At 28.9% G+C, this 115,343-nt stretch carries 110 protein-coding genes (2 of these 110 cut by a window edge); 22 read left to right on the top strand and 88 right to left on the bottom strand.

The genetic code is table 11. The annotated features are described in order from the left end of the window. The 6 genes from IC758_RS04715 to IC758_RS04690 all read left to right on the top strand — a co-directional run. Nucleotides 1-463, top strand: the 3' portion of a protein-coding gene (locus tag IC758_RS04715) for an ABC transporter ATP-binding protein (RefSeq protein WP_227834715.1). The gene continues 293 nt to the left of window position 1, outside the view; 463 of the gene's 756 nt are visible here — the last part of the coding sequence; the start codon falls outside the window, past its left edge; the stop codon is at nt 461-463. A 153-nt stretch (nt 464-616) separates the two neighbouring features. Continuing rightward, the gene (locus IC758_RS04710) at nt 617-1,654 is read left to right on the top strand and encodes an ABC transporter substrate-binding protein (RefSeq protein WP_227824760.1); all 1,038 of its coding nucleotides are present in this window, start codon (nt 617-619) and stop codon (nt 1,652-1,654) included. Nucleotides 1,655-2,453: 799 nt separating this feature from the next. Continuing rightward, on the top strand, nt 2,454-3,356 hold the full coding sequence (locus tag IC758_RS04705) for an ABC transporter permease (protein WP_227482956.1): 903 nt from the start codon (nt 2,454-2,456) through the stop codon (nt 3,354-3,356). Continuing rightward, the gene (locus tag IC758_RS04700) at nt 3,343-4,098 is read left to right on the top strand and encodes an ABC transporter ATP-binding protein (RefSeq protein WP_227433316.1); all 756 of its coding nucleotides are present in this window, start codon (nt 3,343-3,345) and stop codon (nt 4,096-4,098) included. Before IC758_RS04705 ends, IC758_RS04700 begins: the two co-directional genes overlap by 14 nt. 153 nt (nt 4,099-4,251) lie before the next feature. Further along, nucleotides 4,252-5,274, top strand: coding sequence for a CD0873 family tyrosine ABC transporter substrate-binding lipoprotein (locus tag IC758_RS04695; protein WP_227860793.1), 1,023 nt, complete (start codon nt 4,252-4,254; stop codon nt 5,272-5,274). Between the two features lie 32 nt (nt 5,275-5,306). Further along, nucleotides 5,307-6,323, top strand: a complete 1,017-nt coding sequence (locus IC758_RS04690) for an ABC transporter substrate-binding protein (RefSeq protein WP_227433318.1) — start codon at nt 5,307-5,309, stop codon at nt 6,321-6,323. Nucleotides 6,324-6,536: 213 nt separating this feature from the next. On the opposite strand, the gene IC758_RS04685 is transcribed toward IC758_RS04690, so the two are convergent. The 4 genes from IC758_RS04685 to modA all read right to left on the bottom strand — a co-directional run bounded on the left by IC758_RS04685 (nt 6,537) and on the right by modA (nt 9,821). Then, on the bottom strand, nt 6,537-7,094 hold the full coding sequence (locus IC758_RS04685; RefSeq protein ID WP_227433319.1) for a sugar O-acetyltransferase: 558 nt from the start codon (nt 7,092-7,094) through the stop codon (nt 6,537-6,539). Between the two features lie 5 nt (nt 7,095-7,099). After that, nucleotides 7,100-8,176, bottom strand: coding sequence for a sulfate/molybdate ABC transporter ATP-binding protein (locus IC758_RS04680; protein WP_227433320.1), 1,077 nt, complete (start codon nt 8,174-8,176; stop codon nt 7,100-7,102). Continuing rightward, nucleotides 8,177-8,860 (bottom strand): molybdate ABC transporter permease subunit, encoded by a 684-nt coding sequence (modB, locus tag IC758_RS04675; protein ID WP_227433321.1) that lies wholly within the window; start codon nt 8,858-8,860, stop codon nt 8,177-8,179. It abuts the gene before it with no gap. A 148-nt stretch (nt 8,861-9,008) separates the two neighbouring features. Next, the gene (gene modA, locus IC758_RS04670) at nt 9,009-9,821 is read right to left on the bottom strand and encodes a molybdate ABC transporter substrate-binding protein (RefSeq protein WP_227433322.1); all 813 of its coding nucleotides are present in this window, start codon (nt 9,819-9,821) and stop codon (nt 9,009-9,011) included. 192 nt (nt 9,822-10,013) lie between these two features. Here modA and IC758_RS04665 point away from each other — a divergent pair, with 192 nt between their 5' ends. After that, a complete protein-coding gene (locus IC758_RS04665; RefSeq protein WP_227860792.1) occupies nt 10,014-10,943 on the top strand; it encodes a helix-turn-helix transcriptional regulator in 930 nt (309 codons plus the stop codon). Nucleotides 10,944-11,114: 171 nt separating this feature from the next. Here the strand turns inward: IC758_RS04665 and IC758_RS04660 are convergent, their stop codons facing one another. The 8 genes from IC758_RS04660 to IC758_RS04625 all read right to left on the bottom strand — a co-directional run bounded on the left by IC758_RS04660 (nt 11,115) and on the right by IC758_RS04625 (nt 19,709). Further along, nucleotides 11,115-11,564, bottom strand: coding sequence for a hypothetical protein (locus tag IC758_RS04660; RefSeq protein WP_227433324.1), 450 nt, complete (start codon nt 11,562-11,564; stop codon nt 11,115-11,117). Nucleotides 11,565-11,764: 200 nt separating this feature from the next. Beyond that, complete coding sequence (locus IC758_RS04655) at nt 11,765-12,736, bottom strand: alpha/beta hydrolase (protein ID WP_227433325.1); 972 nt, start codon at nt 12,734-12,736, stop codon at nt 11,765-11,767. 189 nt (nt 12,737-12,925) lie between these two features. After that, a complete protein-coding gene (locus tag IC758_RS04650; RefSeq protein ID WP_227433326.1) occupies nt 12,926-13,780 on the bottom strand; it encodes a protein-ADP-ribose hydrolase in 855 nt (284 codons plus the stop codon). Nucleotides 13,781-14,107: 327 nt separating this feature from the next. Next, on the bottom strand, nt 14,108-15,052 hold the full coding sequence (locus IC758_RS04645) for an ABC transporter ATP-binding protein (protein WP_227433327.1): 945 nt from the start codon (nt 15,050-15,052) through the stop codon (nt 14,108-14,110). Then, on the bottom strand, nt 15,045-16,070 hold the full coding sequence (locus IC758_RS04640; protein ID WP_227433328.1) for an ABC transporter ATP-binding protein: 1,026 nt from the start codon (nt 16,068-16,070) through the stop codon (nt 15,045-15,047). Before IC758_RS04640 ends, IC758_RS04645 begins: the two co-directional genes overlap by 8 nt. A 73-nt stretch (nt 16,071-16,143) precedes the next feature. Continuing rightward, the gene (locus IC758_RS04635) at nt 16,144-17,712 is read right to left on the bottom strand and encodes an ABC transporter substrate-binding protein (RefSeq protein WP_227856068.1); all 1,569 of its coding nucleotides are present in this window, start codon (nt 17,710-17,712) and stop codon (nt 16,144-16,146) included. Nucleotides 17,713-17,827: 115 nt separating this feature from the next. After that, nucleotides 17,828-18,739, bottom strand: coding sequence for an ABC transporter permease (locus IC758_RS04630; RefSeq protein WP_227433330.1), 912 nt, complete (start codon nt 18,737-18,739; stop codon nt 17,828-17,830). After that, the gene (locus tag IC758_RS04625; protein ID WP_227433331.1) at nt 18,723-19,709 is read right to left on the bottom strand and encodes an ABC transporter permease; all 987 of its coding nucleotides are present in this window, start codon (nt 19,707-19,709) and stop codon (nt 18,723-18,725) included. The genes IC758_RS04630 and IC758_RS04625 overlap by 17 nt, the downstream gene beginning before the upstream one ends. A 330-nt stretch (nt 19,710-20,039) precedes the next feature. Between IC758_RS04625 and IC758_RS04620 the strand changes: the two genes are divergently transcribed. Beyond that, the gene (locus IC758_RS04620) at nt 20,040-20,474 is read left to right on the top strand and encodes a MarR family winged helix-turn-helix transcriptional regulator (RefSeq protein WP_255605859.1); all 435 of its coding nucleotides are present in this window, start codon (nt 20,040-20,042) and stop codon (nt 20,472-20,474) included. A gap of 2 nt (nt 20,475-20,476) precedes the next feature. Beyond that, nucleotides 20,477-20,875: an HsmA family protein gene (locus IC758_RS04615; RefSeq protein WP_227433332.1), complete on the top strand. Its 399-nt coding sequence runs from the start codon at nt 20,477-20,479 to the stop codon at nt 20,873-20,875. A gap of 121 nt (nt 20,876-20,996) precedes the next feature. Here the strand turns inward: IC758_RS04615 and IC758_RS04610 are convergent, their stop codons facing one another. The 5 genes from IC758_RS04610 to IC758_RS04590 form a co-directional block, all read right to left on the bottom strand. Further along, a complete protein-coding gene (locus IC758_RS04610; protein WP_227433333.1) occupies nt 20,997-21,221 on the bottom strand; it encodes a NifU family protein in 225 nt (74 codons plus the stop codon). Nucleotides 21,222-21,256: 35 nt separating this feature from the next. Then, on the bottom strand, nt 21,257-22,624 hold the full coding sequence (locus IC758_RS04605) for a M20 family metallopeptidase (RefSeq protein ID WP_227433334.1): 1,368 nt from the start codon (nt 22,622-22,624) through the stop codon (nt 21,257-21,259). 82 nt (nt 22,625-22,706) lie between these two features. After that, the gene (locus IC758_RS04600) at nt 22,707-24,221 is read right to left on the bottom strand and encodes a DUF6179 domain-containing protein (RefSeq protein ID WP_227860791.1); all 1,515 of its coding nucleotides are present in this window, start codon (nt 24,219-24,221) and stop codon (nt 22,707-22,709) included. Between the two features lie 23 nt (nt 24,222-24,244). Beyond that, the gene (locus tag IC758_RS04595; RefSeq protein ID WP_227433336.1) at nt 24,245-24,679 is read right to left on the bottom strand and encodes a DUF6323 family protein; all 435 of its coding nucleotides are present in this window, start codon (nt 24,677-24,679) and stop codon (nt 24,245-24,247) included. A gap of 252 nt (nt 24,680-24,931) precedes the next feature. Then, nucleotides 24,932-25,843 (bottom strand): recombination protein NinG, encoded by a 912-nt coding sequence (locus IC758_RS04590; RefSeq protein ID WP_227856071.1) that lies wholly within the window; start codon nt 25,841-25,843, stop codon nt 24,932-24,934. A gap of 287 nt (nt 25,844-26,130) precedes the next feature. Here IC758_RS04590 and IC758_RS04585 point away from each other — a divergent pair, with 287 nt between their 5' ends. Further along, nucleotides 26,131-26,484 (top strand): GIY-YIG nuclease family protein, encoded by a 354-nt coding sequence (locus tag IC758_RS04585; protein ID WP_227433338.1) that lies wholly within the window; start codon nt 26,131-26,133, stop codon nt 26,482-26,484. A gap of 333 nt (nt 26,485-26,817) precedes the next feature. On the opposite strand, the gene IC758_RS04580 is transcribed toward IC758_RS04585, so the two are convergent. The 10 genes from IC758_RS04580 to treC form a co-directional block, all read right to left on the bottom strand. Beyond that, nucleotides 26,818-27,756, bottom strand: a complete 939-nt coding sequence (locus IC758_RS04580; protein ID WP_227433339.1) for a cell wall-binding repeat-containing protein — start codon at nt 27,754-27,756, stop codon at nt 26,818-26,820. 102 nt (nt 27,757-27,858) lie between these two features. Continuing rightward, nucleotides 27,859-29,094 (bottom strand): glycosyltransferase family 4 protein, encoded by a 1,236-nt coding sequence (locus IC758_RS04575; RefSeq protein WP_227855399.1) that lies wholly within the window; start codon nt 29,092-29,094, stop codon nt 27,859-27,861. Between the two features lie 44 nt (nt 29,095-29,138). Beyond that, complete coding sequence (locus tag IC758_RS04570) at nt 29,139-29,993, bottom strand: hypothetical protein (protein WP_227855400.1); 855 nt, start codon at nt 29,991-29,993, stop codon at nt 29,139-29,141. A 128-nt stretch (nt 29,994-30,121) separates the two neighbouring features. Beyond that, nucleotides 30,122-31,297 carry a phosphoribosylaminoimidazolecarboxamide formyltransferase gene (locus tag IC758_RS04565; protein ID WP_227855401.1) on the bottom strand — a complete coding sequence of 392 codons (1,176 nt, stop codon included), beginning with the start codon at nt 31,295-31,297 and terminating at the stop codon, nt 30,122-30,124. Between the two features lie 98 nt (nt 31,298-31,395). Next, the gene (locus IC758_RS04560; RefSeq protein ID WP_227433343.1) at nt 31,396-32,280 is read right to left on the bottom strand and encodes a fumarylacetoacetate hydrolase family protein; all 885 of its coding nucleotides are present in this window, start codon (nt 32,278-32,280) and stop codon (nt 31,396-31,398) included. 354 nt (nt 32,281-32,634) lie between these two features. Then, nucleotides 32,635-33,147: a PTS glucose transporter subunit IIA gene (locus tag IC758_RS04555; protein ID WP_227433344.1), complete on the bottom strand. Its 513-nt coding sequence runs from the start codon at nt 33,145-33,147 to the stop codon at nt 32,635-32,637. Between the two features lie 60 nt (nt 33,148-33,207). Continuing rightward, entirely contained in the window at nt 33,208-33,990 is a 783-nt protein-coding gene (locus IC758_RS04550) for a sulfite exporter TauE/SafE family protein (RefSeq protein WP_227824752.1), read from the bottom strand. A 92-nt stretch (nt 33,991-34,082) separates the two neighbouring features. Then, nucleotides 34,083-35,204: a radical SAM/SPASM domain-containing protein gene (locus IC758_RS04545; RefSeq protein ID WP_227855402.1), complete on the bottom strand. Its 1,122-nt coding sequence runs from the start codon at nt 35,202-35,204 to the stop codon at nt 34,083-34,085. 47 nt (nt 35,205-35,251) lie between these two features. Continuing rightward, nucleotides 35,252-36,616, bottom strand: coding sequence for a sulfatase (locus tag IC758_RS04540; RefSeq protein ID WP_227855403.1), 1,365 nt, complete (start codon nt 36,614-36,616; stop codon nt 35,252-35,254). An 18-nt stretch (nt 36,617-36,634) separates the two neighbouring features. After that, nucleotides 36,635-38,293, bottom strand: a complete 1,659-nt coding sequence (gene treC, locus IC758_RS04535) for an alpha,alpha-phosphotrehalase (protein ID WP_227855404.1) — start codon at nt 38,291-38,293, stop codon at nt 36,635-36,637. A gap of 281 nt (nt 38,294-38,574) precedes the next feature. Between treC and treB the strand changes: the two genes are divergently transcribed. Next, nucleotides 38,575-40,014 (top strand): PTS trehalose transporter subunit IIBC, encoded by a 1,440-nt coding sequence (gene treB / locus IC758_RS04530; RefSeq protein ID WP_227433349.1) that lies wholly within the window; start codon nt 38,575-38,577, stop codon nt 40,012-40,014. Nucleotides 40,015-40,126: 112 nt separating this feature from the next. On the opposite strand, the gene treR is transcribed toward treB, so the two are convergent. The 9 genes from treR to nifV form a co-directional block, all read right to left on the bottom strand. Next, nucleotides 40,127-40,849, bottom strand: a complete 723-nt coding sequence (gene treR / locus IC758_RS04525; protein WP_413927240.1) for a trehalose operon repressor — start codon at nt 40,847-40,849, stop codon at nt 40,127-40,129. Between the two features lie 314 nt (nt 40,850-41,163). Further along, nucleotides 41,164-41,859 carry a CPBP family intramembrane glutamic endopeptidase gene (locus tag IC758_RS04520; protein ID WP_227860988.1) on the bottom strand — a complete coding sequence of 232 codons (696 nt, stop codon included), beginning with the start codon at nt 41,857-41,859 and terminating at the stop codon, nt 41,164-41,166. A gap of 28 nt (nt 41,860-41,887) precedes the next feature. After that, nucleotides 41,888-42,199 (bottom strand): helix-turn-helix domain-containing protein, encoded by a 312-nt coding sequence (locus IC758_RS04515; RefSeq protein WP_227433351.1) that lies wholly within the window; start codon nt 42,197-42,199, stop codon nt 41,888-41,890. 189 nt (nt 42,200-42,388) lie between these two features. Continuing rightward, a complete protein-coding gene (locus tag IC758_RS04510; protein ID WP_227433352.1) occupies nt 42,389-42,910 on the bottom strand; it encodes a nitroreductase family protein in 522 nt (173 codons plus the stop codon). A 97-nt stretch (nt 42,911-43,007) separates the two neighbouring features. Next, nucleotides 43,008-43,502, bottom strand: a complete 495-nt coding sequence (locus IC758_RS04505; protein WP_227482970.1) for a GNAT family N-acetyltransferase — start codon at nt 43,500-43,502, stop codon at nt 43,008-43,010. 33 nt (nt 43,503-43,535) lie between these two features. After that, nucleotides 43,536-43,985, bottom strand: coding sequence for a MarR family winged helix-turn-helix transcriptional regulator (locus IC758_RS04500; RefSeq protein ID WP_227482971.1), 450 nt, complete (start codon nt 43,983-43,985; stop codon nt 43,536-43,538). A 242-nt stretch (nt 43,986-44,227) separates the two neighbouring features. After that, nucleotides 44,228-45,220, bottom strand: a complete 993-nt coding sequence (locus IC758_RS04495) for an isocitrate/isopropylmalate dehydrogenase family protein (RefSeq protein ID WP_227482972.1) — start codon at nt 45,218-45,220, stop codon at nt 44,228-44,230. Between the two features lie 20 nt (nt 45,221-45,240). Continuing rightward, entirely contained in the window at nt 45,241-47,166 is a 1,926-nt protein-coding gene (locus IC758_RS04490; protein ID WP_227855408.1) for an aconitate hydratase, read from the bottom strand. 24 nt (nt 47,167-47,190) lie between these two features. Then, a complete protein-coding gene (nifV, locus tag IC758_RS04485) occupies nt 47,191-48,384 on the bottom strand; it encodes a homocitrate synthase (RefSeq protein WP_227433357.1) in 1,194 nt (397 codons plus the stop codon). A 445-nt stretch (nt 48,385-48,829) separates the two neighbouring features. On the opposite strand from nifV, the gene IC758_RS04480 reads away from it, so the two are divergent. Beyond that, nucleotides 48,830-49,957 (top strand): DEAD/DEAH box helicase, encoded by a 1,128-nt coding sequence (locus IC758_RS04480; protein ID WP_227863168.1) that lies wholly within the window; start codon nt 48,830-48,832, stop codon nt 49,955-49,957. Between the two features lie 294 nt (nt 49,958-50,251). Here IC758_RS04480 and IC758_RS04475 read toward each other — a convergent pair whose 3' ends face one another. From IC758_RS04475 to IC758_RS04420, 13 genes are all read right to left on the bottom strand, one after another. Further along, the gene (locus IC758_RS04475) at nt 50,252-51,442 is read right to left on the bottom strand and encodes a hypothetical protein (RefSeq protein WP_227482974.1); all 1,191 of its coding nucleotides are present in this window, start codon (nt 51,440-51,442) and stop codon (nt 50,252-50,254) included. A gap of 646 nt (nt 51,443-52,088) precedes the next feature. Further along, complete coding sequence (locus IC758_RS04470) at nt 52,089-52,904, bottom strand: MBL fold metallo-hydrolase (protein ID WP_227824745.1); 816 nt, start codon at nt 52,902-52,904, stop codon at nt 52,089-52,091. 177 nt (nt 52,905-53,081) lie between these two features. Next, entirely contained in the window at nt 53,082-54,533 is a 1,452-nt protein-coding gene (locus IC758_RS04465; protein ID WP_227433361.1) for a glutamate synthase-related protein, read from the bottom strand. A 133-nt stretch (nt 54,534-54,666) separates the two neighbouring features. Beyond that, the gene (locus IC758_RS04460) at nt 54,667-55,053 is read right to left on the bottom strand and encodes a desulfoferrodoxin family protein (RefSeq protein ID WP_227433362.1); all 387 of its coding nucleotides are present in this window, start codon (nt 55,051-55,053) and stop codon (nt 54,667-54,669) included. Nucleotides 55,054-55,090: 37 nt separating this feature from the next. Continuing rightward, nucleotides 55,091-55,480 (bottom strand): Fur family transcriptional regulator, encoded by a 390-nt coding sequence (locus IC758_RS04455; protein WP_227433363.1) that lies wholly within the window; start codon nt 55,478-55,480, stop codon nt 55,091-55,093. 31 nt (nt 55,481-55,511) lie between these two features. Continuing rightward, nucleotides 55,512-56,048, bottom strand: coding sequence for a rubrerythrin (rbr, locus tag IC758_RS04450; protein ID WP_227433364.1), 537 nt, complete (start codon nt 56,046-56,048; stop codon nt 55,512-55,514). 106 nt (nt 56,049-56,154) lie between these two features. Next, complete coding sequence (locus IC758_RS21190; protein WP_413926630.1) at nt 56,155-56,295, bottom strand: [Fe-Fe] hydrogenase large subunit C-terminal domain-containing protein; 141 nt, start codon at nt 56,293-56,295, stop codon at nt 56,155-56,157. Further along, a complete protein-coding gene (locus tag IC758_RS04445; RefSeq protein WP_413926625.1) occupies nt 56,250-56,414 on the bottom strand; it encodes a [Fe-Fe] hydrogenase large subunit C-terminal domain-containing protein in 165 nt (54 codons plus the stop codon). The genes IC758_RS21190 and IC758_RS04445 overlap by 46 nt, the downstream gene beginning before the upstream one ends. 183 nt (nt 56,415-56,597) lie before the next feature. Beyond that, the gene (locus IC758_RS04440) at nt 56,598-56,900 is read right to left on the bottom strand and encodes a PTS sugar transporter subunit IIBC (RefSeq protein WP_227433365.1); all 303 of its coding nucleotides are present in this window, start codon (nt 56,898-56,900) and stop codon (nt 56,598-56,600) included. Nucleotides 56,901-56,921: 21 nt separating this feature from the next. Then, nucleotides 56,922-57,332: a universal stress protein gene (locus tag IC758_RS04435; RefSeq protein WP_227433366.1), complete on the bottom strand. Its 411-nt coding sequence runs from the start codon at nt 57,330-57,332 to the stop codon at nt 56,922-56,924. 205 nt (nt 57,333-57,537) lie between these two features. Further along, entirely contained in the window at nt 57,538-59,466 is a 1,929-nt protein-coding gene (locus tag IC758_RS04430; protein ID WP_227433367.1) for an EAL domain-containing protein, read from the bottom strand. A 189-nt stretch (nt 59,467-59,655) separates the two neighbouring features. Further along, on the bottom strand, nt 59,656-60,144 hold the full coding sequence (locus IC758_RS04425) for a flavodoxin family protein (RefSeq protein ID WP_227433368.1): 489 nt from the start codon (nt 60,142-60,144) through the stop codon (nt 59,656-59,658). A 114-nt stretch (nt 60,145-60,258) separates the two neighbouring features. Then, the gene (locus IC758_RS04420; RefSeq protein ID WP_227433369.1) at nt 60,259-61,269 is read right to left on the bottom strand and encodes a DUF4116 domain-containing protein; all 1,011 of its coding nucleotides are present in this window, start codon (nt 61,267-61,269) and stop codon (nt 60,259-60,261) included. Between the two features lie 512 nt (nt 61,270-61,781). On the opposite strand from IC758_RS04420, the gene IC758_RS04415 reads away from it, so the two are divergent. Further along, nucleotides 61,782-62,126, top strand: a complete 345-nt coding sequence (locus tag IC758_RS04415) for a hypothetical protein (protein ID WP_227433370.1) — start codon at nt 61,782-61,784, stop codon at nt 62,124-62,126. Nucleotides 62,127-62,288: 162 nt separating this feature from the next. On the opposite strand, the gene IC758_RS04410 is transcribed toward IC758_RS04415, so the two are convergent. The 10 genes from IC758_RS04410 to nadE form a co-directional block, all read right to left on the bottom strand. Next, the gene (locus IC758_RS04410) at nt 62,289-63,665 is read right to left on the bottom strand and encodes a sigma-54 interaction domain-containing protein (RefSeq protein WP_227433371.1); all 1,377 of its coding nucleotides are present in this window, start codon (nt 63,663-63,665) and stop codon (nt 62,289-62,291) included. 98 nt (nt 63,666-63,763) lie between these two features. Further along, nucleotides 63,764-64,783, bottom strand: coding sequence for an electron transfer flavoprotein subunit alpha/FixB family protein (locus tag IC758_RS04405; RefSeq protein ID WP_413927702.1), 1,020 nt, complete (start codon nt 64,781-64,783; stop codon nt 63,764-63,766). Nucleotides 64,784-64,796: 13 nt separating this feature from the next. After that, a complete protein-coding gene (locus IC758_RS04400) occupies nt 64,797-65,591 on the bottom strand; it encodes an electron transfer flavoprotein subunit beta/FixA family protein (protein WP_227433373.1) in 795 nt (264 codons plus the stop codon). Between the two features lie 10 nt (nt 65,592-65,601). Further along, on the bottom strand, nt 65,602-66,744 hold the full coding sequence (acrC, locus tag IC758_RS04395) for an acryloyl-CoA reductase (RefSeq protein ID WP_227433374.1): 1,143 nt from the start codon (nt 66,742-66,744) through the stop codon (nt 65,602-65,604). Between the two features lie 18 nt (nt 66,745-66,762). Continuing rightward, complete coding sequence (locus IC758_RS04390; protein WP_227433375.1) at nt 66,763-67,995, bottom strand: CaiB/BaiF CoA transferase family protein; 1,233 nt, start codon at nt 67,993-67,995, stop codon at nt 66,763-66,765. A gap of 137 nt (nt 67,996-68,132) precedes the next feature. Further along, the gene (locus IC758_RS04385) at nt 68,133-69,473 is read right to left on the bottom strand and encodes a GntP family permease (protein ID WP_227860789.1); all 1,341 of its coding nucleotides are present in this window, start codon (nt 69,471-69,473) and stop codon (nt 68,133-68,135) included. 100 nt (nt 69,474-69,573) lie between these two features. After that, nucleotides 69,574-70,368 carry an enoyl-CoA hydratase-related protein gene (locus IC758_RS04380; RefSeq protein ID WP_227482979.1) on the bottom strand — a complete coding sequence of 265 codons (795 nt, stop codon included), beginning with the start codon at nt 70,366-70,368 and terminating at the stop codon, nt 69,574-69,576. A 603-nt stretch (nt 70,369-70,971) separates the two neighbouring features. Continuing rightward, entirely contained in the window at nt 70,972-71,130 is a 159-nt protein-coding gene (locus IC758_RS04375) for a hypothetical protein (RefSeq protein ID WP_227433378.1), read from the bottom strand. A 156-nt stretch (nt 71,131-71,286) separates the two neighbouring features. Further along, entirely contained in the window at nt 71,287-72,009 is a 723-nt protein-coding gene (locus tag IC758_RS04370) for a YebC/PmpR family DNA-binding transcriptional regulator (protein WP_227433379.1), read from the bottom strand. An 82-nt stretch (nt 72,010-72,091) separates the two neighbouring features. Continuing rightward, nucleotides 72,092-72,847, bottom strand: coding sequence for an NAD(+) synthase (gene nadE / locus IC758_RS04365; RefSeq protein WP_227433380.1), 756 nt, complete (start codon nt 72,845-72,847; stop codon nt 72,092-72,094). A gap of 177 nt (nt 72,848-73,024) precedes the next feature. Here nadE and IC758_RS04360 point away from each other — a divergent pair, with 177 nt between their 5' ends. Both IC758_RS04360 and IC758_RS04355 read left to right on the top strand, forming a co-directional pair. Further along, nucleotides 73,025-73,411 (top strand): sulfite exporter TauE/SafE family protein, encoded by a 387-nt coding sequence (locus IC758_RS04360; RefSeq protein WP_227433381.1) that lies wholly within the window; start codon nt 73,025-73,027, stop codon nt 73,409-73,411. Beyond that, a complete protein-coding gene (locus tag IC758_RS04355) occupies nt 73,411-73,782 on the top strand; it encodes a sulfite exporter TauE/SafE family protein (RefSeq protein WP_227433382.1) in 372 nt (123 codons plus the stop codon). Before IC758_RS04360 ends, IC758_RS04355 begins: the two co-directional genes overlap by 1 nt. A gap of 118 nt (nt 73,783-73,900) precedes the next feature. Here the strand turns inward: IC758_RS04355 and IC758_RS04350 are convergent, their stop codons facing one another. From IC758_RS04350 to hflX, 4 genes are all read right to left on the bottom strand, one after another. Next, nucleotides 73,901-74,545: a YigZ family protein gene (locus IC758_RS04350; protein ID WP_227482980.1), complete on the bottom strand. Its 645-nt coding sequence runs from the start codon at nt 74,543-74,545 to the stop codon at nt 73,901-73,903. A gap of 289 nt (nt 74,546-74,834) precedes the next feature. Further along, entirely contained in the window at nt 74,835-75,278 is a 444-nt protein-coding gene (locus IC758_RS04345; protein WP_227433384.1) for an NUDIX domain-containing protein, read from the bottom strand. Nucleotides 75,279-75,363: 85 nt separating this feature from the next. Then, nucleotides 75,364-76,032: a HEAT repeat domain-containing protein gene (locus IC758_RS04340; protein ID WP_227845553.1), complete on the bottom strand. Its 669-nt coding sequence runs from the start codon at nt 76,030-76,032 to the stop codon at nt 75,364-75,366. Between the two features lie 7 nt (nt 76,033-76,039). After that, a complete protein-coding gene (hflX, locus tag IC758_RS04335; protein ID WP_227482981.1) occupies nt 76,040-77,323 on the bottom strand; it encodes a GTPase HflX in 1,284 nt (427 codons plus the stop codon). Between the two features lie 208 nt (nt 77,324-77,531). Here hflX and IC758_RS04330 point away from each other — a divergent pair, with 208 nt between their 5' ends. Next, nucleotides 77,532-77,792 carry a cysteine-rich small domain-containing protein gene (locus IC758_RS04330; protein ID WP_227433387.1) on the top strand — a complete coding sequence of 87 codons (261 nt, stop codon included), beginning with the start codon at nt 77,532-77,534 and terminating at the stop codon, nt 77,790-77,792. 107 nt (nt 77,793-77,899) lie between these two features. Here the strand turns inward: IC758_RS04330 and IC758_RS04325 are convergent, their stop codons facing one another. From IC758_RS04325 to IC758_RS04310, 4 genes are all read right to left on the bottom strand, one after another. Then, entirely contained in the window at nt 77,900-78,541 is a 642-nt protein-coding gene (locus IC758_RS04325) for a TIGR01906 family membrane protein (RefSeq protein WP_227433388.1), read from the bottom strand. Nucleotides 78,542-78,569: 28 nt separating this feature from the next. Then, nucleotides 78,570-80,120 carry an ABC-F family ATP-binding cassette domain-containing protein gene (locus IC758_RS04320; RefSeq protein WP_227433389.1) on the bottom strand — a complete coding sequence of 517 codons (1,551 nt, stop codon included), beginning with the start codon at nt 80,118-80,120 and terminating at the stop codon, nt 78,570-78,572. Nucleotides 80,121-80,589: 469 nt separating this feature from the next. After that, on the bottom strand, nt 80,590-80,766 hold the full coding sequence (locus tag IC758_RS04315) for a hypothetical protein (RefSeq protein ID WP_227433390.1): 177 nt from the start codon (nt 80,764-80,766) through the stop codon (nt 80,590-80,592). Nucleotides 80,767-81,108: 342 nt separating this feature from the next. After that, complete coding sequence (locus tag IC758_RS04310) at nt 81,109-81,960, bottom strand: N-acetylmuramoyl-L-alanine amidase family protein (protein WP_227860788.1); 852 nt, start codon at nt 81,958-81,960, stop codon at nt 81,109-81,111. Between the two features lie 227 nt (nt 81,961-82,187). On the opposite strand from IC758_RS04310, the gene IC758_RS04305 reads away from it, so the two are divergent. Then, nucleotides 82,188-83,195 carry a SpoIVB peptidase S55 domain-containing protein gene (locus IC758_RS04305; RefSeq protein WP_227433392.1) on the top strand — a complete coding sequence of 336 codons (1,008 nt, stop codon included), beginning with the start codon at nt 82,188-82,190 and terminating at the stop codon, nt 83,193-83,195. Between the two features lie 261 nt (nt 83,196-83,456). On the opposite strand, the gene yunB is transcribed toward IC758_RS04305, so the two are convergent. Beyond that, entirely contained in the window at nt 83,457-84,155 is a 699-nt protein-coding gene (yunB, locus tag IC758_RS04300) for a sporulation protein YunB (RefSeq protein WP_227433393.1), read from the bottom strand. Between the two features lie 214 nt (nt 84,156-84,369). On the opposite strand from yunB, the gene IC758_RS04295 reads away from it, so the two are divergent. Beyond that, the gene (locus tag IC758_RS04295) at nt 84,370-87,045 is read left to right on the top strand and encodes a transglycosylase domain-containing protein (RefSeq protein ID WP_227860787.1); all 2,676 of its coding nucleotides are present in this window, start codon (nt 84,370-84,372) and stop codon (nt 87,043-87,045) included. A gap of 184 nt (nt 87,046-87,229) precedes the next feature. On the opposite strand, the gene IC758_RS04290 is transcribed toward IC758_RS04295, so the two are convergent. From IC758_RS04290 to IC758_RS04275, 4 genes are read right to left on the bottom strand one after another with little or no spacing between them, the layout of a single operon-like run. Further along, on the bottom strand, nt 87,230-88,165 hold the full coding sequence (locus IC758_RS04290) for a DUF1177 domain-containing protein (protein ID WP_227433395.1): 936 nt from the start codon (nt 88,163-88,165) through the stop codon (nt 87,230-87,232). 39 nt (nt 88,166-88,204) lie between these two features. Beyond that, on the bottom strand, nt 88,205-89,350 hold the full coding sequence (locus tag IC758_RS04285) for a M20 family metallopeptidase (RefSeq protein ID WP_227860786.1): 1,146 nt from the start codon (nt 89,348-89,350) through the stop codon (nt 88,205-88,207). A 13-nt stretch (nt 89,351-89,363) separates the two neighbouring features. Continuing rightward, nucleotides 89,364-89,828 (bottom strand): hypothetical protein, encoded by a 465-nt coding sequence (locus IC758_RS04280; protein WP_227433397.1) that lies wholly within the window; start codon nt 89,826-89,828, stop codon nt 89,364-89,366. Between the two features lie 14 nt (nt 89,829-89,842). Next, complete coding sequence (locus IC758_RS04275; RefSeq protein WP_227433398.1) at nt 89,843-90,676, bottom strand: DUF3100 domain-containing protein; 834 nt, start codon at nt 90,674-90,676, stop codon at nt 89,843-89,845. Nucleotides 90,677-90,824: 148 nt separating this feature from the next. Here IC758_RS04275 and IC758_RS04270 point away from each other — a divergent pair, with 148 nt between their 5' ends. After that, on the top strand, nt 90,825-91,697 hold the full coding sequence (locus IC758_RS04270; RefSeq protein WP_227482986.1) for a LysR family transcriptional regulator: 873 nt from the start codon (nt 90,825-90,827) through the stop codon (nt 91,695-91,697). A 130-nt stretch (nt 91,698-91,827) separates the two neighbouring features. Here the strand turns inward: IC758_RS04270 and IC758_RS04265 are convergent, their stop codons facing one another. The 8 genes from IC758_RS04265 to IC758_RS04230 all read right to left on the bottom strand — a co-directional run bounded on the left by IC758_RS04265 (nt 91,828) and on the right by IC758_RS04230 (nt 98,991). Next, nucleotides 91,828-92,847: a LacI family DNA-binding transcriptional regulator gene (locus tag IC758_RS04265; RefSeq protein ID WP_227482987.1), complete on the bottom strand. Its 1,020-nt coding sequence runs from the start codon at nt 92,845-92,847 to the stop codon at nt 91,828-91,830. Nucleotides 92,848-93,016: 169 nt separating this feature from the next. After that, nucleotides 93,017-93,379: a stage V sporulation protein AE gene (spoVAE, locus tag IC758_RS04260; RefSeq protein WP_227433401.1), complete on the bottom strand. Its 363-nt coding sequence runs from the start codon at nt 93,377-93,379 to the stop codon at nt 93,017-93,019. A 12-nt stretch (nt 93,380-93,391) separates the two neighbouring features. Then, nucleotides 93,392-94,405: a stage V sporulation protein AD gene (spoVAD, locus tag IC758_RS04255; protein ID WP_227433402.1), complete on the bottom strand. Its 1,014-nt coding sequence runs from the start codon at nt 94,403-94,405 to the stop codon at nt 93,392-93,394. 168 nt (nt 94,406-94,573) lie between these two features. Next, entirely contained in the window at nt 94,574-95,011 is a 438-nt protein-coding gene (spoVAC, locus tag IC758_RS04250) for a stage V sporulation protein AC (protein WP_021425350.1), read from the bottom strand. A 238-nt stretch (nt 95,012-95,249) separates the two neighbouring features. Then, nucleotides 95,250-96,014 (bottom strand): RNA polymerase sporulation sigma factor SigF, encoded by a 765-nt coding sequence (gene sigF / locus IC758_RS04245; RefSeq protein WP_227433403.1) that lies wholly within the window; start codon nt 96,012-96,014, stop codon nt 95,250-95,252. Nucleotides 96,015-96,036: 22 nt separating this feature from the next. Next, nucleotides 96,037-96,465: an anti-sigma F factor gene (spoIIAB, locus tag IC758_RS04240; RefSeq protein ID WP_227433404.1), complete on the bottom strand. Its 429-nt coding sequence runs from the start codon at nt 96,463-96,465 to the stop codon at nt 96,037-96,039. A 13-nt stretch (nt 96,466-96,478) separates the two neighbouring features. Beyond that, nucleotides 96,479-96,814: an anti-sigma F factor antagonist gene (gene spoIIAA / locus IC758_RS04235; RefSeq protein WP_227433405.1), complete on the bottom strand. Its 336-nt coding sequence runs from the start codon at nt 96,812-96,814 to the stop codon at nt 96,479-96,481. 86 nt (nt 96,815-96,900) lie between these two features. Further along, nucleotides 96,901-98,991 carry a molybdopterin-dependent oxidoreductase gene (locus IC758_RS04230; RefSeq protein ID WP_227860785.1) on the bottom strand — a complete coding sequence of 697 codons (2,091 nt, stop codon included), beginning with the start codon at nt 98,989-98,991 and terminating at the stop codon, nt 96,901-96,903. Between the two features lie 178 nt (nt 98,992-99,169). Here IC758_RS04230 and IC758_RS04225 point away from each other — a divergent pair, with 178 nt between their 5' ends. Further along, complete coding sequence (locus tag IC758_RS04225) at nt 99,170-99,355, top strand: DUF6506 family protein (RefSeq protein ID WP_413927121.1); 186 nt, start codon at nt 99,170-99,172, stop codon at nt 99,353-99,355. 314 nt (nt 99,356-99,669) lie between these two features. Here the strand turns inward: IC758_RS04225 and IC758_RS04220 are convergent, their stop codons facing one another. Then, nucleotides 99,670-101,283, bottom strand: coding sequence for a DEAD/DEAH box helicase (locus tag IC758_RS04220; protein ID WP_227433407.1), 1,614 nt, complete (start codon nt 101,281-101,283; stop codon nt 99,670-99,672). A gap of 90 nt (nt 101,284-101,373) precedes the next feature. Beyond that, the gene (locus IC758_RS04215; protein WP_227834728.1) at nt 101,374-102,369 is read right to left on the bottom strand and encodes a calcium/sodium antiporter; all 996 of its coding nucleotides are present in this window, start codon (nt 102,367-102,369) and stop codon (nt 101,374-101,376) included. Nucleotides 102,370-102,729: 360 nt separating this feature from the next. Here IC758_RS04215 and pflB point away from each other — a divergent pair, with 360 nt between their 5' ends. Together pflB and pflA are read left to right on the top strand one after the other, a co-directional pair. Continuing rightward, nucleotides 102,730-104,961 carry a formate C-acetyltransferase gene (gene pflB / locus IC758_RS04210; RefSeq protein WP_227433409.1) on the top strand — a complete coding sequence of 744 codons (2,232 nt, stop codon included), beginning with the start codon at nt 102,730-102,732 and terminating at the stop codon, nt 104,959-104,961. A gap of 159 nt (nt 104,962-105,120) precedes the next feature. Beyond that, nucleotides 105,121-105,855 (top strand): pyruvate formate-lyase-activating protein, encoded by a 735-nt coding sequence (gene pflA / locus IC758_RS04205; RefSeq protein ID WP_227433410.1) that lies wholly within the window; start codon nt 105,121-105,123, stop codon nt 105,853-105,855. 102 nt (nt 105,856-105,957) lie between these two features. On the opposite strand, the gene IC758_RS04200 is transcribed toward pflA, so the two are convergent. From IC758_RS04200 to IC758_RS21125, 6 genes are all read right to left on the bottom strand, one after another. After that, entirely contained in the window at nt 105,958-107,628 is a 1,671-nt protein-coding gene (locus tag IC758_RS04200; RefSeq protein ID WP_227482990.1) for a GGDEF and EAL domain-containing protein, read from the bottom strand. A gap of 127 nt (nt 107,629-107,755) precedes the next feature. Further along, nucleotides 107,756-110,371 (bottom strand): cell wall-binding repeat-containing protein, encoded by a 2,616-nt coding sequence (locus IC758_RS04195; protein ID WP_227860784.1) that lies wholly within the window; start codon nt 110,369-110,371, stop codon nt 107,756-107,758. Between the two features lie 171 nt (nt 110,372-110,542). Then, nucleotides 110,543-112,246, bottom strand: coding sequence for a hypothetical protein (locus IC758_RS04190; protein ID WP_227860783.1), 1,704 nt, complete (start codon nt 112,244-112,246; stop codon nt 110,543-110,545). Between the two features lie 753 nt (nt 112,247-112,999). Next, nucleotides 113,000-113,671, bottom strand: coding sequence for a FlxA-like family protein (locus tag IC758_RS04185; protein WP_227860782.1), 672 nt, complete (start codon nt 113,669-113,671; stop codon nt 113,000-113,002). Nucleotides 113,672-113,695: 24 nt separating this feature from the next. Then, a complete protein-coding gene (locus tag IC758_RS04180) occupies nt 113,696-114,334 on the bottom strand; it encodes a nitroreductase (protein ID WP_227860781.1) in 639 nt (212 codons plus the stop codon). Nucleotides 114,335-114,590: 256 nt separating this feature from the next. After that, nucleotides 114,591-115,343, bottom strand: partial view of a prepilin-type N-terminal cleavage/methylation domain-containing protein gene (locus IC758_RS21125; RefSeq protein ID WP_285894571.1) — the 3' portion only. 57 nt of this gene lie beyond the right edge of the window; only the last 753 of its 810 coding nucleotides appear in the window; its start codon lies beyond the right edge, outside the window; the stop codon is at nt 114,591-114,593.

Raw genomic sequence — 115,343 nt, 5'->3', positions numbered from 1 at the left:
AGTTAGAGAAAACTTATCTTTGGCTCTTAATAAGGGAAAATTGCTAAATTTAAAAAGATGTCTCCGTCATAAAACAAATGACTTAGAGCACTTACTTGAAGGAATTTCTCTAGATTTAAAAAAATACTTAGATATCAAAGTACAATATCTTTCAGGAGGTCAAAGACAATCACTTTCACTAATTATGTCTAGTTTAGCAAGCCCTAAGGTTCTATTATTAGATGAGCATACAGCAGCACTTGACCCAAAGACATCAAATGAAGTAATTGAATTAACTGATAAAATTATAAGAGAAAAAAATATAACTACACTTATGGTAACTCATAACTTAAAGCATGCTCTTCAATATGGAGATAGATTAATTATGCTCCATAAAGGTGAAGTTGTCTTAGATGTAAAGGGAAAAGAAAAAGAAGAATTAACAGTTGAAGAAATCTTAGAAAAATTTGAATATGCAGTTTAAAAGTATATATTATGATAATTTAATTTTAGCTTAGTTACAAATTAGTTTATTTATAAAATAATTTTAAAGTCATAATATTTTTAGCAATATTACAACCATTCATATGAATATATGAACATATATAACAATAAAATTTTTGAGGGGGATATAAAAATGATTAATAAAAAAAGATTGGTAAGTTTAATTTTAGCTGGTACTCTTGGAATATCTATGCTCACTGGATGTTCTCAAAATGGAGGCTCAGATGCTTCAAAAGACAATGAAAAAACAGACAAGAAAGAAATAAAAAATATAGGAATCACTCAATTAGTAGAACATCCATCTTTAGATAAGGCAAAACAGGGATTCATAAAAGCACTAGAAGATAAAGGTTATAAGGATGGAGATAATATAAAAATAGACTTCCAAAATGCACAAAATGATATGCCTACTACACAAAGTATTGCAAGTAAATTCGTATCTGATAAAAAAGATTTGATATATGCTATATCTACACCTTCAGCTCAAGCAGCTTATAATGCTACTAAAGATATACCTATAATCATGACTGCTGTTACAGACCCTGTAGAGGCTGGCTTGGTTAAATCTCTTGAAAAACCAGGTGGAAACGTTTCAGGTACATCAGATTATCTTTCAATTGATAAAACACTTGAATTGGTTAAAACTTTAACTCCAAAAGCAAAGAAAATAGGCGTTATATACAATACTAGTGAAGTTAATTCAAAAATACAAGTTGATTCTCTACATGATTATGCTAAGAAAAATAATTATGAAGTTGTTGAAAAAGGAATCAGTTCTTCAAGTGAAGTTAACCAAGCTATTTCTAGTTTAGTTGGCAAAATAGATGTTTTATATGTTCCTACTGATAATTTAATAGTTTCTTCTATGCCTATAGTTTCTAAAGTAGCTAACGAAAACAAAATACCTATAATAGCTTCTGAAGAAGGCTCTGTATCATCTGGTGCTTTAGCTTGTTGTGGAATAGACTATGAAAAACTAGGTTACAAGGCTGGAGAACTTGCTATTGAAGTGTTAGAGGGTAAACCTGTTGGTGATATACCTGTTGCTATGTTAGATGAAACTGAAATAATAATCAATGAAGATACACTAAAAGCACTTGACATGCAAAAGCTATCAGCAGATAATATAAAGTATATAAAGTCAGATAAAAATGCAAAATCTGCAGAGTAAAATGTAGTAAATTCAAAAAAGTAGGTAATATGAAAACTTTATATAGTAAGTACTCTTATCCACCCTAACCCTTTGAAAATTGTACTTATTGTAGCAATTTATTGCATATAAAGTTATTCATTTTCCATAAAGTCGTCTATTTTGACGACAGATTATGAAAGTTATATAACTTTCTAATCATTATTTGAGCTGTCTAAATAGAAATTTAAATTTCTTAGACAGCTTTTTTTTATAAATTTTAATATCTACAGCTTTATCTTCATTCCACATTTTTCTTTAATTAAATATTTTTTCACAAAATTCCCATTCAATTTATAAGTTTAGGATAACGTTTTTTCCAATTGATACATTCTCTTTTAAAAATTCCAAGTATACACTATGTAGTATCTTAATTAAATTTAGCAGTTGACTTTTATTATTGTATAATTTATAATTTATAACAAGTCAAGAATACATATAATTTTCTGACTAATTAAAATATTAAAAGGGAGAGATAATTATGAATACTTTATTAAACAATAAAAAATATTATTATTACTATAGCCACTATTTCTAGGGTTTGTACCTACGTTTTAACATAGATACAGACCCCTTAAGACTAGCAAAACTTTGGGATTGTATCTATGTAGGCTATATTGTTTATAGAGTTTTCATTTAACTATATAAGAGCCACATAGATTATACTATGTGGCTTATTCGTGTTTTTACCACATAGTTGTGTATACTATGTGGTTTTTTTATATACAAAATTAACAAATAATTAAAATTATAAAAATATTTTTAAAGGAGTGTTTTATTTATGTCAGGTATTATATCTGTAATGACGCAAAGTTTAATTTTATCAATCATGGCACTGGGGGTTTATATAACTTACAAAATCTTAGATTTTCCCGATATGTCTGCTGATGGTAGCTACACAATGGGAGCTTCTATTGTAGCATTTTCTCTTACTAATGGGATTTCTCCTATAGTAGCAACTTTAATGGCTATTTTATGTGGTTGTATTGCTGGTCTTGTAACTGGTATACTTCACATTAAATTTAAAATATCTAACTTACTTTCTGGTATTTTAGTTATGGGAATGCTCTACTCTATCAACCTAAGAATAATGGGAAAATCAAATATCCCACTATTTAGTTTTAAGCATTTATTCAATGGAGAAATATCTCCTATAGTTTTAGCTCTAGCATTTGTACTTATCTGTAAAGTGCTTTTAGATTTATTCTTAAAGACAGGTCTTGGATACACTCTAAAAGGTGTTGGTGACAACTCTCAAATGATTAAATCTTTGGGTATAAACATTGGTTCTATAAAAATATTAGGGCTTATGATTTCAAATGGACTTATAGCTTTATCTGGTAGTTTGATGGCTCAATTCTTAGGATTCTCAGACGTAAATATGGGTATCGGAACTTTAGTACTTGGAATTGCTTCTATCATAATTGGTATTACATTATTTAAGAAATTCACTTTTATTAAAAATACTACTGCAATAATTGTTGGTTCTTTCATATACCAATTCACTATATACTTTGCAATGAGTTTAGGTATGTTATCAACTGATTTAAAACTGATAACTGCCATAGTTATAATAGCTTTCTTAGCTACTGGTAACTTAAATATCTCACTAAAAAAAAACAAGTGCAAGGCTAGTACCAAAAATAAATCTGAAAAAAGAGGTGTTATAGATGTTACAAATTAAAAATCTTTCAAAGAGTTTCCCCAATCCATACGGTCAACCTAATACTATATTTGAAAATTTATCAATTGACATAGAAGACGGTGAATTTGTAAGTATCATAGGTAGTAATGGAACTGGTAAATCCACTTTATTAAATATAATATCGGGTCTTATAAAAGAATCTTCTGGCCAAGTATTATTAAATAAACACAATTTATCTAATTTGGCTGAACATAGAAGAACTCAAATAGTAAGTAGAGTTTTTCAAGACCCAAGTTTAGGAACTTGTCCCTCTATGACAGTTAGAGAAAATTTATCTTTGGCTCTTAATAAAGGTAAGTTATTAAATCTAAAAAAATGTCTTCGTTATAAAAGAGATTTTCTAGAAAATTTATTAGAAGGAGTTTCTCTAGATTTAAAAAAATACCTAGACGTACAAGTACAATTTTTATCAGGAGGTCAAAGACAATCACTTTCACTAATTATGTCATGCTTAACAAGTCCTTCAGTTTTATTACTTGATGAGCATACAGCAGCTCTTGACCCAAAAACATCAAATGAGGTAATTGAATTAACCGATAAAATTGTAAGAGAAAAAAATATAACTACACTTATGGTAACTCACAACTTAAAGCATGCTCTTCAATATGGAGATAGATTAATTATGCTCCATAAAGGTGAAGTTGTCTTAGATGTAAAGGGAAAAGAAAAAGAAGAATTAACAGTTGAAGAAATCTTAGAAAAATTTGAATATGCTGTTTAAAAGTATATATTATGATAATTTAATTTTAGCTTAGTTACAAATTAGTTTATTTATAAAATAATTTTAAAGTCATAATATTTTTAGCAATACTACGACCATTTATATGAATATATGAACATATATAATAATAAAATTTTCGAGGGGGATATAAAAATGATTAATAAAAAAAGATTGGTAAGTTTAATTTTAGCTGGTGCTCTTGGAATATCTATGCTTACAGGATGTTCACAAGGTGGAGACTCTAGCAATTCTAAACAAGAAAATAACTCTAAAGACAAAGAAGTTAAAAAAATTGGTATAACTCAATTGGTTGAACATCCAGCATTAGATGCTACTAAAACAGGATTTGTAAAAGCCTTAGAAAAAAATGGATTTAAAGATGGAGAAAATATTGATATAGATTTCCAAAATGCTCAAAATGATATGCCTACTACACAAAGTATTGCAAGTAAATTTGCATCTGATAAAAAGGACTTAATATTTGCAATATCTACTCCATCTGCTCAAGCAGCTTATAATGCAACTAAGGATATACCTATACTTATAACTGCTGTCAGTGACCCTGTCGCTGCTGGCTTAGTTAAATCAATTGAAAAACCAGGTGGAAATGTATCTGGAACATCAGACTTTGTTTCTGTAGAAAAAGGATTAGAACTACTTAAAATATTTGCTCCTAAAGCAAAGACTATAGGAATTATGTACAATACTAGTGAAGTTAATTCAAAAGTTCAAGTTGATGCTTTAAAAGAATATGCTTCTAAAAATGGTTTTAAAGTTGTTGAAAAAGGAATAACTACTTCAAATGAAGTCAATCAGGGAATTTCTAGCTTAGTTGGTAAGATAGATGTTTTATATGTTCCTACTGACAACTTAGTAGCTTCTTCTATGCCAATAGTTTCTAAAATAGCTACTGAAAATAAGATTCCAGTTATAGCAGCTGAATCTGGTCCAGTTGAAAAAGGTGCTCTTGCTTGTCAAGGTATAAACTATGAAAAACTTGGTTACAAAACAGGTGAAATGGCTGTTAAAATTTTAAATGGTGAATCAGTTTCTGATATGCCTGTAGCTACATCAGATGATACAGATATCATTGTTAATGAAGATATACTAAAAGCTTTAGGTATGGAAAAACCTTCTAATGAAAATATTTCTTATGTAAAAACTAAACAAGAATAAATATAATAGATTTTTATGAGGGAGTGGTCAAAATGAAGTCCAGTAAGTTGATAAATTTAATTTTAATTGGTGTTCTTAGTGTATCTACCATTACAGGTTGTTCTAAAAATAATGAAGGTGAGTCAAATAAATCATCTGATAAAAATAATGAAATTAAAAAAATTGGTATTACTCAGTTAGTTGAGCATCAAGCTTTAGATGCATCCAGAGAAGGATTCATTAAAGCTCTAGAAGATAATGGATTTAAAGATGGTAAAAATATAGAAATAGATTATCAAAATGCTCAAAATGATATGCCTACTACACAAACTATAGCTAGTAAATTTGTTTCTGATAAAAAAGATTTGATATTTGCTATATCTACTCCATCTGCTCAGGCATCATACAATGCTACTAAAGATATACCTATACTTATAACTGCTGTAACTGACCCTGTTTCAGCTGGATTTGCAGATTCTTTAGATAAACCAGGTAAAAATGTTTCTGGAACTTCTAATTTTACACCTATTGATAAGAGTTTAAAGGCTCTTGATATACTAATCCCACAAGCAAAGACTATAGGTGTTATATATAATACTAGTGAGGTAAATTCTAAAGTTCAAGTTGATAACTTGAAGAAATATGCAAATGATAAAGGTCTTAAAGTTGTTGAAAAAGGAATTAGTTCTTCTAGTGAAATAAATCAAGCTGCTTCTAGTTTAATGGGTAGCGTAGATGTTATTTATGCTCCTACAGATAATTTACTTGCATCTTCTATGCCTATCGTTTCTCAACTTGCTACTAAAAATAAAATACCTATAATAGCTGCAGAGGAAGGTATGGTAAAAGGTGGAGCATTAGCTTGCCAAGGTATAGATTATGAAAAATTAGGTTATAAGACTGGTGAGATGGCTGTTAAAGTCCTAAAAGGAGAATCTAAAGTTTCAGATATGCCTATAACAAGTTTAGAAGAAACTAATTTAATTATTAATGAAGATACTCTAAAGGCACTTTCTCTAGATAAACCTTCTGACAAGAACATAGTTTATATTAAAACTGAAAATAAATAATTTGACCACTCTAATTAATATAAAATGTGAAAATAAAGTAAAATTTAATGATATTTTTATATACAATCAATATGCCTGTTTCTATGAATCTTTCCAAACATAAAAACAGGCATATATTTTTATTTTAATATATTGTCTATTCAATTTTACATTGATATATTTCTTATCCAAAGATAATATATTAATAATCTTAACTTATTTATATAAATAAAATTATTCTTCTATATGTTTTATTACTCTACATGGATTTCCAACGGCTACAGTATTTGATGGTATATCTTTTGTCACTACACTTCCTGCACCTATTACCACATTATCACCTATAGTAACTCCTGGAGTTATAATCACGCCTCCACCTATCCATGCATTATCTCCTATCTTTACAGGTGAACCATACTCTATTCCTGAAATTCTAAGCTGTGCCTCAATTGGATGATAAGCTGTATAAATTTGAACATTTGGAGCTAACATTACATTATCACCAATTTCAATTTTACATACATCTAAAAAAATACAGTCATAGTTTGCAAAGAAATTTTCACCTACATGTATATTATATCCATAGTCACACCTTATATTTTGTTCAACATTTATTTGATTCCCAACTGAACCAAATAGTTTTTTTAAAATATCCACTCTTTTTTCATATTCATCTTCCAAAGAGTTATTAAACAACCTAGTTAATTTTTTACAATACTCTCTTTCTTTTACTAGCAATTCATCATTTGCATAGTAACCTTTCCCTGACAACATTTTTTCTTTTTCAGTCATATAAATTACTCCTTTTCTTTGCAATTGTACTTAAAGCAAAATAAATATTCCTGTGGAAAATCTAAATAAATGCTGTCTCCCTTATCAAATTTCATTTTGTTTTTTTCTAATTCTATCTGAATAGGCATACTTTTGCTAGATAAATTATTGTTTATAGCATATATAGTGTATGTAAATGGATTTTCTATAATGTTAATTAGTCTAAAACATAACTTGCCATCTAAATTTTCACTAGAATCTAAAACCTTAATATGATGCTCTCTGATTCCCACATATTCTATATTATCACCTATGTTTCCAGTTAATGTCAACTTACATCCCCAATCTGTAGCATAAATAGTATTGTTATCTATTCTATTTAATCGAGATATATTTTTACATCCTGTTATTTTTGCTTCTATAAGATATTTTGGAGACTCAAATAGTTCTTTTTTAGGTCTTTTTGGAAGACCTTCTCCTTTATTATAAACCATAATATCATCACAAACTCGGTAAGCTTCTTCAATATCATGAGTAACAAACAATATATCTCCCTTATAATCTTTTAACATATTCATAAGTTCTTTTTCCATATTACTTCTCAAATGATGGTCTAATGCAGAAAAAGGTTCATCTAAAAGTAGTATATCTGGAGATGTAGCTAAGGCTCTAGCTAGTGCTACTCTTTGTTGCTGACCACCAGATAATTGCCAAGGGTATCGACCCTCAAATCCATTTAATTTAAGTATTTCTAAATATTTCATTATTATTTCCTTTTTTTCATCTTTACTTAACTTTGAAAGACCAAGTTCGATATTTTGGCTTACAGTCATGTGAGGAAATAATGCATAGTTTTGAAATAAAAAACCAATGTTTCTTTCTTGTGTTGATAAATTTATCTTTTTTTCAGAATCAAACAATACTCTTTCATTTAATATAATCTTACCTCTTGTAGGTTTTTCAAGTCCTGCTATACATTTTAATGTCATACTTTTTCCAGAACCAGATTCACCTAAAAATCCTAAAATTCCTTTTTCCTGTTCAATTTTTACTTTTAATTTAAAAGAGGATAAATCTTTTTCAATATCTACATATAAACTCAACTATCTGCACCTCTTTCCTATTATTTTCTGCTGGAATTCTGACCAATAATTTAATAATAAAATCATTGCTATAGATATCGCTACAATAATCATAACCCACATCATAGCTTTATTCATATCTCCACCTTCAACTGCAAAAAATATAGCGATTGGCATAGTTTGAGTTTTTCCAGGTATATTTCCAGCTATCATAAGTGTAGCACCAAATTCTCCAAGTGCTCTAGCAAACGACAACACAAGTCCACCTATTATCCCAGGCCAAGCTAATGGTACTGCAATCTTTAAAAAAACTTTCCATTCATTAAGACCCAAGGTTCTAGCAGCAGACAACATGTTGCTATCAATTTGTTCAAAAGCTGACCTTGAAGTTCTATACATCATAGGAAAAGATACTACTACTGCTGAGATTACAGTTGCTGTCCAGCTAAATATTAAGGTTTTATCAAAATTCAGTAAAAATTTACCTACAAAGCCATTTTTCCCACATAACAACAATAAAAAGAATCCAACAACTGTGGGTGGCAAAATTAATGGAAGTGTAAAGATACCATCTATAATACCTTTCCACTTACCTCTATAGTTAGCCATAATATATGACACAAATATTCCTATTATAAAAGTTATTATCGTTGACAAAAAAGCTGTCTTAAGTGATATCCATAAAGGTGACCAATCTGTCCCCATTTTTTCCCTCCTTAATTTAAATGGAAATAGTGAAATTAATAAATATATTAATTTCACTATTTCCATTTTATTATAATATACAATTATTTTCAATTTTCATTTATTTATATACAACTTCTTTTTAATTACATATAAATTATTTGTAAGCTTATTCTACTTTTTTATATCCAAATTCCTCAAAAATCTTTTGTCCTGCATCACTCAACAGGAATTCTTCAAATTTCTTAGCAGCATCTGCATTTTTACTAGCTTCAATTACTGCAACTGGATATGTAATAGGTGAATGAGTTTTTTCATCTGTTTTCTCAACTACTTTTATTTTATCATTATTCACAGTGTCACTAAAATAAACGAATCCAACATCTGCATTACCTGATTGCACCCATGCTAAAACCTCTTTTACATCTTTCGCAAACACCAATTTATCTTTTAATGTATCTTTTAAATTTAAATTAGTTAATACTTCATCTGCATATTTACCTGCTGGAACACTTTCAGCTTCTCCAACTGCAATTTTCTTTACTTTATCTGTAGTTAAGTCTTTCATACTAGATACATCACTATCAGCTGAAGAAATAAGAACTAAATCATTTTTAACTAAATCTTTCATAGTATCAGAAACTAATAACTTTTCTTCATCTAAAGCTTTCATTTGTTTCTGACCTGCTGAAATAAATAAATCACATGGTGCACCTTGTTCTATTTGCTGTTGAAGTGAACCTGATGCTCCATAGTTAACTGTAAGCTTTACATTGGAATCAACTTTTTTGTATTCTTCTTCAATTTTTGCCATTGCTTCTTTTAAACTTGCAGCAGCAGATATGTTTAGTTCTACTGTCTCACTGCTTTTATTTGTTTTTTCTTCTTTACTATCATCTTTTGGACTTTCTTTACTACTACATCCAACTGTCCCCAAAGTTAAACATGCAACTAATCCTAATATTCCCAATATTTTTTTCATAATACTCTCCCTTTTTGTAAATTTGATACATATTTTAATTCGTTTTATCATGTTTTATCACGTTTTGTTATGTATAACTTAATTATATATACCTGCTAATAAATTTTCAAGTAAATTATTTATATTACTTTTAAATATTTTTCTACATTTTTCTTTTTTTAATGTTAAAATAACCTTATATGGAGGTGGATTATGGACTCATTATCATCTTTGACACCTGTTGAAGTAGCTGAATTATTAAAGATAACAAAAAATACTGTATATGAATTAATCAAAAGAGGTGAACTTCCTTCTTACAAAGTAGGTAAAAAAATAAGAGTTGATATTAAAGATGTCGAAGAATATATCAACAATCAAAAAACTGGTAAAATTAAAGATACACATTTTAACAATAAAAATATAGATATTGATAATAATTGTAAAATTATTATTTCTGGTCAAGATGTAATATTAGACATTTTAGCTAGGTCTGTTGAAAAAAGATTAGATAGAGTAAATACATTTCGCTCTTATATAGGAAGTTATAATGCTTTATATGAATTATATAATGGCAGGGTTTCTATAGCATCATCCCATCTATGGGATTTTGAAACAGACGAATATAATAGTACTTTTGTTAAAAAACTATTGCCAGGAATCCCATGTGTACTTATAAATCTAGCATATAGAATGCAAGGTTTTTATGTTGCTAAAGGAAATCCTAAGGAAATAAAAGGTTGGAATGATTTAACCAGACCAAATATAACACTTGTAAATCGAGAAAAAGGGGCTGGAACTAGAGTTTTGCTTGATGGCAAACTTAGACTTTTAAATTTTAATGGCACTGATATAAATGGTTATTATAATGAAGAATTATCGCATTTAGGTGTAGCAAGCAAGGTTTCTCGTGGTATAGCTGATGTTGGATTAGGCAATGAAAAAGCTGCTCTACAAGTAAACAATATTGACTTTATTCCTCTTCACAAGGAACGTTATGATTTGGTTATTAAAAAAGAAGACTTGAAAAACCCTGTCTACCAAACTATAATTAGTATAATTAATTCATCTGAATTTAAGGCCGAACTTCAAGGTCTTGGTGGATATGATTTGATTGACACAGGCAAAATCATAGCAGAAGTTTAAAAATAAAAATCGCAATCTATTTTTACATGACTTATAAATTAATTGTAAAGTAAATTGCGATTTTTATGTATGCCAAAAACGTACATCAAAAAATTCAGTCTATCATAAAAACCTATATTGTTCATTTTGGTAGCCACATATAAAATTCAATATACTAAATAGTTAAATATATTAATATATATTTACATAATAGTAATTTTCCTTAATGTAGATTAACGTATTATGTGTTTTTGATATGAATAATTTTCCTATCTTGTATACATGCGGTAAAATAAATGAGTTTAATAGGTTATATACAAAGTTGCTTTCTTCTTGTATCTTCTCAACTAATAAATTATTAATAAAATTATCTTTTTCATTTTCAATAACTTCACTCCAATTTATTTTAACTTTTAATATGTATCTTCCAACTAAGTATACACATTCTGTAACAAATAACAATAATACTATATAATCAGCTCCTCCTGATTGATATAAACTTCCTGATACTAAGGGTTTAGCAAAAAAGTTATAAAAATTTAAAGTATCTCCTGTATAGTCAAAAAATATTAATAGTAATCCCAAAACTCTTAATACTCTCATATTCAACATGCCTTTTTCTTTATTATTTTTGTTTTTCATATATACTACCTCTCTTTTCGTTAGATTTTATTGTATATAATACTAACTCTTTTATTTGAGGTACAGGTGAATTTAATTGGTAGTTATTTTCATTTTCATAATCAATTAATTCATATTAAATATTTGTATTTAATATGAAAAATAGCTTATTTATTTTGTAATAAAATAAATAAGCTATTAAAATATACAACTAATTTCTATTAATTGATAATACTACTATCTATAAACCTAAAAATTCTATTGAAATATGCTCTACTATCAGAGTCATATCCAGCAACATGTTCAATACCTTCTATGAGCCATAGCTCTTTTTTATTATGCTTGACTAAGTCATACATGGTTTGGCTATTTTGATAATTACAAACAGTGTCTTTTGTTCCATGTATAAATAGTATAGGAACATTACTCTTTTCGATTGCCTTATATGGTTCTACATCACTATACCAAAATCCAGATTTAAATTTATTATACACATCCCCACATGCTACGACATAATTTACTAATACATTTGGTATATGTTTTTCTATTACTCCCATTCTAATGGCATCCTTCATTTCAGAATATGGAGAATCCAATATATAAAAATCGACCTCTTGACTTTCTGAGTTTATAGCTGTATGCATAGCAGCTGTTCCTGCACCCATAGAAAATCCATGGATTCCCAATTTACCATCTGGGAATTTATTTTTTACAAACTTAACTATACTATCTAAATCATATCTCTCATAAAGACCAAATGTATAATTGTCGCCTCCACTATTACCAGTATTTCTTTGATTGTAAATCAATACATTATAACCTTTATCTAAGTATTCATATGCTATTTTTAGCATTTCATAGTGATTACTTCCCATTCCATGAACAATTATAATAGTATTTTTTGTTTTTATATTTGAATTCATAAAAAGACTTTCAAGTTTGTAATTATTAGAGCTTTGTATCATCAGCTCATCTGTCTTGTAGTTTTTCAATTTATCTAAGGGCTTATCTTTCCTCTTAGAAAATACTTTTAATACATCTTCTTTTTTTATTAACTGTTCTGAGCCAACTGAACTATCGTACACCAATTTGCCAAATATATACGATATGATTAACGGTATTAACAGAAATACAACTGATACAATTATTACCTTATTTCTTAAACTAATATAATTCTTAAAACTATTTTTCATATTTATTTACCATTTAATTTTCCTATATTTTGTTTTTTAAAAGTAATACAATCGCTACTTATACTACTCTTATGATTTCTATTATACCTATTAATCTACTAAAATTACAAATTATATTTTATCAATCATTAATATTTATAAGCTATTGCCTTATCTAATAAATATTACTAGATACTTTATTGGCAAGTGCTATCTAAATATTCTTCTATATTTTTCTTCTTCCTCTTCTGTGAATACATTAAATACAACTTTTAAATTTTTCTCAGGATTTTCTTTTAGCCATAATCTCACTCTATTTACAGCAAGATTAGCTGCTTCTTTTTTTGGATATCCAAATACCCCTGTAGAAATACCACAAAAAACGATATTCTTTATTTCATCAATTTCTCTTATAGTATTTAGAGATGATTTGTAGCAATGTAGTAATTGTTTTTCCTGTTCTTTGCTTGGCTGACCACCAGATACAATAGGTCCAACAGTGTGTACTACAAATTTTGCAGGTAGACAATAACCTCTAGTTATTTTAGCATCTCCTGTATATTCTAAATGTCCTTGTTTTTTTATTATTTTATCACAATCTTCTCTAAGTCTAGGACCTGCGCATGAATGTATCTCATTATCTACACATAAATGTAATGGTTGTAAACATCCTAATAGCTTATTGTTTGCAGCATTTACTATTGCATCTGCTTTTAAATTAGTTATATTGCCTCTCCATATAGCAATGCCTTCCTCAACTTCTTCTATATCATTTACATCTACTAACTCTCTTTCTTCACATTCAATTAACAATAAGTTATGTAACATACTAAGTATCTCTGGAGCAATTTCTTTTGGTGGATATACATTAAGAAGTCCTCTAAGTATATCTCTAGGCTTGATTTCATCATTTGATAAATTGTATATTTTAGAAGGAACTTCTTTTGAAAAATATGCAATTAAAGTGTTTATATTTTTCTTTCTTTGTTCGTCAGTTAGAGGTTTGATACTTCTATCAAAATCCTCAAATAAGTTTACATCATCAGCATAATCTCTCCACTTCATAGCTATCTCTCCATTCTTTTATTTTAGAATTATAAAAAATAATTATGTATTATGTACATACTTATTTATTTCTATAAACACTTACATAAATCCTGTTAAAAGTGTAAATTTTTTAATATTAATATATTTAAAGACAAAATATAGAACAATTTTAAGTATTTTATATAAACCTTTATAAAATAATATGCTACTTGCTAACACTTTAATCATAAAATTTTTAAAGATAATAATTAAAGGGAACGTTCTAAAGCTTACACTTTTACACATAAATTTACATACATAAAAACCACTCTAAATAAGCAACTCTTACCTAGAATGGTTTTTACACTAAACAACTTTTAAATTTTGTTGGTATTTATTTATATCTGATTTAGAAGCATATACAAAATGACCATCTGAAACCTCAATCCAACTTGATAACTCATCACTTGAACAATTATACATACTATAATTATATTCCACTCTATTTCTTACCTTAGCATATCTTGGGTCAGGAATAGGAATTGCAGAAAGTAAAGACTTTGTATATGGATGTATAGGATTATTATACAACTCTTCTGAATTCGCTAATTCTACTAATTTTCCATTATGCATAACTCCTATACGGTCACTAATATGTCTCACCATAGATAAATCATGCGCTATAAACAAACAAGTTAAATTCTTTTCTTTCTGTAATTTTTTAAATAAATTTACTATTTGTGCTTGTATAGACACATCTAAAGAGGCTATCGGTTCATCAGCTATTATAAACTCTGGGTCTACTGAAAGAGCTCGAGCTATACCAATACGTTGTCTTTGCCCACCTGAAAAGTCAGAAGGATATTTATTTGCATAGCTTCTATCAAGTCCCACTAAATTTAACATCTCATAGACTTTATCCAGTCTTTCTGCTTTATTTTTACAGACACCCTGAATTTTAAGTGGCTCTGAAATTATATCTCCAATTGTCATACGAGGATTTAATGATGAAGTAGAATCTTGAAAAATAATCTGCATACTTTTATTTACATCTTTTTTTACAAATTTATATGATTTTTTATCTGAGATACAATTTCCCTTATAAATTACGTCTCCACCAGTAGGCTCATGTAACTTTATTATAGTTTTACCAGTTGTAGATTTTCCTGAACCAGATTCTCCTACTAAACCAAATATCTCTCCTTTATATATATCAAAACTTATATCATCAACTGCTTTTACAATAGTACTTTTATCCAAATGAAAATATTGTTTTAAATTTTTTATTTCTAGTATTTTTTCTTTATTCATTAGAAATCACCCTTCCACCATTTACCCTAACTGGTATATTTATTTTAGGTGCATCTGGATGCAATAACCAAGTTGCTGCACTGTGTGTATCATTAATTTTAAACATTGGTGGCTCCTTTTCATAATCTATCCTAAGAGCATTTTTATTTCTTACTGCAAATGCATCCCCCTTTGGAGGATTTAATAAATTTGGAGGCATTCCAGGTATATTATACAAATAATCTTCTTGTGAATCTAAAGTAGGTAATGAACCTAATAATCCCCAAGTATATGGATGTCTAGGGTCATAAAATATATCTTCTACTGTTCCTATTTCTACAATCTTACCTGCATACATAACTGCTATCCTATCAGCCATAGTTGCAACTACACCTAAATCATGAGTTATAAATATTATTGATAAGCCTATTTTATTTTGTAGTTCTTTTATTAAGTCAATTATTTGAGCTTGTATAGTCACATCCAAGGCTGTTGTAGGCTCATCAGCAATTAATACTTCTGGATTACAAGCTAGTGCTATAGCAATTACTATACGTTGCCTCATTCCTCCTGAAAAATGATGCGGAAATTGTTTAAATCTTTTTTCAGGATTATCTATCCCAACTAATTCAATAAGCTCTATAGCTCTTTTCTTAGCTTCACTTTTACTTATGCCTTGATGGATTACTATAGCTTCAGTTATTTGCTTTCCTATTGATATGGTTGGATTCAAAGATGTCATAGGGTCTTGAAATATCATTGATATATCTCTTCCTCTAATATCTTCCATTTCTTTCTCAGATTTTTTAACTAAGTCCTTTGATTTAAATAGAACCTCTCCACTTTTGATATATCCATTATATGGAAGTATCTTTATCAAACTTTTGCATAATACAGATTTTCCACAACCAGATTCTCCAACTATAGCTAGTGTTTCACCCCTTTTTAGGGTAAAGGACACATCTCTCACAGCCTGTACTTCGCCTTCTTCTATTTTAAAGCTTACAGATAGATTATTAACCTCCAATAAATGTTCCAAAAACCATCAACCCCTATGCTATTCAAACCTTAGGGATATATTTCATCCCTAAGGTTTCTAATTAATCTAACTATTATTCTATTGTCCAATCAGCTATGTTCCAGAATATCCCTACACCATGATGACCTAAAACTGTATCAGGTGTTAAACCTTTTATATTTGGTTTTCCAACATATATAGCATCTATATAAGCAATAAATGTATATGGCATATCTTTAGTCATCTCTACTTGGAATTGTTTATATAACTTTAATTTTTCATCTTTATTTTCTGTTTCTCTTGCTTGTTGAAGTATTTTGTCTATAGTAGGATTAGAATAAGCACTGTAGTTTGCACCTTTATCTGTTCCAAATACTTTATATGTATGGTCATCTGGGTCAAATGGACTTCCCCAACCGATTAAGTGCGCATCTTGATTAGCCCAATCTGTTTCAGTTACAACTACAGCTTTAGCATCAACACCTATTTCTTTTAGCTGTTGTGCACATATTTTAGCCATATCAACTCTAACTTGGTCACTTTCGCCAGCTGTTATTTCAAAAGCTAATTTAGTACCTTCTTTTTCATATATTCCATCAGAACCTAACTTCCAACCTAATTTTTCAATTTCTTGCTTAGCCTTTTCTGGATTATATTCAAATTTCTCTATATCAGGATTATTATATGGTCCCATTTGTAAAGGTGAATATGCGGCTACACCATGACCCAATAATACACTATCAACTATTGCTTTTCTATCTATTGCATAACTTAAAGCATTTGGTAATCCTTTAGTCTTTTCATCTTTAAAGAATTTAGAATTGAAGTTATATAGTATACCTCTATAATCTGCAGTTTTCATTATATTTACTTTAAAATTCTTTTCGTCTTTCTCAAAATTAGACATATCTTTAGGAGTTACTTGTGCTAAATCTAATTCACCTGATTTTAATTGCATTGCTTTAGCTTTGTCATCTGGTACAATCTTAAATACTACTTTATCCAGTCCTGGCTCTTTTACAAAATAATCACTATTTTTAACAAGTGTTATACTTTGCCCTTTATCCCATTTTTCAAGTTTGAATGGTCCAGTACCTATTGGTTTTTGATTAAATCCATCAGTAGCTATATCTTTACCTTCTAATGCATGTTTTGGTAATATTCCAACTGTTAAATAATCAAGCATTGCTGTATTTGGTGCTTTTAAAGCAATTTTTATAGTAGTATCATTAATTACATCAATTTTTGTTATATCTTCATAATTTGATGCTATTTCAGAAGCATTGTCTGGATTCATTATAGTTTCCATTGTGAATTTAACATCATTTGCTGTAAATTTCTCTCCATCATGCCACTTAACATCATCTCTTAAATTAAAAGTATATGTATTTGTTGCTTCATCAAATTTCCAATCTTTTGCTAGACAAGGAACTACTTTATTATTTTCATCATGAGCTGTTAATCCATTAAATATCAATGAATTTATTTCGCCATGTTCATATAGTGCTGGATTTATACTTGTATAGTCATTACTTCCATAAACAAGTACTTTACCATCTTTAGGTTTATCTGTTTTTTTGTCCCCATTTCCTGCACTCGAACAGCCTGCCATTAGACTAAGTATCATTACTAGACTTAAAACTTTTAATTTTTTTAATTTCATGATGCTCCCCCTTTTGCTTTTAATAATAAATATTTTTTAAAGCTTTGACCCCATTTATTTAAATAGATATTTCAAATACCTTAGTATTTGCTTATTTAACACTTAAAACGCTGATTTATAAATTACTTGATTTTTTATTATTGCTCTTTCTTATATAATTACCAATATTAGTTATACAGACCAATGTAGTAACTAAAAATATACCTGGAATTAGGATAATCCACCATCTATTTGAAAGAAGTGCTTCTTCTGATAAAGATAGCATACTTCCCCAAGAAACAATTTCTATTGGCAAACCAATTCCTAAAAAACTTAGTGTTGACTCAGTTCCAATAGCTGCACCTATATTTGTTACTACCATAAACATTATTGATGCGACAAAGTTTGGAAGTAAGTGCTGTTTTAATATATATAAAAATCCTCCACCCATACTTTTAGCTGCTAGTATGTACTCACTATTTCTTATTTGTCTAACTTCAGTCCTTACAATCTTAGATATATTCATCCAACTTGTTATCCCTATTACTATGGACATAGATATTGGATTTGAATTCCCAAGTATCGCTTGTACAAATATTATAATTAATATTGATGGTATACTAAGTATGATTTCTGTAAATCTCATCATTGCATCATCTACAAGCTCAGATGCTGAACCGCTTATGCTACCATAAACAATTCCTATAATAGTTGATATTATTGTCGAAAATATTCCTATAAATAAAGATATTTTTCCTCCATACCATATCATAGAATATATATCTCTTCCCATTGAATCTGTTCCAAAGAAAAAATCTTTACTTGGAGCTAAATTAGAACTTACTAAATCCATATATGTTGGCTCATGTGTCATTATCAAAGATGAAAATACACTTCCAATAACTATAATGGATAAAATTATGATTGATATATATGGTAACTGTTTAAATTTTTCAAACAGAGTTTTTTTTATTTCTATTTGTTCATCTTTTACTACTGAAATATAATTTTCTCCTACAATCTCAAAATCACTACATTGCGGCTTCATTGTTATCACCTCTATCGTACTTCATTCTAGGGTCTATTTTATTGTTTATAATTTGAGCTAGCATATTTCCAAATACCACTAAAGCTCCTGTTATTAGACATAAAACTAATAACATATTATAATCGTGATACTTTGCACTCTCAAAACAAAGAGTTCCTAACCCTGGATAAGAAAAAACCTTTTCAACTACATAAGTTCCTCCTAATATATGAGGTATTGAAATAGCCATGATACTTATATATGATGGCATTATATTTCTCAGGCAATGCTTAAAAACAATGGTTCTATTGTTTAAACCTTTTGCTTTACATAGCAATACATAATCTTCTCTTATTTCTTCTAGCAATTTATTTCTTATCATATATGTGTAATACCATAAATGGCTCAATATAAGTACTGTAAGAGGTAATATTAAATGAGATATCCTACTTGATATACTATATTCCTCTCCCATTGAATAAGCTCCACTACTTGGAAGTATACTTAGATTTATACTGAATATAAGTATAAGTACTAAAGCAACCCAGAATGATGGAATACAATTGGTTATCGTACCTAGTTTACATATAACCCTATCTATAAGCTTATCTTCATGCAATGTACAAAAAATTCCTAAAAGTAATGCTAGAACAAAGGTAAGTATGTATCCTGAACCACCTAATATGATAGTATTTATATAAACATCATTTATAACAGAAGTAACATTTTGCTTATATTTAAATGAAATCCCAAATTCTCCTTTTGATGCATCTGAAATCCATTTTATATATTGACTGTATATTGGTTCGTTTAGACCAAGTTTTTTCATAGCATTTTCTTTTTCTTGAGTACTCATTCTTTCTACACCATCTCCATAGTAAGAAATTAATGGGTCTCCTGGAGCAAGTCTTGCCATATAAAAAACCACAAAAGATAATAAAAACATTACTAAAATAAACTGCAACAACTTTTTAACTATATCCTTTAACAAACCCCTATTCCCCCTTTTGTTGCAATAAAAAAAACCACCAAAAGCAAGCGTCAATCGACGTTTAAACCTTCGTGGTTTTATTATCATTAAATAAAAGTTAAATTTTAAATATTTATCTATAAACCAATTTTAGCATCATTTATGTTGTGTGTAAACAAACTTTTGAAAAATTGTTAAAATTTCATCAAATTGTTTTATTTTTACCTAAAATTAAATTTTTATGATATTACTAATCTCTTATTTATTACATAATTATTAAATTTTATATTGACTATTTACTGAAACTATATTATATTAGTTTCTATGCAAACTATCTAAGAGGTGATTTTATTGAAAACTAATTATGATTGTTTTAGAATAGCTATGCTTCTAAAAGAACTCTATTCTAAAACAATGTACACAGTAGAGGAAAATTTTAAGGAAAATGGATTAACACATCAACAGATTATAGTTATAAAGCTAATAGCTCATAATCAAGAACTAACAATTTCACAACTATGCGATGAGATGTCTTTAGCTAAAGGAACGGTATCAGGTATAATCAGTAGATTAGAACAATTTGGATATGTAGAAAAGTTCAAAAAATATGATGATAAGAGAAATACATATGTTAAATTTACAGAGGATGGACTTGAATTCGCCACAAATTTTAAAAGTAAAATGCAAGAAAGCTTTGATGGTATTTTTAAAAATTGTGATGAAAAAGAATTAAATGAATTAGTAAAAAATCTTAGAAATATATTAGCAAAAATAAAGGAGAGATAATTATGAGTTCTAAATTAATACTTGCAATAGTGTTTATAACATCAGCTTTAATTTTTTACACTATAGGTGTATTTGGAGAAAGAAAAGCTAAAATTTTAAAAAAGAAACATGTAATTATATTTTGGCTTGGTTTAATATTTGATACTTTAGGAACATTTACAATGAGTAATATAGCTAATAGCCACGCTTTTGAAGTGAAGTCTGTATTGTCCCAAAATCTTCATAGTATAACTGGTCTCCTAGCAATTGTGCTTATGCTTTTTCATGCAGGCTGGGCTACTTTTGTTTTGTATAAGGACGATGAAGATAAGAAAAAATTCTTCCATAAGTTTAGTATAGTTGTATGGACTATCTGGTTAATTCCATACTTTATAGGTATGTTTATTGGTATGGCTGGATAATAAATAAAAAAAAGTGTGTAAGAAAATGAATATACACTTACACACTTTTTCATATATATCTATAATGTTTTACTTACTCTTTTACACAGCTTAATAAATCCTTATGTATAATTTAAATTTATTAAACACCTAACACTTGAGTTACTCCTGGAACTTCGCTTACCAAAACATTTTCAATAACAGCTTTTATTGTCATAGTTGCTCCTGGACATCCACTACAAGCACCTTGTAATCTAACTAAAACTACACCATTCTCATTTACATCTATAAGCTCTACATCTCCACCATCTCTTTGTAATACAGGTTTTATCTTTTGTTCAAGTACTTTTTCAACTTGTTCTCTCATAGTTATTCCCCCCAGAAATATTTTTATTACCAAGATTATACCAATGGTTTAAATTTTTGTCCATCTAATGATTTTTCAAACTCTATATTTGCCTCATCAATAATCTTAGTATTCATAAATACATCATAAGCACTACAAGCCAATACCTTAGCTGAATTTATCATAGCTGAAAATCCTATACTTGAACCAGCTGATGCACATGACTGCCATGTGTGGCTTGCCACACCAACAGGCCATGCTGCCATTGCAAATTGAGCTACTGGTATCACATAACTTACATCTCCAACATCAGTAGAACCAGCTAATCCCTTATCTTCTGCTCCATCAGCTATACCATGATGTATATAACTGTCCACAATAGATTTATCGTCTTGGAATGCTGTAGCTACACCTAGTCTCTCATCCTTAGTAAGAGTAGCACATAATTTTTTTGCAAATTCTTCTTCTTCAGGAGTAGTTTTAGGAGTTCCAACAAGAATCATATTATCGTATACTAAATCAGTTAAACACTGATTTGGTATATAATCATAAATCCCATCAGTAATTACATACTCCATTTCAGTCTCTGTCATCATAGCTGCTCCTTGTGCCACTTTTATTAGCCTATCAAGAACATTCTCTGCATCCTTTGCTTTTTTACCTCTTATAAAATACCAACTTTCTGCAAAACCAGGAACTACATTAGGTCTTCCTCCACCATTAGTTATAACATAATGCATTCTTATAGAGTCAATTACATGTTCTCTTAAATAATTTGCTCCTACATTCATAAGTTCAACAGCATCTAATGCGCTTCTACCATTATGAGGGGCTTGAGCTGCATGTGCTGTTATTCCCTTAAACTTAAATCTAGCAGATAAATTTGCCAGACTTCCACCTCTCCATGTGCCATTTATATCAAAAGGATGCCATGTAAATGCGCAATCTACATTATCAAAACATCCATTTACACACATTACAGTCTTTCCTCCACCTTCTTCTTCAGCAGGACAACCAAAATATTTTATTGTTCCATTAAATTTATTTTTTTCCATAAGTTCTTTGATAGAAACGACTGCTCCTACACCTGCTACACCCAATAAATTATGACCACATCCATGTCCAGATTCTCCCTCTACCAATGGATTTTTTTCTGTACTCACAGATTGTGATAGTTCTGGCAAAGCATCATATTCGCCAAGTATTCCAATTACGGGCTTACCTTCTCCAAAACTCGCTATAAATCCAGTGGGTAAATTGTCTACTTCTTCAATTTCAAATCCTTTTGACTTTAGATATTCCTTTTGAATACTGCTTGCATACTTTTCTTCAAAAGCTAATTCTGGATTTTCCCATATTTTTTTAGATAAATCAATTAATTCTTCTCTTATTTCCTCAATGTTATTTATAATATACTCTTTCATAGTCTCCTCCACAGATATGTATTTTTGATATGCTTTATAAATTATATTATATACTAACATTCTATTTATTCACAATTTTTTGTTAATTAATTTGATTTATATATTCTTCTATACAATGTATTTTTTCCTTATTTTTTTTCTTCATAAATTCAATGTACTCTCTTTTCCATAGTGTAGTTTCATTATTTTTGTTTAGTAATAGTTCTAATAAATTAATTTCTTCCATTCTCATATCTTCATAAAATACTACACTTCCTAGTATTTCCAATTCAAATTCACTTAATGAAGCAAATAGCATTAGATAATCATCCCCAAATAAGCACTCAGATTCAAGAATATCAATAAAGTCTTTTTTTGCATTGATATTTTCCTTTATTATTTTTATTTTTTCAATTATAGAAGTACTCTCTAGTACAGCATTGAATATCGCTCTAAATGACTCATCATCTAATTTATTTTCATCATCAACAATATACTTTTCTAAAGGTTCACTTTCATTCTTACTTACAGTTATCATACTTTTAAAAGTGCCACTTTTTATTGAACTTAGTACAGACTCAATAAATATCTTCTCATATGCTTTTATGTATTTTATCATGGCTTCATCTTCTATATTTAATCTTTCTATCAAAACATCAATTGCTTCTTCAAGCAATAAAACTATTTTTTCATTTATTATACTTTCTTTATTTAGCTCTTCAGAATTATTAAAATCAAAACTATTACTTTCTTCAATAAATTCAACTACATTATTTTCCTCATATTGCTTAATTTCATCTTCAAAAGTATGATTGTATATGTTTTTAAATTGTTTTTCTAAAAATTCATATTCATATTCTGAAATCTTCAAATTAGTTGATTCATTACCTAAAATTGTAGAGAAAATAGAGTTATTTATAATAAGTTCAAATAAATTTATAAGTATAACATCACAATCTATTTTATAAGTTATTCCATAATCATAAAACAATTTTTCTCTATCTTTCTTTCTAAATAAATTACAAAATCTATTTTCTATATCCATACTCTCAATATAATTTTTCACATAATAAATTCCTTGAATATCCATATCATCTAATGCCAATGGATAATCTATACTCACTGGAATATCATATGCTTCAAATTTTATACTATAGTTTTTAAAGAAACCAGACAGTTCCATTAAAGTATCATTATACGCCATTAAATTAGTGTCTAATTTTCTAATTTTCATTACTTCATAAAATTTTTCTAACTCAAGTAAATCATATTCAAGAATTTTAATGCCTTCTAAGTATACATACTTAATATTTTTAGACGTCAATTCTGCAACTCTTTTTTCTATATTTTCAAGTTTACTTACATATGCATCAATAGAATACCAAATTGAAAGCAATAATTTTTCAGCAACTTCAGTCTTTACTGATGTACTTTGACCATTTGTATATTTTTTAATTAAATCTATAAGAATTAAGGATATTTCCTGTTGTATGTTATATACTTCTCTCTCATTTATTACTTTACAATCCATACATTCTTTAAGTAGAGATATTGCATATTGATTTTTTATTAGATTATTTTCATTTATATTGATGTTGGTTAGATTATTATTTGACATAGTAAGTTTCCCCTCTCATTAGATTAAACTTCTCCAAATTTAAACTTTTTTGCAAATTCCTCTGCTTCTCCCCTTACATTATCCATATTCCCTGTAAATTTTTCATAAAGTTCATCAAGTATTTCTATAATTTCATCATCACAAATTTTATCATCTGTTTCATTTTTTAAGTAATAAAAGATTTCTTGCATATCATTAATAATTTCTAAATAATCATCCATATTCGTAAACTGTGATGTATATATGTTTTCTATTAATTGTTTTGTAACTTTTATATCTAATTCTATTCTTCCATATCCCTTTAAAGTATCATTTCTTGAAGTTATTATATCTTTTACATCCGCTTCGGAAAGTACTAGACCATAACACTTAGATTCTTTATTGGTTTCAAGCAATTCATTTCTTTCTATTTCCTTTAAATTTTGATGCATAGAACTCAAAATAATAGGTGATATCATTTTAAAATTCTCCTTTTTTATTTTTTCTATTGACTTTTAATTTATTTTATGTTATATTTAAATTAGTATATTTATTAACTTATAGAACTACTTATAATAATATTATTATAAGTAGTTTTTGTCAACTCAAAATTACTATTTTAATTAAATTTTTCAATAAAAAAAATATATCATTACTCAGATATATTTTTTATAACTATTCATCAATTTAATAGTTATTTATAATTAAAATCTAAAGAATGATATATTAATTTACTTATCTTTTTTAGCTCTACTTCTGCTTTTCTTTACATTTGAGCAATTTCTACAGGAAGGTGAACAGTATTGAGATTTAGAATTTGTAGGTATATAAATCTTTCCACAATACTTACATTTATTTAAAGATGCAGGTTCACTTGTAATTGCAAATGCATATATAGTTTCAATAGCTGTTTTTAAAGAATTAAATTCCCATGCAATTGTGGGTTTATCTAATTGACTTATAGAAAATCCAATCTTTTGAGGGTTAAACCCTCCAGACATAATAGTCACACTTTCAGTTAGTAGGTTAGACATGTTTTTATAGACACAAATTTGATTAAAATGTCTACACATATCCTTAGCAAAATTTACAATCCAATCCAATTGTTCTGTATAAAACCTTGAAAATACTAAATCTAAAATCAATGGTCTTTTTCCAAAAAACTTGGGTGATTCCTCTCGTTTTGATACATCTATACCTCGTTTATATTTTTTAAAGTATACATCTTCATCACTTGCAAATGGGATGAACATATTTACATACTCATCAGTATTCAATATATTCTCTTTTGTAATATAATTCTTTTCAATCATCAGTACTCTTTCTTCACCAACAATATCTCTATTATATACACTTGAATAAATTAATCCTAACAACCCATATTTCTTTACAAATTCAAGTACTTCTTTTTTTAATCTCATTTCTTTAGTTTCTTTTGATATCTCTTGTAATGCTTCTTGTCCTATGCGAATTATATCTACTATAATTTCAGCTGCAACATCAAATGGATTGTACATAGTAAATACAGCATCTTCTGTTGGTACTATATACAGTTCATCTTCTTCAGTAATTTTATATTCATAATCACTATAGCGAATCCAATCACTTGCAAAGTTTCCAATTAATTCTATATTTTTATTCATAATAACAGCCTCCTTTGAATGTAATAGTTAATATTTATTAACTATTACATTTTTAGTTTATTCTATAATTTTCATCATGTCAACTCTTCTTTTAATTTTATATAATATTAAGTCATATAATAACTCTAATTAGCCTAGATATTGATACTAAGTAATAGTAAACTTATAATTAATTTTATCAAAATCTATTTACATTTGAAATTAATCTCTTTATAATAATATGTAATATATAAATAATTTTACATATTACATATTACATATTAATTATAAAGAGAGGTACTAAGAAAATGGATAGAAAACGTGAATTAAAACAACTATATAAGGAAATGAAATTTGACATTGGTGTATTTATGATAAAAAATGATACTACTAAAAAGATTTACCTTGGAAAGAGCAATGACATAAAAAGCAAGTTTAACTCCCTCAAATTTCAACTTGGTGCTGGGTCATGTATGGTAAGAGATTTAAACAATGATTGGAAAAAATATGGAGAAAAAACATTTACATTTGAAATTTTAGAACTTATAAAACACGATGATAACAAAACTAAAAAAGACTACTTAGAAGAATTAGATATTTTAGAAATGGTTTGGTTAGAAAAGCTAAAAGAAGATAACTCTTATGAGATTTATTCTTTATAAAAAATAGGCATCATATCTTCTTTTTTGATGTAAACGTGATAGGATGGAATTGTCATACAGTTTTGTGTATGACTCCATTCACCTTTTCACTTATGAGGATAATTGATTCGTATATATGAATAGCTCACGTACTCTTTTTTAACATATACAATTCAATTTAGTATATAATTTTGATACATAATTTTAATAAAAAAACCTTCTAATTGATTTTTATCATAAAATCAACTAGAAGATTCATATAGTTTAACATTTATACATTATATATCACTAAAATATAAGCATTATACTGACTTTTACTATATATTATGTATTCATTTTACTAACAACATTTTATTATTTTGTAGCTTCTAAACATTGCTCTATAACCTTATTATCATTTATACCTATTGCAGTAACTTTATTAGCATTATTTAATATACTCTTATCGCTTTTGTCTGAAACTAAAACAACAGGAGCGTTTTTAGCCATTGGTGAAGCAACTAAAGCATAAACTAAATCATCTCCACTTGCTACATAAAACTCTTTTGTTTCATTATAAAACTTCTTAATTACATTCTTATTAGTTTCATATCTATCACTACCATCAATTCTAGTTGCTCTATATCTACTTACTATATAATCACTTAGTGTAGATTTTCCTCCAATAGCATATACTGGAACAGGTGAAACACCAAACCATGGGTCTAAATCTGTATCTTCTTCTGCTGAAGCTATATCCTTTGTCAATAAAATAGGAGCACCATCTCTGTATGCAACAGACGCAACACTTACTGCATCAGCCTCGTCTTTAAATCCATTTACTAAAAACGTCTTATCACTACTCTTTATCTTTTCTATTTCAGCTGCAATTTTATAACTTGTATCTACTCTATCTACTCCATCAATTCTTATAACCTGCATTCTTCTCATAAGTAGCATTTTTTCTACATCTTTACTTATAGTATTTTCGCCACCTATTATATATATCTTAGTAACTCTATTAAGCCTTTGTAAAGTGGCTTCTGGTATATCATTCTTATTAGTTAATAAAATTGCTGCATTATTTACCCCTGCAAGACCACTAGCAGAAATACCATCGACCATCGTAGAATCCGAGTTGATAAGTACAGCTGTTGTATAATCTTGCTTATCAGAAATAATACCAGCTGTTTCATATTTATCCGTTCCCTTGATATTTTCGATTTTATCTAGTGCATTTGCTGATGTTGGAAAACTAACACTTAATAATAATGCTGAAATACCTAATGCTAATATTCTTTTACTAAACTTCATAAATTACCTCCCTCAAAATAAATATATTTAGTATTAGTATAATATAAATTTGCTTAAAAGTAGTGTAGAAATAGTTACACTTTTTTTATAATTTAAATCACTCTAAATTACACACATCTCATCCATTAAAATAACTTCATTCATCCTATAAGCTAAAGCGTCCCATGTTTTTTTTGACATATCTGCAAATGACCTTTTCTCTAAATTGGATAATAGATACTGTATTTTAGAGTCCATTGCATTATATAAATTCTTCTCAAATATAGATAACTCTTCTTCATTTGGAATACCTTCTCCATGCATAGAAGGTAGAGTTACATATTCTATCTTGCCAGAATCATTAATTTGGCTACCAATCCACTCTCTAACACCAGGAATATCAGTGGTAATTACATCTAACCCACATGATAAAGCCTCTAAAACTACAACTGGTAACCCTTCATAAAACGATGGTAATACAAATATATGTGACTTATTAAATAACTCCGCTAAGTCACTTTGGTCTAATTTTCCTAGGAAATTCATTTTAAATGGAGATTGATTTGCAAGCTTAACAATCTCATTATAAGATTCAATATCACTTCCTGTCCCTGCAAAATTGACTTCTATTAAATCTTTACGATATATTAGTCCAGATATAGCTTTTATAAATGGAATCAACCCTTTTGACTTACATATCTTCCCTGCAAACACTATCCTTATCTTATCACCTTGCATTTTATAATTTTTATCATAAAATACACTATCATTGTATCCACTGCCAATCACAACTACTTTACTTTCACTTACTCCAAAAGTCTTTACAATATCATCTTTTTGCTTTTTATGAAGAGCAAATATTAAATCCAATTTTTTTATATTTGATATTATATATTCTTTTTCTAAATCTATAGTATTTAACTGTCTTAAACAAGTCCCATGACAAACAGACATAACTTTAATATCTTTCACAATCTCTCTGACAAATGCTGTTAAAAGATATAAATGATGACATATTATAATATCTGGCTTAAAATCTTCCATAGCTCTGTCTATATTTATTTTAAATTGATGTTTTAATCTATCTATCATTTCTACATTTAAATCTCTATATCTAGTACTTTCATATGGCATAGAATCACTCATTCCTACAACAGGAAAATTTAGTTCTCCACAATTATACTTTACTGGATAAAAACTTATATCACTTGAAAAACAGTTTACATTGTCATTAACATCTATACCTGCAATTACAGCTTGCTCATGACCTATTTTTTCAAACCCTTTTATCATACCGCACATGTATATTCCACTACCCGTACTATTTGGTTTTTGTGTTATTATATGAAGAATTTTCACTTTTTTACTTACCGCCCCTCTAAAATTAAACAATTTCATATAATCTAATCATTATATATATCTAGATACAAACAGGATGAATCATCTTTTACTTTAAATCTTGGAACCTTAATTGCTTTATAGTCGTTATCCTCAAAGTCTCTAACTTTATTATGTATATATCCTATACCAAATTTTTCTGCTATATGTATCAATTCTTCTTCTTTTATGAGGTTATACCTATCACATGCACTTGTAAAGCCATCACTTGTTAACATCAATTGAAAATCTTTTTTTATTTCTAAGTATCCATATATTGAATTTTCCACAGCATCCTCATCAAAATCCAATATCCAGTATCCATCTTTGGTATTCTTTTTCAATCTATTGCTTACTATTGTATCCATGACACTTGACTTTATCTCATCAAAAGTCATTTCTTTTAAATTAGAAAACTTACTCATTTCATCAAACACAGCATTATCAAATTTACAGATAGTTCTATCTTTTATGACTTTAGAATCTCCATTTTTAATAAACAAAGCACAATCTCCTAATAAAAAATACTCTACTTTATTTTCATGAAACTTAACAATGACTATAGAACTTGATGGCAAATCTAATTTTTCGACCTTTATTCCATTTAATTTCATCTCATACTCTTTTTTAACTTCTTTTATCCCACTACTTATAATACTCTTTAATGATTCTTCTCTATTCATATTTTTATATAAATACTTATTCCACCACTGAACATACCATCTTGCATCGCTTTCATTTGATACTAAGTTTTTTCCATTGAGCCCTGTCGCACCATCCAAAATCCACGCACCAAATGGGCTTATACCAACTACATCTTCATTAAATTTAGCTGTACCCTGACTACACAATAGGCTATAGTCTCTTATATTTAAAGCCATATCATCCTCCAAATTGAATATCTAAAAATAAAGTTCTATTTAAAATTATACAGCAAATAAAAAAATCTACAACAAAACTTGTTGTAGATTTTTAATTTAATCAGTATTTAATTTATATTCTTTACACTTTAGTGATGGAACAATCTATTTTTAGTAAATGCCATAACTATATTGTACTTATTGCAAGTTAATATAACATTATCATCACGAATAGAGCCACCTGGTTGTGCTATAAAACTTACTCCACTTCTTTTAGCACGTTCTATATTATCTCCAAATGGGAAAAATGCATCAGAACCAAGAGCTACTCCTGTTAGAGTTTTAAGCCATGCTCTTTTACCTTCTCCAGTAAGAGGCTCTGGTTTTTCTTCAAAGAAATTTTGCCATATACCATCAGCAAGTACATCCATATAATCATCAGAAAGATATACATCAATAGTATTGTCTCTATCTGGACGACCTATATCTTTTTTAAATTTTAAATTTAATACTTTAGGATGTTGGCGAAGATACCAAATATCAGCTTTATTACCTGCAAGTCTAGTACAGTGAATACGTGATTGTTGTCCTGCACCTACTCCTATTACTTGTCCATCTTTAACATAACAAACTGAGTTTGATTGTGTATATTTTAATGTGATAAGAGCTATAATTAAATCACGCTTTGCGTTATCTGTAAAGATTTTATTATCAGTTGGGATATCTTTTAACAGGTCTTCATTTATTAATATTTCATTTCTGCCTTGTTCAAAAGTAATTCCATAAACATCCTTTGTTTCAATAGGTTCAGGAGTATAATTTTCATCAATTTTTACAATACTGTAATTACCTTTACGCTTTCCTTTTAATATTTCAAGAGCCTCATCTGTATATCCTGGGGCTATTACACCATCAGAAACCTCTCTCGCTATAATAGTTGCAGTTTCTTTATCACACACATCTGAAAGTGCTATAAAATCTCCATAAGAAGACATTCTATCTGCCCCTCTTGCCATTGCATAAGCACAAGCTAATGGAGAAAGCTCTAAATCATCAACAAAGTATATTTGCTTTAAAGTATCTGATAAAGGTATACCTACTGCTGCACCTGCTGGACTTACATGTTTAAATGAAGTTGCTGCTGGAAGACCAGTAGCCTCTTTTAATTCTTTTACAAGTTGCCAACTATTAAATGCATCCAAAAAATTTATGTATCCAGGCTTTCCATTTAATACTTCTATAGGAAGTTCTCCATTTTTCATATAAATCTTTGATGGTTTTTGGTTTGGATTACAGCCATACTTTAGTTCTAGTTCTTTTGCCATATACTCATCCCTCTCTATAGTAAATTAATCTTAAATTTGACTAATCCCATATTAATTAAATTATTCGTACTAATAAAATTATATGGCATATTTATCCATTAATCAACTATATTTTTTAAAACTCCTATTCCTTCGACTTTACATTCAACCACATCACCATGTTTTAAATATACTTGAGGATTCATTCCCATAGCAACACCTGCTGGAGTTCCAGTTGAAATTATATCTCCTGGTTTTAGAGTCATTCCTCTTGATAAATCACTTATTACAGTAGGTATATCAAATATAAAATATTTTGTATTAGAATCTTGTCTTACTTCTCCATTTACCACACTACTTATATCCAGTTTTAAAGGATGCTCAAATTCTTCTTTATGTACTATGCAAGGCCCCATAGAGGTATGTGTATCTAAACTTTTTCCTCTATACCACTGCACATGTTTGTCTTGAAGTGCTCTTTCACTTATATCATTCATTATTGTATATCCAAATATATATTCATAGGCATCTTCTTTTGATATATTTATACCTTCTTTTCCTATAATTACTGCTAGCTCTGATTCATAATCCAGCTTTTCTACTAAATCTCCATGCAAACTTATCTTATCATCTACTCCAATTGCCTTATCTGCTCTTTTAGAGAAATAAATTGGATAGTCTGGCATAACTACATTTTTTATAACACCATCTGGAATTTCATTGACATGGTCTTTATAGTTTAGACCTAAACATATAATATCTTTTTTAGGTCTTACAATTGGGGAACATAATTTCACTTCTTCTAACTTATAACACTTTGCATTTTCAAATGAATTGTTTTTTATTTTTTCTAAATCACCTGTAGATACATTTTCAATAAAATCATTCATATCTGTATATAATTTACTTAATCCCAAACTATTAATTTCATATATACTATTTGCTTCTGAGTTAAATACACCTATATTTTCTTCATTGCCAGTACAGAAAGTTACAAATTTCATTTCTATTCCTCCATTCAATAATTTGATTAATAATATTTTATTTTTATTAGTTTATATCAATTGTAATAGATAATATATATATGTCAATATATATTTAAAAATAGAGTTCTAAAAAGTATAACAATTCATAAATATCAGAAATTATTATAAGTAATATAATTAGTAAAAGTAAAATAATTATAAGAATGGAGTTTTAAAAACTTTATTTATGCAGATAAATTTTCTATAAAACACAATAAAAAAAAGGTATCCTTAATAAAATAAGCATACCTACACTCTTTCAATATTATTATATACAGCCATTTTATAGTTATAATATTTTTTATTTAGACAAAACCTCTTGGTAAAACCTATTTACTTATAAACTTTCATTAAATCTTCTCCAATACATATATCTCCAGTTCTTAAAATTTCAACTCTATCTATGTCATAAGAATTGGTTATAACTATAGGAGTTATAACAGATTTAACGCTTTTTTTAATTTTTTCTAAATTAAATCTTATAAGTTTTTGCCCACAGTAAACTTTATCTCCTGCATTTACTAATACTTCAAATCCATCTCCATTCATCTTTACAGTATCTAATCCGATATGTATTAGTATCTCCAAACCATCTTCACTCTTTATGCATATAGCATGTTTAGATGGCAAAAACACTTGAATCACCTCACCATCAACAGGAGAAGATACGACTCCTTCTTGTGGCTCTATAGCAATCCCATCACCTAGCATTTTACTAGAAAAAGCATCATCAGGAACATCAGTTATACTTAATACTTTCCCTGTAAGTGGCGATTGTAATATTCCTTTTATATAATTACTTTTTACTTCTTCATTTTTATTTTTTGAGAATAACTTTTTGAACATATTAAATCTCCTCATTCCAATAATTTAAATTAACTTCTCGTATTATCTACATTATACACTTTAATTCATAAAATATATTACCTGAAATATACTATATATATTTATTCCAGTAATAATTATAGTCATATACGAGAACATATATTTAACTCTTTTGTCATCCATATTTTTACTAATAGAGGAACCTATAATTCCTCCCAACACTGCTCCTATTATCATAAAAGGTAATCCAGATAAATCATATATACCAAACCCTGTATTTATGAAAACTGTAACTAACTTTGAAATATTAGAAAATAAAATAGTTATAATGGAATTAAACGCAGCTTCTTTAGCTGATAATCCAAATAATATTGTAAACACGGCCACATTTATAGGACCTCCACCTATTCCTAAAAATGAAGATGTAACCCCTAAAAAAATGCCAACAATAAAATATGTAATGTTAGTATTAAACTTAACATTTAAACTTTTATCTCTATATAAATAAACCATTACTAACAAAATAATCATCATAATATTTTGAGTTATTTTTATTATAGAAGGATTATTTACATATGAAATAGATAAATCTAATAACCTTTGACCTATAGTACCTCCTAATACTGATGCTACACCAATTAAAATAAGTCTAAAGTTTATTTTAAAAAGTTTTGATTTAATTTGTTTATATACAGAAACAATTGCCATCGATAACACAGTAAAAGATGATAACACACTTATAGTTGAAACATCAAATATTCCAATCAAATCTAGTACTGGCTTTATTATTACACCTCCACCAATGCCTGTTATAGCTCCTATAGTTGTTGAAAGTACAGCTATTGCAAATAAAATTACATTCATTTAAAACCATCCTAACTAAATTTACTCTGCTCAAAACCCTTTAATTATACATAATTTTTAATCACTTTAACTTAGAATGCTAAATACTAAAATTATTTTGGTATTTGATTTTTATATACTAATACTGATATTTTTTCTAAATCACCAAAAGTAGACATTAAAAATTCTTTATATCCACAGTAATTATTACTAGAATCAATATACATAGAATTTTTCATTCTTTTGCATCCACCACCACATATTTTGTAAAAATTACACTTTAAACAAATACTTTCTTTGTTTATATCTTTATGCAAAAATTCTTGCATTTTAGATTTTCTTAAAATATCCAATAAAGTATTATCTTTTATATTACCTAAATTAAAGTTATCCAGTACATAAAAATCACATGGATATACACTTCCATCAGCCTCTATTACAAATTGTGGTTGGCATTTCCCAATTATCCCACAGGTACTAGGAATTCCTGTAATTAAAACGGATATAAGATTATCGAACAAATTAATACTTATATAATTTCCTTTATTAAACTCATTTTTCCAAAGCTTAAATATTATTTTATAAAAGTATGCAAAATATTTAGGTTCTAAAGAGTACTCTGACTTAGTTTTAAAGTCTAAATCATCTAAACAAGGGATAAACTGTATATACTTCACATTGTTTAATTTTATAAAATTAAAAACCTCTTTTGGATTAAGTGCAATCTGTTTTGTCAAAACACACAGTATGTTAAAGTTTATTTTGTGTGTTTCCATTAGTCCTTTTGTACTTATTACGTCTATATAACTTCCCTTATTATCTGAATATACACGATTTTTATCATGCAAGTCTTCTAATAAATCTAATGATAATCCTACTAAAAAATTATTTTTCTTTAAGAACTCACACCATTGATTATCAATAAGAGTTCCATTCGTTTGAATAGAGTAGTTTACTGTTATATTTTTTTTTATTTTACTAACATACTCAATAAAATATTGGAAAAATCTTAATCCAGCTAAAGTAGGCTCTCCACCTTGAAAAGCAAATGTAACTATATCTCCATTATCCAAAATTTCAAATGTATTATTTACTATGTTTTTTATAGTATCTTCCTGCATAATACCATAGGATTTTACTTCTCTTAAATCACTCACATTTCCATAAAAACAATATCTACATCTCAAATTACATAACGATGAAACAGGTTTAATTAAAACTGATATACTTTTCATTATAAAAGACCTTCTTTATTAAATATTTTTTACTTGTTTAATATTTTCTACTTATCAGATAATAGTCTATAATATTCGTCTCTTCCTGGATAAGCTCTACCCTCTTCTATTTCTGTTTTCCATCTACTTGAGCCTGTTCCTTTTACAGGTCCTTTTAAAAGTGGGTCATTCGTTTCTAACATCCAATTATCAACTTTCTTTCTCAATTCCTCTGCTATATCTTGATAATCTGAATCATTTATTAGATTATTTTCTTCTAGTGGGTCCTTTCTTAAATCATAAAGTTCTTCTTTATCATTAGGAACATAAAATTTATCTCTAACAGCTTTACCTGATAAACTCAAATGTGAATCAACTGTAATATATATTTTAGGCCCATCTTCAAAATTTTTAACATAGCTATATTCATTAGTCCTTATGCCTCTCATTGGTCTATATTGGTCATGCCATGTCATTTCTGTAAAGAATGAGTCTCTACCTATATCTTCATTAGTTTTTAATAAATTGGCAAAACTTTCTCCATCTATATTTTTAGGAATTTCAGCTTCAATTAAATCTAGTATCGTTGGCAATAAATCAACATTACATAATAATGCTTCTTTTTTTACATTTTTTTGAGAGGAATTAGGTAATAAAATTATAAGTGCTGTCTCTAATCCTGCTTCTTTTAACATTCCTTTAGCTCCTGGAAAAGCAACTCCATGGTCTGTTGTCAGTATAACAATTGTATTTTTATCTAATCCTGTTTCTTGTAATTTATTATATATTTTGCCTATTGCCTCATCCAATACTTTTGCTGAACCATTATATAAAGCTATATCTTTTCTTACATCTTCTGTATCGGGTAAAAACTTAAATACCTCTACTTCATCCAATTTATCTGCATAAGGTTTATATTCATCAAAATCTCTATGTGTTTCAAAAAATCCTATATTTAAATAAAATGGCTTTTCCTGATTTTCTTTATATTCCTCTAAAAATTTAACTGCCTCTTTAGCAACCTTAGGAGCTCTATCCCCTGGAACCGCTATAAAATTATCATATCCTAAGTCATAAGTTGAAGAAAATACTCTATCTTTTATTGGTGGTGCTTCATCTATTGTTTCATGGCTTAGTCCTATTAATGTTGTTTCATATCCGTTTTTTTGTAACTCCATAGGAAGTGTTGTATGTTTAGAATCTATACAAAATCCTAGATGTGCAAGTCCCATTAACCCATTATTGTGAGGGTATAATCCAGTTAGTATACTTCCTCTACTTGGACTGCATTGAGGTGCTGCACAAAAATAATTATCAAATTGAATTCCTTCTTGAGCTAATTTATTTATACATGGAGTTTCCACATTATATCCATAGTTACTGAATTTTCTACCACTGTCATGAGAAATCATAAGTAAAATATTTGGTTTCATTAATACTACCTCTTTCCATTATTTTTTTATATCCTTACTATAAAATGCTACTGTTTCATAAGGTCTTAACTCTAACTTAGGTTCTAAATCTCGCTTTTCATAGTTCCCTATCAAATATGTAAATGATTTTCCTAAAAATTCCTCACTAATCTCAACTTCAACTTCACAATCATAGAAGTTGTTAAATACTATTAATCTTTCATTTTCTAAGCCTCTAACATAAGCATAAACCTTATCATTATCTAGTAAAATTCCCTTATAGGAACCTTCAGATATAATATTTAATTGCTTTCTTAAAGATATTAACTTTTGATAGAAGTTAAAAATTGACCCTTCTTTAAGTTCCTTTTCAACATTTATCTCTTTATAATTTTCAGCTATTTTAATCCATGGCTTCCCATTTGTAAAACCTGCATTTAATTTATCTGACCACTGCATAGGTGTACGACTATTATCTCTGGATTTGGACTTTATAATATTCATTATTGTTTCTTTTTCAATTTTATTTTTTAAAAATTCACTATACGCATTATGAGTTTCAACATCTAAATAATCATCTATTCTTTCAAAATTTGGATTTGTCATACCTATTTCTTCACCTTGATATATATATGGTGTTCCTCTTAATAGATGTATTGTAGCAGCTAACATTTTTGATGCTTCAACTCTGTATTCTTCATTACAAAATCTACTAATAGCTCTTGGTTGGTCATGATTATTCCAAAATAGTGCATTCCAGCCACCGCCACTTTCAATCTTTTCTTGCCATTCATTTAAGAGTTTTTTCAACATCATAAAGTCAAAAGGCATATCGCTCCACTTTTCTCCATTTTCATAATCTACTTTTAGATGATAAAAATTAAATGTCATTGAAAGCTCTTTTTCTTTTGGAGAAGAATATAAGATACAATTTTCAATAGTTGTTGAAGACATTTCTCCAACAGTTGTTATGCCCTCAACTCTTCCAAAAGTTTCTTTATTCATTTCTTTAATAAATTCATGGACAATAGGTTTATCTGTATACATTTCTTTTCCTATATTATTTGTAGAGTCTTTCAATTCTTCATCTTTGCCAATTACATTTATTACATCAAACCTAAACCCCTTAACTCCTCTATCTATCCAAAAATTTACAACTTTATATAATTCTTCCCTAACCTCAGGATTACGCCAGTTGAGGTCGGCTTGTGTAACATCATATAAGTGTAAGTAGTACTTATCTGTATCCCCAAATTTTCCCCAAGCATCTCCACCAAATTTAGATTTCCAATTTGTTGGTAGTTGATTATTTTCTTTGCCATCTCTAATGAAGTAGAAATCTTGATACTTTTTATCTCCTGCCAAAGCTTTTTTAAACCATTTATGTTCTGTTGATGTGTGATTTAACACCATATCCAGCATCAACTCTATATTATATTTTTTACTTTCATCCACTAACTTTTCAAAATCCTCCATAGTTCCAAACATAGAATCTATTGATGTATAGTCAGCAATATCATATCCATTATCCCTTTGTGGAGAAACAAAAAATGGGTTAATCCAAATTATATCTACACCTAATTTATATAAATAAGGTAATTTCTCTATAATTCCTTTTAAATCTCCTATCCCATTATTATTAGAATCATTAAATGATTTTGGATATATTTGATAAATAACTTTCTTCTTGAAATCCATACGCAAATTTTTCCTTTCATTTTTGTCTAGACAATTTTTATATTTTTATAATAAACCTTTTTTTTGTTAAAATCAATATTTACTCTAAATAAAAAAATATATTCCCTATACTCCTTCCAAATTTTCTCTTACTTTTCTGATTTTCCAATAATATACAATTTATATTTTAGTAATTAAATTTCAGAAAAATTTAGGATAACGTTGACATAAAAATTTCTCTATGGTATATTATTTTCAAGATTTGTCTATACAACATCACATTCTAAGGGGGAGGTAATTTTATGAGTACATTAAAAGAAAATACATATCATAAAGAGCAGGTTGAACAAATCCTTGAAGCAATTGGGGGAGTAGAGAATATAATATCTGCAACACACTGTATTACTAGATTAAGATTTGCTCTAAATTCAGAAAGTAAAGTTAATGTAAAGCAATTAGAACAAATAGATATAGTGAAAGGAAGCTTTACCTCAAATGGTCAATTTCAAGTTATTATAGGTCCAGGTCTTGTGAATAAAGTTTATGCTACATTAATAGAAATTACGGGGCTTAAGGAAGCAACAAAATCTGAGGTTAAAGAGATTTCTAATAAAAAATTAAATCCACTTCAAAAAGCTATAAAGGTGTTGGCAGATATATTCATTCCTATATTACCTGCTATAGTTGCCTCTGGTTTATTGATGGGTATAAATAATCTACTTGCTAACCCAGGAATTTTCTATGAACAACCCTTTTTAGAAGTTCATAGCAATTGGGCTGGTATATCTAATATGATTAATCTTATAGCAAATACTTCTTTTTCATTTTTACCTGCACTAATAGGTTGGTCAGCTGTTAAAAAGTTTGGAGGAAATCCTGTACTTGGTATTGTATTAGGTCTTATTTTAATTAATCCAGATTTAATGCCTGGTGCACAATACTCTAAAACACCTGAAGCTGTTACTTACTGGAATATATTAGGTTTTAATATTGCTAAAATAGGCTATCAAGGACAAGTAATCCCTGTTTTATGTTCTTCTTATCTTCTAGCAACAATTGAAAAGTTCTTAACTAAAAAAATTCCTGAGATGGTTCAACTTATTTTTGTTGCTCCTCTTACATTATTAATAACTGGTTTCTTAACATTCTCTATCATAGGTCCTATAACAATGTCATTTGCAAACTTAATTACAAGTGGAATTCTTGGATTATTTGAAATTAATGCAGTCCTTGCAGGAGCACTTTTTGGATTCATATTATCTCCATTGGTTATAACAGGAATGCATCACTTATTCTTAGGTATAAATTTACAAATGATAGGTACTTTAGGATTTGCTACATTATGGCCAATACAAGTTATGGCTAGCCTTGGTCAAGGTGCAGCAGCTTTGACAATGTTCTTTATATTAAAAAATAAAAAAATCAAGGGTGTTGCATTAACAGCTTCAATTTCAGCTTGGTTAGGTATTACTGAACCTGCAATATTTGGTATAAACTTACGTTATCGTTTCCCATTCATAGCATCTATGATAGGTGCAGGTATAGCTGGAGGGGTTGTATCTTACTTTAATGTTAAAGCAAGTTCTATAGGTATATCAGGGTTACCAGCGTTTTTATCTATATTTACAGACCAATGGGGTGTTTACTTCTTGGCAATGGGACTTTCTATAGCCATTACTTGTATCCTTACATACATATTCTCAAAGAGCAAATACTTTAATAAAGAATTTATAGAAAATTAAATAATATATGGTCTAATAAAAAAAGAGTGTCTAAATATACTGAAACCCAATCATTAGAATTTTGATTTAACAATTGAGGGTACAGTACAAAAAAGACACTCTTTTTATATAATTAAAGATTTCTTCTTCTTGCAAAATCTACAAATCTAAATGTATCAACTCTATGTCTAGATTCATGATACTGAAATAATCTTGTATCTTCTAAATAAACTTCACTTCGTATCACTACAACATGTGTGTCTGTTCCAACATCTAGCAATATTTTATCTTCTTCTGTAACAGGAGCTACTGTTACTTCTTTATTTGCATAACCTATTTTTAGTTCTAAATTTTTCTCTATATAATTAAATATTGAACTTTGAACCGCTGTTAATGGTATTTCTGGTATTATTTCAGATATAAAGTAATCTTTATCTAAAATAACAGCTTCTCCATTAATTTTTCTAAGTCTTTCAACTGCTATAATCTTAGTTTTTGTATCTATATCTAGTTTTTTACAAATTTCTAAGGGCATAATCTCCTTTTTATTTTTTAGTACACTTATTTCTGTATCTAAATTTTTATTCTTTTGTAATTCATTGAAACTAATCAACCCTGACCCTTCTATTTCAAATTTATTTATATCTAAAACAATAGCCCCTTTACCTTGTTTTTTTTGTATAAACCCCTTCTCTAGTAAAAGCGACTGTGCTTTTCTAATAGTTTCTCTTGATACTCGATATTTTTGAGCAAGCTTTACTTCTGTTGGTAAAAGCTCTCCTACTTCATATACATTATTTCTTATATCTTTCTCTAAATCTAAATATATTTCATAAAATTTCTTCAAGTAAATCACTCTCATTCATAATTAGTTTTAGTTTGTACACTCATCTTATTTTATATAAATATCATATTATTGGCTAACCTGTCAAATAGTCTTCTTAATATTTAAAAAAATAAATTGTATAAGTAATACAATTTATTTCTTACTTGTGATAGAAAATATATTTACATTCAATTTGTATTGTAGCAATTTATCCAGTTCTTATATAAATTTATTAAAATAACTTCATACAAAAAAATAAACTCCAGATATTAGAGTTTATTTTATATATATAGCTATCATTTATTCTCTTCATACACTTATTACAATTATTTAAGTAGATATAATCATATTATCTGTCTAGTAAGTATAGTAAACAGACTTCTCAATATTATACAAAAGCTTACATCTTTAAATCTTGACTTAACAATACCAAGTATAATACCAAAAACAGTACCTATAATAATTTTTGAAATAACAACTTCAAATGTATAGTAAGAGTTATTATATAACATTATGTAATTGCGTATAACATCTATATATCCTATATTATAAATACCAGATAATATAGATGTTATACATACAACTTTACTCTTTGATTTTATAAAATTGTTTAAATAATTCCAGATGTACTCTCTAAAAAATAATTCTTCAAATACTGGAATTATTAATACAGATAAAGTCACCATAGTTACATTAAAAAACATATAGCTTCTATTATAATAAATTGAGATTACAACTAGAGATAAGACTACTATAAAAAGTATCAACTTACACCTTTTTATAAGTACACTATCTTTATTTTCCTTGAAAGCTTCTGTAATCTTTCTATTTCTCATTTTATTATACAAAGAACTATTTTTCAAAAATAAAATTAATGATAATCCAACTAGTGTAAAAGAAATTAAATTTACAATATTAAAATTTTCAAGAGTAAATTCAAATTGACTTAGAAGTATATAATTTAAAATCATTCTTACTATCTGAACTATGAACATCAATGAAATAGAATCTATTATACATTTTTTATAACTATACTTCATCCCCAATTTAAATCACCCCATGTGTATACTAATCGTAAAGTCCATTTAGTACTCTACTCACAGTTGCTTTACTCCAACTTGTTTCACTTGAAATTTCTTTATAGCTTAAACCATCTCTTCTCAAGTTTTTTATATTATTTATATCATCATCAGTAATTTGCTTTTCCTTTGGCTTAAGACTATTTTTATAACTTCTAAGTCTATCTAATTCTGATTTCAAACTATCTACTTCAAATTGTTTTTTTTGGAGCTTACTCTCATAAGAGTCTCTCATTTCATTAAATTCTTTGATGTAATTTACTTTCCAATCCTCATCAATTTTTGTTTTAAATATACCCATATTTGAACCTCCTTAAATTTTGTTACTATAGTTATGTATCGATTATAAACATTAATTTCTATACTTATCTTTAAAATCCTTGTACATAACCCTTATATAAGTTAGTAAAATTCAGATATATTTTTACAATTTTAAATATATATTAACAATATCAAAAAAACATACTGTCTTAATATAATATATTATACATTAAAATTTATTAAAATGGACTTTTTCATAATCCAAATCAGAGTCACAGTATGATTTTTTTTCTTCATCAGGGTAGCCTATAGAAATTATACATTCTACACTGTACTTATCAGGTATGTTCAGTTCATCTCTAATATATTTATCAGCATCTATACTATCATCATGCATCCTATTTCTTACCTGTATCCAACAAGAACCTAATCCAAGCTCATGAGATTGAAGCTGTATATATGAAGCAGCAATACTTGCATCTTCTATCCAAACATCATTTTTTTCTTTATCTCCAATAACTACAATAGCTAAAGGTGCATTTTTTAGGAAAAACCCACCACCTTTAGTCCTACACTGAGATAAATTAGTCAATGTTTCTTTATCGTCTACCACGATAAATTCCCATGTTCTAAGTCCCTTTGATGATGGTGCTAAAAGAGCCGCTTTTAATATCTTATCTAACTTCTCTTTTTCTACTTCAACATTTTTATACTTTCTAATACTTCTTCTTTTTTTTAGAAATTCAATCATCTAAATCAACCCTTTCATAATAGCATACATTTGGCTTACATTATTCCCCTACTAGTACTAAAAATGTATCCTTTAGCCTTTGTATGATAAATACTTTTTATAATATTTTATCATAACAATAGAAAGATTTCTCTTTTCCTAGGAAACTCATTTCACCAATTTTAATAAAGCCACATTTTATAAGCAATGAATTCATCTTTGAGTTTATTGAATATGTATCACTCTTTAAATATGATACATCGTTTTCTTTAGCTAATTCTTCAGCAAAATTAACTAGTCTAGATGCAATTCCCATCTTTCTAAAACTTGGATTTACTGCCATTCTATGTACTACCATAGCCTTATCATTAGATGACCAATTTAAATCTATATATTCTTTAGGTTCATCATAATTAATACATATAAATCCTGCTATTTTTCCATCTACTTCTTCTACATATAAATCTTGTTTCTCAATGTCAGAAATAAAGTCTTTATCTGATGGATAATTTTCATCCCACTGTGTATTATTATAGCCTTTCATTTCTTCAACTGTTGATTTTATAATTCCCATAATACTATCTAAGTCACTTATATTTGCTTTTCTAATCATAAAAATATCTCCTTATATTCATCCATTAATTTATTATCTTTTTACTCTAAACCATTCTTCTTCTATATTTTTTCTCATTTTCTCTAGTATATTATTTGCTGTTTGCTTCTCTTCATCTGTAAGATTATTAAAACATATTTCTATACTTCTATTTTCTTCTTCAATTATTAGCTCATATACTTCTAAAGATTTATTGGTAGGAGTTAAATTGTATCCTCTTTTGTCAAACTCATCTTGCTTTTTATCTACATATCCAGCTTTTATTAACTTCTGTATAGCTTTAGTTGTAGTGGCCTTATCTACTTTTAACACATTTGATAATTCTACAAGGTTTATTCCAGGATTTTCACAAATTCGTGTTAAAAAAGTAAATTGCCCTTTTTGTAACTTTAATTCTTTGTACTTCATATCATTTATTGAATTTACTGCTCTAGATAAAGTACCAACTTCTCTTAATATATTACTGTCTAAAGTTTTAATCAAATACACCTCCAATCAATATCTCTAAATTCAAAATATTTTTAGTTGAACTTTCAACTATATTTGTATATTACCATATATTGGTTGAATACTCAACTAAAAAAACAATCTTTTTACATTTATTTATGTTTTTGACTGGATGTTTACAAATATATCATTACAAAACTAAATTAAGAGCTGTTAATTGTCCCGTATACAATTAACAGCTCTTTTTAAAACTTACATCATATTATTATAAACAACAACTAAATATACTTACATACCTCATCTGCAAATTCGGTAGTTGAAGCTGAACCACCTAAATCTACAGTTAATTTGCTTCCATCAAGAAATACTTTTTCTAGAGCTGTTTCTATCTTTTGTGCATTTTCATATTCTCCTAAATATCTAAGCATCATTACTGATGATTGAATAAGCGCTGTTGGATTAGCCTTATTTTGCCCAGCTATTTGTGGAGCACTTCCATGAACAGCTTCAAATATAGCACAATCTTTACCAATGTTTGCACTTGGAATTATACCCAAGCCTCCAACAAGACCAGCTCCTAAATCAGATAGTATATCTCCATAAAGATTTGGCATTACCATTACATCATAATTTTCTGGATTTAAAACTAAGTTCATAGCTGCTGCATCTACAATTAAATCATCATACTCAACACCATGTTTTGATGCTACTTCTCTAAATACATCTAAAAACAAACCATCAGACATTTTCATTATATTCGCTTTATGTATAGCAGTGACTTTTTTTCTCTTGTTATCTTTAACATAGTTACATGCAAAGTCAACAATTCTCTCACTTGCTCCTCTTGTTATTATCTTTATACTTTCAGCTGCATAATCACCTATCTTATGCTCTATACCAGCATATAAGTCTTCTGTATTTTCCCTTACTACAACTAAATCAACATCTTCATATCTTGACTTTATACCTTTAAAACTCTTAATTGGTCTTAAATTAACATATAAATCTAATGCTTGTCTCAAAGTTACATTTACACTTCTAAACCCTTTCCCCACAGGAGTAGTGATTGGACCTTTTATAGCTATTTTGTTCTTTTTTATACTATCTATAATATATTGAGGAAGTGGAGTTCCATATTCCTCAATAACTGCTTCTCCTGCATTAACTTCTTCCCATTCTATCTCTACTCCAGTAGCTTCTACAACCTTTTTCATAGCTTTCGCAACTTCTGGACCTATTCCATCTCCTGGTATAAGTGTCACTTTATACATCAATATTCCCTCTTTTCATATTAATTAGCTTGATTCTTAGTGTAATTTAATTTTCCACCTGCTTTTAATACATCAACTTCTTTTGCTGATAATTCGACTTTAACTTTGAAAGAAGTTCCTTTACTTATATTCTTAACCTCTAAAACACCGCTATCTAAATTATCTAAAATATTTGGTATTTCCAGATTATCTAAAAGAGATAAATTTTCATAATCTTTTTCATCACAAAACTCCATTGGAATTATTCCACTGTTTATTAAATTGGCTTTGTGTATTCTTGCAAAACTTTTTACTATTACTCCTTTAACACCAAGATATAATGGTGCTAAAGCAGCGTGTTCTCTGCTTGAACCTTGTCCATAGTTGTCTCCACCAATTATAAATCCACCATTATTATCTTTTGCTCTTTGAGGAAACTCTGTATCCACAGTATTAAAACAATAGTTTGCAAGATATGGTATGTTACTTCTAAAAGGAAGTAACTTGGCATTTGATGGCATTATATGGTCAGTAGTTATATTATCTTCTGTCTTTAATATTACGTTTCCACTTATAGACTCACTTAGTTCTGTGTTAAGAGGGAAAGGTTTTATATTAGGACCTCTAACTACTTCTACATCACTTCCTACATCAGAAGGCTTTATTATCATACTATCATCTATTAAAAATTCACTTACATCTAAGTTTTCAAATTTAACATCAAATTCTCTTGGGTCTGTAAGTTCTCCTTTTATAGCACTTACTGCTGCTACTTCTGGGCTCACTAAATATACTTGTGCTGATAGAGTTCCACTTCTTCCATAGAAGTTTCTATTGAAAGTTCTTAAGGATACAGAATCAGTTCCTGGAGATTGCCCCATACCTATACATGGCCCACAAGAGTTTTCTAATATTCTAGCTCCAGCACTTATTATATCTCCTAAAGCTCCATTTCTAGCTATCATTTCCATAACCTGTCTTGAGCCTGGTGCTATTACCAAACTTACATTCTTATGAACTTTGTTTCCTTTTAAGATTTGAGCTACTTTCATTAAGTCTTCATAAGAAGAATTTGTACAGCTTCCTATCGCAACTTGGTCTATTTTTATCTTTCCTATATTTTCAACTTCATCTACATTATCTGGACTATGAGGCTTTGCAGCTAATGGTTTTAATTCATCTAAGTTTATAGTAATCTCTTCATCATAAACTGCATCTGAATCAGGTTTTAGTTCCATCCATGCATCTTCTCTTCCTTGACTCTTAAAAAACTCTAATGTTTTTTCATCACTTGGGAATATTGAAGTAGTTGCTCCAAGTTCAGCTCCCATGTTTGTTATTGTGGCTCTTTGTGGAACAGATAGATTTTTAACTCCTTCTCCTCCATATTCGTAGACTTTACCTACGCCACCTTTTACAGTTTGTTTTCTCAACACTTCTAATATTATATCTTTTGAAGATACCATATTATTTAATTTTCCAACTAAGTTTACCTTACAGACGATTGGTGCTTTTATATAGTATGCTCCTCCTGCCATAGCTAGAGCAACATCCAATCCCCCAGCACCAATAGCCATCATACCAACACCACCAGCAGTAGGCGTGTGACTATCAGAACCCAAAAGTGTATCTCCTGGTGTTGAAAATCTTTCTAAAAATACTTGATGGCAGATACCATTTCCTGGTTTAGAAAAATAAACACCGTATTTGTCAGCTACTGTTTGTATATATTTATGGTCATCTGCATTTTCAAATCCTTGTTGTAACATATTATGGTCTACAAATGCAACACTTCTTTTTGTTTTTACTTTATCTATGCCCATAGCTTCTAATTGAAGATATGTCATTGTTCCAGTGGAATCTTGTGTTAAGGTCTGGTCTATTTTTATCCCAATTGAATTGCCAGCAACAGCCTCTCCATCCACTATATGTTTTTTGATTATTTTATAAACTATATTATCTCCCATACTTTCCTCCTAAACAATTATATCTTAAATATATGAACCTCTAACTGCTTCTTCTTCTGTTGTACCTTTTTCATGTGCTAGTATATCACAATATAATTGAAGAATCTCTTTATCCATCAAACTTCTTTTCAATCTTATAGATGTAGCTCTTATTGCATTTAATAATTTGGTAGCGTTTTCTGGAGAAATATACATTTCATATTCACTCAATTTATTTATTACTGCTGCTCTTCCTGAATGCTTTCCTATTACTATTTTTCTTTCAAGATTTACTTCACTTGGGTCAAATGGTTCATAGTTATGTGGGTCTTTTAATGCTCCATCAGCATGTATACCAGATTCATGTATAAACATATTATCTCCAACTACTGGTTTCCATGTAGGAAGTATTCTTCCTGATGCTTGTGACACATATTCACATATTCCTCTAAATTTTCTAGTATCTACGTTATTTAAATCACATTTATAGATGCATTTAAGTGCCATTAAAACTTCTTCTAATGCTGCATTTCCAGCTCTTTCGCCTAAGCCATTAACTGTAACTCCAACATAATTTGCTCCTGCTGCTAATCCTGCAAGTGCATTTGCAGTTGCCATACCAAAATCATTATGTGTATGCATTTCTATGTCAAAATTAGTTCTTTCGTAAAGAGTTTCTATTGCATTTTTTATAGAAAAAGGATTCATAACTCCTACTGTATCACAATATCTAAATCTATCTGCTCCTGCTTGCTTTCCAACATTTATAAACTCAGTTAAGAAGTCGATATCCGCTCTTGAAGCATCTTCTCCATTTACTGAAACATATAATCCGTTTTTCTTTGCAAATTCAACTGTCTTAGCCATATTCTCTAAAACCCAACCTCTAGAAGTTCTAAGTTTATTTTCTATATGAATATCAGATACTGATATTGATATGGCTACTGCATCAACACCACAAGAAATAGATTCTTCAACATCTTTTATCACTGCTCTATTCCAAGCCATTATATCTGCTTTTAAATTTCTATTACATATGTGCTTTATTACATTTTTTTCGTCTCCACCCATAGTAGGTATACCAACTTCAATTTGGTCAACACCTAAATCACTTAACATTTCAGCAATCATTATTTTTTCTCTATTCGCAAATACAACCCCAGCTGTTTGTTCCCCATCTCTTAAAGTAGTATCTACTATTTTGATTTCCTTTGCTCTATCTTTTGATATAATGCACATATTAATGCCCCCCTTAGTATACATTTAGTTTTAATAATATTAGGTCTTATCTTTCAGTGATGTCTCTAACTTTTGATTATTTTTTTATTTTTTATTCATTTTAATTTCATTTGCAATTTATTTTTTTAGCTTTTCATATCTTGTAATCTATTATATTACTTTATATTAATTATTGCACTATATTTTTTCCTTTTTGTGAAAACTTCTTAAAAATGAAAGTTATTATGTTTTTCTTGCATTTTAATTTAATTTATAAATAGATTTATTTTCAAAAAACCTTTTAAAATAAACCTCTAAAATTCTAGCTAAAATCCAATTTAATCTACACTATATTTTAAGAGTTATACACTATATTTTTAAACTATATAAATAATAATCGAAAAAATTACTAAAAATACTTACAAATATGATATTATTAATTGATTAATAAAATAGAAAATTTTTCATGAAAGGTAAGATAATAATGGATTTTAAGAGCTTAGGAATTAGCGAAAATACTATAAATATTATAAAAACATCAGGAATAACAACACCTACACCTATACAAAAAGAAAGTATCCCCTTAATAAAATCAGGAAAAGATGTCATAGCCGAAGCGCAGACTGGGACAGGTAAAACACTGGCTTTCCTGCTTCCGATATTTGAGAATATATCATTAGATGTAGATGATATACAAGTACTTGTACTGTCTCCAACTAGAGAACTTGCTATTCAAATAACAGAAGAAGCTATAAAACTTAAAGAATCTAAGGATATAAATATTCTAGCAGCTTATGGTGGAAAAGACATTGGCTCTCAGATAAAAAAACTAAAAGGAAATATTCATATGATTATAGCTACACCAGGTAGACTTCTAGACCACTTAAATAGAAAAACAATTGACCTTAGCAAATTAAAAACTTTTGTTTTAGATGAAGCAGACCAAATGTTGCTTATGGGATTTAAAAATGAAGTTGAAGCTATTTTAAAAGAAACTTCAAATAAAAAACAGACATTATGCTTTTCTGCAACTATGGATTCTCAAGTTAAAAAATTAGCTTATAGATATACAAAAAATCCTGTTGTTGTTTCTATTGAAAAAGAAGAAATTACTCTTACTAATATAAAGCAGGAAGTAGTAGAAACTACAGATAGAAAGAAATTAGATGCTTTATGCAGTGTTTTAAATGAAGACAATCCTTTTATGGCTATAATATTCTGTAGAACTAAAAGAAGAGTTGACAACCTTGAAGAGGCTCTTGCTATACGAGGATATAATTGTCAAAAGTTGCATAGTGATATTGCACAATCAAAGCGAGAAAGAATAATGAAATCATTTAGAAATTTAGAAATACAATATTTAATAGCCACAGATGTAGCTTCTCGAGGTCTTGATATATCTGGAGTAAGTCACATATATAATTACGATTTACCAGAAACGCCTGAAGACTATATTCATCGTATTGGTAGAACTGGTAGAGCTGGAGAACAGGGTTATACTTGTGCTTTTATTGACCCTAAAAATGAGAGAATGTTAAGTGAAATTGAAACAGCTATAGAATCTAAAATTAATAGAAGAATTATAGAATTATAATATATAAGGCAACTATCAAATAATAAAACATATTTTCAATATTTATTGTATAAATAAAGACAGTATAAATAAAAATTGAATAAAGTCATAAATAAAAATGTATGCGTACTTATCCTATATAAATTCACATACATTTTTATATTTTACTTTATTTTCATATCATTTCATTTTAATAATATTGTTAACATCATTTTAAATTTTTTCTGCTATTAATATTATATTAATTTTTCACTTAAATCATCATTAATGAATCTTTTCTAGACCATCTTTTTATACTTAAACTACTAATTTATACTATAAATTCTCAACATTCTCATCTAAATCAGCTGGCCACTTAGCCTCTGGATGTTCTTTGGCAAATTTCTTATTCTTATAGTGACCTAATGTTAGAAAAGGTATAACTATAGTGAATAGACCAAGATAGCCACAATACCCATATCCATACTTAACTATGTTACTTAACCCTGTCAAAGATATAAGCATTGATACTACCATTATTGCACATGCTGTAAATACTCTTCTTTTCATTTTTGAAGAAAGGAAAGAAAGTGCTTTATGGTCTTCAAATCTATTTACAAGACCAAATATTGTAGTTACTCCTGTAGACATCAAACAAAGGAATAGTGCTACATTATAAATTATGTATATAGTGTTATTTCCAGATTGACCTGCAACATAAAGAGTAGGAAGAGTTGTTTGCCCAGCAGCAGTAAATTCTCTATACCATCCCATTAACATAGTTACAGCAAGCCCCAACGCAACTGCATTCATAACAAATGAAACTAGCATTGCTTTAGTAGCTTCTTTGGAATTTTTAAGAAGTGGTCTTGAACAGCTTGCAAGTGTAGGTATAACAACTGATTGGAATCCTGCATAAATAAGAGTATTAAGTATTGGCTTAAAGTATCCAGGTGTGAAGCTCGTTTTATTTGAAAATATTTCAGATATTTCTGGTACCTTAGCTTTTATACCCACTATGAAAATAGTAAGAGTACATACTAATATAGCTATTGTCATTGCTGTTGCTGCTTTAGATACAAGCATAGCTCCAAATATAGTAAAAACAAGAAGTACAATTCCGATAATAAAGACAGCTATAAAATAATTAATTCCTATACTTTGGAAAACTGCTGCTGCACCTGCTATAACAGCACTTACAGCTATTAAAACCATTAAATAATAATATATCTCCCATATTATTTCAAGCTTTGGATATGGATTCCAAAGTTCACAAAATAAGTCCTTATAATTCTTACAATTATTATTATTATACATTATAATAACTTCTCTCATAGTGGCAGTAAGTATAATCATTGCTAAAATTGCCATGAGTGGTGCAATCCATCCATATTGCACATAATACTGTGTTTCTTGATTACCTGTAGCAAACCCTCCACCTGCATGCGAACTAAAAAGAACACTTGCAACTCCAAATATAGCTAGAATAGAGCCTGTTGCTTTTGCTTTTTTTACATTTTTTTGCATAAAATCATCCCCTCTAGAAATAATAGTAAAAATTTATAATTTAACATACATTTGACAAAAGAATAACATTTTTGTCAAGTTAATTCAACCGTAATTTTTCTAAAAATTTACAATTTTAATTTTTTTATTTCTAATTAGGTAAATTTTATATATTTATTTTATTATTATGAATTAATAATATTTTTATATCCTGTTATTTTATATGAAATCGTTTTTACAGTGTTAAATTTTTTACAAATCAATTTCTATAATTAGAAAATACTTAACATACCTATAATGGTCATAATTATTTATTACTGTATTTGCGTTCTTATTGAAATCATTAAGATTTATATATAAAAATAAATTTATATTTAAAATAATATTGTATTTAGATAAACTAATTTAATTTATTTCTCTTATATCATTATTATTAATACATGATATAATTATCTACTAATGAAAATACTAAATAATTAAAAATAACTCTTCTTTCAACAAATTAATACTATACATTTCTATTTATCTTAAAATAAATACATAATATAAAAAAGATACTTTCTTTTAGAAAGTATCTTTTTGCTTTTAATTTATACACCTGTAGTTGTTGTTAATTCCCTTAATTTTTTTAAATAAAATTTATTTTTCCAAACTCATTATTAATATACTATATATTTATGGTTAATCCTACTCCAACTTCATTTACATTTAACATTTCATTCATCTTGGCTTTTACCTTAAAAGAAACACAGTGACAAGGATACAACATTTTTATTTCTTCTTTTTTTAAATATTGAATAGTACTATCTAGTCTATCATCCAATTCAAAAAGATGAAAACCACCCAAGATTCCAGCAATTCTATCATCACCACATAATTTTTTGGCATACTCCACTATATTACAAATTCCACTATGAGAACATCCTGTAACAATAAAAACACCTTTATCGGTCTTACATGCTATAGCTGAATCATCTAAAACATAATCATCCTCCCATAAATCTTCTGATTTATATTTTCCTATTTTAGCTCTTTTTTCAAAATTATTTACAGATGGAATCTCTCCTAAGAATATACAATTTTCACTTATCTTAAAAGGTTTGTTAGTTGGTTCATACATAAAAGTATTTCTAACTTTCTCAATAGAAAATGGTGCTCCTATATTATCCTCCCCACATTTTTTAGGTTCAAAACAATTAGGGTGTGCTATAAGTTTAACTTTAGATAAATCATATTTATTTTCTAAAAATTGAATACCCCTTGTATGGTCATTATGTCCATGAGAAAAAATAATATGAGTCAAGTCACCTAAATCTATATCCATTTTTTCAGCATTTGATATAAATATTTCTGAATATCCTGCATCAAATAAAATTCTATTTCCATCAATTTCAATATAGTAACTAACTGCTGGTTCTCCAACAAAGTATCTATCAATATATGTATTATTATCAACGAGAACTTGTATCTGCATTTTTTCCATACTAATCACTCCTTAAATTGTTGTTTAGTTTAATAGTACGATATTACAAGGTATTTTACAATTTAATCTCTCCAATTTTCACATTAAAAAAGAGAATTCTATAATATAAAATTCTCTTTTTATAAAATCTATTTTCTTTTATAAACTCATATTTTTAAATATTTTTCTTTATAAAATTTATACATGTTGTATATTCGTATAATTTGATATTTCAGAGTTAACTGTATATAAATCATCAACGCTCAAATCATGTATATCTTTATGACCAGAAATTCTAGCAAAAGTCTTAAGTTCTTCTAGACTAACATTTAAGAAATTTGCCACTCTATTTGCACTATTTTCTATATGTAATCTTTTTCTTAACTCCTCATCTTGAGTAGCTACTCCTACAGGACACTTACCAGAACCACATATACGATATTGTTGACACGCTGCTGCCATAAGTGCAGAACTAGCAATAGCAATTGCATCAGCTCCCATAGCTATAGCCTTAGCAAAGTCAGTAGATATACGAAGCCCACCTGTTATAACTAAATCTATATCTAATCCATGTGTATCTATGTATTTTCTAGCACGATAAAGAGCAAATATTGTTGGAACTGAAGTTGCATCCTTAAGTAACTTTGGACTTGCTCCAGTAGCTCCACCACGTCCATCAATAGTCATAAAATCAGGTTTAGCATAAGCTATAAATTCCATATCTCTCTCAATGTGCCCTGCTGAAATTTTAATACCAATTGGACGTCCTTCTGAAACTTCTCTAAGTTCATCTACAAGTTTCTTTAAGTCTTCTTTTGATTGTATTTCTTCAAAACAAGATGGACTTATAACATCTTGCCCCACAGGTTTATTTCTAACTTTTGCAATTTCTTCAGTTACTTTTTCACCAGGAAGATGACCTCCCATTCCAGGCTTTGTTCCCTGACCAATTTTTATCTCTATAGCATCAGAATTTTTAAGATTTTCTTCAGTTACACTATATTTATTTGGTACATATTCAAAAATATACTTATATGAAGCTTCCTTTTCTTCTGGTAATATACCACCTTCACCACTACACATAGCTGTTTTATTTTTAGCTGCACCTTTTGCTAAAGCTATTTTTAACTCTTTAGACAAAGCACCAAATGACATGTGAGAAATATAAACTGGATTTTCTATTACCATAGGCTTTTTTGCTTTTTTTCCTATTATCGTTGTTGTATTTACTTCATCATGTTCATTTAGCGGTAATGGATTTAATTGAGCTCCCATAATTAAAATATCATCCCAAGAAATTACTGGTAGTTTAGTTTTCATAGGCTCTATTATAGACTTTCCTGTAACAGCCATTTCATGAATTATATCCATATGTTGTTCAACTTCATCATCTCTTCTTAAATATGTATTTAAATAATTTAAATCGCCTGTTTTTTCACTACTCACATCAGATTTTTCTTGAACAGATGCTTCTATTTTATTTTCTTTCTTTTCTTCACCTTCAAAATACACTGTACTTATTTTTCCAAAATAACTACGACCCTTTGTACATACAGGACATGTCCAGTCTTCACTTAACTCATCCCATGTTTTATCATTTTTAGATTCATCATAAATATATCCACAAACACTACATTTATAAATTGACATATTATTTTCTCCTTATACGCTATTAATCTCAAAATAAATTAAGATTTGAGATTATATAAATTTATAGGAGGCTATTTTTATAGAAATAAATTTCTATTTTTTAGCCTCCTTTTTAATTCAGTTTATTTAAATATTACAATTCAGCTTTCCATAATCCATGTAAATTACAATAAGCATATGCAGATATTACTTTATCGTCATCATTCAAAGCAAATTTAACTACAGGTTCTCCATCTACTGCTAGACATTTACGTTGACCACCTTGTTCAGTCATAAGATACACCCATGCTATATGATGTTCTTTAGTCATTGGATGAGCAACACTACTCACTTTAACAGTAACATTATTTCCATCTACTTCAATCACAGGCACATGTTTTTCAACTGCTGCATCTGTTGTATTAGGAACAAGCTCTTTCATAGGCTTTCCACAACAGAAAACAGGAACACCTGCACTGTGTATCATCCCTATAAGATTACCACAAGTCTCACATATAAAAAATCTTTTTTCACTACACATAAACTCACCTCATTAATTATTTTTAGAATTTGAAAAGTTAACCTACTTGACTACACTTTCTACAATTATTACAAATCCCTTTAAAACTTATGTTATAAGATGTTATTTTTATGTCTGTTTCTTCTGATATTGATTCTTTTAAATTGCTAAGAATTTCAGATTCTAAATCGTACACCTCTCCACATACTTCACATATAATATGATAGTGATTTTCTATTCTACCATCAAATCTATCTGGATTTCCTGGAATACTAACTTTTTTTATAAAACCATGTTCTGTTAGCTGAGCTAAATTTCTATACACAGTCCCTAAGCTTAAACTCGGATTATCTTTTTTTAGACTTTCATACAAACAATCAGCAGTAGGATGAACTGGATTATTTAATATTTCATTTAAAATCAGTTCTCTTTGTTTAGAAAATTTCATAGTTAACATTCCTTTTTAATTATAATAATTTTTAATAGTTTTCAGCTTTTATATTGAAATAAGCTTTTGGATGGTCACATACAGGGCATTTTTCTGGTGCTTCAGTACCTACATACACATGACCACAGTTTTGACATTGCCAAACAACTTCTTCTTCTCTTTTAAATATTTTTCCTTCATTTAGGTTTTCTAAAAGTTTTAAGTATCTTTCTTCATGTTCTTTTTCTATTCTTCCAACAGCTTCAAATAAATAAGCTATTTTGTCAAATCCTTCTTCTCTAGCTTCTTTAGCAAATGTTGCATACATGTCAGTCCACTCATAATTTTCACCTGCTGCTGCATCTTTTAAATTTTCTTCTGTTGAAGGCATTCCATCATGTAAAAGTTTAAACCATAGTTTTGCATGTTCTTTTTCATTGTTAGCAGTTTCCTCAAATATAGCAGCTATTTGATTGTAACCTTCTTTTTTAGCTTTTGATGCATAGTATGTATATTTATTTCTTGCTTCTGATTCCCCTGCAAATCCTGCCATTAAATTCTTTTCTGTTTTAGTTCCTTTTAAGTTCATAATTAATTCCTCCCTTTTTAATAATAGTAATGATTACTATTTCTATATTTATATAGTATATTAATTTCCACATTTTGTCAACTATATATAATATTATTTTTTTTATTTAAATATTCTCATTTTCTAATATATTATTTAACATATAATTTTTAGAGTTATATTCTGTATATAAATTTGGTATCAGTTCTGGATAAAATGTTTCTACAAACTTAACCCAAACTGGACAGCAACTTGTAAATTTAGTGATTTATCATTCTTTGTTATAAGCTCTATTAATTCAGATGCTTCTTCCATAATGGTTAAATCAGCTGAAAATGTAGTATCAAATACATAATCTGCCCCTAATTTTCTTAAAGCAGAAACCATCTTTTCTTCAACATATATTCATCCCTAAGTATTGCAGGATTGTCCTTTTCAATAGGAATTCTAACTTCAGTAAATGAGTGTTTCATCTAAATATTGTCTAATAACAAATATAATTTAATCCTCAATATTAAAAAAGCTTCAAGTAAATACTATTTACTTGAAGCTTTTCCTATATTTTTAAGATTAATTTAAATCTATTAAAATTTCATTTACTATAGATTTTGCATCACTTATTATATATTTTGGTTCGACCTCATAAAACTCCCTATCTATAAATCTATCAATCTTTTCTATACCCTCTATAGAATCACTTGTAACAAATAACACTATAGATGCATCTTCTATATCATACATAGAAAGTTCATTTTTTATACTTCCATCGTTTTGAATTTCATAAACTAAGTCAAACCCTAAAATATTTGCAGCTTCTTTAAGAGAATTTGAACTTTTTTCACTTTCACAAACTGCTGCTATTTTTTTATTCATATTTCAGATACCTCACTAATTCTACTCCGGTACAATCATTACTATACACTTTGCTTGTTTAACTACACTTGCTGTTACTGAACCTATCATTCTTGTTAGACCTTTTTTAGTAGATTTTGTCATAACTATAATATCTACATTATCTTCTTTTGCTTTTCTAATTATTTCATCTCCTGGATAACCAAAAGTAAAATGAACTTTAACATCATACTCTCCCATTATCTCTGCTGCTCTGTCCAGGATTCGTCTTCCTAAGTTCTCAGAATTCTTTATCTCTTCAGCTAGGGATATGCCATCAATAAATACTAGTTCTTTTACATTCATTATTTCCACTTCGACTTCATCTTTTTTGAATATTCCTTGTATAAATTCCAAAGAATGCATACTTCTTTCTGTTCCATCAATTGGTACTAATATTTTCTTTTTATTCATGTCACATCTTCCTTTCTTACGTTAGAATAATTAAGTAAAATATATATTTTAAGCTATAAAAATATATAATAAATCTTTACTCTAGGAATTAATATTAAATATTAATAATATATATAATAATTTTAATATTTATTATTGTGTTAATTTTATAATATTTAGCTAATAGTGTCAATGAACAAAATTGTAATTAAAAAAATAAAGGGTATTAAACTGTAAAAGCATTTTCTCTCAACAAATCCCTTAAAATTTCCTCTGGAACAGGTTTAGAAAAATAATACCCTTGTAAATATTCACAATTCATAGACTTTAAATCTTTAGCGTATTCAATGGTTTCAACACCTTCTGCTACAGCTTTCATATTTAATTTATTTATAAGAGATATAATAGTTTCAACTGTGAGTTTATGCTTACTATCTTCATTCATAGACCAAATCAGACTCTTATCTAACTTAATTACTGAAAATGGTAAGGAAAGCATATTAGTAACTCCAGAATAACCTATCCCAAAATCGTCAAGTGCAAATTTAACCCCTAAAGTAATTAATTTTTCCATTGTCTCTCTAATTATATTAAATGAACCTGATGCCACAGTTTCTGTAATTTCAAGTTTAAATTTATTTGGTGACACTTTGTATTTTTTCATAATATCAAACAAATCATCAGCCAAATTCTTTTGCATGCATTGTACTACAGAAAGATTGACAGCTATGGTATCTAACTTTAAATCTTCAAAATCATCACTAGCTATAAATTTACATACCTTCTCAAAAACCACTAACCCAATTGAATTAATAAGACCTGTCTGCTCTGCAATTGGTATAAATTCATCTGGTGGTATAAACCCTAACTCTTTATGTTCTAGCCTAATCAAAGCCTCTGCTAAAGCAAATCTATCTTTACTAGTAGAAAATATAGGCTGATAATATACATCAAAGCCATCATTTTCTAGAGCTTCTTTCAAACAATTTTTTATTATATGTTTTTTCTTTATCTTTTCACTTATAGATGCATCTGCATAAATAACTTGTCTTGATTCAGAGCGTTTTGCTTCATGTATAGAGAAATCAATTGCAACTATAACATCTTCTGTCGTTTCAGCATTTTCTGGAAAAGAAACAACTGCAATACTAGTTGATAAGTTAAAACTTATCTCTTCTATTAGCCATGCTTTTTTAAATCTTTCTTCTATCTGTTTAGTAATTTTCTCTGGAGATATACCTAACTGGCTATTAACAACAATAGAAAATATATCTCCTCCTATTCTATACACATGATTTACATCATGAATATGAATCAAATATTTACCAACCTCTTTTAATGCAATATCTCCATTTTTAGTTCCAAAGGTTTCATTCATAAATTTGAAATCATCAAGAGCAATTGTAATGATAAATCCTGATTGTTCAGTATTTATATTTAAATCTAGTTCTTGAATAAAGGATTGTCTATTAAGTACACCAGTAAGGTCATCAATGATAAGACCTCTATTCTGCATGGAGAGATATGTCAAGAGCAAACTACATGCACATGCTGTTCCTGTAAGAAGATACTGTAAAAAAATTGCCTGCAAAATAATTGCTATAATTGAAACTATGAGAAAACCTCTAATAGCCCATATTTTAGATTCATGCATTGCTTTTTTGTATTTAAAAGATAAAAATGCCGAATATATTGCATAAAAGAAAAATGATAAAAAAGTTGCAGCATATCCATAACCACGTACATAACCTGTTTCTTTTGACAGTCCAAATAAAATGTGTGTAAAAGGATTAGTTATAGATAGAATCATACAAATTATAAGTGGTATAGATAAAAATAAAAGCTTTTTTTTCATATATCTAATATCTTGATAAATAATAGCCATGACATAAAATAATACAAGAGCCGCTGGTATTGGCAATAAAAATAAATATATTTGATTCAATGAAGCAGTTAAAAAAATTGGAAGTTTGTCTATATTATTTAGACAAAGTGAGCCTAAAACATTTGAAATTATGAATAAAAATGAACAAATTAAAAGTGCACAATATATTTTATTTTGTAAAGTAGGTATAAATTTACTTTTAAAAAAGTATACCATCAAAAAAATAACTATAATTGCAGAAAAAATTTCATATTCTATATGCCATACCATAAACTTACCTCACTATTATCGTTTAATTTTATCTATTTTATTTAATATAATATGTTTACAATCATATTATAATTCATATTGATAGCATATTGAGTAATTTTATGGAAAATTTTTATTTGTATACAATTTTTACCTTAAATCCCCATTAAAACATTAAACTTATTTCAAGCATTGTTATGTATATAGAAATTAAGCAAATAATTCTTTTGCTTTTGTAGCAATTCTTTCTCCAAATATTACAGCTTTTTCGTCTTGTATTTCTGGTCCTTCAATTGAATGTACATGTCCTAAATGTATAAATGGTTTTCCTAAAGAGCCACCTCCAGAGTACACAAGCATTCCCTTAACCATTAAATGCCCTACTATAGTAAGAATTGCTACATCAGGACCTCCACAGACATAGTCACATGTAGCAAAAACTGCTCCCAACTTGCCAGCTAGGTTTATCTTTTTTGAATCCTCATCAAACCATTTTTTTACTTCCCAAGTTGTATTAGCTAAATATGTTGGTGTTCCAAATATTACTGCTTTACTTTCATTTAAATACTCTGTATCAATACTATCTAATCTCATAAGTCTAACTTCTATTCCGTCTACCTTTTTAGCACCATCTTCTATTAACTTAGCTACCCTTTCTGTGTTTCCACTTCTTGTTTGATACAATATTGTAATTTTCAATTTCAATCCCTCCTTAATGTGTAATAAAAATAATTTATTATATGTCAAATTATAGCACTTATTTTACTATCCTACAAAGAACTATCCAATTATTATTTAATTAACTATTTTATATTAAAAAATCCCCAAACTCACCTTTAACTTATTTATTTCAATCTCAACTATATCTGATATATCTTCAAAAGACATGCCTCTATCATGAAGTTTTCCTGCAATTTTGATTTTTGCATTTTCTTCTCCTTTTTTAATCAAAGCTCTATTTTCTTTTTCTATTACATTTCTAACGTATCTTTTTGCAAATGGCTCATTGCCATCGCATAAAACTTTATATTTTTCTTTATCTCCTTTGACAAAACTAAGAGCTCTTTTATCTTGTTTAACAGCCTCTGTGCAAATTTCTTCTGTTTGTTCTTTCACAAATTTTAGAGCCATTCCATATTGTCTCACTGCTTTCAAGCATATTCCAACAGTCTGTTCCTTTACAAATTCTAAAGCCATACCGTTTTGTCTTACAGCTCTTAGACATATTGTTTCTGTCTGATTTTTTACAAACTTCAAATCAAGCCCATTTTGTCTTACTGCTTCCATACATATTTCTTCTGTCTGATTTTCCACCCATTTTAGGTTATAACTACATTGTTTAACTGCTTCCATACATATTTTATCTGTTTGATTTTTTACCCTTGCTAATCCAAATTCACTATTTCTAACTGCTTCTATACATATTTCTTCTGTTTGCTCTTTTACAAATGCTAAAGCTGTACCATTTTTTTCAACAGCTCTTAAACATAATTCTTCTGTCTGATTTTCTATATATTTTAATGCTGTTCCATCTTGACTAAGTGCTAACATACATATTTCTTCTGTTGGATCTTCAACAAATTCTAACATTCTCCAATCTTGCTTGACTGCTTCTATACATATTTTTTCTGTTTGATTATCAACACACTTTATTGCATTACAATTTTGTTTAACAGCCTCCAGACATATCTTTTCTGTTTGATTTTTTATGTATATTAAATTTAATCCATTTTGCTTTACTATTTCTAAATACTCATCTTCTGTTTTATTGTCAAAGTCATCATTATCTATTGATTCAAATATATCATTTTTATTCTCTTGCATATTTTAAGTTCACTCCTTATAAATTTTATAAAATTCAATAAATTTACTATCATTTTTATTTTATCAAATAATATAAGAATTTTTCAGTCTTGTTTTTTTTTATAAAATCATTTGTGTGTTAAAAAATAAATTATTTGCTTTAATTCCAGTATACAATACCCAAAATATGTGGTATATTTTAACTATAATATATTTTTATATATTACAGTTGAGATATTTAAAGTTAAATTTATATAAAACACCTTTATTTATATATCATCTTTATTTATATATCATTTAGATTAGATATATTTTTTATTTTCTTTTTTAGTTTTTCGGGTTAGTAAGGGGTTAGTAATTTAGATTTTCATAGGAAATTATTTTTAAAATTAGTTTTTATTTATAGCTAATTTATTTATGTTGTGATTAAATAAAACTAAATATAATTTAAATAATTCCTTGAGATAAATTTAATAAAACTTAGAGTCCTTATCTAAGCTTAAAATACTAAAATTATTAGGAGGATATAAATTATGGACCAAATTAAGCGCTTACACGAATTGCAACAAAAGTCATACTTAACTAAAGAAGAATTTGAGGAGTTAAAAAACAACACATATATTGAAAAATTTGAATTGAGAGATGAATGTGACAACTCTTATATTTATAATTTTTACACTAATGATAAATGTAATGATATAAAATTTATAAAATCACAATTTATTGTTACTCTTATAAAAAACGGTTTTTTATGTGATTGTGGTGGTGTATTTAGACAAAAGAAAATAGTTGATGAATATGATTACGGATATAATGCTATATATAAATGTGATTCTTGTGGAAAAGAACTTGATAAAGAAGTGGAAAATTATGATTAAATAATAAGATAAATATTTTAAAACATTTTTTATAAATATTAAATAAAGTAAAAATCACTCTAATTTTGAACTATACCCACTGTTTTATACAGTTAAAACAGTGGGTATAGTTCACTGTATAAGGGTGATTTTTTGTGTGCCTTAATCTTAATTCAAGTCATCTTAATTGTTTAATTCAATTTCATACTTTTTTATTTTCTTATACAAAAGACTTTTGTGTATTCCCATAACCTCTGCTGCCTTGGAACATTTCCAATTGTACTTCCTTAATACATCAATAATTAAACTCTTCTCATAATTTTCAACCATTTCATGAATTGAGCAATTACTATCCACATTACATTGAGCTACTCTGCTTATATTATCCATTTTAGATGGAAGGTCACACATCATAATGACCATATCATCACTTACAGCATAAGCACTTTTTATTACATTTTGCAGTTCTCTTATATTTCCTGGCCAAATATAGTTAATAAAACAATTTTTAACTTTATCACTTAAAACCTTCAATTCCTTATATTCAACATTTAATTTATTTAGTATATAATTTGCTAACAATAAAATATCATCTTGTCTGTCCTTTAATTCCATCATATGAATATTTATTACATTTAACCTATAGTATAAATCTTCTCTAAATAATCCCTCTTCAACCATTTTACTTAAATTCTTTCTTGTAGCAGAGATTACTCTTACATCTATTTTTATAGTTTTAAGACCTCCAACTGGTTCTATTTCACTTTCCTGAAGAACTCTTAAAAGTTTTGCTTGCATGGTCAAAGGCATGTCACCTATTTCATCTAAGAAGATTGTGCCATTATTTGCAACTAAAAACTTACCTTTTTTGCCTCCTTTTTTTGCTCCTGTAAAAGCTCCTTCGTCATACCCAAATAGCTCTGATTCTAATAGTTCTTCTGGTATTGCAGCACAGTTTATACTAACCATAGGCTTGTCTGCTCTACTGCTATTATTGTGAATTGCTCTAGCAAAGACTTCTTTACCTGTACCTGTTTCACCTGTTAAAAGCACTGAGAAGTTCGTTTTAGAAGCTTTCATACCTGTCTTCTTAAGTTCTATGAAATCTCTATTTTCACCTATGAGCTTGTCAAAACTACATTTATCCTTGAACTGTTCTTTATAATATTGGAGTTCCATATATTCTGACATTAACTTTTTAGCTACATCAAAGGATTGTAATCTAAATTTAACTTGAGCTACCCCTGCAACTACTTCTCCATTATCATTCTCCACATAAGACCTACTTACTATTACACTTTTTTCTTTTGTTTTTCCACCTGAGTAATGGTGTATAGCTCCTTCTTCACAATATTTATCTCTCATAATATCTAACATTTTTGTATTTGGTATAATACTTTGTATATTGTGTCCTATTATATCGTCTCTTTCTTTCCCTAAGAAGTCACAATATTTATCGTTAATATCTATGATTACTCCATCTTTATTTACAACAATAAAACCATCATCAGTCATGGATAATACTCTTGCAAATATATCCTTATACCAGTGCTCTTTCATTGTTTCATCCCTCCACTATAACCTTCAGCAAAAATAATAAGTCTTACAATACAATATTATAAGACTTACCATTCTATATATTCAATGTTTTCTAGAAGTTACCTATTTAATAATTCTATCATTTCAGGTAGAATTTCATATAAATCCCCTACAATTCCATAGTCACATATACTGAAAATAGGTGCCTTTGAATCTTTATTTATAGCAACTATATATTTAGAATCACTCATACCTGCTAAATGCTGTATTGCTCCAGATATCCCGCACGCAATGTATAACTCTGGTCTAACAGTAGTTCCTGTTTGTCCCACTTGATGAGAATGTTCTATCCACCCTGAATCTACTGCCGCTCTTGAAGCACCAATTTCTGCCCCCAATTTATCAGCTAATTCTTTTATTAGTTCAAATCCTTCTGCCCTCTTTAATCCTCTTCCTGCTGATACTATTATTCTAGCATCAGTTAGATTTATAGATTTCTTTTCTTTTGGAAGAATTTCTACTAATCTAGTTCTAATCATTTTTTCATTAAGTTCTGGAGTAACAACCTCTAAAACTCCAGTCTTTGATTCAGTTCTTACAGCTTTTGCCATAACACCTGGTCGAACTGTTGACATCTGTGGTCTATTTTTTGGACAAACAATAGTAGCCATTAAATTTCCACCAAAGGCTGGTCTTGTTTGTAATAACTTATTATCTGTTGAATCTATTTCAAGTTTTGTACAGTCAGCAGTTAGACCTGTTCCAACTTTACCTGCAATTCTAGGTGCGATATCTCTTCCTATAGAAGTAGCTCCAACTAGTACAACCTCTGGCTTTTTCTCTTCAATTAAACCTGCAATTGAAATTGCATATCCATCAGTTGTGAAATCTTTAAGAAGAGGGTCGTTGATATAATAAGCTTTATCAACACTATAGTGAAGTAACTCCTTTACTTCTTTCTCTACTTCATATCCAGCTATTACAACTGCAAGCTCTTTTCCTAATTGGTCAGCAAGCTTTCTTCCTTCACCAATAAGTTCTATAGTAACAGGATTTATTTTACCTTCCCTTTGCTCTCCTATTACCCAAACACCATTATAATCATTTAAATTTATACCTTGATTAACTTTTGCTCTCATCATCTTAACACTCCTATACTAGTTTCAAATCGAATAGTATTTCTATTAGTTTCTCAGCTTTTTCCTTTTTATTTATACCTTCGATTATTTCATTATGCTTGTCTTTAACTGGTACAAAAGACTTGTAAACATTTGTAGGCGAACCCTTTAATCCAATTTGAGTTGTATCAACAGCTAAGTCTTCAAGTGTTAACACAGTAATCTTTGCATCTCCATTATTGTAAGCTTCTAAGATTCCTTTGACACTTGGATATCTTGGATTATTTAACTCTTTTATAGCAGTTAATAAAACTGGCATCTTTGCTTCTATTAAATAATCTCCTGTCTCTGTATAACGAGTTACTAGTAATTTATCATCTTGAACCTTTACTTCTTTTGCATATGTAACCTGTGGGACACCTAAGAATTCTGCAACCTCTGGTCCAACCTGAGCTGTATCTCCATCTATAGCTTGTCTTCCACAGAATATTACATCATACTTTCCAACCTTCTCTATAGCAGCAGCAATAATTGTAGATGTAGCCCAAGTGTCTGAACCACCAAAAGCTCTATCTGAAATTAAATATGCTTCGTCAGCACCCATTGCCAAAGCTTCTTTTAAAGCACTTTTAGCTTGAGGGGGTCCCATGCTTACAACCTTAATCACTGCTCCTAGTTCATCTTTTATTTTTAAAGCTTCTTCTAAAGCATTTCTATCATCTGGATTGATTATACTTGGTACACCATCTCTTATTAGAGTACCTGTCTCTTTATTTATTTTAACTTCGTTAGTATCTGGAACTTGTTTTAAACAAACAACTATATTCATGCTCTTCCTCCTATCCTAGTACTGCTCTTGAAATAACAACCTTGTGTATTTCTGAAGTACCTTCGTAAATTTCTGTTATCTTGGCATCTCTGTACATTCTCTCTAATGGATAATCCTTCATATATCCATATCCTCCATGGATTTGAAGAGCTAGGTTTGTAACCTCTCTTGCAGTACGTGACGCATTGTATTTTGCCATAGCAGCTTCTTTAGTGTGTCTTTCCCCTCTAGCTTTCAGGTCTGCAGCATAATATACTAACAACTTTGCTGATTCCACCATAGTCGCCATATCTGCTATATACCATTGAATACCTTGCAAAGCTGAAATTGGCTTGCCAAACTGAACTCTTTCTTTAGAATATTTGATACTCTCTTCTAAAGCGCCTTCCGCAATTCCTACAGCTTGAGCTCCAACTCCAATTCTTGCTCCATCTAGACAAGTCATAGCTATGTTAAAGCCTTTCCCTTCTTTTCCTAATAAATTAGACTTTGGAACTCTACAATTATCAAATATTAACTCTGCAGTTTCTGAACCATGGATACCCATTTTTTCTTCAATTTTTCCTATTGAAAAACCTGGCGTACCTTTGTCAACGATGATAGCAGACATGCCCTTTATTCCCTTTGATGGCTCTGTCAATGCAAATATTATTAATGATTCTGCTTGACCTCCACCAGAAATAAAACACTTAGTCCCATTTAAGACGTATTCATCAGTTGCTTCATCAATAATTGCAGTTGTTGCAGCTCTTGCAGCATCTGAACCAGCATTAGGCTCAGTTAAAGCAAAGGCACCTACACACCCACCTTCAGCCATCATTGGAAGGTATTTTTTCTTTTGTTCCTCAGTACCAAATTTCAAAATAGCTTGAGCGTATATTGTGTGTATTGATAATATTGCTGCAGATGCTGCACATTTTTTGGCAACCTCAGTAACAACAATTACCTTTTCTATATCTGCTCCACCAGAACCGCCATACTCTACAGGTGTTCCAATACCATTAAATCCTATTTTAGCCATTTTGCTAAAAAGCTCTCTTGGAAAAATACCTGTTCTATCTGTTTCAGCAGCTATTGGTGCTATTTCATTCTCTGCAAATTCTTTTGCTACTCTTTGAAGCATTAGTTGTGCTTCTGTTAATCTAAAATCCATAAAATTTCCTCCTATTCATTAACGTACTTCACATGTTTCTTTATTCATTGCTACAATTCCAGACTCAATTAGAACTTCTATATCAGAATCACTGTATCCAAGCTCTCTCAATATCTCATCTGAATGTTCTCCTATAAGTGGAGCATCACAAGTCATGTTAACTTCAATATTCCCAAACTTAACTGGAGTGGATGCAAGCATTGTCTTATTTCCATTTTTACTTGTATGTTCATATATATAGTTATTAGCAATAGCTTGTTCATCAGTTACCACATCATTAACATGTTGAATTCTCTCATGGGCTATATCCGCAGTAGTAAGCTTTTCAACCATCTCATTTTGAGTAAATTTTGCAAATTCACCATCCAAAATATTAATAAGTTCTGTAGCATTTTTCTTACTTTCTACTGAAGATGCAAATTTCTCTTCTTTTATTAAATCTTCTCTTCCAAATAATCTGCAAAGTGCCTCAAAATATCTTTCATGCTCTAGAATGCTTAAGAATATCCACTTTCCATCCTTACAACGATAAGAGTTTATTACTGGAGAAATGGCATTTTTTCTAGTTTTTGGATACTCATCACTAAACTGTGTAGATGCTAATAAAGATGATGCATTCCATATTGCTTGTCCAAATAAAGATGCCATTACTTTTTGTCCTTTTCCAGTTTTAGATTGTTGGTATAAAGCTGCACATATACCTCCAGATAAACTGCAAGAAGTTGTGGCATCTCCAAAGGCTATAGGTGGGTTTATTGGACTTGTATCCTTCTCTGCAATATCAAGCATAGCTCCACTTCTTGCCCAAAAAGCAACTGTATCAAAACCTGCATTATCCTTAGCAGGTCCGAAATCACCAAACCCATTTATTTGTCCCCAGATAAGATGTGGATGCTTTTTACTTAATGATTCATAGTCAAGACCTAGTCTTTTTAGCGCTCCTGTTCTATAGCTTGAAACAAATACGTTTGCTTCACTTAAAAGCTTATCCATAATTTCAATTCCAGCCTCACTCTTAAGATTTATAGACAAGCCTCTTTTATTTGAATTATATGTGCTGTAAAAAGGATTATTATAATCATCTATTGGCATTGTCATTGTTGCCCCTGTCTTTCTTCCTGGGTCTCCAAAGCTTGGTTCTACCTTAATAACATCAGCACCCCAGTCAGCTAATATTTTAGAAGTACCTGGACCTGCTACAAAATATGTTAAGTCAATGACCTTAACTCCTTCTAATGGTTTATTTAACACTTTCAATTCCTCCTTATACTGTCAACTTGGTATTTTAAATATGGTATTTATGTTATTAAAACATAAAATTTATTATACATACTTTGAAAATTGATTCTACAATATCAAAATATAATTTATACTTTTTATCTTTTCTGTTATGGTAATCCTGGGAACATCGTAAACAGAAGAACTGCTACTACAGTTCCAATAATCGGGGTTAAAACAGTTACCCAGAATATTGGCATATAAGCATCCTTATGTGATTCATTACATAGACCATTTGTTACAGTAACGATATATCCATTGTGTGGAAGTGAATCTAATGCTGCTGACGAAATTGCCATAGTTCTAGTTAATGCAGCAGCAGAAACACCCTTAGCTAAAAATACTGGTCCAAGAAGTGGAGCCGCAATTCCAAGTCCACCTGAAGCTGACCCACAGATACCTGCAATAACTGTAGTCCCAACTGCAGCCCCTGCAATAGGAGGTCCAGGAATATTAGTCATAGCATTAACTATGAAGTCAAAACCAACTGCTGATTTTACAACTGAGCCAAATGCAACTACAGCACAAGTATTACATATTGCTACTACTGTAGTTTTACATGCATCACCAACATGTCCAACTATTTTGGTATTATCTTGATATTTATTTAACAATAAATACACTAATAAAGCTCCAATAAATACTCCTACCTCAATTGGTACTATTGCTTTTCCATTAATTTTCACATTGATTATTAAGATTGATACTATTAATGGAATTAATGCAATTAGACCATTAGGACCATTTTCTCTCTTGGAATTAGTTGCTGCTACTTCATCAAATGTATCTGATTCATGTGCTATAAAGTGCCCACCATTAGCCTTTTCTTTTGAAACCATTTTGTATAAAATAATGCTTCCAACTATAAACATTACTGCACATGATATAAATCCATTTACTGCTCCAGCCATAATATCTGTTCCTAATGTTGAAGCTGGGACAATATTATGAATCTGAGGTGCCCCTGGTGCAACCATAGCAAAAGTTGAACATCCAAAAGTCAAGGCTGCTGGTATAAATCGTCGTGGCAAATCAGCTTCTTTAAAAATTTCTAAAGCTATCGGAAACACAGCAAAACTTACAACAAAAACGCTTACTCCCCCATAGGCTAATATTCCACAAGCTATTGGAATAGAAAGTAATGCTTTATCCTTCCCAATCCATCTTACAATCATCTTAGCAATAGATTTTGCTCCTCCAGTAATCTCCATTATTTTTCCCATTAAGGTACCTGTTAGGAAAATAAAGAAATTTGCCTGAAGAAATCCAACAAATCCTGTCATATAATCCACCTTAAGTGCATCATACACATTTAAATTTCCTGTTATAGCAACTAATAATGAACATACAATTGCTATTATAAAAATATTTACGCCCTTCATAACCATTACAACTAGAAGGGATAGGGCTATGATAATCCCTACTAAACTTATAATTACTCCCGTATTCATAAATTAACTCCTTTTAAAATTAAACTATAAAACTATATGTATTTTTTCACGAAATTTAGATTTTAAATATGTTCTATATTTGTTTCAATAGTTATAATAGCTACTTATTTTCAAAAATCGGTTTTCTCTTTTCTATAAAGGCATTCATTCCTTCTTGCTTATCTCTTGTAGCAAAAGTTAAACCTGCAATATCTTTCTCTAATTCAAGAGCATTTTTTAAATCCATATCTATCCCCTTATTAATAACAACTTTTGCATATCTTATTGCTATTGGTGCTTTTTCAACTATTTGGTTCATCATATTCATCGACTCTTGTAAAAGCAAATCACTTGGAACCACTTTATTAATAAGACCAATAGATTTAGCTTCTTCTGCATCTACTTGCCTTCCTGTAAAAATTAATTCCTTGGCTATCCCAGTTCCAACAAGTCTTGATAATCTTTGAGTTCCACCAAAACATGGAATGACTCCTAAATTAACTTCAGGTTGCCCAAATATAGCCTTTTCTGATGCAATTCTAATGTCACAGCTCATAGCAAGTTCACATCCACCACCTAATGCATATCCATTAACTGCTGCTATTACTGTTTTCTCAAGAGCTTCAATTTTATCGAAAATCCCTTGGGCATAACCTGCATATTTTCTGCCTTCTTCACTTTTATAGTTTTGCATCTGACGTATGTCAGCTCCAGCTACAAAAACTTTGCCTTCTCCAGTAATAATAACTCCTAATATTTCATCCTTTTCTGATACTACATCAATAACTTGAGATAATTCTCTAAGAGTGTCATTGTTAAGAGCATTTAAAGCTTTAGGTCTATTTATAGTAATAACACAGACTTTATCCTTAACTTCCACCTTAAGATTTTTCAAATTGTCCATTACAAATCCCATCATATTCCCCCCATTATTCATTGTTATTTTTTCTACACTTTCTTGTTAATATATAGTAGCAAGTTCTACGCCAACTTATATTTAATTTCTCTATTTTTGTTAAAAAACTGTTTTTTTTGATAAAATAAACAAAATATACATAAATTTCACTGAATTTTTAATAATTTTTAACTTTAGAATTGATTAGATTGTAATTCACGAAAGAATTTTTATCCAACAAAACCCATAAAACAATATTTTTGTCTCATTTTCGAGAAAATACTTAAAAAACACAGTCTCATTTTTGAGAATGCGGTCTCACTTTTGATATTTTCACTAAAATAGTTTAGGTAATATATTCACAAGTTTATTTGAACTCTAATAAAGAAGCCTTTATTCAACATATAAATAGTTTATTCTCTATTAATTTGAGTAGTTAATATTTTAGCTTAATATATCTATGTATCTGTTCCAATATTATAAATTTTTTAACGAAAATAGGAAAATCCAAAAAGACTTAGTGTCTAAATAGATTTTCCTATCTTAAATGCTTCTGATAATTTTAGATTTGATTTACAATTTTTAGAAGATAATGAATATTATATTTATACTTTTCCTCTAAAATTAGATAACTCCATTTTCTTTTAAATCATTTATTTTACCACTATCAAAGCCAAGCCAACTTCTATAAATCTCCTCATTATTTTCTCCTAAAGATGGCGCTGGTACATTAATTTGAGCTTTTGTTGTCATCAACTTAACTGGATTTCCATTGACTCTCATATCTCCTATAATAGGATGTTTAATATCTACAATATTTTATAAGATATATTTTTATAGAACAATTTTTATAGACATAAAAACACCTCTGAACCATATTAACATATTATTATGCAAACATGGCTCAGAGGTGTATATATTTCTAAGATATTAGAATATTTATTCTTCCATTTCCCAGTTATGATATATATCTTGAACATCATCATCTTCTTCAAGCATATCAACTAATTTATTCATCATTTTTAAATGAGATTCTTCAGTTAGTACAGTTGTAGTTTGAGGTATCATCTTTACATCAGCAGATATAAATTCATACCCTTTTGCTTTTAATTCATCACGAACACTAGAAAAATCTTCTGGTGTAGTTATTATTTCATAACCATCTTCTTCTGTTATAAAATCTTCAGCACCTGCTTCTAATGCAACATCCATTAATTCTTCCTCTGAAACGCCATCTCCTGCACCAACTAATATTTGTCCTTTGTTATCAAACATAAAAGACACACATCCAGTAGTTCCTAGGTTTCCTCCGTTTTTATCAAAGTAATATCTTACATTACCAGCAGTTCTATTTTTATTGTCAGTTAAAGTCTCTACTATAACAGCAACCCCACCAGGTCCATATCCTTCATAAACTATAGTTTCATAGTCTTCTCCAGCACCTGCACCTGCACCTTTAGCAACAGCTCTATCTATATTATCATTTGGCATATTATCTGCCTTAGCTTTTTCTATAGCTGTTTTTAATGCTGCATTATATTCTGGGTCTGCTCCACCTTCTTTAGCTGCAACGGCTATTGCTCTAGCATGTTTAGTAAATATTTTTGCTCTTTGAGCATCTTGTTTACCTTTTCTATTAATTATATTTCCTATACGTCCCATATTTCCACTCCTTAATACGTACAATTAATTATTCTAATTTTTATCACTTGTAAATTTTATCACAAATCTTGAAAATAGTAAATTAGAACTTAGGAGGTTGTGCAGGCGTTTTTCTCTTGTGTTCACTTATTCTATGAAGTCTTTCTATTATCTCTTGGTCTCTTTGAGGAACTTCATCTAATCTACCTTCTAATACAGCATCTATCATATTGTAAGTAGTTCCCATTTCATTTTCATCTGTTTGTCCTTCCCAAAGACCTGCTGAAGGAGCTTTATTTATTAAATCTTCATGAACACCAAGTTCTTTTGCCCATTCGTATACTTCAGCTTTAGTTAAATTTGCAATTGGTAAAATGTCAACTCCACCATCACCAAACTTAGTAAAGTATCCAGTGTGTATTTCTGCAGCATTATCTGTACCAACAACTAAATATCCTAAGTTATTAGCAATTGTGTAAATAGTACTCATTCTTACTCTTGCTCTTAAATTTGCATCTGTCATTTTTAAATATTCTTCTCTATATAAATGTTTCTCTTTTAAATTTCCTACCACCATGTCTAATATAGCACTTTGTGGTTCTATAAGGTCTAAATCAAGATATTCTATATCACATCCTTCTATAACCTTAAGTGCATCTTCTCTATCTTGAGGATTACTTTTTATGCTCATTATAACTCCCATAGAGTTTTCTGGAAAAGCTTTTTTAATTAAATTGGCAACTACTGCTGAATCAATTCCTCCAGATACACCAACAATTAATCCTTTTGCATTTGCCTCATTAACCTTATTTTTAAGCCATTCTACAGTTTTGTCTATTTGTATTTTTATATTCGACATTGTTATCTCCTCTCAATTTACTACTTTGTTTTAATATATTATACCATATATTAATATGTTGTTTTAACATGTTTTTTTTTATTCAAATTTAAGCAAAAATGAAAGATTATATTTAATATTATTTTATATAAATATAATTTGCCTATTTTGGTAAAACTATTTTAGAAGGTGGTTTTTATGAAAAATACTAATAACTTAAGGAAAAAATATTTTGATTTCAATATAAAAAATACGATAATTGGAGTATTTACAGGATTTATAAACGGAGTATTTGGCTCTGGAGGTGGTACTCTTTTAGTCCCAATATTAAATGATATTGTGAAGGTAGAAGAACATAAATCTCATGCAACAGCTCTTTCTATAATCATTTTCTTGACAACAGCAAGTTCTGTTTTATATGTTTCTAAAGGAACTTACGACATTAACTTAACAATAAAAGTTGCGGCAGGAAGTATTGTTGGTGGTATTATAGGGGCTAAATTACTAAATAAAGTTACTGGAAAGTTTCTTAGGATTTCTTTTGGCTTGATTATGATAATTGCAGCATTAAGGATGGTGTTTTAATGTTATTTGCTTTAATTGGATTTTTTGCAGGAATTATTGGAGGAATGGGAATGGGCGGTGGAACTATTCTTATTCCTGCTCTCGTTTTACTTGCTGGTATAGATACTAAAATAGCACAGAGTGTAAACTTACTTTCCTCCATACCTATGACTTTGATAGCATTAGCTATACATATCAAAAATAAAAACGTAATTTTCAAATTAGTTATTCCAATAGCTGTATTTGGAGTGTTAGGAGCTATATTTGGCTCACTATTAGCTAATTATTTATCGTCTGATATATTGAAGAAAATATTTGGAGTGTTTTTACTTTTAGTTGGTTTATTTGAAGTTAAAAAAGGATTCTGTGCAAAGTCTGATAAAAGCCATTAAATTATTTTAATATAAATTAATGGCTTTTATTTTCTATATAACTATTCTATTTTTATGCTTTTATCTTCTATATTGCTACTCTACTTTTTTACTTTTAGCTTAAATTACAGTAAGATTTTTATAGTAAAATTTCTCCATCCTGTTCAGATAAATAAAATTCTTCTCCTAAAACTATCTTTCCTGTTCCACTTGTTATATCAATCATTTTCTCTGATAGTTTTTCCACATCTTCTAACTTTGAATATACTATTATCTCAACATTATCCTCATATATGGTATCTTTTATAAAGTACCCTAAATTCATCAGTTCATTTTGTACCTTTCCAAGTTGAGTATAATCTATCTTAACTTTAACTTCTTGGTACATTACCTTACTAATTATTTTTCCAGCTTCTAAGCCTAATTTAGCACCTTTTGTATAAGCTCTAACCAGACCACCTGCACCTAATTTTATACCACCAAAATATCTAGTGACTACTACTACTACATCTCTCAAGTCCTCTTTTTTTATGACTTCTAATGTTGGTATCCCTGCTGTTCCTTGTGGCTCTCCATCATCACTATACCTTTGTATATTCATATTTTGTCCAACTGTATAAGCCCACACATTATGATTTGCATCTTTGTGTTTTTTCTTTATTTCATTTATAAATTCTACTGCTTCTTCTTCACTTTGTATAGGCTTAGCATATCCAATAAAAACAGATTTTTCAATTGTTATTTCATCTGTTCCAAATTCGTGTAATGTCCTATAATTACTCATTATAACTCCTCCTATTTTTGTCATTTGCTAAAATATATCTTTATTTATAAAAATTACTCCAATTAAAATGTAAATAGAATTTTTAGTATTCATTTAGTTAGCATTATAAGATAATTATATAATAAAATCACAAGATTTTTAATTTTTATTTTTAATATAATTTATTGATACATAAATCAATATAATTTATTAAAATACAAATCAGATAAACTATAAAGTATACATTTCTAAAACTTGGAATTAAAAAAGGAAGGGTCTATCCCTTCCTCAAAACTCTATAAATTCACTACTAGTTTGCTGGAACATCGTCGCCCTCTGAAACTAATTTCTTTAATTCTTTAAACTTTTTATAAGATACTTCAACTAAAGCTTGCTCTTTATGATGTGACAACATTTCTAAAGCATCTTTTATCTTGTAAAATCCACCTTCTTGGAATTCAGGAGCAAGTACACATTCAGTATTACAAGCTTCCATAACATACCACATTATCGCATTGCAAACTTCTTGTTGTCTACTTCTTGAGAAAAATTCATACATAGTATCGCCAGCTACATCTATCATTTTAGCGTCTATGCCAGTTTCTACTTTAACTCTTTCAACAGCACTTTCATATGGAAGTCCTCCTCCAAGTATCTTTCCTTTTGGAAGTGTCCATTCACCTCTATCATTTTTTACAATAAGTACTTTATTAGCATAAAACACTACTCCACCTGCACAACGTCTTACTATCATTTGAAACCCCTCCCATTAATTTATTAATTACCTTGTTAAACTCCATAAATAAATCATTAAGTAAACAAATTGCTTTAATAAAAAATTACTTTTTCAAATTTGATAATGCTTCAATGGCTTCATCATAAGCTCTAAGCACGTACTCTTTTTCAAAATTCTTATTCTTATCTTTTAACTGCTGTAAAATCTTTAAACTGTTTTCATCTCCTAATTTTGAAAGAGCTTTTGCACAATATTGTCTAGTTTGTGCATTTTTATCGTAGAGACCTTTTTGTAAGACTTCTCTACTACTTGGTGACTCAATCTTTCTTATTGCTGAATAAGTTATTCTTCTAATATCTGAGTGTCTGTGGTTTGTGAGCTGATGGAGTAACTTCAAAAATCTATCATCTTTTAGCTCACCTGTTGCCCAAATTAAAACAATCAAATCTTCAGCATTTTTTTCTACAAGGATTCTTTTGAAAACCTTTCTCTTAAAGTATACCATTTTTTCGTCATCTAAGCTATCCATAAAATCAAGTCTCTTAATTTTATCTAATTCTAAAAATTTATCTAAAATGTCCTTAGATGCCTCAAAATCATCTTTTTGCATTTCTTTTATCTTCAACTTTGCTTGTATAAGTTGCTCACTTGCTTCAACATTTGAAATGTTTCTAATTTTACTAATTTGAGATACTGTTTTAGATTCTTTGTAAAGAAGATAGGTTATAAAATAATCTTCAAGATTATCTATATTTTCCCAATTTATATCCATATCAAACCTATTTTTCTAATATGTACTCTCTATAGATATTAAAATCTTCTTCATCTAAATTTACATCTAATGTTACACCATTTTCCCCATACTCAAAATTCTCCACATTGTATTTATCTTTTATTCTACTAAATATATCACCTCTTTCATAAGGTAACATCAAACTTACTGAATAAGTATTTTCCATTAAAGCAATTTCTATCATATTTAATAGTTTATCCATATTTATGCCTTGTTTTGCAGATATATACACAATATCTTCTTGACTCTTAGGATATATATCTAACTCTAGCTTATCTACTTTATTGTATACAAGTATATGTTTTTTATCATTTGCACCAAGTTCTTTTAATACACCTTCAGTTGTACTTTTTTGCAATTCATAACTAGTGTTCGTTGTGTCAATTACGTGTAAAATTAAATCTGCATATTGTACTTCTTCTAGTGTAGCCTTAAATGCCTCTACTAAATCATGGGGAAGTTTACTAACAAATCCAACAGTATCTACTACTAAAAATTCTTTCTTGTTTGGCAAAAGGGCTTTTCTTAAAGTTACATCTAAAGTTGCAAAAAGCATATCTTTTACAAAAACTTCTTTTTCTTGTTCATAATCCTTGTGTGTCTTTATTAATTCGTTTAGTAAGGTCGATTTTCCTGCATTTGTATATCCAACAAGTGCTACAATTGGTATATTTGATTTTAAACGCTTAACTCTTTGTGTCTCTCTATTCTTTTTTACCTCTTTAAGTTCACGTCTTATATCCGCTGCTTTATTAAGTATATGTCTTTTATCTACTTCTAACTTTTGTTCACCAGGTCCTCTCGTTCCAATTCCTGCACCAGTTCTACTCATTTCACCACCCATTCCATAAAGTCGTGGTAATCTGTATTTTAATTGTGCTAATTCGACCTGTAATTTACCTTCTTTACTAAGTGCTCTTTGAGCAAATATATCTAAAATTAAGGTAGTTCTATCTATTACTTTTTTTCCAACAACATTTTCAATATTCCTAATTTGAGCGCCAGATAATTCATCATTAAAAATTACTAAAGTAGCATCTAATGATTCACTATATGCTCTTATTTCCTCTACCTTACCTTTTCCTATATAATAAGCTGCATCAACAGCTTGCTTATTTTGAATTAAGCTACCTACAACCTCTGCTCCAGCAGCCTTCGCTAATTCTTTTAGTTCTTCCATGGATTCGTTAGTGTCTATATCATCACTTTTTTTAACTATTGTTGTCAAATTCAGACCTACAAGAAGTGCTCTTTCTTGAATTTCTTTCACTTAATCACCTCATTTTTTGTTATAAAACATAATCTAATTGTATTAAAAACACTTACATTATTTCTCTGTTGACTAATTATACCATTAATAATATGATTAAGAGTACTATATTATCAACTATTAATAAAAATATTGTATAATTATATTATCACCAAAATCTTATATAGTTATAAAAGATTTCATATTTTATTTAAATTAGGAGGAAAATATGGGCGAAAATTATAAATTTTTTAATCACAAAGATTGTGAGTTTTTCCCTTGTCATAAAACTGATAAACCAGAAGAATTTAACTGTTTATTTTGCTATTGTCCTTTATATGCTTTAGGAGAAAATTGTGGAGGAAACTTTAAGTACACAGAGAAAGGCATTAAAGATTGCAGTAGCTGTATACTACCTCATAAAAAAGATAATTATAATTATATTATGGGAAAATTTCAAGACTTAGTTAAAATTACTTGCAAAAAATAATTTTTTATTAAAAATAGCTATGCATAAATATTTTTTGACTCCTTTTCGTCTAAATAATATTACATAGCTATTTTTATTATATAAGTTTTAATTTATATCGCTCTACCTTATATCTTTCTACTTTTAAATAATTTACATAATTTATACATTGCAAAAATCAACATGCTTACTGCAAAAATCAATATTAAAATCATCATTCCAGCATGAAAGAAAAATTCTTCTGGAAGCATATTTATAACTGGGTCTAAATCAGGATTAAATATCCAATAATCATTTCTAAATAATAATTTATGAAAAATAATAAATGATTTTTCAAAATTCAACAAAATAGGAAGTGCCAACACTACTGGCATTATTATCAATGTCATTGATATAGTTTTTAGTAGTTTTATATTTTTATTTTTTATACTTAATATAATTCCCACCAAAGAAATTATCATTAATAACTTAGCTAATTTATTGATATTTTGAAATATATTTCTCACTTCTTCAAAATGTATTTTCCCTTCTGGAGAAGATTCTAATGTTGGTAACTTAAACTCAGATACATCCTTACTTAGGTTGTAATCTATTAAGTAATCATAATTTAATTTTATATCATCTTTAGATAAACCAGATAACTCTGATATGTTTAAATAATCAATATCAAAATAATAAAGTTGCTTAAATCCAACAGTAAAATTAATAGCACCTACTATTACAACCACACTTATACACACTGAAAAAATTATATTTAGAAACTTTTTCATGAAATCCCCCCAGTAACAAATTAATTACCTAAACGATTTTAGTCGTGAAATCTTCTATATTCCATACATCATCGACAATTTCTGAATAGAATTCTGGCTCATGGCATACTAAAAGAACTGTACCTTTAAATTCTTTTATAGCTTTCTTTAATTCGTCTTTTGCATCTACATCTAAGTGGTTTGTAGGCTCGTCTAGTACTAAAAAGTTTATATTTTTTAGCATAACTTTACAAAGTCTAACCTTGGCAGCTTCGCCTCCACTTAATACTCTCATTTGACTAGTTATATGCTCATTAGTAAGTCCGCATTTTGCAAGGACTTGTCTAACTTCAAAATTCGTAAGACCAGGGAATTCACTCCAAACTTCATCCATAGGTGTATTATTATTTTCTCTTGAACTCTCTTGCTCAAAATATCCAACTTCTAAATAGTCTCCCAATCTAACATTTCCACCAAATGGTTTTATTATTCCAAGTAATGTTTTTAATAATGTAGATTTACCAATACCATTCATCCCTTTTAAAGCAACCTTCTTTCCTCTTTCTAAATGGAAGTTAAGTGGTTTTGTTAACGCTTCATCATAACCTAAAACTAAGTCTTCTGTTTCAAAGATTATCTTGCTTGCTGCTCTGGCATCTTTAAAAGAAAAAGTAGGTTTTATCTTTTCCTTTGGTCTTTCTAGTATTTCCATCTTATCTAGTTGTTTTTGTCTACTATTAGCCATTCCTCTTGTTGCAACTCTAGCTTTATTTCTGGCTACAAAATCTTCTAACCTTTTTCTTTCTTCAACTTGTTTATCATAAGCTTGCTCTTCTTGACGTTTCTTTATATCATTCAGTCTTACAAATTCATCATAATTACCTTTATATCTATTTAACTCGCCATTTTCCATATGATATATTACATTACAAGTATTATTTATAAAGTCAATATCATGTGATACTAGAACAAAACTGTTTTCATATTCCTGAAGATATCTAGTAAGCCATGTTATATGTTCCTCATCTAAATAGTTTGTAGGCTCATCCAGTATAAGAATAGTTGGATTTTCAAGTAAAAGTTTAGTCAGAAGTACTTTTGTTCTTTGACCTCCACTTAAATCAGTTACATCCTTATCAAGACCAATCTCTCCAAGACCAAGACCATTTGCAACTTCTTGTATCTTTGCATCTATCATATAAAAACCACTATTTTCAAGTATAGTTTGTATTTCTGCTGTTTCTTCAAGAAGCTTACTCATCTCATCATCACTAGCTTCTCCCATCTTGTCATACATAGCAATCATTTCTTGCTCTAAATCAAACATATGCTTAAAAGCTTCTCTAAGCACTTCTCTTATACTTTTACCTTTACTTAATACTGTATGTTGGTCTAAGTAACCTACTGTAGCTCTTGAAGACCATTTTATATTTCCAGCATCAGGCATAAGCTTTTTCGTTATTATATTTAAAAAACTCGATTTTCCTTCTCCATTAGCGCCAACTAGTGCAATATGTTCACCTTTTCTAAGTCTAAAGGATACATTTTCTAATATTGTTCTTGCTCCAAATCCGTGGCTTACGTTTTCTACTACTAGCATTCTAACACCTCTCAAAAAAATTTTACACATTCTATACTATAATATATTCTTTTTAAACTTAAATCAAGTATTACCAATATTTTTAGTTATATTTACAATAATTTAACTGAGAATAAACTTTATAGCTGTATTATGTAAAATAAAAATAGATACTTTCATCAATGATAGAACTTCTTTATCGACTAAAAAATACATGCATGCTATAATTTCTTTGTAGCCTGTTTAATCTTGAAATTATAAAATGGTTTCTGATTGATTCTCAAATAAACAAAATTTCTTATGAGCATTAATATAAGTTTTTGACACAATGCAAATCATTTGATATTTACAGACACAATTATTAGAATAGAATAAAACCAATTTACGTTTGCTTGCCTTAGGCGATAAGTGGTGCTACAGGTTATTTATCTAAACGGAGGTGAAAAATAGTTATTAAACAGAAAAAATACTTCATTATTATTTATATTATTTATGCATTGCCAATTCCATTTTCTCTAATAACATGGATTGGAACTATCATTTCTGTTGCTGATTTAGGAATGGTAAACTGGAAGATTTTCAGTGAGATTATACAATCTGTGATTGCTTTAATTACTATGCTACTTGCTGGTTTATATCCTATCTCATATATTATTTCATTAATCAAAACTCGTGATAGTAAAAAGTTTTCTTTATTTAGTTTTATTCCTATAATACACATAATTCTTTTTGTTGTTTTCTTCTTTTTTTGGTCTTTTCTTAATAAAGTATATCAGCTTTAAATTCTTCCTAAATATTATCTAACTTTACAAAACTATATAGTTAGGGTTTATTATGAAAATATAGTCATATATGTAAATGTCTATTTTTCCATTTAATGTAGGTTTGTAGTCTCTTATACAAACAGGTATGTAGCCTTGTAATTTGCTTTTTCACTATTATTTGAATAAAAAATAGAGATAAAAATTAGGAAAATAGTACCATCCCAATTTTTTTCTCTATTTATGTTTTATTTAAAATATTCATCTAATCCATCCGCTACACATTGCATCATTTTTCTTTGATATTCTGGATTTGACATCATTTGGTCTTCATTATAGTTGCTCATAAATCCCATCTCTACTAATACAGCTGGCACTTTTGACCAGTTAAATCCAGTCAAATCTCCTCTTTGAACAATTCCATTTATCTGTATCCCAGCTTGTTCCATGTTTGTTTTGATGAATTCTGCACATCTATTACTATCTTCATATATAGGAGCTGTATATTTTCCATCCTTCTCAGGAACTAATATAGATGCACCAGTCTTTGAAGAATTATTTAAACTATCTGCATGTATTCTTACAACCATATCTGCTTTTTTCTCATTAGCAAGTATTGCTCTTTCTGAGTTACTTATATTTACATCATGTGTTTCTCTAGTCATTATTACATTGTAACCTTTAGACTCTAATATATTTTTTAAAACTACAGATGCTTCAAGATTTAAAACATACTCTGCTTTCTTTGTAGCTATACCTTCTGTTCCTGAAGATACTCTTGCTTTTTGAGATGAAGAACCTGGAGCTACTGGTTCTAAATTACTATCCCCTTTTCCTTGATGCCCTGGGTCTATACAAATTAAAAACTTTTTATTTTTTTGAGTTTCTGTTTTATTATCTGATTTATTATCCTCTGACTTATTATCATTTTTGCTTTTTGAATTTGATTTATTTTCATCTTTATCTGTTTTTTCATTTTTAGTAGTGCCTGAATTAATTAAATTTGTTGTCTTGTAAAAATTGGTAACTGGATTTGATGTACCTATAATTATAATTCCCATGGCAATTATACAAGTAACTAACAATCTATATTTTTTCATCTTTTGCTCCTTTCAATGATAGACAGCTATTATCTATTTTAAATTTATATGAATATGTATCTATTTTATCATATACCTTGTTTATTTTATTTATTTTTATGAAAACTAAGGAGTTATTGCGTCAGTTTTCCAAGCATCAAAAACTGATTCTTGAGCAACATAATATTGAAGCAGCAAGAAAATTTCAATTTTATTATTAAAATATTTTAATAAGAAAGAGGTGTTCTATGCAATTTAAAAATTTTTATTTTAAAGATAAATCTTTAAGTAAAAGAAACAACTTAGCTAAGTCCAAATTTACAATTGTTTTAACATTTTTATTTTTATTATATTTTTTCTCAAATAATTTAATTTATGCACAAAATTTACAAAAAAGTGAACCTCAATATTTAATACCTATAGGAAATGTTCTTCAAATTGATGCAGAACTAAAAAATATCATCGTTAGAAGTCCTGGTGAAGCATCTCCATTTAGATTAGGTGATGCTATAATCAAAGTAAATAATATAGAAGTTGATGGATATAGTGATTTTGCTAATACACTAAACGCTTTACCAGAAGAAAAACCAGTGTCTATTTTATTAAATAGAGGTGGTCAACTTTTAACAATGAAAACAACTAAACACATATTAGAAAAAATTAGTTTTAATAACTTACTTTCTGGATTTGCTACTTTGACTTATATCAATCCAGAAACCTCAGAATTTGGTGCCGTAGGTCACCCAATAAGTGTTGGTAATTCAAGAAAAATACCTATAAAATCAGGTTCAATTTCTACAACTAAGCACCTCGACATAGAAAAATCCTATCGAGGTAGTGTTGGATGTATAAATGCAAAAAGAGAAAATATTATTGGTAGTTTTACAGAAAACACTGATTTTGGAATAAGAGGTCAAATTAATAACTTTGATATTTCTAGCTTAAAAAAATATAAGGTAGCTTCACTAAATGAAGTTAAGCTGGGAAAAGCTCAAATAATTTTACAAAACAACTCTAATGAATGTAAAAAATATAATATTGAAATTATAGATATAGAAAACCAAAACCATCCTGAGAGTAAAAGTTTTAAAATTAAAATCACTGACAAAAACCTTTTAGCTCAAACTGGTGGTATTGTACAAGGTATGAGTGGTACTCCAATAGTACAAGATGATAAAATAATAGGAGCAGTTTCTCATGCCATTGAAAATGACCCAGCTGTAGGTTATGGTGTATTTATTAAATGGATGCTTTAGATAATAAATTATATAAGTAATTTGTAACTCTTAAATCATCATTAAATAAATGTTTATAATATATTTGGTCTGAAGACATAATTCTTCACTCTACAGACCAAATATATTAAATATTTTACATACTTTAAAACATAAATTTTTATTACAATTATATTAATTTTTATTACAACTATATTGATTCTTATTTATTACTTATTATTGACATAATTTTTATTTATAAACTATTATTTCAAATTTATTAAAAAATAAATATCATTAATATTATTTGTTAGCATTTTTTCCAGTGTTAGGTAAAACATTGCCAAGGTTCTTTTCAGGTATATTTACATAACTTTCTGGAACATCACCTACTATTATAGTCTCACAGATAGGTATCTGAGCTTTAATTTGTTTTGTTGAAGTTATAAGTGGGATTACTACTTTCACTTGAGTTTGAGCTTCTAAATATATCCTATGTCTTGTTTGATTTATGCCTGAAGACTCAAATTCCGTTTTAAAGTTTACTGATACTGTTCCTATAGGTTCAATAGATACTTCAAGTTTAGGGCCGTATTTAGCTAATATAGGACTTCCTAATGCTGTTCCTATAGGTATGTAAGAATCTGCTGTTTTACCTTTTTTTAATTCATCTTGTATTTCTAAAGCTATTGCAGATGCAATTTCATTCATCATAATAGTATTTGCTTGTATCATAGTTATTTTTCCGTTATTATCAAGCTGTATATCCATTAAATCTTCATAATTTATTTTCCCTTCTACCATTTCAGCAACAGCTTTATTTATAGACCTGTTTGCCAATTCAAGAGCTTTTGTTTCTGCTAAAACTGTAATTGTTGGTCTTAAACTTTTATCTATATATATGAAACTGCCTATAAATACAGACAAGAAAAGAATTAACAAGAAAATAGCTACAATTTTTCTAAATTCATTTTTCTTTTTTCTATCTACTATCCTATTCAAATTTATCCCCTCCTATTTATTTATATGTAACTTTGGCATAATTTTTATAATATTTGTCAAAAATAAATAAATAAAAATATAGACTTATTAATACATTTTGTTTATACATATCTACAATGTACAGAATATTATAGCAAATTCATTTTTTCTATTAATTACAAAATTACTCCTATTTGTGTTATAATATTGCATTAAGTAAGGAGGTTAAAATCTTATGAATAACGATAATGATAAAAATGGAAATAAAATAAGAAGAAAAAAGGTTAGTTCATCTAGTAGCTCAAATAAACCAGTTAATAGAAATTCAGCTAACAAAACTCATTCAACTAAAAGCAAGAAGAAATCTAAGAAAAGCGATAAATTTAAAAAACTAAGAGTATTTGGTATAGTATTTTTAGTTTTATTAGTTGTTGGTGCAGCAGGTACTGCTGGATTAGTATTTGCATCATTAAGAGATGTCTCTCCAGTTACAGAAGCTGTTTTAGACAAGCAAACAAACCAGACAACTACAATTAAATACGCTAATGGAAAAACATTATCTACTGCTCCAAGTGTAAATAAAAAGACACCCGTTCCATTAGATAAAATTTCAACTCATCTTCAACATGCAGTAATTGCAATAGAAGATGAACGTTTTTATGAACACAAGGGTGTTGACATTAAAGGTTTATTTAGATCAGTATTAAAAACTCTTACTGGTACTAAGCAAGGTGGTAGTACTATTCCTATGCAGGTATCTAAGATGTTATTGACTACTGAGCAACAAACTCTACCTCGTAAAATAAAAGATATTTATTATGCATATGAGATGAGTAAGACAGTAAGTAAAGACAAAATACTAGAAACTTATTTAAATAACTTCTTCGTTGGAAAGGGTCTTGCAGGAGCTGAGGCTGGTGCACGTGGTTATTTTGATAAGTCTGCATCTGACCTTACTATAGCTGAGTCAGCACTTCTTGCTGGTTCAACTAAAAATCCATCTAGGTTTTCAGCTTACAAAACTTCTAAATTAGATGGAAATGAAACTAAGAGTGACTTAGAGAATAAGTTGTTATTTTTTGTTAATACAACTGATGATGATTTAGATGACCCAACTCAAGTAGACTTTGATATGATTGAGAAATTAAAAACTTGGGAACTTATATCTAGTGATACTTATAGACAGCTAAAAGCAGGTACATTAGTTGTTAGAAAAGCTATAAACAACCCTGAGGCTAAGAAAAGACAAGAAGTTGTTCTAAAGAAAATGCTAGACCTAGGATATATAAAACAAAAAGAATATGATGAAGCAATTAATGCTAAGATAGAAATAAAATTACCTAAATCAGCAGATAAAGTTTCTTCATCTGTAGAAGACCTTATTGAAAGTGAAGTTATAAATGCCCTAATGGAACAAGGACATACAAATGATGAAGCTCAAAACTTATTCTACAATGGTGGTCTAATTGTAAATACAACTATAGACCCTAAAATGCAGGATGCTTTGGAAGAAGAATTTGATAAAAATAGCAATTTCCCAGGACATATGGTTGGACCTGATGGCGTTAGCCAGCCACAGTCTGCAATGGTAATTTTAGATTACAAAAATGGTGAAATAAGAGCACTAGCTGGAGGCCGAAACATAAGTGGCAGAAAAACTTTAAATCGTGCTACTAGCCCTCATCAGCCAGGTTCTTCTATAAAACCTCTAGCAATTTATACACCAGCTATTGATACTTTAAAGATTACACAATCAACTGCTCTAAATGATGTTAGAGGAGGATATAAATTTGAAGAAAACACTAAATGGAATCCAAGAACTACCACTAGTGGTCATGGCTCTATGAGTTTACGTAAAGCTCTTGCTAAATCTTCAAATACAATAGCAGTTAAAACTGCTGAGATGCTTGGAGATTCTTATGATGAATGTATAGATATAATGATGGACTACTTAAAGAACTTTGGTATAACAACTGTTAAAAATAGCCAAACAGGAGCAACTGATAGACAGTTCCCAGCATTAACACTTGGTGGTATGGCAAGTGGTATTACTCCACTTCAGATGGCTGCTGCTTATGGTACATTAGCAAATCAAGGAGTTTATGTAGAACCATCTATTTACACTACTATAACTACTTTTGATGGGCAATTATTAGTTAAAAACGCTCCTGAAGAGCATAAAGTTGTAGACCCAGAAGTAGCTTATGTTGTTACAGATATGTTAGAAAGTGTAATTACTGAAGGTACAGGTGGTATTGCATCACTTCCTAAAGGAATGCCTGTTGCAGGTAAAACAGGTACTACAAATAGCGCATATGATGCTTGGTTTGTTGGTTATACACCTTATTATGTAGGAGCAACATACATTGGAGATGATGCTGGTAGAAAAGATGATGCTGGTAACACTATAAAACGTAGAGATGTTCCACATGGAAGTACTAGTACAGCAAAACTTTGGCAAAAAATCATGGCAAAAATACATGCAAATTTAACAGTTACTGAATTTGAAGTTCCTAAAAATGTATATTTTACAAAAATTAATTTAGAAGATGGAGGAAAGCAATCTTCTGGCTCTAAAGCAGCATTTATTGAAGGTACTGCTCCTTCTAGAGTAAGTTCTCAGCCATCTCCTGAAGATACAAAGAAACCAGATAATAATCAACAAGAAGAAGAAAACAATAATAACAACAATAATTCAGGTAATAATGGTGGTGGCTCTACTCCTCCTGATAACGGTGGAAATAGTGGCGGTACTACTCCTCCTCCTGACAATGGTGGAAACAGTGGCGGTACTACTAACCCTCCTGACAATGGTGGAAACAGTGATGGTACTACTAACCCTCCTGACAATGGTGGAAACAGTGGTGGTACTGTCACCCCTCCTGATGGTGGTGGAAATACAACACCATAGTTTAATAAAAGATTACATTTAACTATTAATAAATAATTAAAATTCAAACAAAAATATAAGGAGTTGCCTCAAAGTGATTTTTAGAAATCCTCGATGAGACACTCCTTTTTTAGTAATTATAATTAATGTGGCGATTGTTATAATATTTATATATTACAAACTATATAAACTTTATATTTTTTGCTTATTGTATACCAAAAGTTTGGAATGCGTTTAATTTCCCATATCTTTTGATAAGTATATCCCATTCTTCCTTATCATAAAAATCACACTTATTTACACCAAATAATTTGCCAACTTCAATTGCAAATCTACCAGCTGACTCTAAATCACTAAAATGAGTTGCACCTGTAGCACATCCAGCAACAGGCATTTCTGTAGTAATTGCTACTCCAACTACTGGAGAATTTGTAGCAACTGCTGGCTGTAAAATACTATTCAAGTGATACAGGTCATTTCCATATGGTGTTATATCTTGAATAGATAAAGGAAATACAAATGGAGATTTTCCAGTTACAGTCTGTATAATATCTAAAAGATTATCACTAGTTTTCAATATGTACCCTTCTTTGACAGTTGGCGATATTGCAAATCCTCTAGTATTGATTATTCTATTACCTTTAGTAGTATCGATTGAAAGTATTGCATCACAACTACTGTCAACTTCATTTTCATTCATAGTTGTCATATCTATTGGTGAATCCATAAAAGGTGTAGGATAATGCTCTTTAGTTGGAGCATCTGGACAAATATGAGTAGAAATTATAATATCTCCTTCTAGCACATCTCCTTTTCGTTGCATATCTAAAAGTTTCGCTGCTACTGAAATTGCTACTAATGCTCCATCACCATCTGAAACAAAACCTATTACATCTGGTCTTGCTCCAATACCTCCAAGTCTGCCTAAAATACCTAGAGTAGGGGCATTTCCTCCGTTTAATTTACCATTCTTACCAGCAATTGTAAGCTTAACTAAGTCTGTAGAACCTTTACTTGATGATAGCTTTTTTACTATTATATTTTCTCCACCATAGCTTTGTAAGTATGTCTTCACTTCTTCTCCACTTGCAGTTGATTTGTCTAAAATGTCATAAACCTCTAATACTTGTTTTAATATCATATTTAGTCTCCTTTCTTCATGTATTTTTTTAGTAATACATTATTTACTGTACAAAACATCTACACCACACATTGCTAGTACTTTAATTGCTTTTATAAGTGCTATTTTTCCTTCTTCGCCACCAGCAGCTACAGCAAATTCTTCTGTATGAGTTGCAGTGTTTTCTTTTAATTTTATATATGCTTGTATTGCAGGTATTTCATGAGTTAAATTTCCAGTATCAGTTGAACCAATACCTTGAGTTAAATCTCTTTCAATATAATCTTCGCCCAATACTTCAAAATTTTCTCTAACTATATTTACCAATCTTGAATCATTTTTTATCTCTTTATATATCTCATCTAATTGAATTACTTCTACACTAGTTCCTGTAGAAATTGCAGTTCCCTTAGCACAATCTTTAAGCATATCACAAATTTCATTTAGGTATTCTATACTTAATGCTCTTACATTAAATATAGCTATAGATTTTTCAGGAATTATGTTGTGTATACTACCTCCATCAGTTATAATTCCATGTACTCTTGCATAATCTTTAAGATGTAATCTCATGCTATTTACACTATTGAATAATGCTATTACTCCACTTAATGCACTTCTTCCTTCCCAAGGATAAGCAGCAGCATGAGAAGCTTTTCCACTAAAATCAAATTTTAAGTTAACTTGAGCAAATGATATATCATCAGGTATTGAAGCATCACATGGATGTAAAATTAATGCAGCATCTACATCTTTAAATACCCCTTCTCTAATCATAGTTATTTTTCCACCTACTCTTTCTTCTGCAGGTGTTCCAAATACTTTTACAGTTCCTTCTATATCATATTTTTTTATAACTTCTTTTAAAATAATACCCGCTCCAACAGAACTTGTACCTATTATATTATGTCCACAAGCATGTCCCATACCTGGAAGTGCATCATATTCAGCTAGAAAAGCTACTGTCTTTCCACCAGTTCCATTTGAGTATACTGCCTCAAAAGATGTTTCTAATCCTCCTACACCCTTTGTCACATCAAATCCATTTTCTTCTAATAAATTACATAATGCTTTTTGTGATTTAAATTCTTCAAATGCTAATTCTGGATTTTCAAATAAAGATTTGGATACCTTTTCAAATGATGCTTTTTTCTCATCAGATAACAGCTTTATATCTTCTTTGATTTTTAATTTTAATTCTTTCATACTTACTACCTCCTTAAATCATTCCATTTATTTTTAGAACTGTTTGAGATATAAAAGCAGAACCAAAATAAGTAGATGTCATAACTATAAATGATATAACTACTAGCTTCCAACTCAAAGTCTTTAATATGTCTAATTGGTTACCTACAGAAATTCCTGCAAAAGCTAATAATGGTGTTACTGTAGACATAAAATTGATTTTTCCTATATTACTTGCTATAAAATCTCCAACTGGTGATATGGGAAGTGATAATACAAACGCAACTAAAGTCGCCCATGCAAAACCTGGTAAATTTGGTCTCTTAACAAAATTCTTTATTACAATAGCAATTATTACTAATATAAACCCAAATACACTTCCAATCAACAAATCTTTAGCCTGTGTTTTAAGTGCTATAGCCTGTCCAAAGCAAATAATAATATATATGAACATTACTATTTTTATCTGTTCCATAATAGTCTTCAAAGTCTTTTCCATCTATACATCCTCCATTATAAGACATCTCTTGTTTTTGTTTTTTTTCTACTTCTAAACTTCTCAATAATCGGAGCCACTTTACTATAATAATAATTAGCAACTGGTAATGATAAAAATAATTCTATGTATATTCCAGTAACAGCTGTAATCAATCCACTGGTAGCTGAATAAGCTAAAATCTGTTCAGACATATTTGGGACAGTATTCATCAATGATGCTGTTGCAGCCCCCATCATAGAACCACTTCCCATTCCTGATGCCATTGCTAAAGCATATGGATGAAAGCCTATAAGAACACCCAATGGTGCCAAAAATGAAAATAATAATGTTCCAAAGATACTACCACTTATATAAGTTCCCAATGTTCCTATACCTTCTGGTGAATTTAATCCATACTTATCCCCAATAATTCCTAGTGCTGTGTCACGACATAATGAAAAAGTCCCTCCTAATGCACTTCTTCCAAGACCTAGTGCTACTCCAACAGGTAATGCTATCAACATTGTACCCATATGACCAAACTCTTGTAATAAAAGTGCTGGTCCTGCTTGAAGTAATATACCAACTTTAGGACCTGCATTAATTCCAAACATTATTCCTAATGGATATAGAGTTAAAGATAAAAGATATGGAGATACATTTATTTCATTATCTCCTATAAACTTTTTTAAAGCTGGTATAACCCTTCCTAACAAATGAGGTGAAACAGCCATACCTATAAAGATAGCCCATAGTATACTAAGTAAAGTTATATTAATACCCATAACTTTAAATGAAATAGGCCCAATTAATTCAGCCAATACTGTAATTATACAGGCTGCTATCAGAGCATTTTTAATTCCTTTCATTTTTATACCTCCTTGCAATTTTTATAATTTTCTTACAATATAAGTATTAGTGATTTAATTATATATTCTCTCATAGACAATGTATAATATAAATTTTTCATTATTTTTATATGCTTTTAGTCATAAAGTAAAAGGAGGATTAAGCATCATGGATTTATTACAATTAAAATATTTTCAAGTTGTAGCTTGTACTGAAAATATGACTAATGCTGCTAAGCAATTACATGTAACACAGTCAGCACTTAGCAAAAGTATAGCTCTACTTGAAATGGATTTAGGTGTAAAATTATTTGACAGGAAAGGAAGGTCTATTAAATTAAACTATCGTGGAAATATTTTCCTTAAAAGAGTTGATTCTATACTTAATTTATTAGATACATCAACCAAAGAAATAAAAGATTTAGCTTGTAGTGAATTTGACCAAATCAAATTAATCGTACTTACTGCATCAGGGTTAATTTTAGATGTACTTAGTGAATTTAAAAAATTACATCCAAATATTTCATTCAAATTAATGCAACATATTCCAAAATCAACATTTGACTACGATTTTGATATATGTATTACTTCATATTGCTTTGAATTTAAGTCATCAAATTATGAAGTATTAACTAGTGAAGAAATATTTATAGGTGTACCTTACAGCAATCCACTATCAGAGCTTAATAGTGTGTATTTTAAAGATGTACAAGATGAGAATTTTATATGTTTAGATGAAGGTACAAATTTCAGAAAAATTACAGATAGATTTTGTAACTATGCTGACTTTGAACCTAATGTAGGTTTTGAATGTGATTCTCCTTCAACCGTTTATAATTTGATAAAAGAAGGTCATGGAGTTGGATTTATTCCTGAAAAATCATGGTGTATAGATTATGAATCTTCTATTAAACTATTACCTATTAATGATATAAGATGTGAGCAATTTATTGAGCTATATTGGACAGATAATAAATTTTTAAACAAGTCAACAAGAATGTTTATTGATTTTATAAAAAACTATCTTAATGAAACTACTTAAAAAATAATAAATCTCAATGTTGTACCGAGACTCAAAAGTTAGATTTTATACTGGAATGAACTTTCATTCCAGTATTTTTATTTATTCAAGTTTTTATTGATATTAAATTCTATAATCAACTGGATTACTTTTAGTCTTTTATTCTATTAACGCTGTTTCTTATAATTAGTCTTGGATAAAGTTTTCTTGGGATATGTTCTGTGCTCTTTTTATTTATTGTATTTACTAAACTATCTACTCCATTTTTTATAACTTGCTCTCTTGGGTCATCTATTGTCGATAAGTGTGACCTAAAGTAAGATATTAATTCAATATTATTATATCCTATTACAGATAAGTCTTCTGGTACATTTATACCATAAGTAGTTTTTAATTCTTGTATTATAGAAATAGCTGGTACATCTTGTTGCACAAATATAGCTGAAGCCTTTTTTATTTTATCAATATGATTTCTTAATAGTTCAACTTGAGATTCAAAATCCATTTTAGATTCAATTACATCTGTCTTTAAATTAGCTTCTTCCATAGCATTTAAATACCCTTTGGTTCTATCTTCATGCATTTTTGAACTCTTATCTTCTGAAGTTATTGTTATTATATTTTTATGACCATGGTCGATTAAATGTTTAGTAGCTATATAGCCTCCATATACGTTATCGTCCCAAAAGAAGTTATCTACCTCTCCTACAAAAGATGGCTTAAAATATATGAATACGTGTGGAAAATTATTGTCTTTTAAAAACTCATACTCTTCTTTTTTTATTGATTGAGACACTATTACTAATCCATCAACCATTTGTCCATTAACCATTTTATAGACATTACTATCACCACTAATGTTGTTATTGGGCTGTATTATAAAGTCGTACTTATTAGTCTCAATAGAATTTATAGAACTGTCCATTATATCACTAAAAAATTTTCTAGTGTCTTGATGATTAAAATTATTTGAAAAGATTACCCCTATTCTATTTGTTTCTTTTTTTGCTAGATTTCTCGCATTTACATTAAAATGAAACCCTAGCCTGTTAGCCTCTTCCACTACCTTCTTTTTTGTTTTTTCAGATACATTAGGATTATTGTTTAAGCACCTAGAAACAGTTGAATAGCTAATGCCTAGGTTCCTTGCAATATCTTTAATAGTTACCATCTTTATCCCCTACTTCACTTCATTTTATTTTTGCTAATATAATACTACACCATGTTGTAAATAATTGTCAACTTGATTATGTAAACGCTTGTAAGTATAAAAAAATAGGTAGAATCTAAAAAGATATCTACCTACTTTATACAAAAAATTATCATATATTTAAGTGGTTTTATGGTTTTGCTTTTGGTGTAAATACTACCGACATAATATATCCAAAAAATATAGCTGCGGCTATCCCACCAGCTGTAGCAGTTGTTCCACCTAGGAAAATACCTAAAAATCCATCACTTTGTATTGATTTTATTACTCCTTTGGCAAGTGAATATCCAAATCCTATTATAGGAACTGTTGCACCTGCTGCTGCAAACTTAACTAATGGTTCATAAAGTCCTAGAAAAGTTAAAACTACACCAGTTGTTACATATGTCACCATAACATATGGAGTTTGCATTTTAAAGTAGTCCATCATTACTTGAGCTATTAAACATATAATTCCACCTACAATAAATACTCTTACGTATTCCATTAACATATATATCACTTCCTACTCATTTACTATTACTACTGCATGTGCAACACAAGGTATTGTTTGCTTTTGTAGTGTACTTGTTGGTGATAATAGTGCTCCTGTTGATACAAGCATTACTTTGTTAAATTCTTTTTTTCTTAATTTTTCATATATATATCCTGCAAATACTGTAGCTGAACATCCACATCCACTCCCACCACAGTGAACATCTTGCTCTTTAAGGTTAAACATTTCTATACCACAATCAGTATAACACTTTGAAATATCTACACCCTTCTCTTTCAAAAAGTCTTCTGCTATTTGTTTGCCAAGTGTACCTAAATCGCCAGTAGCAATTATGTCAAAGCTATTTGGGTCATCATTAGTATCTTCAAAATAAGAATATATAGTATCTATTGCTGCTGGAGCCATGGCTGGTCCCATATTATTACCATCATCAATACCTTTATCTATTACTTTTCCAACTGTAACATATTTTACTTTAGGACCTTCTCCATTAGGAGCTAATAAAACACTTCCTGCTCCTGTAACTGTCCATTGAGCTGTCATTGGCTTTTGATTTCCTAATTCTAGTGGAAATCTAAATTGTCTTTCTGCTGTACAATAATGGCTTGATGTTCCTGATAGCACTAAATCTGCAAAACCACCATCTACAAGCATAGAACCTATGCAAAGTCCTTCTGCCATTGTAGAACAAGCGCCATATATACCCAAAAATGGAATTGCTAATTCTCTTGCAGCAAAAGATGCTGGTACTATTTGATTGATTAAATCCCCGCCTAGCATATAATTTACATCTGACAGTTTTTTTCCTGCCTTCTGTATGGCTTTCTGAGATGCAGTCTCTACCATTTTACTTTCAGCCAATTCCCAAGTTTTTTCACCATATAAATCATCAGTCATAATCATATCAAAATAATCTTTTAATGGTCCTTCACCTTCTTTAGAACCTACTATAGTACCAGCTGATATTATTGTTGGTTTATTCTCTAGCTTGACTGTTCTTTTTCCAATTCTTTTATTTTTCATATTTTCACACCTTTTTAATTTTGCATTTTAATATTTAATTTTTTAATATTAATTAAAAATATTAATTAAAATCTGCATGATTATTTCCTAACTAACTACTTCCATAACTATTTTTCAGATTTCATATCTTCTTCATAATTAATAAAATTTAAATTAAATAAAAATCCTCTAAAACATCTTAAAAATATAATAAATAATTCCACATAAAATAGAAGAACCTATACCATAAACTAAAACTGGCCCTGCAATTTTAAATAAGTTTGCACCTACACCTAATACATATCCTTCTCTTTTATACTCCATAGCAGGAGATACTATTGAGTTAGCAAAACCTGTTATTGGTATTATAGAACCAGCTCCTGCTCTTTTTCCGATTAGGTCATAAACTCCTAATCCAGTTAGAAATGCCCCTATAAATATCAGTGTTATTGATGTAGCGGAACTAGCACCTAATTTATCAAGACCTCCAACTTTCATGTATAAATCACTTATGGCTTGCCCTATCATACAAATAATTCCACCTACAATAAATGCAAGTGTATAGTTTTTTAAATATGTAGGTTTTGGGCTTATTTGGTCTACATATTTTTTATAATTTTTATCCATACTAAACACCTCTCTAAAGTATTATTTGTTAATTTTAAAAAAATAAACCTATTATTTATTTTAGACACTCAAAGTTTTGTCAAAAAATAAAAAAGATGCCTAATAAAGAAAATAATTTATTTTCTATCATAAAGACACCTTGTTTTTTAATATTTTTTATTTGAACTTATAATTTTTTAATAGTAACTTAAAAACTTAATATAAAAATTCTAAAAAGTTTAATATATCATAAGTATTATCATGATATATATTCTTTTAACTTAGATAATACTTTTTTCTCTATTCTTGATACTTGAACCTGTGATATATTGAGCATTTCTCCTATTTCACTTTGAGTCATATCTTCAAAATATCTGAGAACTATTATTTGACGTTCTCTCTTATCCAGTCTTCCAAGTATATCCTTTAATAATATATTATCTACAACTTTTTCTTCCTCACTTTCTCCTTTCATGCTTATCTTATCAATAAGGCATATTGGAGAACCTTCTTCTTCATGAATAACACCTTGCAAATACTCTACATTAAAATTAGCTTCCATAGCCATTACTAAATCTTCTTTTTCTACATCTAATGCTTGAGCTATTTCTTCTATACTTGGTTCTCTGCCTAGCTTTTTAGTTAAAGCTTCACTTTCCATCTTGGCCTTTACAGCTATTTGCTTCAATGACCTTGATACTTTTATCATACCATCATCTCTTAAGTATCTCTTTATTTCACCTAGAATCATTGGTACTGCATAAGTAGAGAATTTAACATTAAATTTAGGGTCAAATTTATATATTGATTTTATTAAACCTATAGAACCTAATTGAAATAAATCTTCTCTATCATACCCTATATTTAAAAATCTAGATACAACGCTCCTAACTAGACCTAAATTACTTGATATTAATATTTCTTTTGCCTCTTCATCTCCATTTTGAACTTTATCAATAAGTTCTAGAGTCTCTTCATGACTAAGAAGAGGTTTTTTTTCTTCTCTGGCAACAGTTACTTCCATAATAAAACCTCACTTTTGGACTTTATTTAGGCAAATTTATTTTTTTAGTCATTTCAATTCTAGTGCCATTATCTTTTCTAGAACTTACCTCTACATCGTCCATAAAGCTTTTCATAACTGTGAATCCCATTCCTGATCTATCAAGTTCTGGTTTTGATGTATAAAGTGGTTCCATTGCCTTCTCCACATTTTCTATTCCATACCCTTCATCTTCAACTACGATTTTTATAGTATTTCCCTCTATCTCACATTTCAAAAAAACAAACTTAGAACTGTCTTCTTCATATCCATGTATTATAGCATTTGTAACAGCCTCAGAGACAGCAGTCTTTATATCAACTAATTCATCTACTGTTGGGTCTAATTTTGCTGCAAATGATGCTACTATAACTCTTGCTAAACTTTCATTTTCTGATAGTGCCGAAAATTTAACTTCCATAATATTATTCATCACATACTCCTCCCTACAAAGAACTTAGAGCTTCTTCATACGTATCATAAATGCCAATAATTTTATTTAACCCAGATAAATCAAAAATTTTCTTAACTCGTGAACTTATATTAATTACTGAAACTCGTCCCCCTTCATTAGAAATTTTTTTATATCTACCTATGATGACACCTATACCTGAAGAATCCATAAAATTAATATTTCCAAAATCAAATACAACATTTTTTACTTGATTAACACTTAATAAGTTATCTATTTCTTCCCTTATTTCATTAGCTACATGGTGGTCTAGTTCTGAGCACATAAATTCTATGTATAGATTCTTATGTTCTAAGGAATATTTTACCATCAAAATCCCTCCTTCAATAGTTTTGTAAAAATAGTAACTTTTAATCAATTCTATAATCGCATTTCTATTCCTTCAATGAAATTTAACTAGTTTTGTCGTATTATTTCTACCATCGTTTCATTATATGTTACTTGACCACCAATATCAGATATACCAGTATCTGTTAAACTATTAGGATTGCCATGTTTCTTCCACCATCCAACATACATTTTTACTATATAATCACTTACTCCACTATCTATATTTATCTGTACATCTATTTTTGTTTTTTTTGACTTTAAAGTTACAATATCCTTATTGTTAACACCTATTTTTCTAGCCATAATTTGATTTATATACGCTTGAGCTATAGATGTCTTATCCATAAAGTGTTGACTAAACAAAGTATCTGCATGGTGATTAGTTAGCAGTCTAAAAATATTTTTCCTATTTTCATCTTCAAAGTTTCTAGTTTTATTACTTATATACACTGGAATTGGACTAATTCCTAAATCTCTTATCCTTTCTGAATAAAGTTCATATTTTCCAGATGGAGTTTCGAACTTCTTATCTTCCCAAGCAATAGGATTATGTATAGTAAAATAACTATTTTTAAGTTTCTCTATATCTAGACTTTTCTCAAAACGTTTAAGTGGCTCAATTACTTTTTCTAAGTATTCTTTTTTTGTTACAAAAGGATAACCTTCTAGTTTCATCTTTTTAGCTAACTCCATAAAAAAATAATACTCATCCATCAATTCATGCTTTGGTGTTACTGCTCTTTCATTGTATGTTATATATGGATTGGTCATTGAACTATAAATTATATCTTCACTTTCAAGCGTATTTGTACAAGGTATAAATAAGTCACATAAAGTAGCTGTGTCAGTCATAAACATATCAAAGCATACTTTAAATTCAATCTTTGAAAAAACTCTTTCTAACTCTACTAAATCTGGCAATTGATTTAACATATTACTTTTAGTTATTACTGCCATCTTTATAGGAATATTTCCTTTTAGTGATTTACTTGACATCTTATCAAACTTGTTCAATGTATTATTTGGTTTCTCTAATGTATTATTAACTTCATCTGATATATTGTCTTTTAAGGACTCTTCTATAAACTTGCTAATATTACTTACATAAAACTCCCTATCTTCGCCATATGATTGGCTATTATAAGGGTCAGCATCTATCACATTTGGATAAACCTTATTAGCATAATTCACTCCACCACCACTAAATCCTATTTGACCTGTTATAGCTCCTAATGCATCTATCGCTCTTATTGTATTTCCTCCATTTTTATACTTTTGAAGACCATAACCTACATTTATACTTGAATATTTATTAGCATATAAATCAACTAATGCTCTTATATCCTTTTCTTTAACACCACATTCATCACATAAAAAGTTTAAATCTAGTGAATCCAAATATTTTTTATATTCCTCAAAACCAACAACATACGAATTTATATATTCTTCGTCCTGCAGGTTATCTTCTATTATAATTTTTGCCATAGCCATAGCTAATGCTCCATCTGTTCCAGGGTTCACTTGTATGTACTTATCTGCCATTTGAGCAGTCTTTGTATATATAGGGTCAATGACTACTATTTTTATCCCTTTTTCTTTGGCTTTTTTAATTATTTGCATAGTATGAATGGTAGTATATGCTGGATTTTTTCCCCATATAAATATACTCTTGCTGTTTAGCATATCTTCTATAGCATGTCCCTTAGCTACTCCAAAGTCATACTTTTGGGCATGCATTCCTGCACTCCAACATGGCCCACCCTTATGCCTACTAACTCCTCCATAAAAATTAAAAAATACATCTCCTATATATTTTAATATAGACCCACTTCCATATTGGTCATAGTGCATAATAGACTTTGATGTATAATGTTCTTTATAAAATAGGAGTTTATCTGCCATTATCTCTAATGCTTCATCAAAAGAAATCTTTTTCCATAGACCATCTACCTTTAACATTGGAGTCTCTATCCTATCTTTATGATTTAATCTATCTAAATGAGCAAACCCCTTTTTACATATAAATCCTTTTGTATAAGGATGATTTCTATCTCCTTCAATTTTTATCACATTATTTCCTTTAGTATAAACATTAAATTTACAACAATCATGGCAATCTAGTGTACATCCATGACTTAATTTCTTTATTGTATCCATAAAATATCTTTATCTCCTTATAAAAGTTACATATTCACTATATTTTCATTAAATTTCATATACTTAAAATACTCTGTTTAAGACATAAGTATATTTTATCAAAATAAATTTAAAAATACCTTATAAATATGATATTCATATAAAATTACTTTTAAGCAAATTAAATTGAGAAAGTACTATGCTATCATTAGAATCACAAGAAAATGAGGAAAAAGGATATACAGCTATTGAGCTATGTGCTGGTTTCGGCAATGAGGGTATTTATAGAATTAAAAAGGCTGTTGGACCTAAGGTTGCTGTGGGTGCAGTTAAATTTGATTTTCATCCAGCCTTTGGCTTTAAGAGTGGCGATGAAATATTCTAGTAAGTGGTGTTTTTCTCTATACATGTGCCTATCATAAAGTGATAAATCAATCTCTTACTTCCATTATCAAATGAAAATCATATATTAATTTTTATTTGATTATTTATTTTCTAATATATTTTTTATACTTATGTAAATAAAGCACAAACAAAATTTAAAATGTCTTTAATAATACTATTATATAAAACAATAAAAGCCTTATGTTGTTGACTCTTACAGATTATTTATCATCTGTTTTGAAAACACATTAGGCTTTTTAAATATTCAATATACTATTTTATATATCTTTCGATTATATTTTTATATACTATATATTATTTTTTCTTTTTATTGGCTTTTTCTATATTAATTTTGTTACCTTTTATCTTAATATCTTTCATTTTTTCAATTACTGTTTTTGCATCTTTTTTAGGTATTTCAACAAAAGTATACTTATCATATATATCTATAGTTCCTACCATTTTACCTGGTATTCCAACTTCTCCAGCTATAGCACCAACGATATCTTTAGCTTGTATTCTTTGATTTCTACCAATATTGATAAACAATCTAATCATACCATCTTTAGCTCCAGTAGCACCTTTTCTATCTCCACGTTCTCTTCTAGGTTTTTCTTCTATTATTTCTTCTTTCATTTCTTCCCCTAGAGATAACTTAACAAGTGCAGCAGCAATATCAACCATTGCATAATCTTCATCATTACAGAAACTTTCTAACCATTGTAATTGTTTAGTTAAATGACCTTCTTCTATAGTTTGTTTAACTTGTGCAAAGAAAGAGCCTACTTTTTTCTCTTCAACATCAGTTATTGTTGGTATATTATGCTTGATTAATTTAGATTTAGTATATCTTTCTATATCTTTCATCTTTCTCATTTCTTTTCCAAATACAAAAGTAAATGACATACCTTCTCTACCAGCACGACCAGTTCTACCAATTCTATGAACATAGTACTCTTCATCTTGTGGTAAATCATAGTTAAATACACATTCAACATCATCAACATCTATACCTCTAGCCGCAACATCAGTAGCAACAAGTATATCTATTGTACCATTTCTAAACTTATCCATTACTATATCTCTTTGTGTTTGTTTTAAGTCACCATGTAATGCATCTGCAAAATATCCTCTTGCTTGTAAATCTCCTACTAACTCATCTGCTTTTCTTTTAGTATTACAGAAAACAACAGATAATTTAGGGTCATACACATCAACTAATCTACATAATACTTCCAATTTATTTGATGATCTAGTTTCTATATAATATTGTTTTGTATTTGAGACTGTAAGTTCTTTTCTAACAACTTTTATATGTTCTGGGTCTTTTTGATATCTCTTAGTTAAATCTAAAATTCCTCTTGGCATAGTTGCTGAAAAGAAAGTTGTTTGTCTTTCTTCAGGAATCTTACTTAAAATCATTTCTATGTCTTCTCTAAATCCCATATCTAGCATTTCATCTGCTTCATCTAGTATAATCATTTTTACATTATCCATCTTTAATGTTTTACGATTAATATGGTCTATTGTACGTCCAGGTGTACCTATTACAACTTGCACACCACTCTTTAGAGATTTTATTTGTCTATCTATTGGTTGACCACCATATATAGGTAATGTCTTTATTCCGTGCGAGTATTTAGCTAGTTTTCTTATTTCTGTAGATACTTGTATTGCAAGCTCTCTTGTTGGGCAAAGTACTACAGCTTGTAAACTTCTATTATTTGGGTCTATTGTTTCTAGTATAGGTATACTAAAAGCTGCTGTTTTCCCCGTACCAGTTTGTGCTTGTCCTATAACGTCTTTACCTGACAAAATTGCAGGTATAGACTGTGCTTGTATAGGAGATGGCTCTTCAAACCCCATTTCAGCTATAGCTTTTTTTATTCCCTCACTTATTGGTAAATCTTCAAACTTTGTTATATTCATATATTATTCCTCTCCGTTATCAATTAATCTTAACCTATCCATTATATACTTTTTTAGGATATTCTGCAATTAATATTTTTAACAGTATGATTAAATAATATACATAAAATACAAAATTGATATATATATAAAATATGTAAATAACATTAATACACCTTGTAGTCTACTAAGTCTATTTGATTTAAGAGTTGGTACTATTACTAATAACAATAATAATATCATGAATGGTATATCAAGTTTTCTATTTTGAGATAATATTGGTATGTTATTTGGTATTGCTGATACAGCTATTACTGATACTATATTCAATATATTTGCACCTAGAATATTTCCTACAGATATTTCATGATGATTTTTTCTTATGGCAGTAATTGAAGACACTATCTCTGGTAAAGAAGTTCCAAGTGCTATTATAGTCAAACTCACTATACCTTGAGGTATATTAAGAAAACTAGCTATTCTTACACCACTCTCTATAAGAATTTGAGAACCTATTATCATCATTATTAAGCCTGTAGCAAAAAGTATTAGTATTTTTATAATTTCTGCTATAGAAAAACCTCTGTACTGTTTACTCTTCTTTATAGGTATTTCTTTAATAGTATCTTTTTGAATACCTCTATTTTTAGTATTCGATTTTCCTACAACACTCTTATAGTTATTAACCATATAAAAAATCAATATTATTATAAGTAATAATGAATCTCCTCTTGTTATAACTCCATCTAACCCCAATAAAATTAAAACTATAACAGATACTATTAGTAGTAAAGACTTAGAAAAAAACATTTTTTTATCTACATTAAATGGACTTAGAAAAACAACTAAACCTAATGCTAACCCTGTATTACATATTATAGAACCAATTGCATTTCCTAAACTCATTGTAGTGTGACCATCAATAGAAGCAAGTAATGACACTGTAAATTCAGGCAATGTTGTTGCAAAACTAACAATAGTTGCTCCAAGTATAATTTCTGAAATATTCGTTTTTCTACCTATCTCTACAGTACAATTTATAAAGATATCTGCGCCTTTAGTAATTAATAGGAAACCTACTAAAAATAATATCACTGTGATAAACAATATATCACCTCCCCCTATTAAATAAATATTCAAGTTATCAAGATGTATGCTTTTTCTTTTTTGTACTGAGATTTATTTATTTCTAATTTATAATTTTTTCAAATATTACCTTATTATTTTAGATATTTATTTGTTTCATTTTATTAATATATGGGTATAATTTCATCACATTACTAACATATAATTTGTTTTATACTTTAAAACGACATTTTTTTATTTTTCTTGTATACAGAATACTCATAATATGTTATTATTATATTAGAAAATATATTTTTAAAAAAATATATAAAACAAATTAAGTATATAAAAATTAATTTTAACAACATTATTTATCATTTAAATCTAAGGAGGAAATACTTAATGAATGCATGGCAAGGATTTAAAACAGGAAGATGGACTAAAGAAGTAAATGTCAGAGAGTTTATACAATTAAACTATTCTCCATATGAAGGAAATGACTCTTTCTTAGCTGGTGCTACTGAAAACACTAAAAAACTATGGGACAAAGCAATGGTCTTATTTAAAAAAGAAAGAGAAAATGGTGGTACTTTAGATGTAGATACAAAAACTATTTCTGGAATAGCTGCATATGCTCCAGGATATTTAGATAAAGTATTAGAAACAATAGTTGGATTACAAACGGATGCCCCTTTAAAAAGAGCGGTTATGCCATATGGTGGTATAAAAATGGTTGAAAATTCATGTGATGCTTTTGGATATGAATTAGACCCTGAAATAAAAGAAATATTTACTAAATATAGAAAAACACATAACCAAGGAGTCTTTGATGCATATACTCCAGAAATGAGAGCTGCTAGAAAATCTGGTATAATAACAGGTCTTCCAGATGCTTATGGTAGAGGTAGAATAATAGGTGACTATAGAAGAGTTGCTTTATATGGTGTTGATGCCTTAATAGAAGATAAAATTGAACAAAAGAAATCGTTAGAAGTTTCTTGCATGGATGAAGAAGTTATAAGACTAAGAGAAGAAATAACTGAACAAATATCAGCTTTAAATGAACTTAAAAAGATGGCTGAATCTTATGGCTTTGATATATCAAAACCAGCAACTAACTCAAAAGAAGCTGTACAATGGTTATACTTTGGTTATTTAGCTGCTGTTAAAGACCAAAATGGTGCTGCAATGTCTTTAGGTAGAACATCTACTTTCCTAGATATATACTTTGAAAGAGATTTAAAAGCTGGAACAGTGACAGAAGAAGAATTACAAGAATATATGGACCATTTTGTTATGAAATTAAGAATGGTTAAATTCTTAAGAACTCCTGATTACAACAATTTATTCTCTGGAGACCCAACTTGGGTAACTGAGTGTATAGGAGGTATGGGAGTAGATGGTAGAACATTAGTTACTAAAAACTCATTTAGAATGTTAAATACTCTATATACATTAGGACCATCACCAGAACCAAACTTAACAGTTTTATGGTCAACTAGATTACCTCAAGGATTCAAAGATTTCTGTTCTAAGGTATCTATAGATACAAGTTCAGTTCAATATGAAAATGATGATTTAATGAGACCATACTGGGGAGACGATTACGGTATAGCTTGTTGTGTATCTGCAATGAAAATAGGTAAACAAATGCAGTTCTTCGGAGCTAGAGTTAACTTAGCAAAAACTTTATTATATGCTATAAATGGTGGTATTGATGAAAAATCTGGTGCTCAAGTTGGACCAAGATTTGAGCCTATAACTTCTGAGTATTTAGACTTTGATGAAGTTATGAGTAAATTTGAACCATTTACTGATTGGTTAGCAAACTTATATGTAAATACTTTAAATGTAATACATTATATGCATGATAAATACTCTTATGAAGCATTAGAGATGGCATTACATGATAGAGATATATTTAGAACTATGGCTTGTGGTATGGCTGGATTATCAGTTTGTGCGGATTCATTATCTGCTATAAAACATGCTAAAGTTAAGACTATCAGAAATGAACAAGGAATAGCTGTTGATTTCGAAATAGAAGGAGATTATCCAAAATACGGAAACAACGATGATAGAGTTGATAGTATAGCTGTAGAGCTAGTTGAAAGCTTCATGAATAAGATAAGAAAAAATAAAACTTATAGAAATTCTTATCCTACTCAATCTATACTTACAATAACTTCAAATGTTGTTTATGGTAAGAAAACTGGTAATACACCAGATGGTAGAAGAGCTGGTGCTCCATTTGCTCCTGGTGCAAACCCAATGCATGGTAGAGATACTAATGGTGCTTTAGCTTCATTATCTTCAGTTGCTAAATTACCATATGAGCATGCTCAAGATGGTATATCTAATACTTTCTCTATAGTACCTGGTGCTTTAGGAAAAGATATGGATGAAAGAATAAATAATCTTTCTGCAATGATGGATGGTTACTTCGCTCAAAATGCTCATCACTTAAATGTTAATGTATTTGATAGAGCTACTTTAGAAGATGCTATGGAACATCCAGAAGAATATCCACAATTAACTATAAGAGTTTCTGGATATGCAGTTAACTTCATAAAATTAACTAAAGAACAACAATTAGATGTTATAAACAGAACATTCCACGGTAAAATGGCTTAGTCTTTAAATTTTTATACTTTAGCTAAGATTACTACTGTGTAGAAAATAAAAATAAATGGCTATCTTATACTTGAATTATTTCTGGTATAAGATGGCCTTTTTTAGAGAAATATTATAACTATTAATAAAGTTATCAAAATATATTGTGAGGTGAACTCTATGATTAAGGGAAAAGTACACTCTATAGAAACATTTGGTACTGTAGATGGTCCAGGAATAAGATACATACTATTCTTTCAAGGATGTCCTCTTAGATGCAAATACTGTCATAATAGAGATACATGGGATACCAAATCTGGAAAAGAATATACAGTTGATGAAATAATAACTGATGCTCTTAAGTATACTTCTTTTATGAAGTTTTCTGGTGGAGGTATTACTGCTTCTGGTGGCGAGTCTACTCTTCAACCAGAGTTTTTAAGTGAGCTATTTAAAAAAGCTAAAGAAAATAACATACACACTTGTCTAGATACATCTGGATTTGTAGATATAGAAACTATAGACTCAGTTTTAGATAATACTGACTTAGTTTTGCTTGATTTAAAACATATGGTTGAAGAAAAATCTATTGATTTGACTGGTGTGGGTATGGATAAAGCTTTAAAACTTGCTAAACACTTAGAATCAAGAAATATTCCAGTATGGATAAGACATGTTTTAGTTCCTGGAATTACTGATGATATAGACAACTTAGAAAAATTAGGTAAATTCGTTGCTACATTAAAAAATGTAGAGAGATTCGAATTACTGCCATATCATTCTATGGGAATACACAAATGGGAAAATCTAGGTATTGATTATGAATTAAAAGATGTTCCTGATGCTACCAAAGAAGATATTAAAAAAGCTAGTGAAATAATCTCTAAGTTTGGAGCAAAAGTGTATAATAGCTAATACTACTTGAGATTAATAGTTATCACAATAAAATAAGGTAAAATATAAGATTTAAAAAACCTTATATTTTACCTTATTTTTAGTATACTTTATCTACACTCATCAATTTGATAATTGAAGTCTATAAAACTCAGATGCACTTACAGGTCTACCAAATAAAAAACCTTGAATAATATCTACACCTAAACTCTTCACTATATTGTATTCTTCATAGGACTCAATACCTTCAACACAAACTTTTAAGTTGATAATATGAGCTAATTTAATAATATATTCTAGGAAGGTATGTTCATAACTATTATATGTAATATTCTTAACAAAACTTCTTTCAATCTTTATTATATTAACAGATAACTCTTTAAGATAATTTAAAGATGAATATCCAGTACCAAAATCATCAATTGCAATATGTACTCCAATACTTTTTAAACTAATAAACTTATCATTCAATAAATTTATATCTGGTACCCAACAATTCTCTGTTAATTCTAAAATTAAAAATTCAGGTTTTAATTGATATTCTATCAAACATTCTATTATAAAATCTCTAAAAAAATCTTCCTTTAGTTGAATATATGATACATTTACAGATATCTTGAAATCTTGATTTACTTTATGCCATTCTTTACACTGTTTTACAGCCTTTTTTATAATCCACTTTCCTACTGGTATAATTAGATTACTTTGTTCTAGTATTGGTATAAATTCAACAGGAGATACTTCTCCATAAGTATTTGAATGCCATCTCAAAAGTGCCTCTGCTCCTATGACATTTTTGTTAAATGCATCTACCTGTGGCTGGAAAAATAATTCAAGGTCATTAAAATCATTTTCAACACACTCTCTCAACTTCTGTTGCATTGAAATTACTTTTAACTTATTTTCATAGAGTTCTTTTGAAAAAAACTTCATTCTATTTTTACCACCAATTTTTGCGATATCTAACGCAATATCAGCATGTTTAAATAAGTCCAAATAATTATCTCCATCTTCTGGATACATAGCAACCCCCGCAGTTATTGTACAATAATATTTATTTGATTCGATTTCATGCTGAGTATTTGTATACAATTGTATTTTTTCATATAAATTTTCTATAGCTTCTTTATTGCACATAGGGTAAAAAAATGCAAATTCGTCTCCATCTAATCTGTACAATCTAACATCCTTAGGTAAATATTCTAAAACTTCTGTAGCAATTGCACGCAAAACCTTGTCACCATAAGAGTGTCCATATTTCTCATTTATATTTTTAAAATTATCAATATCCATGATAAACATAGCTCCACTTGTATAGATTTTCTCTTTTGTAATACAATTCATTCTGTATTCAAATTGTTCTCTATTCCATGTCCCTGTGATAGAATCAAATTTATTCTTTTCGCCTATATTCTTTATCCTACCAACCATAATTATAGTTTTTTTATCATCTGATACATAAGCTTTACCTCTACAAGAAACCCATACTATCTCTTCATGCTTGTTTATTAATCTATACTCTAAATTGTGTTCATCCTTTTCTCCATTTAGCAAGACTTGTATATCGTCTTTCCACACTTGAACATCATCTGGATAAATAATTTTGCTCCAACAATTGACTAAATCATATTCTATATCTTTACTTAGATTAAATTCATCAAAAACAGTTGAGGATATTTTAAAATTATTCTTATTTATATCCCAAAAAAAAATATAATCTTCTGTATTTTGAGATAAAAGTTCAAAGAAAATTTCTACCTGATTTAAATCTAAAGAGTTTAGTTCTTCTCTCATCTTTTCCCCCTACAATATAAGTAATATAGTAAGATTATAACCCTACTTATAATAAAAATAAAAGCAGGGTTATAATTTATTACTATTAGTGTAGTTTAATCAACAAAATATTCTTATTTAGATTATACTATTTTACTAATTTTTTTATTTCATTAAATGCATCCTCATTTCCATTTCCTCCTACCTTAGTTATCTTGTCAAATTTCTTACTTTTAACTAAAGTTTTTTGAGACTCATCAAGTGATTTTTCTACAATCATTACTGGCGATTTATTTTTACCTGCTAAAACACCTACTGTTAAAGCATCTATTAAATCATTTTCTCTTAGCGTCCCATTTTTTGTTACATAAAGATTTCTTAATTCTTTATCCTTATAAAACTCTTCTATTACTTTTGAATTTGTTTTATTTCTATCTTCTCCACCTATTCTCTTTGGATTTGGAAATTGTTTTTCTATAGATTTTGGCAAAGAAGTTTCTCCTCCTATAATATAAGATTTTGATATTTCTTCTTCATCTATAAATTTTTTAATAGATATCATCTCATTTTTTATATTTGTAAGAATTATTGGAGTTTTATTTTGTGCTGAAATACCACCAACACTTATTGCATCTGCTAATCCATCGTGTCCATTGACTACAGATACTTTTTCTACATCTACTATTTTATCTATTTCTTTAGCAAGTTTTAGAGAAGTTGAATATCTATCCACTCCACCTATTCTTACAATAGTAAACCCTTTTAATTTTAATTCTTTTTCTAAATCGGAACTTAATGTATTTTCTCCACCTATTATATAAATATTTTTTGCTTTTAATCTTTTTATCTCTGCTTCTGTATTTGTATTTAATTTATTTTTTTCAGTTAATAAAATAGGTGCATTTTTAGTAGATGAAAATGGAGTTGCTGATAGGGCATCTGGTATTGATGTACTATTTACTAGTATCACATTTTCAGCTGATTCAAAACCTCTTTTACTTATTTTTATAGCAGTTTCATATCTATCATCACCTGTCAAATTTTCTTCTGATGGGCTAGTTGTATTAGTAGATGAGCCTCCACTACTTCCACCACTACTTCCTCCACTATTTCCACCTGAATTATCATCTCCACCTGAATTATCAGATATCTTTTCCCATTGAGCATAAAGTGTTATATTATCATCAACATTAATTATCTCACTTCCATCACCTTTATATGGAGTTCCACTACCATCTGGTTTTGTATTCCATCCAATAAATTTGTATCCTTCTTTTGTAAGATTTCCTGTATTCGCTTTTACACTTGTATTTGCATTTCCATCATGCAGTTCATCTTCAGGTACATCTCCTTGTCCACCATTATTTTCATATTTAACTCTGTATTTATCTGTCCAAAATGCATAAAGGGTTGTATTTATATCCTTTATGTTAAACTTTTCTCCTGATTTATATCTACTGCCTGTATCATCTGCTTTTGTACTCCAATAAAAATTTCCTCCTCTACCAGAGGGTGCTACTAAACCATTATCACCAAGTACAGTAACTTCATCTCCTTTTCCATATACATTATTATCTATTGGAGCTGTACCTGTACTTCCATTTTTATCATATGTTATTCTACATTCCTCTTTCCATTGTGCAAATAAAGTTGTATTTTTCGTAAGGTTAAATTTATCACCATCTCTGTATGAAGTCCCTTCACCATTATTTTTTGTATTCCATCCCATAAATATTGATCCAACTTTAGATGGTATCTGGCTTGTAACAGTTACTTCAGCGCCTTTTTTATGTTTTTCTTCTGATATACTTCCTGCTCCTCCATTTAAGTTATAATCTAATTTATATCCCCATTGTGCATATATTGTATCTCCTGAGATATTTGGCGGAATAGGGTCTCCTTCTTTAAAAGATGTACCACTTCCATCTTCTTCTGTATTCCACCCTATGAATTCTTCATCACCATTGATAAGTCCACCTGACCCTGGGAATTTGTCAGCCTCTCCTGGTTTTGGCAAATCTGGAAGTGTACCTGTTCCTCCATTACCATCCAGTTGCAAATCATATTCCCATTGTGCATAAAGGTCTATGTTAAAATTGTCATAATTTTTTAATAATACCTCAAAACTTGAGCCTAAATTATAAGATTTTCCTGTGCCATCAGCTTTTGTATTCCACTTTGTAAGTTTATAATTTGTTTTTTTAAGGTTACCTTCATTTTCTTTAATTTGCAAATTATCATTCTGATGATACTTATTTGAATCTGATGGAACATTACCTGAAGTATTTCCATTTCCGTTATATCTTACTTGTAAAAAGTCTGGAATCCAAATGGCGTAAAGTGTTATATCTCTGTCTATACCTACTGCTACTATATTTTCTCCACCTGCATATGGTTGAGTACCACTTGCCAAATGGTCCCTTGAGACACTCCAAGCATCAGTATGATAGTTTCCTCTTGTAAGGTTACTACTTAGTGCTAAATAAGAATCAAAATCATCAAGGTCATATACTTTTGGACCTGTTATTACTGGTCCAGGAATAAACGCTCCTCCACTAAGTATAGCTTCATTTATCGTTCCTCCAGTAGCCCCATTACCATCATAAGTTATTGTAATATTATTAACTCTCCTTAAGTTTTTATCTTGAATCTGCTTATTAAATATCTTATTTAAATCATACTCAGCAAAAACATTTGAATAATTTAAAGGAATTATAGCAAATGTAAGTATACATATAGTTAATTTTTTTAACTTTTGATTCATCAAAACCCTCCTTATTTGTTTAAAAAATAATTTTATTTTTTCATTTTGTAAAATAAAGAAATACTGATAAAATCTATATCAGAATTTCTTATAACTATTAGAATCTTATTCTTATATAAATATTAAAGAAGATTCTAACTTATAAATTACAATAATAAACAACTTATATTATTAATTTTTTTGCCACACTGCATATAATATGATATTTCTTTCTCCCATAGTGATTGTTCCTGATAATATTGTTGATGGGTCATTTCTAACTGTACTCCAACCTACAAATGTATAAGTATCGGCATCAAGCCCATTAGTATTTCCTAAAACAGTCACAGTATCTCCTTTTTTATATTCTGTTGTATCACTTGGTACTGAACCAGAAACAGCTACTCCTGAAGGGAAGTTTGATACATAAGCTACCCTATAAGTTTTTTCGGCTACAGTAAAATAAATTGTATTTGGATTAATTCCAGAAGAATTAAGTGTAACTGTCTGAGACTGACTTGCTGGGTCTAATTTATATCCAGCAGGAACCTTTGTAGAATCTGGAGTTATTGTATGGTTTCCAAGTACAGCATTAACAACCTCTGTGTATGTATCTCCAACTATATTACCATATTTATCTTTAAAACCAATTGTTAAAGTACGTTCTGCTTCTGAAGGCATCTTACTTACTGTAAAGTAAACTCTATCTGGTACAAGACCACTGGTACTAAGATTTACCATTTCAAATTGATTATCTGGATTAAGTACATATCCATTTGGTACCTTTGTAGAATCAGATTCCACTCTATGATTTCCATATTCAGCTGGTAGTGTAACTGTATATGGGTCTCCAATTATTGCTCCACTATCTTTATCTTTAAAGTTAACTGTAACTATACGATTTACAAGTGGAATATCAGGACTTACTGTAAAGTAAACAATACTCTTGTCAAGACCTGTTGGTTGTAAATTAACAGTCTGAGTTTGATTAGAAGGATCAAGCTTATAACCATTAGGAACTTTTGATGTGTTTGGTGTTACATCATGTGAGCCTAGTATATCTGGAATTTCTTCTATATAAGTACTTCCAACATTATTTCCATCTTTATCTTTAAATCCAACTATAAGAACACGATCTTCTTCTGGAACTCCTGCATTATCAGGAATAACTGTAAAATCAACTACATTTGGATTAACTCCATTTTGAACAAGATTTACTACTTTAGATTGACTTGCCGGATCTAATTTATATCCAGCAGGAATTTGTGTAGTGTCAGGTGTAACAGTGCTATTTCCATACTTAGCTGGAACTTGAGTTGTATATGACCCAACTATAGCTCCTGTTTCTTTATTTTTATAATTAACCTTAATAGAAAGTTTTGCATTTGAAATCTCAGTAGATGCATATGATGTTCTTGTAGCGTTTCCATTCCCTGTATTAGGTGATGTATAGCTCCAATTTACTCCAGACATGTCTCGATTTGTAACAAAAGAATAAATTCCTGTCATTTGACTTCCTGTTATCCCTGCAGATGGTATGCCATTAGGAAATCCATAACTTGTTCCATAAATAGTTGAAACTTTTTCCCCATTAACTTGTAATACCCATCCTTCTTGAGAACCTCCTTTTGGGTCAGTTCCCCATACATACCTTACGTTTACTGAATTTCCACCACATGGAACAAATAACGAGAAAAATGTTACATATCCATTTCCCATATTTGCACGAAAATCTACTTGATATCTTCCATTAATATCATATCTTCGCTCTGTATTTTGTAGTACTTCATTATTAACTTTATCTGGTAAAGTTTGTCCATATGATGGTACTCCTACGCCAACAACTAAAGCTAAGGTTGCCAAAAAAGATGTTAGTTTACTCAATCTGTGTTTCATTAAAAATCCCCCTCCAATATTTTTTATTTCAAACAGATTTTTCATACTTTATTTTGCATAGTCTTTATCAAAACTATTTATTTAAAGTCTAATTAATCTATTATGAAGTCTATCTTAAAAGTGAAGTTTTTATAGTTTATTTAATTTTCACTTGAAATCCTTTTTATTAAATAAAAAATATATTTAATTTTTACACAAAGATATTAATACTCTATAGACTCGATATTTTAATTTTATTTTTGTAGCATTAAACAACCTAAAAAACAATAAAGTAAGATATTTTATATATTTATATTGCTTAAAGTAATTAACTTTAATTGTTTTCAATTTCATAAAAATTAGTTGTGATATAAATATGATATGTATTTAGAGTATCAATAATTTTTTAATTAAAATAATTATTTCAATTAAAATAATTATTTTAATTATGGTTATTATAGTTTCCGTTTGTTATAAAAGGGTTTTTTTTATGTAAAAAAAACTATAAGAATATTATAAAAAATGTTTATCAAAGCCCTTCAAAATTTTTTCCCACTTTTAATAATTGATTATCAGTAAAAGTATAGAACGTTTGTTAGTAAGCTAAAGAAATAATTATAATTTTAATAGTATATATATATAATTTTTTAAAAAAAATGTATATAAATGTAAAAAAAACTATTAATCATATAAATAGTGACTTTTTTATAACTAAGGGTCACTTTTTCCTTTATTTTACATTTATTGTATCATGATTTTTTATTTATTTCAATCTTATACAACTTTTTCCCAAAATATTATTATTATTTTTTTATCTTTTTCGACTTTATATTCTTTATACATAATACTTAAATTAATTAAACTCATTTTATTATTATCTTTAATTTTATCTGTACTAGCATATAGTTTTTCTCCAAAAGACATATTAATCTTGCTTAAACCGCTACTTAATTTACCACTCTCAAATAAATCGAATTTGGTAGGTGAATGACGAGTTTGACTACTCATTTCCATATTCTTAGTACGAATATCATCAGATAAACTAATTCTCATACTATTAGTTTTAGAAATATTTTTTATATCACAATCAGATGACACTAAAGTCTTTGTGGTATAGTAAGTTAATCCTTTTACATAATCGTATTTATCTTGAGAATTTTCTTGATTAATATCAGATTGTTTAGATTCTTTTTTAAGTGTACCCTCTTTGATTAATTGACTTGAATATTCCTGTTTTTGATTTTTCAAATCATTAATTTGTTGTTGTAATGCTTCAATTTTCATATTTTTTATCTTAGAATCCATATTTTTATCAGTTTTCAAATCTGTGATAAAACTTTCTAGCTTCTGTATTTGCTCATCAAACTTTTCTAACTTGTCATTACTTTTATTGCTATAATTACTCTGATTTACATGTGTACTTCTTGTATTAACAGATATAGACATTATAACTACTCCTACTCAAATATTCTAAACTCTAGAGACTTTATAAACTACATTTCTAGCTTGTGGTAAATTCCCTTCTGGGACACCAACAGCAATACCAAATGGTACAGAATATCCTTCTGGTATATCTAGTAATTCTCTATATTTTTTATTTGTATCAAACTTCATCTTTATTGAATCTGATTCTTTTACATCATTGTCATCCAACACACTAACAAGACCTACAATATCCCCTTGCTCAACAGGTGTAAATAGACCCCTAACCATTCCTATTATGCAACTCCCAAGCCCTAAAGCTTGTGCAGCTGTTGTTATGTTTCCTGTAAGTATTCCCACATCATATGGAGCCCATGAACTCTCTTCATCATAAGAAATAAATAAAACAGTTGGTGCACCATAAAATAATTTAAAATTTTTATTTATTTCAACGTTACTAACTTCATGAACTCTAGAAAGAGTATCATCACTAATCTCTTTTAAAAATTTCTGGTCTTGTACAACAGTTATGTGCCATGGCTGTTTATTACACCCTGAAGGTGCTGCAAATGCACAATGTAATAATGTATCTAATTGTTCATCTGTAATTTGCTCTGTTGTAAATTTTCGTATACTTCTACGTTCTTTTATCAAGTTTATTGTTTGATTATCTTGTAAATTATTCATTATATCGATTCCCCTTTTTATGTATTTGTTAGTTTAAATACAAAATCTTTAGAAAATTAATTTTTATAATTAAACTTCTTTATATTCTTAATTATAATTATTTTTAGTTTATATGTGAAGCTTTTATAACATCAAAACATCAATATATCTACCCCACAAATAAACTTAAATACAAAACTGGTATTAATCGTTCTATAGAAAATATCATTTTTCTATAGAACGATTAATACCAGTAAAGTTGATAAAGTTTGCTATATTAATTTAAAGGACCCCAACCAGCTTTTGTATGAATCTCTGTTTTTACAGATTTAGTCTTACCATCAGCTGAATCAACATTCCATGACCTACCTGCAACAGAAATACCATTGTTACCTTTATACCATCTACCTTCATCATAATCATAAACTAAAGATGTGTACCAATTACCTCCAGTCTTATCATTTGCAAATACAACTACAGTAGCATCAGATTCAGTAGGGTTATATGCATATGGTTGTATATATAATGTTGCCTTACTTAAATTATATTTCTTTTTAAATTCATCTGGAATTGTAGGCCACCCATTTTTATATTTATTATTTAGTAAATAATTTCTAAAAGCATCATTCCCTTTTGAAGGCCCTGGTATTACAGAAGGGTCTACTGCAAATGATGCAATCAAGTCCATCATACTTTGGTGTACATCTCTAGCCATCTCAACACCATCTGGATGTTCTGTACAAGTAACATAAACTCTTGCAATACTTTCTTCTCCAGTTATTCCATCATAACCATCATCAAACTCTGCTGAATATGTTCCACCTGACTTACACTTTGGCTCTGTTTCAAAATACTTACCATCCGTATTTTTTAATACATCTTTTATAACTTCTTTTTTATCTTTGCTAGGTTCCTCAGCCACAGCAATAACAATTTGAGTCTTTATATTTTCTCTATTGGAAAGACATGTTACTGCTTTACTTTTCTCTATATTTTTAAAAAGTGCTGGTAACGCAACTATAACCAAAAT

It is taken from the genome of Clostridioides sp. ES-W-0016-02 (assembly GCF_020641035.1).
Taxonomy (GTDB): domain Bacteria; phylum Bacillota; class Clostridia; order Peptostreptococcales; family Peptostreptococcaceae; genus Clostridioides.
This window is presented reverse-complemented; position numbering and strand designations above follow the sequence as displayed.

Excerpts from the sequence above, each read along its gene's own strand:
- nadE (WP_227433380.1), bottom strand. The coding sequence starts at position 72,847 with ATGTCGAATATAAAAATACAAATAGACAAAACTGTAGAATGGCTTAAA.
- IC758_RS04495 (WP_227482972.1), bottom strand. The coding sequence starts at position 45,220 with ATGTATAAAGTGACACTTATACCAGGAGATGGAATAGGTCCAGAAGTT.
- treC (WP_227855404.1), bottom strand. The coding sequence starts at position 38,293 with ATGGATTTCAAGAAGAAAGTTATTTATCAAATATATCCAAAATCATTT.
- rbr (WP_227433364.1), bottom strand. The coding sequence starts at position 56,048 with ATGAACTTAAAAGGAACTAAAACAGAAAAGAATTTAATGGCAGGATTT.
- IC758_RS04580 (WP_227433339.1), bottom strand. The coding sequence starts at position 27,756 with ATGAAGTTTAGTAAAAGAATATTAGCATTAGGTATTTCAGCATTATTA.
- spoVAE (WP_227433401.1), bottom strand. The coding sequence starts at position 93,379 with ATGTTAATGGAATACGTAAGAGTATTTATTGTAGGTGGAATTATATGT.
- IC758_RS04290 (WP_227433395.1), bottom strand. The coding sequence starts at position 88,165 with ATGATATTAAAACAAGTATTAGAGGTTTATGACATTTTAGACAAATCA.
- IC758_RS04415 (WP_227433370.1), top strand. The coding sequence starts at position 61,782 with ATGGACCAAATTAAGCGCTTACACGAATTGCAACAAAAGTCATACTTA.
- IC758_RS04630 (WP_227433330.1), bottom strand. The coding sequence starts at position 18,739 with ATGAAGCCGCAATGTAGTGATTTTGAGATTGTAGGAGAAAATTATATT.
- IC758_RS04605 (WP_227433334.1), bottom strand. The coding sequence starts at position 22,624 with ATGAAAGAGTATATTATAAATAACATTGAGGAAATAAGAGAAGAATTA.
- IC758_RS04200 (WP_227482990.1), bottom strand. The coding sequence starts at position 107,628 with ATGAGAGAAGAACTAAACTCTTTAGATTTAAATCAGGTAGAAATTTTC.
- IC758_RS04455 (WP_227433363.1), bottom strand. The coding sequence starts at position 55,480 with ATGAAATTTTCTAAACAAAGAGAACTGATTTTAAATGAAATATTAAAT.
- IC758_RS04695 (WP_227860793.1), top strand. The coding sequence starts at position 4,252 with ATGATTAATAAAAAAAGATTGGTAAGTTTAATTTTAGCTGGTGCTCTT.
- IC758_RS04480 (WP_227863168.1), top strand. The coding sequence starts at position 48,830 with ATGAAAGGTAAGATAATAATGGATTTTAAGAGCTTAGGAATTAGCGAA.
- IC758_RS04710 (WP_227824760.1), top strand. The coding sequence starts at position 617 with ATGATTAATAAAAAAAGATTGGTAAGTTTAATTTTAGCTGGTACTCTT.
- IC758_RS04595 (WP_227433336.1), bottom strand. The coding sequence starts at position 24,679 with ATGATATCACCTATTATTTTGAGTTCTATGCATCAAAATTTAAAGGAA.
- modB (WP_227433321.1), bottom strand. The coding sequence starts at position 8,860 with ATGGGGACAGATTGGTCACCTTTATGGATATCACTTAAGACAGCTTTT.
- IC758_RS04345 (WP_227433384.1), bottom strand. The coding sequence starts at position 75,278 with ATGATAGTAAGACGTTGTGCAGGTGGAGTAGTGTTTTATGCTAATAAA.
- IC758_RS04570 (WP_227855400.1), bottom strand. The coding sequence starts at position 29,993 with ATGGCTTTAAATATAAGAGACTATAGCCTATTGTGTAGTCAGGGTACA.
- IC758_RS04440 (WP_227433365.1), bottom strand. The coding sequence starts at position 56,900 with ATGAATAAAAAAATAGCAGCAGTTTGTGAAAGTGAAAAAAGTTCAAAT.
- IC758_RS04665 (WP_227860792.1), top strand. The coding sequence starts at position 10,014 with ATGGACTCATTATCATCTTTGACACCTGTTGAAGTAGCTGAATTATTA.
- IC758_RS04305 (WP_227433392.1), top strand. The coding sequence starts at position 82,188 with ATGCAATTTAAAAATTTTTATTTTAAAGATAAATCTTTAAGTAAAAGA.
- IC758_RS04410 (WP_227433371.1), bottom strand. The coding sequence starts at position 63,665 with ATGAAAGAGCACTGGTATAAGGATATATTTGCAAGAGTATTATCCATG.
- IC758_RS04615 (WP_227433332.1), top strand. The coding sequence starts at position 20,477 with ATGAGTTCTAAATTAATACTTGCAATAGTGTTTATAACATCAGCTTTA.
- IC758_RS04685 (WP_227433319.1), bottom strand. The coding sequence starts at position 7,094 with ATGACTGAAAAAGAAAAAATGTTGTCAGGGAAAGGTTACTATGCAAAT.
- IC758_RS04650 (WP_227433326.1), bottom strand. The coding sequence starts at position 13,780 with ATGAAGTGGAGAGATTATGCTGATGATGTAAACTTATTTGAGGATTTT.
- IC758_RS04700 (WP_227433316.1), top strand. The coding sequence starts at position 3,343 with ATGTTACAAATTAAAAATCTTTCAAAGAGTTTCCCCAATCCATACGGT.
- IC758_RS04435 (WP_227433366.1), bottom strand. The coding sequence starts at position 57,332 with ATGAATAAAAAGAAAATATTAGTACCAATTGATGGAACAGAAAGAAGT.
- IC758_RS04190 (WP_227860783.1), bottom strand. The coding sequence starts at position 112,246 with ATGAAACACAGATTGAGTAAACTAACATCTTTTTTGGCAACCTTAGCT.
- IC758_RS04515 (WP_227433351.1), bottom strand. The coding sequence starts at position 42,199 with ATGGGTATATTTAAAACAAAAATTGATGAGGATTGGAAAGTAAATTAC.
- IC758_RS04195 (WP_227860784.1), bottom strand. The coding sequence starts at position 110,371 with ATGAATCAAAAGTTAAAAAAATTAACTATATGTATACTTACATTTGCT.
- IC758_RS04310 (WP_227860788.1), bottom strand. The coding sequence starts at position 81,960 with ATGAAAAAATATAGATTGTTAGTTACTTGTATAATTGCCATGGGAATT.
- IC758_RS04705 (WP_227482956.1), top strand. The coding sequence starts at position 2,454 with ATGTCAGGTATTATATCTGTAATGACGCAAAGTTTAATTTTATCAATC.
- IC758_RS04220 (WP_227433407.1), bottom strand. The coding sequence starts at position 101,283 with ATGAATATAACAAAGTTTGAAGATTTACCAATAAGTGAGGGAATAAAA.
- IC758_RS04690 (WP_227433318.1), top strand. The coding sequence starts at position 5,307 with ATGAAGTCCAGTAAGTTGATAAATTTAATTTTAATTGGTGTTCTTAGT.
- IC758_RS04510 (WP_227433352.1), bottom strand. The coding sequence starts at position 42,910 with ATGATTGAATTTCTAAAAAAAAGAAGAAGTATTAGAAAGTATAAAAAT.
- IC758_RS04610 (WP_227433333.1), bottom strand. The coding sequence starts at position 21,221 with ATGAGAGAACAAGTTGAAAAAGTACTTGAACAAAAGATAAAACCTGTA.
- IC758_RS04445 (WP_413926625.1), bottom strand. The coding sequence starts at position 56,414 with ATGGTTTCTGCTTTAAGAAAATTAGGGGCAGATTATGTATTTGATACT.
- IC758_RS04285 (WP_227860786.1), bottom strand. The coding sequence starts at position 89,350 with ATGAAAGAATTAAAATTAAAAATCAAAGAAGATATAAAGCTGTTATCT.
- IC758_RS04560 (WP_227433343.1), bottom strand. The coding sequence starts at position 32,280 with ATGAAATTTGTAACTTTCTGTACTGGCAATGAAGAAAATATAGGTGTA.
- modA (WP_227433322.1), bottom strand. The coding sequence starts at position 9,821 with ATGAAAAAAATATTGGGAATATTAGGATTAGTTGCATGTTTAACTTTG.
- IC758_RS04265 (WP_227482987.1), bottom strand. The coding sequence starts at position 92,847 with ATGGTAACTATTAAAGATATTGCAAGGAACCTAGGCATTAGCTATTCA.
- IC758_RS04540 (WP_227855403.1), bottom strand. The coding sequence starts at position 36,616 with ATGAAACCAAATATTTTACTTATGATTTCTCATGACAGTGGTAGAAAA.
- IC758_RS04385 (WP_227860789.1), bottom strand. The coding sequence starts at position 69,473 with ATGAATACGGGAGTAATTATAAGTTTAGTAGGGATTATCATAGCCCTA.
- IC758_RS04370 (WP_227433379.1), bottom strand. The coding sequence starts at position 72,009 with ATGGGACGTATAGGAAATATAATTAATAGAAAAGGTAAACAAGATGCT.
- IC758_RS04645 (WP_227433327.1), bottom strand. The coding sequence starts at position 15,052 with ATGAATAAAGAAAAAATACTAGAAATAAAAAATTTAAAACAATATTTT.
- IC758_RS04275 (WP_227433398.1), bottom strand. The coding sequence starts at position 90,676 with ATGAAAGGAATTAAAAATGCTCTGATAGCAGCCTGTATAATTACAGTA.
- IC758_RS04280 (WP_227433397.1), bottom strand. The coding sequence starts at position 89,828 with ATGGAAAAGACTTTGAAGACTATTATGGAACAGATAAAAATAGTAATG.
- IC758_RS04360 (WP_227433381.1), top strand. The coding sequence starts at position 73,025 with ATGAAAAATACTAATAACTTAAGGAAAAAATATTTTGATTTCAATATA.
- IC758_RS04225 (WP_413927121.1), top strand. The coding sequence starts at position 99,170 with ATGCTATCATTAGAATCACAAGAAAATGAGGAAAAAGGATATACAGCT.
- IC758_RS04180 (WP_227860781.1), bottom strand. The coding sequence starts at position 114,334 with ATGAATAATTTACAAGATAATCAAACAATAAACTTGATAAAAGAACGT.
- IC758_RS04460 (WP_227433362.1), bottom strand. The coding sequence starts at position 55,053 with ATGTGTAGTGAAAAAAGATTTTTTATATGTGAGACTTGTGGTAATCTT.
- IC758_RS04585 (WP_227433338.1), top strand. The coding sequence starts at position 26,131 with ATGGATAGAAAACGTGAATTAAAACAACTATATAAGGAAATGAAATTT.
- IC758_RS04600 (WP_227860791.1), bottom strand. The coding sequence starts at position 24,221 with ATGTCAAATAATAATCTAACCAACATCAATATAAATGAAAATAATCTA.
- IC758_RS04270 (WP_227482986.1), top strand. The coding sequence starts at position 90,825 with ATGGATTTATTACAATTAAAATATTTTCAAGTTGTAGCTTGTACTGAA.
- nifV (WP_227433357.1), bottom strand. The coding sequence starts at position 48,384 with ATGTGCATTATATCAAAAGATAGAGCAAAGGAAATCAAAATAGTAGAT.
- IC758_RS04475 (WP_227482974.1), bottom strand. The coding sequence starts at position 51,442 with ATGCAAAAAAATGTAAAAAAAGCAAAAGCAACAGGCTCTATTCTAGCT.
- IC758_RS04230 (WP_227860785.1), bottom strand. The coding sequence starts at position 98,991 with ATGGATACAATAAAGAAATTAAGTCATGGATGTACACTAGATTGCCAT.
- IC758_RS04430 (WP_227433367.1), bottom strand. The coding sequence starts at position 59,466 with ATGGTATGGCATATAGAATATGAAATTTTTTCTGCAATTATAGTTATT.
- IC758_RS04465 (WP_227433361.1), bottom strand. The coding sequence starts at position 54,533 with ATGTCAATTTATAAATGTAGTGTTTGTGGATATATTTATGATGAATCT.
- spoVAC (WP_021425350.1), bottom strand. The coding sequence starts at position 95,011 with ATGGATAAAAATTATAAAAAATATGTAGACCAAATAAGCCCAAAACCT.
- IC758_RS04660 (WP_227433324.1), bottom strand. The coding sequence starts at position 11,564 with ATGAAAAACAAAAATAATAAAGAAAAAGGCATGTTGAATATGAGAGTA.
- IC758_RS04340 (WP_227845553.1), bottom strand. The coding sequence starts at position 76,032 with ATGGATATAAATTGGGAAAATATAGATAATCTTGAAGATTATTTTATA.
- IC758_RS04470 (WP_227824745.1), bottom strand. The coding sequence starts at position 52,904 with ATGGAAAAAATGCAGATACAAGTTCTCGTTGATAATAATACATATATT.
- IC758_RS04380 (WP_227482979.1), bottom strand. The coding sequence starts at position 70,368 with ATGGGATTTGTAATGGACAATTTGAAAAATCTTAAGGTGGAAGTTAAG.
- IC758_RS04550 (WP_227824752.1), bottom strand. The coding sequence starts at position 33,990 with ATGAATGTAATTTTATTTGCAATAGCTGTACTTTCAACAACTATAGGA.
- IC758_RS04545 (WP_227855402.1), bottom strand. The coding sequence starts at position 35,204 with ATGAAAAGTATATCAGTTTTAATTAAACCTGTTTCATCGTTATGTAAT.
- IC758_RS04590 (WP_227856071.1), bottom strand. The coding sequence starts at position 25,843 with ATGAATAAAAATATAGAATTAATTGGAAACTTTGCAAGTGATTGGATT.
- IC758_RS04325 (WP_227433388.1), bottom strand. The coding sequence starts at position 78,541 with ATGAAAAAGTTTCTAAATATAATTTTTTCAGTGTGTATAAGTGTGGTT.
- IC758_RS04330 (WP_227433387.1), top strand. The coding sequence starts at position 77,532 with ATGGGCGAAAATTATAAATTTTTTAATCACAAAGATTGTGAGTTTTTC.
- IC758_RS04295 (WP_227860787.1), top strand. The coding sequence starts at position 84,370 with ATGAATAACGATAATGATAAAAATGGAAATAAAATAAGAAGAAAAAAG.
- IC758_RS04405 (WP_413927702.1), bottom strand. The coding sequence starts at position 64,783 with ATGAGAGCAAAAGTTAATCAAGGTATAAATTTAAATGATTATAATGGT.
- IC758_RS04355 (WP_227433382.1), top strand. The coding sequence starts at position 73,411 with ATGTTATTTGCTTTAATTGGATTTTTTGCAGGAATTATTGGAGGAATG.
- spoIIAB (WP_227433404.1), bottom strand. The coding sequence starts at position 96,465 with ATGAATAATATTATGGAAGTTAAATTTTCGGCACTATCAGAAAATGAA.
- IC758_RS04635 (WP_227856068.1), bottom strand. The coding sequence starts at position 17,712 with ATGAAATTAAAAAAATTAAAAGTTTTAAGTCTAGTAATGATACTTAGT.
- spoIIAA (WP_227433405.1), bottom strand. The coding sequence starts at position 96,814 with ATGGTAAAATATTCCTTAGAACATAAGAATCTATACATAGAATTTATG.
- IC758_RS04565 (WP_227855401.1), bottom strand. The coding sequence starts at position 31,297 with ATGGCAAAAGAACTAGAACTAAAGTATGGCTGTAATCCAAACCAAAAA.
- IC758_RS04350 (WP_227482980.1), bottom strand. The coding sequence starts at position 74,545 with ATGAGTAATTATAGGACATTACACGAATTTGGAACAGATGAAATAACA.
- IC758_RS04420 (WP_227433369.1), bottom strand. The coding sequence starts at position 61,269 with ATGCAAGAGAATAAAAATGATATATTTGAATCAATAGATAATGATGAC.
- IC758_RS04375 (WP_227433378.1), bottom strand. The coding sequence starts at position 71,130 with ATGAGAGTCAATGGAAATCCAGTTAAGTTGATGACAACAAAAGCTCAA.
- IC758_RS04655 (WP_227433325.1), bottom strand. The coding sequence starts at position 12,736 with ATGAAAAATAGTTTTAAGAATTATATTAGTTTAAGAAATAAGGTAATA.
- IC758_RS04555 (WP_227433344.1), bottom strand. The coding sequence starts at position 33,147 with ATGTTCAAAAAGTTATTCTCAAAAAATAAAAATGAAGAAGTAAAAAGT.
- pflB (WP_227433409.1), top strand. The coding sequence starts at position 102,730 with ATGAATGCATGGCAAGGATTTAAAACAGGAAGATGGACTAAAGAAGTA.
- acrC (WP_227433374.1), bottom strand. The coding sequence starts at position 66,744 with ATGGATTTTAGATTAACAGAAGCACAACTAATGCTTCAAAGAGTAGCA.
- sigF (WP_227433403.1), bottom strand. The coding sequence starts at position 96,014 with ATGGAAGTAACTGTTGCCAGAGAAGAAAAAAAACCTCTTCTTAGTCAT.
- treB (WP_227433349.1), top strand. The coding sequence starts at position 38,575 with ATGAGTACATTAAAAGAAAATACATATCATAAAGAGCAGGTTGAACAA.
- spoVAD (WP_227433402.1), bottom strand. The coding sequence starts at position 94,405 with ATGAAAAATAAAAGAATTGGAAAAAGAACAGTCAAGCTAGAGAATAAA.
- IC758_RS04505 (WP_227482970.1), bottom strand. The coding sequence starts at position 43,502 with ATGATTAGAAAAGCAAATATAAGTGACTTAGATAGTATTATGGGAATT.
- IC758_RS04320 (WP_227433389.1), bottom strand. The coding sequence starts at position 80,120 with ATGCTAGTAGTAGAAAACGTAAGCCACGGATTTGGAGCAAGAACAATA.
- IC758_RS04400 (WP_227433373.1), bottom strand. The coding sequence starts at position 65,591 with ATGAATATAGTTGTTTGTTTAAAACAAGTTCCAGATACTAACGAAGTT.
- IC758_RS04520 (WP_227860988.1), bottom strand. The coding sequence starts at position 41,859 with ATGAAGTATAGTTATAAAAAATGTATAATAGATTCTATTTCATTGATG.
- IC758_RS04490 (WP_227855408.1), bottom strand. The coding sequence starts at position 47,166 with ATGGGAGATAATATAGTTTATAAAATAATCAAAAAACATATAGTGGAT.
- pflA (WP_227433410.1), top strand. The coding sequence starts at position 105,121 with ATGATTAAGGGAAAAGTACACTCTATAGAAACATTTGGTACTGTAGAT.
- IC758_RS04185 (WP_227860782.1), bottom strand. The coding sequence starts at position 113,671 with ATGTCTATATCTGTTAATACAAGAAGTACACATGTAAATCAGAGTAAT.